Here is a 115,343-nt window from a genome sequence, read left to right as displayed (position 1 = left end):
CGCAGCAGCGTGGTGGCCGCGTCGAGCGTCGGCGCGACGTATTCGTCGATCCGGCGCAGATACGGGCAGGTGAGCACCGCGATCGCCTGGCCCGACGGCGCGAGTATCGGGAACGTCACATCGGTGACGCCGAAGCTCTGCTGGCTGTCCTTCTGCCAGAAGCCCACCGCGCGGATGCGCTCGCAGGCCTCCTCCAGCGCGTCGCGATCGATCGTCACTTCGCCCTTCACCTTCGTGTGCTCGGCGAGCATCTGCTGACGCTGCTCGATGCTCTGGAACGCGAGCATCACACGCCCGGAACCAGTGTCGATCAGGCCGACCCGCGAGCCGAGCCGCACCGACATGCCCCACGTGCCCGGACCGTCGACCTGCGCGATCACGAGCAGGTTGCCGCGGTCGTAGACGACGAGGTGGCACGACTGCTCGGCCGCGTCGGCGAAGCGCTGCATCAGCGGCAGCGCTTCGGCGATCAGCCGGTTCATCGGCGGATGACGGTGCGCGAGCGCGAACAGCTTCAGGCTCAGCGAGTAGCGGTCGCCGCCCGCCGAGCGCACCACGTATTGCCGCGCGACGAGTCGTTCGAGCATCCGGTACATCTCGCTGGCGTTGCGGCCCAACCGCCGCGTGATTTCGGCGCGCGTGAGCCCTTCCTTCTGCTCGGACAGCAGTTCGAGAATGTCGAGGCCTTTGTCGAGAGCCGGGGCGCGGTAGCGGTCGTCGTCTTTGTCTTCGGCGTCCATCGTGAGCGTCGGGGAATTTCGTCCGGAGTTCTTATTATCTGGTGAGCGCGGGCGAGTGCGTAGCATTTCGCGAACTGAATGGCCTATGTCCAGGGAAAACACCGGCATCCGTGCCGCGCAGTTTTCTTGACTTGGAAAAATTCGAATATGAATAATACGTTTATTGGTGAATTAGTGCACGCCTGAATGGCGCGCGCCATATTGACGGCGCATTTCGCCCGTCGCATGGTAAGAACACCAGAAACAGGAGACACGCTCATGTCGGCATCGATCGGATCGAAGGTCGGGCAGCGGCGCCGGATCGGCCGCAGCTCGCTGCAGGTGAGCGGATTGGGTCTCGGCACGGCGCCACTCGGCGGCCTGTACCGTGACCTGTCCGACGAGGAGGCCCATGCAACCGTCGCCGCCGCATGGGACGCGGGCGTGCGCTGCTTCGACACCGCGCCGCTCTACGGCAACACGAAGGCCGAGCATCGGCTCGGCGCCGCGCTGCGCCACTATCCGCGCGGCGAGTACGTGCTGTCGACCAAGGTCGGACGCCGTTTCGTGCCGCGCACGTCGCCATTCGACAACCGCGAGGGCTGGCAGAGTCCGCTGCCCTTCGAAGCGATCTACGACTACACGCACGACGGCATTCTGCGTTCGTACGAGGATAGCCAGCAGCGCCTCGGCATGGTCGATATCGACATCCTGCTCATACACGACATCGGCCGCCTGACGCACGGCGACCAGCATCCGCACTACTGGCGGCAACTGACCGAAGGCGGCGGCTTTCGCGCGCTGGAGCGGCTGCGCTCGACCGGCGCGATCAAGGCGGTCGGCCTCGGCGTCAACGAAGGCGCGGTGATCCTGGACGCGATGGCCGAGTTCGATATCGATTGCGCCTTGCTCGCGGGCCGTTATACGCTGCTCGAGCAGACCACCCTCGACGACCTGCTGCCCGCCTGCGAAGCGCGCGGCGTCAGCATCCTGTTGGGCGGCGCGTTCAATTCGGGCATTCTGGCGCGCGGCGTCGAAGGCGATCTGAAGTTCAACTACGGCGCCGCGCCGCCCGAGGTGATCGAGCGCGTCGCGCGTCTGGAGGCGGTGTGCCGAGCGCACGGTGTGCCGCTCGCCGCCGCCGCGTTGCAGTTTCCGTATGCGCATCCGGCGGTCGCCAGCGTGCTGACCGGCGCGCGCAGTGCCGACGAATTGCGCGAGAACGTCGCGTCGTTCGAGCAGCCAATCCCCGCGGCGCTGTGGTCCGCGCTGCGCGACGCCGACCTGCTCGACCCCCGCGCGCCCGCGCCCGAGGACTGAACCGACCATGCCGATCGACGCTCACCAGCACTACTGGGACCCCGCGCGGGGCGACTACGAGTGGATGACGCCGGAGCTGAAAATCCTCTACCGGCCGTTCGGCCCTGACGATCTGAAGCCGTTGCGCGAACAGGCCGGCATCGAGCGGACCGTCGTCGTGCAGGCCGCACAGACGCTCGACGAAACCCGCTACCTGCTCGACATCGCGCGGCACGAGCCGTCGGTCGCCGGCGTGGTCGGCTGGGTGCCGCTGCTGCTGCCGAACGCGCCCGATCTGATCGGGGCGTTCGCGCGCGAGCCGAAGTTCAAGGGCGTGCGGCCGATGCTGCAAGATCTCCCCGACGACGGCTGGATCGCGAATCCCGGCCTGGCGCCGGCGATCGAAGCGCTGATCGCGCACGATCTCGCGTTCGATGCGCTGATCTACTCACGCCATGTGCAATACGTCGAAATCTTCGCGGAGCGTTTTCCGGCGCTGCGCATCGTCGTCGATCATGGCGCGAAGCCGCCGATCCGCTACGGCCAGTCGGGCTATGAGGTGTGGCGCGATGCGATCACGCGGCTCGCCGCGTTCCCGCACGTGCATTGCAAGCTGTCGGGCCTCGCGACTGAGGCGTCGCCCGGCTGGACCGAGATGACGCTGCGGCCCTACGTCGAGCATCTGCTGAACACCTTCGGACCCGCGCGGCTCATGTGGGGCAGCGACTGGCCGGTGCTCGAACTGAACGGCGACTATCTGCTCTGGCATTCGGTGGCGACCACACTGCTCGCGTCGTTGAGCGACGCCGAGCGCGACGCCGTGTTCGGCGACAACGCCGCCGCGTTTTACCGGCTTTGATTTCGTTAGCAGCCCATTCAACTGGAGTCGTAGATGACACAAAGACTGGCCGGCAAAACGGCCCTGATCACCGCGGCGGGACAAGGCATCGGTCTCGCGACCGCCGAACTGTTCGCGCGCGAAGGCGCGCGCGTGATCGCCACCGATATCCGCATCGACGGACTCGGCGGCAAGCCGCTCGAGCCGCGCAAGCTCGATGTGCTCGACGGCGCGGCGATCAAGGCGCTCGCCGCTGAAGTCGGCACGATCGACGTGCTGTTCAACTGCGCGGGCTTCGTGCATGCGGGCAATATCCTCGATTGCAGTGAGGAGGACTGGGATTTGGCTTTCGACCTCAACGCGAAAGCGATGTACCGTATGATTCGTGCGTTTTTGCCGGCCATGCTGGAGAAGGGCGGCGGCTCGATCATCAACATGTCGTCGGCGGCGTCGAGCGTGAAGGGAGTGCCGAACCGCTTCGCGTATGGCGCGTCGAAGGCCGCGGTGGTCGGGTTGACCAAGTCTGTCGCTGCCGACTTCGTCACGCGTGGTGTACGCTGTAACGCGATTTGCCCGGGCACGGTGTCCTCGCCGTCACTCGAACAGCGGATCGCCGCGCAGGCTCAGGCGCAAGGCGCGTCGCTCGACGCGGTGCAGGCCGCGTTCGTCGCGCGTCAGCCGATGGGACGCATCGGCAAGCCGGAGGAGATTGCCGCACTCGCGCTGTATCTCGCGTCCGACGAGTCGTCGTTCACGACGGGCCAGATCCATGTGATCGACGGCGGATGGTCGAACTGATTCTGATTGATTGACGAACCGAACACTACTGAACGTAAAGGGAAGTGCAACGATGAAATTGCTTCGTTATGGGCCGAAAGGCCAGGAAAAGCCGGGCCTGCTCGACGCGCAAGGCAAGATTCGCGATCTGTCGAAGGTGGTGGGCGATATCGACGGCGCGACGCTCGGCGACGAAAGCCTCGCGAAACTGCGCGCGCTCGATCCGGCGAAGCTGCCGGTCGTCGAAGGCAATCCACGCGTGGGACCGTGCGTCGGCAAGATCGGCAAGTTCATCTGCATCGGCCTGAACTACGCGGATCATGCGGCGGAATCGAATATGCCAGTGCCGGCCGAGCCGGTCATCTTCAACAAGTGGACGAGCGCGATTTGCGGCCCGAACGACGACATCGAAATTCCGCGCGGCTCGAAGAAGACCGACTGGGAAGTCGAACTCGGCGTCGTGATCGGCAAAGCGGCGAAGTATGTCGACGAAGCGAACGCGCTCGAGCACGTGGCCGGCTATTGCGTCATCAACGACGTGTCGGAGCGCGAATGGCAGCTCGAACGTGGCGGCACGTGGGACAAGGGCAAGGGCTTCGACACGTTCGGCCCGATCGGACCGTGGGTCGTCACGCGCGATGAAGTTGCCGATCCGCAGAACCTGAGCCTGTGGCTCGAAGTGGACGGCCATCGCTACCAGAACGGCAGCACCAAGACGATGATCTTCAGCGTCGCGAAGCTGGTCTCGTATGTGTCGCAGTGCATGAGCCTGCAGCCGGGCGATGTGATCTCGACCGGTACGCCGCCGGGCGTCGGCATGGGCTTGAAGCCGAACCCGGTGTTCCTGAAGCCGGGGCAGACGGTGCGTTTGGGTATCGAAGGGCTGGGCGAGCAGACGCAGAAGACTTACGCGGCGGAGTGAGGCGCGGGCGGTCCGCTAGTTAAGCCGTAGTTTTGGAAAAGCCGTTTCCGTTTCAGGCGGGAACGGCTTTTTTTCGTCTGTCGCTGCCGGGTAGTTTGATGGGGCAGGTCGTTACCCGCGTTTTCAAATCGATTCGCGTGCCTGCATTGGTTTGGTCACTTGTTTGGCCAACCCGCAACGTTAGTGCAAATTCCTACCCCCCCGCCTCCTGCTCCCCGTTCTCTGCAATCCGGTTCACGGTCCCCTGCGCAACGGCGACCAGCTTCTCGCGATTCCCTTCCACCACGAACACACTGCACTGGCAGGTCGCCTGATGTCTGCCCGCATAGACGACGCTCGCACGCGCGATCAGCGTGCCTTTCACTGCCGGGCGCAGATAGTTGATCTTGAATTCACCGGTCACGACCCTCGGACCCAGCGACACAGCACCCGCGAACGTCAAGGCATTGTCGGCGAGATAGCTGATGACGCCGCCATGCACGAAGCCATGCTGCTGCCGCAGTTCATCGCGAATCGGCAGACACAGGGTGAGCTCGTCGCTGCCGGCGTGCATCAACTCCGCGCCTAGCAGCATGCTGAACGGCTGGGCATGCAGTGCGCCGCGCGCCCGGTCGAGTAGGTCGGTCATCGTGGTTCCTTCGTACGGGGTCCGTGTGGTGCATCAGTGCATCCGCGCAGCACGCGCCGTGCGGTCCCTACCCACTCTAGGAAGCGACGCTTCGCTGCGCAAGGTGATTCCACGCGATGAGCGGCGAATTGTTGCGCAAAACAACCGCAATCGCGACGATCGCCGATGAAACCCGCACGTAGACCGCTTTTTGCGGGAATTGGCCTCAAGCGGTCAGTCGACCTGCCGTTAACCCTGGTGTGTCCCGTCATTCTTTGTTTTCAGGTGTCTACGATGTTCAGCAAGATCAAGGTTGCATCCGGCCTGCTAGGTGTTCTGGCCGCGGTCTGCGTCTTCCAGCTTGTCACAGTAGGGTTGGGCTTCTGGTCGCTGACGCGCACGCACGACGACGTCGGCGATCTGTCGAACATTGCGCTGAAGCAGGTCGACTCGGTCAACCAGACGACGCAGCGCCTGATGGACGCGCGCATCAACCTGTCGCGCGCCGGTACACGCATGGTGCGCGGCGGCACCGAGCCCACGGAGATCGTGCAGCACGCGCGCGAACAGCTCGGCGCCGCCGATCAGTCGTTCGCCGCTTTCATGAGCGCGGAGAAGACCAGCGACCAAAACAGCGCGCGCGCCGCCGCGCTCGCGGAGCGCTACAAGACGCTGCACGCTGCGCTCTCCGAGCTCGCGCAGTATCTCGACTCGAACAATATCCAGGCCTTCCTCGATCAACCGACGCAGTCGTTGCAGGACGCCTATCTGACGGAAGTGCACAACTTCGAACAGTTCGGCGACGCCGCAAGCCGCGCGTCGCTCGACTCGATCGACGCGCGCGTGGCCGCGTTTCGTATCGTCAGCGTCGTGATTCTGCTCGTGCTCGTCGCTGGCACGCTCACCGTGCATACAGCGCTGCGCCGCGGTGTCGTCGCGCCGCTCGAGGAAGCGGGCCGCCACTTCGAGCGCATCGCGCAAGGCCGACTCGATCAGCCGATCGCCGCGCGCGGCAGCAACGAAATCGGCCGCCTTTTCTCGGGCCTCGCGACGATGCAGGCGAGCGTCGCGCGCACCGTCAGGAGCGTGCGCGAATCGGCCGACTCGATCCATCTTGGCGCCAACGAAATCGCAACCGGCAACGCCGATCTGTCGGCGCGCACCGAAAACCAGGCCGCATCGCTCGAGGAAACGGCGTCGAGCATGGAGCAGCTCACGGCGACCGTGCGTCAGAACGCCGACCACGCGCGCGCAGCCAGCGCGCTCGCCGAGACGGCGCTCGACGCGACCTCCCGCGGCAGCGAAGTCGTCAACCAGGTGGTCGATAAGATGCACGGCATCGCGCAAAGCTCGGACAAGATCGCCGAGATTATCTCGGTGATCGACGGCATCGCGTTCCAGACTAACATCCTCGCGCTGAATGCGGCCGTCGAGGCGGCGCGCGCGGGCGAGCAGGGCCGCGGCTTCGCGGTCGTGGCCGGCGAAGTGCGCGGGCTCGCGCAACGCAGCGCGCAGTCGGCGAAGGAAATCAAGACGCTGATCAGCGAATCGGTCGCGGAAATTCAGGGCGGCTCGACGCTCGTCGAGCGTGCCGGCGAAGCGATGAGCCATGTGTCGGCGTCGATCGCGCGCGTCACGCAGATGATGGCCGAAATCAGCGCTTCGTCCCTCGAGCAGAGCACCGGCATCGAGCAGGTGAACCAGGCGGTCGTGCAGATGGATGAGATGACGCAGCAGAATGCGGCCCTCGTCGAGCAGGCCGCGGCCGCGGCCGCTTCGTTGCACCAGCAGACCGAGCAATTGAAGCAGGCGGTTTCCGTGTTCGAAATTTCGGAAAGTGTGTTGCGCACGCAACAGCCCGGCGCCCTGTCCGCCGCAAATGCGGAATTGGTATTAACCGGAATGCATGCGCTTTAAAGCGGCGACGCTTAAAAACGAGGCAGAAAATAGAAAATGGCCCGCGTAAAGCGAGCCATTTTGCATTAGACGTAGGAGCCTGTGGAGGCCCCTATCGTGACGTCCAAGCCTGTCTCAAAGTACCTGAAAGTACTTAGACCGGCTGGATGTTTGCAGCCTGCTTGCCCTTCGGGCCTTGCTTGACTTCAAACGTCACTTTCTGGTTTTCCTGCAGGGACTTGAAGCCCGACGTCTGGATTTCCGAGAAGTGTGCAAAGAGGTCTTCGCCGCCGTCGTCCGGCGTGATGAAGCCAAAGCCCTTTGCATCGTTAAACCACTTAACAGTACCTGTTGCCATTTTTAATCCAAATAAATGTTGTGTATTGCATCGCGACCGTCATTGCTCGACGTGAGTGCGGCCGCGAGGGGAGAGTTGTATCACGTCTTCATGACAGACGCCAATCAACCTGCATCCGGGTATTCCCGGTTTTGATGCTTTTTTCGCGTTTTGAGGGGGGCTGGTGAGAACTTTTTTTCGCCAGGGTTTACCAGCGGCATTAAATTCTCCCGGCAAGGGGCGACGCATTTTTCTTCATGTGCACGACTGTTTGTTGAGTCGATCCGCCCTTCAACTTCCTCTATTGCCGTCGAAGTTCAGCTAAGTCCGCACTTCGGATTCGGCGGCCACAGGCAGCGCCGCATACGCGGTAGCGAGGTGGTACGGCGTGGTTGACGGCATGTCGGCGCGCGCGACTTCGCCGGTCGGCATTTTGCACTCGAACCAGCCGTGCTCATGCAGGAAGCATCGCTTAAAACGTTCGATCTGTTGCGGCAGCGCCGCGCGCACGGCCGGGTCGTCGTGACAGGCGAGCGCGCGGAGGTATTCCGTCTGTGCCCAGATCCGCTGGGTCGCGTCGTTGACCTGACCGGACTCGTCGAGCGATGCGCACACGCCGCCACTGTCCGGGTCCACGCCATGCTGCTGCGCGAAGGTGAATGCGCGCGCCAGCGATTCGGCGAGTCCCGTGCCATCGAACAGCGCGCCCGCCTGCCTGACCAGCCAGTACCACTCGAACTGATGTCCCGGCTCCAGACGGTTGCCGCTCGTGCCGATCGGCAATTCGGCGATGCAGCCGCTAGGCGCGTGCACGAAGTGTCGCGCGACCGCGCTGGCGAGGCGGCGCAAAGCGGCGCCGAACACGTTGTCGCGCGTCGCTTCGCAGGCGGCGAGCCACGCTTCGGTCAAGTGCATCAGCGGATTCTGCAGCGGCGTGCCGGTCACCTTCGAAAAGTCCACGTTGAGCGCCGCGTTGAAGAGGTCGTCGTCGGCGGCGAAGTTCGACTGGATCAGTGCGGTCGTGTTGTGCACCAGTTTCAGCGCTTCCCGGCTGTCGGAGCGCCGCGCATATTCTGCGCACGCGAACACGACGAACGCGTGCGTATAGAGGTCCTTGGTCGTGTCGAGCGGCTTGCCGAGCGCGTCGACGCTGTAAAACCATCCGCCGTGATCGGTGTCCTGAAACGAATGCGTCAGCGAATCGAACAGCACGCGTGCGTGTTCCATGTCGCCCGCCTGCGAAAACGTGAACAACTGACGTGCGCACGCCATCGCCCGATAGCGTTGCGCGGGCACCGGCTGATGCCCGGTCGCATCGAGTGCTTCATAGGGCAGTTGCAGCGCGTGGTTGAAGCCGGGCCCACGCCACATCGGCAGCACCACGTTCGCGAAGTGCTCGCGCAGCGCGGTCGCGGCGGTGGTCGTCGAAGCAGGGGGAGGGGTCGTGCTTGGCATGGTCGAGTGGTTCAGGCGCAGCGTGCGCAATGTGTCGAGGCGACGTTCCGGGCGGCGGTTCAATATTCTCGCTCGCCGAGGCCGCGTTGGTCTGCGGCTTAGCATAAAGCAAACGCCTCGCGCTGACACCCCGGCGCAATCATCTGAAACGCGCGCGAGGGCGCGAATCGGCGCAAATCGTCGGGGAATGGCTTCGGCGCGCGCGGAGCGCCATGCGACAATGCGGGCTCTAAATATTCCAATGGCAATGACGAGCGGCATTCGGCGCCCCGTTCCCGGCGACGACCGCTCTTTTCTCTATGGCAGATTCCGCAGCATCCCCGCAATCCAGGCCCCAGCGCGCCGCATCGAAGAAGCAGCGCCAGGGCGCCGTCTCCACCGAAACCGAAAACAAGCTGGCGCGCGCAGCGCGCTCGGCGCAACGCCTCGCGCAACTGAGTGGCGTCGCGCGCGATGACAGCACGCTCGACCTGTTCCCCGACGATCCGACTCGCGCGACGCTCGAGGCGATGAACATCGACGTCCGCCAGGGCACGCTGCACGGCTTCGAATTGCCGGATGTGGTGCTGCAGGCGGTCGGCGCATTCGATGAACATGCGTTGCTCGACAAGACGGCGCGCCGCGCACCGCGTGCGGCGAAGCTTGACGCGCCGGTGCCGGTGAACGAGCAGTTGAGCGGGTTCGATGTCGAGTCGGTGACGGCGGCTGCTGATGCGCGCGCAGGCGAGGCCACGAATGGCGCCTGCGCCGATGCAACGCCGAACACCGAATCAAGTACGGACGACAAACCCACGGCAATGTCGCGTGAGCCATCCGCGCCGCTCAGTTCGGCGATGGCCGCCGCGACCGTCGCGCGCAGCGTGACCGCGTTGCGCCAGGCGGCCGAAGCGGAGTCGGCCGCGACGGCGGGCGCCGGCAAACCGCCACAGCGTTTCGCCGCGACCTTCGCGAAAGCTGCGACAGCATCGCGCGACGCGGCTTCGGTTGCCACGTCCGCTGCGATCGGCAGCAGTAACGTGAGCCAGTCCAATGACGCGGCCGCGACGAGTACGCAGTCCGCCTCGTCAGACTGTTCGAGCGCGAAGCAGGACGACGAGCCCTCGACCGTGACGCCCCTGGCGACACCGCGGTCCGCGTCCGCAGACAACTCCACCCGATTCGCCACCGCCTGGCGTGACGCACGCCACACCGACGCGGCCGCCGCCGCGCTGCGCTCGGAGCCGGAACTCGACCGCGCGCGTGCCACCGCGTTCGCCGACACCGTCGATGCGCTGTACGGCGTGATCGCCGATCAACGCCACGCCGCGACCGATCATTCGCGGCGCATGAAATGGATGCTCTCGATCGTGGTTGGTGCGCTGCTGGCGACGGTGGCGATCGGCGTCGCGCAGACGCTGCTGCTAATGCGCCTCACGCGCGAGACGACGGCCCAGCAGTACCGCATCGAGCAGATGATGCAGAACCAGCAGGCCGCGATGGTGAGCCTGCTCGACGCGCACACGGCGATGGCCGCGACGGCAACAGCGAATGCCGCGTCGGCGCCCGCCGCGACGACCCTCACCGCGCCCGCACAGCCCGGCGCGACGCCGAAGCAAGCGAGACACGCTCGCGCCCTGCACGGCCACAAAGCAAAAGCTTCGAGTCTGAACTGACCGGTATTGCCGCCCCGGCGCCACGCGGTGCGGCGCGGCCGTCCGTCCGGTCATTAAATCGGGGATGTTGTCGGGATACAACATTTCGAGCCCGGCGAGAACGCGACAACGCGCCACACGGAAATTTTGCTGCACTGCACTAGCTTTTCCCTAGGGGAAACCCCTATAATCATTCCTAAGGGAAAACCCTAGCAATGCAGTCACTAACCGGGAGTCGCCATGAGCTACATCTTCGCAATGTTCCAAAAGGTCAGCGACCTCTTTGCGTCGCCCCATCTGCCGCTGGATTCGGACTACTCGTACGAAGCGCGTGCCCGTGAAGCGGAGCGTGTGCGCCGCGCGCAGTCCACGCTGTTCGGCATCAAGCTGACGGACTAACACCGGCAGTACCATCCTCGGCGCGAGACAACGCGCTGGGGCGCGCACCTCGGGTGCGCTTTTCATTGAGCCACTATTCGCGAAATGCGGATCGTGGCTTTTTGTTTTTTGGGCCGCAATTGCCGCGACGCACCCCCTCCCAAATGTTTCGTCCCCGAAATGAATGTAACCAGCTTTCACGCTGATTCAGTGAGGCGAGTGGCCACGTGGTCCCGTAAGCCAATGCTGAATGGGGCTCGAAAGCGAAATCGGGCCTCCGACATCCGCCCCCATCTTTGAAATGCGCGCTTACAAGCGCTCACGTCTTCATTCGATTCGGGCCGCTAAAGTGGGTCTCAAGTGTACGGCGTCTGGTTCGGGTCGCCAGCGAAGCGAACGAAGCGAATCGCGTGACCCGGGCAAACATGGACGCTGGCCTGGAACAGAACTTTGACGGGAGGTCATGATGAAAACTTTTGGCAAGGCATCGCGCTCGCTGATCGCAACGCTGCTCGCGGGCGGCACACTCGTCGCGGCTGGTAGCGCATTCGCGCAAGAGCGCGTGATCATCGAAAACGGTCCGCCGCCGGTCGTGCACGGTCAACCGCACATGATGCCGGCGGACGTGTCGATCAACACGGGCTGGCACGGCGATCGTTACTGGGACGGCCACCGCTACTGGGAGCATGACGAGTGGATGCGCCATCATCCGCACGACTTCGATCCGCGCCACCACGACGATCGCGACGATCACCGCCCGCCGCCGCCGCGCTACTAATGCGCGCCTGACGGCGCCGCAGCTGGCGGCGCGAGTCGACGAAGCCGGTCTTCCCGTCACGGGCAGGCCGGCTTCGTTGCATTTGAGCGTGCGGGTCCGACCGTGTCATTGCGCACGCAGGTCGCGCGGGGCCTGTCAGCGTGCGCGGCGAGTGCGGTATAAATAGCCTTCCAATCGTTGGTTCTTCACCGCTTTTCGCGCCGACTGTCACACGCCAACCCTAAACCACGTCATGTCCCATTACTTCTACGACCCCGCCACCGGTCACGGCCTGCCGCATGATCCTTTCAAGGCGATCGTCGCGCCACGGCTGATCGGCTGGATTTCGTCGCGCGACACCGAAGGCACGCTCAATCTTGCGCCGTACAGCTTCTTCGGCGCGTTCGCGACCTTTCCGCCGATCATCGGTTTTTGCAGCGAAGGCCGCAAGGACAGTCTCGCCAACATCGAGGCGACCGGCGAATTCGTGTGGAACCTCGCCACGCGGCCGCTCGCCGAGCAGATGAACCGCTCGTCGGCGTCGGTCGCGCCGCACGTCGACGAGTTCGCGCTGGCCGGACTCACGCCCGCGCCGGGCCGCAACGTCGCGGTCCCGCACGTCGCCGAATCACCGGCCGCGCTCGAATGCAAGCTGCTGCAGGTCGTGCGTCTGCATGACGTCGACGGCAAGCCGATGGACAACTATCTGTCGCTCGGCCAGGTGGTCGGCGTGCATATCGACGACGCTTATCTGAAGGACGGCCTGTTCGACACGCACGCGGCGCAGCCGATCATGCGCGCGGGTTATCGCGCCGACTATGCGCAGATCGGCGAGATGTTCCAGATGATCCGGCCGAGGGTCTGAACTGCCCTCCCGTTAGCTCCACTGGCCTGCTTGATGCTTGCAACCGGCGCTCCACCGCGCCGGTTGCGATGCCGGCACACCTTCCTGGAGCGCGATCATGTCCACCACATTCGCCACGCAATTCAGCCATATCCGGCCGCAGGACACGTCGTACGTGGATCACGGCCTGCGCGACTTCTTCCTTTACCGCGATTTGGGGATCGCCGAGGCGACCGGCGGCAAGGTGCTCGCGCAACTCGTCAAGGCGAATCACGCACCAGAGCAAGGCACCGGCTGGCACCGTCATGAGGCCGATTTCCACATCGTGATCATGCTGAAGGGCTGGGCGCGCTTCATGTACGGCGACAAGGAGACGCTCGTCGCGGCCGGCGATTGCGTGCATCAGGCACCGGGCATCGTCCACTATCTGTTCGACTATTCGGAAGATATGGAGTACCTGGAGATCGTCTCGCCGGCCGACTTCAGATCGATCGACGTCGAGGGGCCATGCGCGGTGCCGGCTCCAACGCCTTGGCGTGACGCGACGGTTTGATGGAACGGCGGCCCGCGCCTCGAAGCGACACGCGGCCGCGCGTATCGCTCAGGACGTCGTGGGCGGTCGTCTGCGTGCGGATCGCGTGGGCTCTGTTGCAGCGGAATCGCTGTTGCCGCTGGCGCTGCCGCCAGCTTCTACTTCCACTCCGACGACGGAGGCCGCAACCGGCGCGGCTGCCGTGACTTCCGCCGCGGTCGCCGCGGGCACCGGCTGGATCGGACGCGCGCGCGAACTGACGAGCACCGCGCGCGGTTCGTTGTCGTAAATCACGGCCCGCACGCGCGGATAAATGTGTTGCTCCCAGCGACGTCCGCTGAACACGCCATAGTGGCCGACACCGGTTTGCACATGATGCGTCTTCAGATACGGCCGCAGGCGTTCGCACATGTCCTGCGCGGCGAGCGTCTGACCGACCGCGCAGATATCGTCCTTTTCGCCCTCCACGGTCAGCAACGCGGTGCGGCGAATTTTCGACGGCTCCACCAGACGTCCCTCCACTTCGAGCGTGCGCAACGGCAGCGCATGCTGCTGGAACACCGTGTCCACGGTTTCCAGATAGAAGTCGGCCGTCAGATCCATCGTCGCGAAGTATTCTTCGTAGAAAGTACGGATCGTGTCGGCTTTCTGCGGATCGCCCTTGCCGCGCTCGTAGTACATCGTTTCGAACGAGTCGGCGTGGCGGCCCGGATTCATCGCCATGAACGCCGCCAATTGCACGAAGCCCGGATACACGCGACGCTGCGCGCCGGCAAAACCGAACGGCACCGCGCTGATCAGGTTGCGCTCGAACCACTCGATCGGCCGGCTCTTGGCCAATTCGTTGACGCGCGTCGGATTGATACGCGTGTCGATCGGGCCGGCCATCAGCGTCATGCTGGCGGGCTGCGCGGGATGATCGTCGGCGGCCATCAGCGCGACGGCGGCGAGCGCCGCGACGGTCGGCTGGCAGACTGCGAGCAGGTGGGTGCCGGACCCGATCCGCGTGGTGAAGTCGATCACATGGCGCACGAATTCGTCGAAGCCGAAGCGGCCTTCGCCGAGCGGCACGTCACGCGGGTTGTGCCAGTCGGTGATGTAGACGTCGTGCTCGGCCAGCATCGTGCGCACGGTTGCGCGCAGCAGGGTCGCGAAGTGGCCCGACATCGGCGCGATCATCAGCACGCGCGGCTGCGGCGTCGAAAGAACGGCGTCCTTACGAAAATGCAGCAGCGAGCAGAACGGCGTGCGCGCGACGACTTCCTCCACCACGGCGACCGGCTCGCCTTCCGTGACGACGCGGTCGATGCCGAACGGCGGCCGCTTCGGCGTGAGTCCGCCGAGGATCAGCAGTTCGCAGATCGCGCGCAGCGAGCGTCCGTGCGACGTATCCGCGATTGCGGGCCACGCATCGAGCGAATGGTTCGCCAGCGCCGCGCCGTGCCGCATCGGTAGCAGCATGTCGGCGCAGGCCTGATAGGCGGGATAGGCGAACAGATTCATACTGTCACACGAGTGCGTCAGAAAGACAGGAACCCGAATTAAAGCAAGTGATACGCCAGGCGCCTGCGCGCGGTACCCCGCATGTCGCCTCGGGTCGCCACATGCGCTGGCGCATCGGCATGTCCCTTGCATGCGTCAGCTAAATGGGCCGGCCTTGCCGCGCTTTGGTGCGCGCGTGCACGGCGGCGTGCACGGGTGCAAGTAAGCGCGGCGCGATGCCCGATCAGGAGGACACACGTATGGGGAATACTACGCTCACGATCAGCAGCAGGAATTACTCGTCGTGGTCGCTGCGCGGCTGGCTGCTGACGAAATTCAGCGGCTTGTCATTCGAAGAGATCGTGGTGCCGATCGACGATCCCGCGACGCGCGCCGAACTGCTGTTGCTGTCGCCGTCGATCCTCGTGCCGTGCCTCGAGCACGAGGGCGTCAAGGTCTGGGACACGCTGGCGATCGCCGAATATCTGAACGAGCTGAAGCCGGAAGCGGCGCTGCTGCCGCGGGACATCCACGCCCGCGCGCATTGCCGCTCGATCTGCGGCGAGATGCATTCGGGGTTTGCGTCGTTGCGCTCGGCATTGCCGATGAACCTGAAGGCGCATTTCCCGGGCTTCAAGGTCTGGGCGCGCGCGCAATCCGATATCGAGCGGATCGTGACGATCTGGCGCGAATGTCTGAAGGAGTACGGCGGCCCGTTCCTGTTCGGCGAGCGGACCATGGCGGACGCGATGTACGCGCCCGTTGTCACGCGGTTCGTGACCTATGACGTGCAACTCGATCCGGATATCGTCGAATACGGGCAGCTGATCATGGCGCTGCCCGAGATGCGCGAGTGGATCGCGCTCGCGCGGCAGGAGGTGGAGGAGATCGACGAGCTGGACGTCGAGTTTTAAGCGCGGCGGGCGCCGTTCGCTTGACGCAGATCCGTCACCCGCGCCCGTCTTCGAGCTTGAACACGCTGACCAGTTGCGCGAGCCTTGCAGCCTGCTCGCGCAACTCGGCAGCCGCTGCCTCCGCGTCGCCGACGATCGTCGCGTTCTGCTGGGTCGCCTCGCCGATCTGGGTGACCGCCAGATTGACCTGCTCGATGCCGCCCGACTGCTCGCGCGACGCGACGTTGATCTCGCTCATGATCGCGCGAACCTGGCCGACCTGAGTGACGATCCCCTGCATCGTCGCGCTCGCTTCTTCGGCGATGCGAAAACCGCTTTTGACGTTCGCGCTCGACGTTGCGATCACCGCCTCGATCTCCTTCACCGCCGCCGCGCTGCGCTGCGCGAGGCCGCGCACTTCCGCCGCGACGACCGCGAAGCCCTTGCCGTGTTCGCCCGCGCGCGCCGCTTCGACGGCCGCGTTCAACGCGAGGATGTTGGTCTGAAAGGCGATGCCCTCGATCACCGTCGTGATCTCGGCGATCTTCTGCGACGACCGGCCGATCTCGCCCATCGTCGACACCACGCGCTCGACCGCGCGCCCGCCTTCGAGCGCGGCGTCGGCCGCATGGGTGACGAGCGTGTTCGCCTCGGTCGCGTGATCGGCGTTCTGCTGCACGGTCGACGTGATCTGCTCCATGCTCGCCGCCGTTTCCTCCAGGCTGCTCGCCTGCGTCGCGATGCGCATTGCGATGTTGCCGCTGCCGGTGGCGATCTTCTCTGTGCCCGCCGACATGTCGGCCGACGCGCTGCGCACCTGCGCGACGATGCGCGCGAGGCCTTCGCCGATGCCGTCGATCGCCTGCATCAGGCGGCCGATCTCGTCGGCGCGCGCGCGGCCGTGCTGCGCGACGCGCACGCTCAGATCGCCCGCGGCGAGACGCTCGGAGGCGCGCGCGGCTTCGTCGAGCGGACGACTGACGAGCCGTCGGACCGCGACGAGGAACGCGATCGCGAACAGGCCGACCAGCGCGAGGCCGAGCAGCAGGAATTCGTTGCGGGTGCGCACGATGTCGGCCATCACTTCGTCACGCGGCGCGACGCCGCCGACGAGCCAGTGCCACTCCGGCACCGTGACGAACGACACGAACTTGTCGCGCGTGTCGGACTCGCCAAGCGTCGCGTCGGCCGAGCGGTAGTCGAGCTCGCCCTGCTTCATGTCGAGCATGCGCTGATACGGCGCGTTCGCGTCGTCGGCTTTCTGGCCCGCGACGGCCGGATGCACGAGCAGCTTGCCGCGCTCCGCGCCGCTCGATGCGTCGAGCACGAAGTAGTAGCCGCTCGCGCCGATCTTCAGCGCGTGAATGCCGTCCTCGACCGACTGGATCTCCTTGTCCACGTCGACGCCGACGAACAGCGCGCCGATCACGCGGCCGCTCGCGTCGGCGATCGGCCGGTACTGCGTGATCATGCGCTTGCCGAACAGCGTGGCAAGGCCGGTGTACGTGCGGTTCGCGAGCAGCGGCGCATACGCCGGCCCCTTGCGGTCGAGCAGCGTGCCGATCGCGCGCGTGCCGTCCTGCTTCTTCAGCGACGTGGTCACGCGCACGAAGTCGTCGCCGCTGCGCGCAAACACGGTCGCGACCCCGCCGCTGCGTTCGAGGAACTGGTCGGGAATCGTGAAGTCGAGGTTCAACACTTTGCCGCCGGCCTTGAAAGTCGGCGTCGCGACGCCGCCGATGTCGACTTTCTGTGTGTCGTCGAGCGAGAAGTCGGTGGGCAGGAAGCTCGCGAACAGCGCTGTCGACCGATCGACCTCGGCCGACAGCGCCTGGTCGAACAGCGCGATCATCGCGGCGATCGAGCGGTCCTTCTCGGCAATGCGTTCGAGCACCTGATCGCGCACCTGGTCGCCGGCGGCGCGCGCGAGCGCCCACGCGAAGGTGGCGAAAATCAGCGCGACAAGGACGCACGAGAGCACCGCAAGCCGGACGCCGACGCTGGCGCGGCGCGAGAAGAGAGAGTTCATGGGCAGGCGCGAAAAGGGAACAGGCGATGCGCGTGATACTTGGCCGGAAAACGGCATCGAATCACTGGTTTACGGCTTGGGAGACGACGGCCTTTAGCGGGGGGAGGGGGAAAACCTTCCCGTAATGAGGAGAAAACGGGCCACGAGGAGACGTGGCCGCATGCGGGGAGGTCTTCCAGCGATGCTTAATGCTTAACGCACTTGATCGGCGGAGTGGCCCGGCGCTGCGCGCCACGTCCGCAGCAGCAGCGCGTTCGTGACGACGCTGACGCTCGAAAACGCCATCGCCGCGCCCGCCAGCATCGGGTTCAGCAGGCCGAACGCGGCCAGCGGAATGCCGATCAGGTTGTACACGAATGCCCAGAACAGGTTCTGCTGGATCTTGCGCCAGGTTCTGCGCGAGATGTCGATCGCGTCGGCGACGAGCGCCGGGTCGCCGCGCATCAGCGTGATGCCGGCGGCGTGCATGGCGACGTCGGTGCCGGTCGCCATCGCGATGCCGATGTCGGCGGCGGCGAGGGCGGGCGCGTCGTTGATGCCGTCGCCCGCCATCGCGACGATGCCGGCGTGGCGAATCTTCAGGTCGCGGATCACGCGGGCCTTGTCGTCGGGCAGCACCTCGGCGTGGAATTCGTCGATGCCGAGCGCCTGCGCGACGCTCGCCGCACTGCCGCGGTTGTCTCCGGTCACGAGCACGCTGCGGATGCCCATGCGGGTGAGCCGCGCGACGGCCGCGCGCGCGGTCGGCTTCACCGTGTCGCCGAACGCGATCAGCGCGAGCGCTTCGGGGCCGCGAGGCGCGCGCGCCATCAGCCACGACACCGTGTTGCCGGCGGCTTCGAGTTCCTGCGCGCGGTCGGCGAGCGCCGGCGGCAGTGCAATGCCGAGCTCGCGCAGCCAGCGCGTGCTGCCGAGCGCGAGCGTGCGGCCGTCGACGTCGGCTTCGACGCCCCGGCCGGCGACGGCGCGAGCGGCGGTGGCGCTGGTCGCGCCGTGGCCTTCGCCGGCCGGTTGCCCGAACTGAGCCTCGTACGCGCGCACCACTGCCCGCGCCAGAGGATGATCGCTATGCCGCTGCACCGCCGCAGCCAGCGTGAGCGCTTCGTCGCGGGCCATGTCGCCGACCGGCTCGAACGCCGTCACCGAGGGCTGGCCGAGCGTCAGCGTGCCGGTTTTGTCGAACGCGACGATCGAAACGCGATGCGCGATTTCCAACGCTTCCGCGTCCTTGATCAGCACGCCGTGGCGCGCCGCGACGCCGGTGCCGGCCATGATGGCGGCGGGCGTCGCGAGTCCGAGCGCGCATGGACAGGCGATCACCAGCACCGCGACCGCGTTCAGGATCGCGGTTTCGCCGCCCGCGCCGGCGAGCAGCCAGCCAACGAGCGTGAGCGCGGCAATCGCCAGAATCGCCGGCACGAAGATTTCGCTGACGCGGTCGACGAGCCGCTGAATCGGCGCCTTCTCGGCCTGCGCGCTTTCGACGAGCCGGATGATGCGCGCGAGTGTCGTCTCCGCCCCGATCGCGGTGGTCGTCACCACGAGCGCGCCTTCGCCGTTGATCGAGCCGGCCGTGACGGCGTCGCCGGTCTGCTTCGGCACCGGCAGGCTTTCGCCGGTGATCAGCGCTTCGTCGATATGCGTGCGGCCTTCGAGCACCGCGCCGTCGACCGGCACCCGCTCGCCCGGCCGCACGATCACGACCGTGCCGACCCGCACCTGCGCGAGCGGCACGTCGCGTTCGCCGGCGCCGTCGCGGATGCGCGCACGGTCGGGGCGCAGCGCGTTGAGCGCGCGGATCGCATCGGTGGTCTGGCGCTTCGCGCGCGCCTCGAGCCATTTGCCGAAGCGCACCAGCGTGATCACGACCGCCGATGCCTCGAAGTACAGATGCATCATGTCGCCCGGATGCGTCGCGAGTTCGTAGACGCTGATGCCGTACGCCGCCGATGTGCCTAGCGCGACCAGCAGGTCCATGTTGCCCGCGCCGGCGCGCACTGCACGATAGGCGGCGCGATAGAAGCGCGCGCCGAACACGAACTGCACGATCGAGGCGAGCACGAACTGCGGCCACGGCGGCAGCATCGCGTGCAGGCCGAACCATTCGCCGAACATGGGTGCGACGAGCGGCAGCGTCAGCAGCGCGGACACGACCACGCTCGCGAGGTCGCGGCGGGTTTGAATCTGCTTGCGGTCGATGGCGGGGGCGGGCGTCGTGGCGAGGATGTCGCCGGCGTCGCCGGTCGCCGCCGCATCGACTGGCGCGGCGGTGGCGGGCGGCGCGCTCAGCGTCGCTTCGTAGCCGGCTTTTGTGACGGCGGCGATTAGCGCGCTAGCGTCGACGGTTGCGGTGCTTTGCGGTTGAACTGTGGCGGTTTCGGTCGCCAGATTGACCGACGCGTGCGCGACACCCGGCACCTTCGCGAGCGCCTTTTCGACACGCATCGCGCACGACGCGCAAGTCATTCCGCCGATCTCGAGTTCGACGGCGTGCGTGGCGGAGGGCGTGGCGGCAGCGTCGGCGGGGCGCTGCGGGTTGGCAAGTTCGGTCATGGCAGGCAAGGCTCGTGGCGGCATTGGGCCGCATGCAGGGTCCAGTATTGACCTTCCCATGATGGGAAGGTCAAGGCCGGATTATGCGACCGCCGTCAAAACGCCGGCGGCGCATCCAGCATCGCCTGTCCCACCGCCTTCTGCTGATCGCTGTCGCGCGCGAGCAGCGTTTGCGCCGCGCCGCGCCGGTCTTCCGCCACCTTGTTCTGCCCGAGCTTCCATTTGCCGACGAGCCGTGTCACCTCGATCTCGATACCGACGATCGCGCCGAGCATCTGCGCGATGTAGTCGGCCGGCGCGTCGCCCATCTTCCACGGCACCGGCTCGCCGGCTTCCATCTTGCGCGTGAGCCGCGCGACGAGGCCACGCACGAACGATTCATCGTCACGCACCACAATCCTGCCATGTGCATGCACGACCATATAGTTGTAGGTCGGCACCTGCTTGTGCGTTTCGTGTTTGCTTGGATACCAGGTCGGCGAAATATAGGCGGCCGGTCCCTGGAAGATCACGAGCGCTTCGGGATGGGTCGCGACTTCCTGCCAGACCGGATTCGCCCGCGCGACGTGCGCGCGCAGCACCAGACGTGACGAATCCGCCGCGTCGGCCTGCGCTTCGAACGGCAAATGATTCGCGTCGAGCCCATTGGGGCCGTTCGTAATCAGCGCGCCGAACGGTTGCTCGGCGATCAGGCGGTGAAGAACCTCTGGACGGTTCTCTTCGAAATGGGCGGGCATGTACATTGAAGCGCTCCGGATGCGGGACGACGATAGAGTTGGGAGAGCCGACATATTGGCGGATCAACGGATCCGCGACTCGAAATGCATGATGTGCTCGCGCTAGCAGTTGGCGTTGGAACGTGACACGGCAACGATATCGATTGTCACATTAGTGAACTCCATGCGCGCTGCCAGCTGCGATTCCTTGCATTGTGCTTGCCTGGTTAGCAAGGATACGATACAACGCGATGTTGTCGAAATCGCAACCCGCGGACTCGCTGCGCAATCTTTTGGGAGAACTGCGCATGCACCTGGCGCTGCGCACCGACGTCTCCCTGGTACTGCGCGTTCCGCACTCTGAACGAATGATAAAAAATCGCCGAGAACTGTTTTTGCTTCAACGAGCCTGCGCGTCGATCGCGGGTCTCGCATTGCTGGCCAGCTGCACCTCGATCCCTACCGCCACGCAACAAAGCACCGGCTGGATCAAGGACGAAGTCGCCGACTCCTACGTATTCGGCTATCCGCTCGTGCTGATGAGCGCCACGCGCGATGCGGCGATCGGCACCGATCCGGGCCAGGCGCCTTTCAACACGCTGCGTCACGCGCAGGCGCTGCCGCCGATCGGCGCGACCAGCCCGCCGCAGCCGAGCCTCGATACGCTCGACTCGAACGGCTGGCTCGACTTGGGCGATGGGCCGGTGATCCTGTCGCTACCCGATTCTCACGGCCGCTACGTCGATGCGCGCGTGCTCGACATGTGGACCAACGTCGTGTGGTCGACCGGGCCGCAGTTCGGCGCGGGCACGGCCGCCGCCAAGGGTCTGCGCGCGCAAACGTTCGCGTTCGTCGCACCGGGCTGGAAGGGCGATCTGCCGAAGGGCGCGAAACGCGTCGAAGTGCCGACCCGCAACGCCTGGATCAGCGTGCGCATCCAGTCGAACGGCGCACACGATCTGAACGCGGTGCGCAAGCTGCAACGCGCGATCCGTCTGGAGCCGCTGAGCGTCTTCGTCGGCGACGCGGAGCCGGCGGCGGTGCCGCCGCGCGGTAATGCAAGCGGCGTCGCGGGGACCAGCGGCACGCCGGCGCAGCAGGTCGCCGCGCTCGACGCGAGCGGCTTCTTCGGCCGTCTTGCCGAGGCGTTGCCCGACAATCCGCCGACACCAGCCGATCCGCACGCACTCAAATTCCTCGCCGATCTCGGCGTCACGCCAGGCGAACCGGTGAAGCTGCCGAAGGCGTCCGATGCACTTTCAGCCGGTCTCGCGGACGGTCGTGATCGCGTCGCGACACCGCCGTCGAATCTGCTGAGCGGACACGGCTGGAGCTGGTTCGGCGACGCAGTCGGCAACTACGGTCCTGACTATGGGCTGCGCGCGTATGCGGCGAGCACGCAGTTGGGCATCGGTACGAAGGACGACGAAGTACGCGCGGTCGTCACACAGGACAGCGACGGCAACACGCTGAACGGCGCGAACCGCTACGTGATCCATTTCGCGGCGGACCAGTTGCCGCCGGTGCGCGGTTTCTGGACGATTACCGCATATACGAAAGATGGTGCGCTGAGCGAGAACGCACCGGCGCGGCTCGCGGTCGGCGATCGCAATGGCGCGCGCCGCAATCGCGATGGTTCGCTCGACGTGGTCGTGTCGTCGGTGCGCAGCCGGACCGGCAACTGGCTGCCGGCGCCGCGCTCGGACATGCAACTGGTGCTGCGCATGTACGCGCCGAAGCCGCAAGCCACCGATGGCAGCTGGCAGCCGCCGGCGGTCGTGCGGCAATGATGTGAACGGCGCGCGGGCAAGCCGCGCGCCGTCCGGCTTCGTTATCTAACGCTTCCGAAAATCTCCAACGCCGGAAAGCAAATCCGTCAGCAGCACGAATCGTCAGGCCGGTCTTGACATTTCTGTCTAACCATTGATTCACGACTTATACTGCCGCTTGCAGGATCTCTGTTTTGCGCGGCGGGCTTGCCGCCGCATTCACCCAGATCGAGCATGGCAAGCCTCAATAAAGCATCGTTAGCCTCCTCCATGCGGACCGTGCGCGAAGTCGCGCAGTCGCACCGTACGCGACGGATTCTCGTCGGTCTGCTGATCTTCCTCGTCGTGTTCGGCCTGCTCGGCTTTTTCGCGGCGCCGCCACTGATTCGCCACATTGCGAGCCAGCAGCTGAGCAAGCAGCTCGACCGGCCGGCGTCGATCGGGCGCATCGCGCTCAATCCGTACACACTGCGCTTCGAGGCCGACAACGTGCATATCGGCGAGCGCGGCGGCGCGGGCGACTTCGTCGATATTTCGCGGCTCATCGTGCAGCCGTCGTGGAGTTCACTATTTCGCGGCGCGCCGATCGTCGACGAAGTGCACGTCGATTCGCCGCGCTTTCATATCGTTCGCTACGATGCGCAGCACTTCAATTTCACCGACCTGGTCGAGAAATTCGCGAATCAGCCGGCAAAACCGAACAGCAAGCCGACGCAGTTCTCCGTGTCGAACATTCGCGTCGAGAACGGCCAGATCACCTTCGACGACCGGCTGCTCGGCACCAGCCACGTGATCGATCAATGGAAGCTCGGCATCCCGTTCATCGCGACGCTGCCGTCGAAGACCGATATCTTCGTCGAGCCGCTGCTGCGCGCGCGCATCGACGGCGACAGTCAGCTCGCGATCGACGGCAGGACCAAGCCGTTCGCGGCATCGCGCGAATCGGAAGTGTCGTTGCGCTTCGATGAACTCGACGTGCCGAAGCTGGTGTCCTATGCGCCGACGAAGCTGCCGGTGATCGTGCAGTCGGGCAAGCTGTCCACCGACCTGAAGCTGAACTTCGTGATGTCGAACGACACGCCGTCGCTACGCGTCGCCGGCACCGTGGACCTGAACGACGTCGACGTGCAGGATCAGGGCAAGGCGCCGTTCTTCGCGGCGCGCGCGGTGCATGTGACGGCGGCATCGCTCGAGCCGTTGAAGAGCGTCTATCACTTCGACGATATCCGCATCAACGCGCCGAGCGCGAGTCTCGCGCGCGACAAGGACGGAGTACTGAGCGTCGAGCATATGTTCGCGAGCGCGCCGGAAAAAGCGGCGCCGAAGGAAACCGCGGACGCGAATGCCAGTGCCAAAACCGCCGCCGCCGAAAAAGCGGCCCCGCCGTTCGACATCGCGATCAAACGCTTCTCACTCGACGACGGCACGGTGAACTTGCGCGACGAAGCCGCGTCGCATCCGGTCGAAACCGGTCTGCAAAACCTCTCGGTCACGCTGACCGATTTCTCGACGCTCGCGTCAACCCTCGCGCACTACACGCTGAACACGAACCTGAAGGACGGCGCCGGTTCGGTTGCCGCCGACGGCACGGTCGGCCTCGCCGCGAAGACGGCGAGCGCGAAGCTCGATCTGAAGTCGCTGAAGCTGCCGCCGTGGCAGCCGTATCTCGATACCGCGACGTCCGCGGAAGCGCTCGACGGCGCGCTGTCCGCGACGATGAATATCGACGCGAACTGGTCGAAGTCGCCGATGGCGCTGACGGTCGCGGACACGCAACTGGACATGCAGGCGCTGAAGCTCGCGGCACGCGGCGACAAGACGCCGGTGATCTCGCTCGCGCAGGGCAACGTGGTCGTCAAGCAGGTGGACGTCGCGGCGCGCACGGCCGACGTGACGAGCGTCGATGTAACTGGCCTCGCGGTCGACGCGCAGCGTCTGAAGGACGGCAGCATCAATCTGAACGCGCTTGCGGGTGCGCATCAGGAGGCGACGCAGCGCACCGCGATTCACGCGGCGAAAAAAGCGCAGGCCGAGGGCCCCGCGTGGCGCTATACGATCGGTGAATTGACGCTCAAAGACGCGAGCGCCGATTTCACCGACAACACGACACCGCGGCCGGTCAAACTGAGCTTTACGCCGGTGCAGTTGAAGGTGCAGAAGATCAGCGACGACCTGAGCCGTCCGCTGCCCATCGACCTGCAAGCGACGTTGAACAAAAAGGGCACGCTTGCGGTGAAGGGCGACGTGACCGCCACGCCGCTGAAGCTGGCGGTCAAGATCAACGCCAACCAGCTCGACGCGGCCGCGTTCGAGCCGTACTTCGGCAGCAACCTGAACGCGACGCTCGCGAGCGCGCTGCTGAACGCGAACGGCGATCTCGCAGTCACCCAGGCGAAGTCGCTGAAAGCGAACTTTCGCGGCGACATGGCGCTCGTCGCCGTGCGCATGATCGACAAGGCGACGTCGGCCCCGTTCGCGGGCTGGGGCTCGTTCGCGCTGACGAACCTGAAAGCCGACTACGACGAGCACGGCACGGTGGTCGACGCGGGCCGCGTGACATTCTCGAAGTTCTATGGACGCGTGCTGCTCGACGCGCAAGGCAAGCTGAACCTGAAGGACGTGGTCGCGCACGAGAGCGGCGAGGCGCAGTCGCTGACACGCAGCAAGAGCGGCTCACATCCGATTCCGCTGACACCGGAGGCGGTGTCGGAAGCGGTCGCGGCCTCGGCGCCGCTCGCGGCATCCGCTTCAACGCCGGGTACAGCGGCCAAACCGGTCGCCACCGTAACGGCCGCGACGCCGCCCAAGAGCCCGGTGAAGCTGCACTTCGGACAACTGGTGTTGCAGCAGGGCCGCGTGACCTACACCGACAACTTCATCAAGCCGAACTACACGGCGAACCTTGTCGACATTCAGGGCACGATCGGCGCGTTCGGCACGGAATCGACCACGCCCGCGCCGGTCGACGTCGCCGCGAGGCTCGCGGCCAACGGTCCGCTGACGATCCGTGGCACCGTCAACCCGCTGATCGCGAAACCGGCGCTCGATCTGACCGCGACCGCGCACGACATCGAGCTGACCAACCTGACACCGTATTCGGCGAAATACGCCGGCTACCCGATCACGAAGGGCAAACTCAACGTCGATCTGCACTACAAGCTCGACAACGACCAGTTGGACGCGAACAACCACCTGTTCATCGATCAGCTGACCTTCGGCGATCACGTCGACAACGACACCGCGACCAAGCTGCCGGTGCGTTTCGCGATCTCGCTGCTGAAGAACTCGCGTGGCGAGATCGACGTGAACCTGCCGGTGTCGGGCTCGCTGTCGAACCCCGAATTCAGCATCGGCGGGCTGATCTGGCATGCGGTGCTCAATCTGCTCGAAAAGGCGGTGACCGCGCCGTTCACGCTGATCGCGCACGCGTTCGGCGGCAGTGGCGAGGAACTTGGCTACGTCGAATTCGAGGCAGGCTCGGCCACGCTCACCGACGCCGACAAGCAGAAGCTCGACACGATCGTGAAGGCGCTGGCCGACAAGCCGTCGATCCGCATGGACCTGATCGGCCGCGTCGATCCGAAGGTCGACGAACCGGCGCTGCGCTCGCGGTACGTCGATCAGATGGTCAAGCGGCAGAAGATCAAGGACGTGGTGGGCAACGGCGAGAGCGTCGATCTCTCGACGGTCACGGTCGATCAGCAGGATTACGACAAATATCTGACCAAGGCCTACAAGTCGTCCGACTTCAAGAAGCCGCGCAACTTCATCGGCATGACGAAGACGCTGCCCGACGACGACATGAAGGGCGCGCTCGCGGCCAACGCGCCGATCGACGAGGCGAGCCTGCGGCAACTCGCACAGCAGCGCGCACAGAGCGTGCAACAGTACCTGGAAGGCAAGATCGACAGCAGCCGCGTGTTTATCGTCGCGCCGAAGATGAATGCTGACGACATCAAGGACAAGGGCGCGACGACGCGGGTCGATTTCGGGTTGAAGTGATGGCGGCGCGCGAGCCGTGACCGTGGGCTCATAAAAAAGGTCCTTCGCGGATTTCTGGGGAAAGGCGCTTGCCCGAAGCGGTAGTGAGCGATGAGCCGATCAATCGACGTCTTTCGTGTGAGAAGCGGACACATTCGTGAGAGCCGACCACGAGCGGACGCTCGCTACGCACGATTTCAACGTCTTTTCGGCCCCGAAGTCGTTACTGGATTCAGTGCGTCGTTACCCGCCGAACTGATGCACGCCAAAGCCGCGCCGCTGCCTGCCAGCGCACCGCAAATTGCCAGCCTGTTCCAGGGCTGGCGTCACTCACCCCACGAATCAGGGTCGGCGTTTTCCGCGGCCATCAGCCGGTTTGCCTGCCGGCTTACGTGAACCCGCAGCGGGCTTGCTGGCGGGTTTTTTGAGTGGTTTTTGCACGCTGAATGGGTTACCGCTGGACAAGCTTGTGCCTTTGCCCGCGGCCACAGCGCGCTGCGCCGCAGGCTTGCGTTTGTTTTCGCCACTTTGCGGGCGCGGTTTTTTGCTGAGCACCTGCATGGCGCCCGGCGCAGCTTGCGGCACTTTGGGCTTCTTAGGCTTTTTGGGTTTCTTGATGATCTGGCCCGTCGCGCTGGTTTGCGGCACGCGGTGTTCGGCTTCAAAACCCGGCTCTTCTTCACGGGGCAGCGTTTGCCGGATCAGCGCTTCAATCGCGGCCAGTTGTGGCGCTTCATCGGCACACACAAGGGACACCGCCACGCCGCTGGCGCCCGCGCGGCCGGTACGGCCAATACGGTGCACATAGTCTTGCGCCACGATCGGCAGATCAACGTTGATCACCAGCGGCAGGTCGTCGATATCCAGCCCGCGCGCAGCCACATCGGTGGCTACCAGCATACTTACTTCGCGCGTCTTGAAGCGCTCCAGCGCACGCAGGCGCGCGGGTTGCGGTTTGTCGCCGTGAATGGTGTCGACCGCGTAGCCCGCTTCGTCCAGCATGGCCGCCAGGTAATCCACGCCATTGCGGGTTTTGACGAACACCAGCGCGTGCTCCCAGTTGTTCTCAGCCACAAGGTGCATGAAGAGCTCAGGTTTGTTCCTTTTATCCACCGGCACCACCCACTGCCTGATCTTGCTGGCCGTGGCATTGGGCGGGCTGACGCTGATGTTGACCGGGCCGTGCAGAATGCTCGCCGCCATGGCGCGGATATCGTCGGTAAACGTGGCAGAGAACAGCAGGGTCTGGCGCTGAGCGGGCAAGGCAGCAAAGACGGCGTTGAGTTCGCGCGCAAAGCCCAAATCAAGCATGCGGTCGGCTTCATCCAGCACCAACGTTTGTACCTGATCAAACTGCACCGCGTTCTGACGATTGAGATCCAGCAAACGGCCCGGCGTAGCAACGAGCACGTCCACGCCTTTGCGCAACTTCATCATCTGCGGATTGATACTCACACCGCCGTAGGCGGCCAGGAATCGTAAGTCGAGGCCTTTTCCGTAAGCGATAAAGCTTTGCAGCACTTGTTCAGCCAGTTCACGCGTGGGCACCAGCACCAGAACACGCGCGCGGTTGCTCGACACCGCCGGGCCGTGTTGCACCAGCCGTTGCAACAGCGGCAGCGCAAAACCCGCCGTTTTGCCAGTGCCGGTCTGTGCCGCAGCCATGACGTCCTTGCCACTGAGCACAGCAGGAATCGCCTTGGCCTGCACCGGCGTAGGTGTCTGGTAATTGAGGTCCTGCACATTACGCAGCAAGAGATCGATCAAGCCAAGCGAGGCAAAAGACATGGGCGTATTCCTAGCTGAAACCGCAATTCTAGCGGTTGGAGCTGGGCGGCAAAGGAGGAGTTAGACGGCCGGGCGTTTCATAGCCACCGCCGGTCGATGGATGGTGGTCGGAATCCAGCAAGCGACGAATAAGTCCTATTGATCCGATGGGGTTGACCGTGAACGACCCGAGCCGGACACCTGCCTACCGAAACTGACAATCCAGGAGCGGTCAGTGACCAAGACTGCCCTTAACCGCACCAGACTGAGCACGGCGGTTGGTCCCGTTCGCCGCGCTCACACTCTGGCGTCACGCCGCTGGTACGACCGCACCCACCTGCTGGTACACCGCCGTCTCGAAGCCAATGAGCGTCTCGACGAAAGGCATGTCGAAGAAAGGCAGCAGCTGCGTCATCAGCACACCGCCGATGCCCTTGGTGCGGTCGATCCAATAGTAGGTATTGAAGACGCCGGCCCAGTCACCGGTCCCGCTGCTGCGCATGCCCGGTACATCGGCGAGCGTGAGGTGGAAGCCGAGACCCCAGCCCTGCGGCGCCGGAGGTGCGGGCACATCGTTCGACAATTCAGGCACCGTGGATTTCAGCAGATCGGGGAGCCTGATATCACCGAGGTGGTTTTGCAGCGCCATCTGCACAGTCGCCGACTCAAGGATGCCGGCGCCGTCGTTGAGCCATGCCTGGAGAAAGCGGCCGTAATCTTGCACCGTGCCGTACGATCCGTGGCCGGCAGCGTCCCATTCGGAGGTCGGCGGCAGATCGAGCGTTGAAGGCGCAAGCGTGCCGTCAGGTTGGCGCTGCATCACGCGCAGCAGCCGCGCACGTTGTTCGACGCTGGGCGCAAATGTCGAGTCGTTCATTCCCAACGGCCCGTACACATGCTGCTTGAGGTAGCTGCCCAAACTCTGTCCAGATAGCTTCTCGACAATGAGCCCTAGCCAGTCCGTGTTGGTGCCGTACTCCCAGGCCGTGCCGGGGTCGTTGACGAGTGGCGCAGAGAGACTGCGCTTCAGTCCCGTGAGAGGGTTGGGCTCCCCCGTGAGCTCGTGGTAGCGCATCAATTTTTCGCTGAGGAAGAAATAGCCCAGGCCTGCCGAGTGGGTCATCAGTTGGCGCACCGTGGCTGCGCGGGCGGGAGGCCGCAAGCGCGGCTTCTCGCCGTCGAAGCCCTCCAGCACCTGCAGCTGACCGAACTCCGGCAGAATCGACTCGACGGTGGCATCAAGGCTTAGCTGCCCCTTCTCGACGAATTGCAGCGCCGCGGTAGTGGCCACTGCCTTCGTCATCGACGCGTTGCGGAACACGGTTTGTGGGCCCGCCTCGCCCGCGGCGTAATGGAAGAGCGGGCCGTTGCGGCTAACTACGATTGCCGCAACGCCGTGAACAATACCTGTCGAGACTGCATCGTCCAGCAGTGCCTTGATGGCAGAACCGTCAAACGTCATGGTCGTCTCCTGCGTTCATGGTTGGGAACCCGTACGCGGAATCGGTTCCGGTACGGGTCCTGCAATTTTGCGCCAGGAGGCTGGAGGTATGGGGCCCTCGAGTGCGGAGTAGCGCACGCTCCGCTACTGTTCAATGCCCCCGGTCGACGGCCGGAAAGCAGCCCTTCGTGAGTGACTGCCTTTGGCCGCACTGAGCCGACAATCTGACATCGTCTGTCCGGTCAAGTCTAACTTTCGACACATCAACCAATCGCTGCCGAAGCTGCTCACTGTACTTCGTCATAAAAAACACCCCAAAGGTTGGATCGGTGTCCAACGTTTGGGGTGCAGTTCAGGGATACCTGGCTATTTTCAATGCCGCATACATTCAATGCGTGGCGGCATAAGTTGTTGTCATTGACCAGGGCGCTGATTCCGCAGGGACGGTCGCCGCAGCCATCGGTGTCAGCGAGCCATCCACTCCGATCGTGTACTGCGAGACGTTGCTGCCGTTGCTGTTGGCCACATAGACGTACTTGCCGGTCGGATCGATCGACATCGAAATGGGCGAGGATCCCGAAGCGACGGTCGCCGTAGCCATTGCCGTGAGCGAACCGTCCGCTCCGATGGTGTACTGCGAAACGGTGCTGCTGCCGTTGTTCGCCACATAGGCATACTTGCCCGTCGGATCGATCGACACCGACTCTGGGTTAGCGCCCGTGATAACGGTCGCCGTAGCCATCGGTGTGAGCGAACCGTCCGCTCCGATCGTGTACTGCGAAACGGTGCTGCTGCCGTTGTTCGCCACATAGGCATACTTGCCGGTCGGATCGACCATCACCGACTCTGGGTTAGCGCCCGTGGTAACGGTCGGCGTAGCCATCGGTGTGAGCGAACCGTCCGCTCCGATCGTGTACTGCGAAACACTGCTGCCACCGTTGTTCGTCACGTAGGCATACTTGCCCGTCGGATCGATCGTCAGCGAGAAGGGAGAGGATCCCACACCGACAGTCGTCGTAGTCATCGGCGTGAGCGAGCCGTTTGCCCCGATTGTGTACTGCGAAACGTCATTGCCGCTGCTATTCACCACATAGACATACCGGCCGGTCGGATCCACCGCCCCCGCCGCAGGCCAAAATCCCGCAGCGACAGTCGGAGTAGCCATCGGCGTGAGCGAACCATCCGCTCCGATCGTGTACTGCGAAACGCTATCGCTCTCGCTGTTCGCCACATAGGCATACCGGCCTGTCGGATCAACCATGACCGCCTGCGACCCGAGGGATCCCGTACTGACGCTCGCGGTGGCCATCGGCGCGAGCGAGCCATTCGCTCCGATCGTGTACTGTGAAACGTCGTTGCTGTTTCGGTTCACCACATAGGCATAAGCGATGCGTGTGCACGCAACGCTGACTGTCGTAACATCGCCTGCCGACATCGTGCCGGCGCTATTGGTAATCGTGCAGTTCTGTCCCATCGGTTGTGCCCCGACAGTCACGCTGTAGGCGCTGCCAGACACGAGCTTCGCAGGAAATGCAAAACTGCCGTCGGCCGTGACGGTCAACGCGTTTCCGCCATTGTTCAACTGGAGTTGGGTGCCGCTGACCAGGCCGGAAACCGTACCGCCAACCTGATACGTGGTGGTGCCACTGGAAGAGACGCTTGAGCCGACACCACTACAGGCAGTGATGGCCACGGCGATGGAAACTGCCGCCATCATGTGCGATGCAACGCTGAACCGATTTTTACCGTCAATCATTCTCTTGTCCCGTTAAGTACGTTTTGTAAATTTTTTTGAATTTGGACCGCCGTGAAATTTTCATCACGACTGGGCAACCCCGCGCTCACGCCACCTCAAATTTTCAAATCAATTGTCGAAGTTAGTGGTATCCATCTTGGCCACTTCGGTCTTGACTGCAGGAGTGCCTGCGCAGGCTTGCAGCAAAACCGTCAAAACGCTGGACAATTCAATGAGGTACTTTTTTCGTTCTTAATCCGCGATTGAAAAGATGTGATTTCAGTGGGTTTCCTGTTAACGGCATGAAAATCGATTTTCTTGAACGGGTTGAAGCGGCCCGGAGGCCAGTCGCAGTTCAGCGCGGTGCCGTCAGCGTAAAAGGCTGATGACTGGCTCTGCGAATCACTTGCATCGCCCTAAAGAAAGCACCGGCAGGCAATCCCTTTAGGATGCTGCGATGCGAATAGCTGGTGTCGGAGCCGATGGCGCCGCTCGAGCGTTGTGTTACTTTGATTGGCGAACGTCGCCTCGTGGCCGACTGCAGCCTACCCGCAAGCAGTCTCCCCGGAAATCCGCAGAGAACCAAAAAAAAGCCCGACCAGAGGTCGGGCTTCAAAGTCGGCTGCGCCCTCCACAGGACGCAGCCCCTGCAAACAGCGAGGCCGTTTGCGTTGCCGCCAGGCTTAGGCAGCCAGCAGCGAGCGCAGCACGAACGGCAGAATCCCGCCGTGCTTGTAGTAGTCGACTTCAATCGGCGTGTCGATACGCAGCAGCACCGGAACGCGCTTGTCGCCGTCCTTGCCGTGGATCACGAGCGTGACTTCCTGTTGCGGCTTGAAGTCGTCGCCGAGGCCTTCGATGTCGTACGTTTCTTCGCCGGTGATGCCGAGCGACTGCACGCTATCCGAGCCCTTGAACTGCAGCGGCAGGACGCCCATGCCGACGAGGTTCGAACGGTGGATCCGCTCGAAGCTGCGTGCGACCACGGCCTTCACGCCCAGCAGTTGCGTACCCTTGGCCGCCCAGTCGCGCGACGAGCCCGTGCCGTACTCTTCACCCGCGAATACGACGGTCGGCGTATCGGCGTCGATGTACTTCATCGCCGCATCGTAGATCGACAGTTGTTCGCCGCTCGGCTGGTGAATCGTCAGACCGCCTTCGACGCGCGTGCCATCCGCCTTCGCCGGGATCATCAGGTTCTTGATACGGACGTTCGCGAATGTGCCGCGCATCATCACGTCGTGGTTGCCGCGGCGCGAGCCGTAGCTGTTGAAGTCGGCCTTCTGCACGCCGTTTTCCTTCAGCCAGCGGCCTGCCGGCGAGTCTTCCTTGATCGACCCTGCCGGGCTGATGTGGTCGGTCGTGACCGAGTCACCGAAGATGCCCAGTGCGCGCGCGCCCTTGACCGGCGCGATGCTGGAAGCCGGCGTCATCGAGAAGTCCTTGCCGAAGAACGGCGGCTCGGCGATGTAGGTCGACTTCGGCCAGTCGTAGACCTGACCTTCTTCGCCCTCGATCTTGCTCCACAGGTCGCCCTTCTTTGTGAGCTGCGAGTAGTTCTTGCGGAACGCGTCGGAATCGAGCGCGTACTTGAGCAGCGCGTTGACTTCTTCGCTGGTCGGCCAGATATCGCCGAGATAGATGTCCTTGCCGCCCTTGCCCTTGCCGACCGGCTCGGTCATCAGGTCGCGCGTGATGTTGCCGGCGATCGCGTACGCGACGACGAGCGGCGGCGACGCGAGGAAGTTCGCTCGGATGTTCGGGTGGATACGCGCTTCGAAGTTACGGTTGCCCGACAGCACGGCTGCTGCAACGATGTCGTTCTTCGTGATCGCTTCGTTCAGTTCCGGCGTCAGGTCGCCTGCGTTACCGATACAGGTCGTGCAGCCGTAAGCAGCGAGCGTGAAGCCGAGCTTGTCGAGGTACTTCAGCAGGTCGGTCTTCGTCAGGTACTCGGTGACGATACGCGATCCCGGTGCCAGCGACGTCTTGATGTGCGGAGCGACCGTCAGGCCAGCTTCGACAGCCTTCTTCGCGAGCAGACCGGCGGCCAGCAGCACGCTCGGGTTCGACGTATTCGTGCACGACGTGATCGCGGCGATCAGCACGTCGCCGTTCTTCACGTCGACGCCGTTGCTCGTCGTGTATTGCGCGTCAAGATCGGCGCCTTTCTTCGCGAAGCCGTTTTCAGCGACCGGCTTCGAGAACAGGTCGGTGAAGGTCGACTTCACGTGGCCGATTTCGATGCGGTCCTGCGGACGCTTCGGGCCTGCCAGCGACGGCGCGACCGTGCCGAGATCCAGCGTGACGACCTTCGTGAAGTCGATGTCGCCTTCGCTCGAAATGCCGAACAGATTCTGCGCCTTGAAGTAGTTTTCGAACGCGGAAATTTCTGCGTCCGTGCGGCCCGTGCCCTTGAAGTAGTCGATGGTCTTTTCGTCGACCGGGAAGAAGCCCATCGTCGCGCCGTATTCCGGCGCCATATTGCCGATCGTCGCGCGGTCCGGCAGCGACAGCGAGCGCGTGCCTTCGCCGAAGAACTCGACGAACTTGCCGACGACCTTCTCTTTACGCAGCAGTTCGGTGATCGTCAGCACGAGGTCGGTTGCGGTCACGCCTTCGCGCAGCTTGCCCTTCAGGTTCACGCCGACGACGTCCGGCGTCAGGAAGTACACCGGCTGGCCGAGCATGCCCGCTTCAGCTTCGATACCGCCCACGCCCCAGCCGACCACGCCGATGCCGTTGATCATCGTCGTGTGGCTGTCCGTGCCGACCAGCGAATCCGGGTAGTACACGGTGTCCGCGCCGTCGGCCTTCTTGTGCACGCCGCGTGCGAGGTACTCGAGGTTCACCTGGTGAACGATGCCGACGCCCGGCGGCACAACCTTGAACGTGTCGAACGCCTGCATGCCCCACTTCATGAACTGGTAGCGCTCGTTGTTGCGCTGGAATTCCAGCTTCATGTTCAGGTCGAGCGCGTTCTTCTCGCGGAAGTGGTCGATCTGCACCGAGTGGTCGACGACGAGATCGACCGGCACGAGCGGCTCGATCGACTTCGGGTTCTTGCCGACGGCCTTCGCGACGCCGCGCATTGCAGCGATGTCGGCGAGCAGCGGCACGCCGGTGAAGTCCTGCAGCACGACGCGCGACACGACGAACGGGATTTCGTCGACGCGCGCTGCGCTCGGCTTCCAGTTCGCGAGTTGCGTGATGTGTTCTTCGGCGATCTTCTTGCCGTCGTAGTTACGCAGCACCGATTCCAGCACGATACGGATCGAAACCGGCAGGCGGTCGATCTTGAGGTTCAGAGCCTTGCCGAGTTGCGGCAGGGAGTAGAACTTGCCTTTGCCGGAACCGCTGTCGAATTCCTTGAGCGTTTTGTGGAGGTTGTGGGCCATGGTGTTTTCCTTGGTTTGGATCGCGGAACTACAGTACTTAGCCTAGATGACGTACAGATCGACGTATTCATTGACCGGCGTCGCTTCGAGCTTGGCCTGATCGAGCGATACGCCGAGAATCGCCAGTTGCTGCTTGACCGGAAAGCGCCGCGCGAGGTTGGTCCTGAACTTCTCGACCAGCAACGGGATGCCGTCTTCGCGACGGCGCTTATGACCGATCGGGTATTCGACTACGACTTCATCAAACTTCGACCCGTCGATGAATTCGATCGTCAGTGCATTGGCGATCGAACGCTTCTCCGGGTCGTGATAATCCTTCGTGAACTGCGCGTCTTCGACGCATTCCATCTTCGCGCGCAACGCATCGATACGTGCATCCTGGGCCACGGAGTCTTCGTAATCCGCGGCCGTGAGACGACCGAAAATCAGCGGCACCGCGATCATGTACTGGATGCAATGATCGCGGTCGGCCGGATTGTTCAGGGGGCCTTTTTTATCGATGATGCGAATCGCCGCTTCGTGCGTGCGAATCGTGATGCGGCGAACGTCTTCGACGCGCCGGCCCTGCGCGGCAAGCTGCGCATGCAGCGCGAGGGCGGCTTCCACGGCGGTTTGCGCGTGGAACTCGGCCGGAAACGAAATCTTGAACAGCACGTTTTCCATCACGTACGAGCCGTACGGACGTTGGAACCGGAACGCGTTGCCGTTGAACAGCACGTCGTAGAAGCCCCACGTTTTCGCGCTGAGCACCGACGGATAGCCCATCTCGCCGGTCTTCGAGATCAGCGCGAGGCGCACCGCGCGCGAGGTCGCGTCGCCGGCGGCCCACGATTTGCGCGAACCCGTGTTCGGCGCATGGCGGTAGGTGCGCAGCGCCTGCCCATCGACGAGCGCCTGCGATACCGCGTTGATCAGCTCGTCGCGCGTGAGGCCAATAAGCTGGCCGACCACCGCGGTCGACGCGAGCTTGACCAGCAGCACATGATCGAGCCCAACCTTGTTGAACGAGTTTTCGAGCGCGATGCAGCCTTGAATTTCGTGCGCCTTGATCATGGCGATCAGGACGTCTTTCATCGTCAGCGGCGCTTTGCCCGCTGCGATCGCAGTGCGCGAGAGCCAGTCGGCCGTCGCGAGAATGCCGCCGAGGTTGTCCGACGGATGGCCCCATTCGGCGGCGAGCCAGGTGTCGTTGAAATCGAGCCAGCGGATCATCGCGCCGATATTGAAGGCGGCCTGAACCGGGTCCAGCTGGAACGACGTGCCCGGCACCTTCGCGCCGTTGGGGACGATCGTGCCCGGCACGATTGGTCCCATCAGCTTGGTGCAGGCCGGGTAGGTAAGTGCCTCGAGTCCGCAACCGAGCGTGTCGATCAGGCAATGACGCGCGGTTTCCAGCGCGAGCGCGCTGTCGATCTGGTAGTCCAGCACGTAGTCGACGATATCGACCAGGACAGCGTCCGGGTCGGGTCGTACGTTGGAGATCGGGGCGGACATCGGAAGGCCTTCCCTGGCGGCAAGAATCAGTTGCCGGTCTTGTTGATCGCGTTCGATTGCGTTGCAGCCGGCGCGCCCTGTTCCATCGCGACCGTCTTGCACTCGTCCGCGAGACGCGAGCTGTCCTTGTCCTGGAACAGCATGGCCTTCGTCGGGATCACGACCAGGTCCATACCGGATGCTGCGTCGTGGAAGCGGTCGGCGCCCGTCGTCGTCGCTTCGCGCGGCAGGTTGTAGTTCTTGTTCGCCCAGTGAACAACGACGATCTGGTCGCGCTTCATGTCGCCTTTCATTTCGAAAGTAAGGCCGTCCTTGCACGACCACTTTTCAGCGCCTTCCGGGATCGGATCGACCTTCGCTTCCTTCGCCGGATTTGCCTTGCGCTTGATCAGGCGCTTCGGCTCCGGGCGCTTTGCAACGGCCTTCTTCGTGGTGGTGGTGGCCGTGTCCGCAGCAGCGGCGTCAGTCGCGACGGTCAGCATCGTCGTGGACAGGGCGCCAATCATGGCGGCGATCATCAGCTTTTTCATGGAGAAAACCTTTCTATCTAAAATCAGTTAAACAGTGCGCGGACGACGGGTCCGGCGGCCGCGCGGGCTGAACTGCACGCGCTGTGGAGCGCACAGCGACCGCTATTTTCTCCTATTTAGCGGCACGTACTTTAAATTCTCGGGTCCGGTGTAGTTCGCGCTCGGCCGAATGATCTTGTTGTCGACGCGCTGCTCGATGATGTGCGCGCTCCAGCCGGCCGTACGCGAGATCACGAACAGCGGCGTGAACATGGCGGTCGGCACGCCCATCATGTGGTACGACACCGCGCTGAACCAGTCGAGGTTCGGGAACATCTTCTTGGCGTCCCACATCACCGATTCGAGCCGCTCGGCGATCGAGAACAGCTTCGTGTTGCCCGCTTCCTTCGACAGCTTCTTCGCGACTTCCTTGATCACCTTGTTGCGCGGGTCCGAGATCGTGTACACCGGATGACCGAAGCCGATCACGACTTCCTTGTTCTCGACGCGGCGGCGGATATCGGCTTCCGCTTCGTCGGGTGTCTGGTAGCGCGACTGGATTTCGAATGCGGCTTCATTGGCGCCACCGTGCTTCGGGCCGCGCAGCGCGCCGATCGCGCCGGTGATCGCCGAGTAGATGTCCGAGCCCGTGCCCGCGATCACGCGGCCGGTGAACGTCGAGGCGTTGAACTCGTGCTCCGCGTACAGGTTCAGCGACACGTGCATCGCGTCGACCCACGCCTTCGACGGCTCGACGCCGTGCAGCAGATGCAGGAAATGGCCGCCGATCGAATCGTCGTCGGTTTCGACCTCGATGCGCTTGCCGTTGTGCGAGTAGTGATACCAGTACAGCAGCATCGAGCCGAGCGAGGCCATCAGCTTGTCGGCAATGTCGCGCGCGCCGGGCAGGTTGTGGTCGTCCTTCTCGGGCAGCACCGTGCCGAGCACCGACACGCCGGTGCGCATCACGTCCATCGGATGCGCGGCGGCGGGAATCCATTCGAGCGCGGCCTTCACGTTCGCGGGCAGGCCGCGCATCGACTTCAGCTTCGTCTTGTACGCGGTGAGTTCGGCCTGGGTCGGCAGCTTGCCGTGGACCAGCAGATGCGCGATTTCCTCGAATTCACACGCGCCGGCGATGTCGAGAATGTCGTAGCCGCGATAGTGCAGATCGTTGCCGGTCTTGCCGACCGTGCACAGCGCGGTGTTGCCCGCGGTCACGCCGGACAGCGCGACGGATTTTTTCGGCTTGAAGCCGCTTTGCGTTTCGTTGCCGCCTGTTGCGCCAGCGGCTTGCGTTGTCTCGCTCATCTTCGGCCTTCTCCAGTGTGCCGGCAGATTGCTGCCGTTCAAGCCACGTCGCTCATGCCGCCGACTGTCCGTTAGCGTCCACTTTCGCAAAAAGCGGCGCCGCCTCTTGCGCAACAGCGCGGCCGGTGGTCTGCGCGCGGCGCAGCACCGACCAGTAATAGCGGTAGCTCGCACGGTCGTGCAGCGTATCGCCGTGACGCGTCGGGCCCCAATACGCGGACTGGGCGGCCAGCAGGATTTCGGTGGCTGTCGCGATTTCTTCGTCGCGCGGCGCGAACGCGGCGATGATCGCCTCGATCTGAGCCGGATGGATGCTCCACATGCGCGTGTAGCCGAACTCGTTGCGGGCGCGCTGCGCATCGTTCGCGACCACGCTCATGTCGCGTACTTCGGTGCTGACATTGTGCGATGGCACCTTGCCATACGCGTGGCAGGCCGCCGAAATTTCGAGCTTCGCGCGCCGCACGAGCGGATGATCGAACTGGCCCGGCGAGCGCATCGCGGTATCGGGGATCGCGCCGTCGTGCGCGGAGACGAAGTCCATCAGGCCGAAGCTCAGCGCCTCGACGCCCGGCAGCGCGGCCAACTCGAACACGCTGGTGAGCGCGCCGTGTGTTTCGACCAGCAGTTGCACCGGCACCGGTTGCGCAATATTGAGCTCGCGCCGCGTCGCCTCGATGAACGCGATCATCTCGGCGGCATCGTGGACGTTGCGGATTTTCGGCAGCGTGATGTAAGCAGGTACCCGCTTCGCGGCGCGCAGAATCAGGCGCACGTCGTCGCGCCAGTGCGCGTGTGCAAAGTCGTGGATGCGCACGCCGACGCGGCCGAAGCGGTCATGCTCGCTGCCCAGCAGCGATGCAACCAGCTCCGCGTGCTCGGCCTCGCGGCCGACCTGGGCGCCGTCTTCGCAATCGAGCGTGATATCGAACACCGGGCCGAGTCGCTGCTGCAACGCGAGCGATTTCAGCATCAGCTTTTCGCTGCCCGCGTAGTGATCGCAGGCAGGGAGCACAGCGGGCGGCGCTTCGCCCTCAAACAGCACTTCGGCGGGTGTGAGAACGCGCATCTTCGGCGTGTGAGGCGTGGTGAGAATTAGGGGGAATCGGATTCGGGCGTGCTCTGCGCGAGTGCCGCCGGGCAATGGCAAAGCACGTTCGAATCAGAGGCGAATGGCGATGATTGCATGGCCATTCGCACGAAAAAAACCGGAACCCGCTGCGCAAACGCTTCGGAGTTCCGGCTCATCCGCATCAGGTGCTTAGCCGAGCAGATGCTGAACGCCGTCGCGCTCTTCCAGCAGTTCCTGCAGCGTGCCGTCCATCTTTTCGCGCGAGAACGCGTCGATTGCAAGACCTTCGACGCGCTTGTATTCGCCGTTTTCGCAGGTCACCGGCACGCCGTAGATGATGTCTTCAGGGATGCCGTACGAGCCGTCCGACGGAATGCCCATGGTGACCCACTTGCCGTTCGTGCCGAGCACCCAGTCGCGCACGTGGTCGATCGCAGCGTTAGCTGCCGATGCCGCCGACGACAGGCCGCGCGCTTCGATGATCGCCGCGCCGCGCTTACCGACCGTCGGGATGAAGGTGTTGCGGTTCCACTCTTCGTCGTTGATCAGCTTGGTCAGGTCCTGACCTTCTGCCGTCGCGACGCGGAAGTCCGGGTACATGGTCGGCGAGTGGTTGCCCCACACGGCGAGCTTTTCGATCGACGCGACCGGCTTGCCCGACTTGGCAGCCAGTTGCGACAGCGCGCGGTTGTGGTCCAGACGCAGCATCGCGGTGAAGTTCTTCTTCGGCAGATCCGGTGCCGACTTCATGGCGATGTACGCGTTCGTGTTGGCCGGGTTGCCGACCACCAGCACCTTCACGTCGCGGCTGGCGACGTCGTTCAGCGCCTTGCCTTGAACCGTGAAGATCTCGGCGTTGGCCGACAGCAGATCCTTGCGCTCCATGCCCTTCGAACGCGGACGCGCGCCGACGAGCAGGGCAATGTCGGCATCCTTGAATGCGACCTTCGGGTCGTCCGTGATCACGACGCCCGACAGCAGCGGGAATGCGCAATCATCCAGTTCCATCACGACGCCTTTGACGGCGGCTTGCGCTTGCGGCAGATCGAGCAGCTGCAGGATCACCGGCTGGTCCTTGCCGAGCAGGTCGCCATTGGCGATGCGGAACAGCAGGGAGTAAGCGATTTGACCTGCGGCGCCGGTGACGGCAACGCGCTTTGCGGGCTTAGCCATTGAGAAATCTCCAGGACGATGCGTTAGACGCTAGGGAAAACGCCATTCTATATGCGCGTTCAGCGAAGCGTTATGAAACACGGCGGAAATCACTGTTCGCGTGCGGGCTCGGAATGTGCCGAGACCGGGCGGCGCGCTGCGGCAAGACCGCCGTGCCGGAAACCTGTACTGCCGAGCGGGATCGGATGGCCCTGGGCTCACGCCGGGCCGGGGCCGCAACTGCACGCTGCGGGCTCCTGCGAACAGCGCGGTTCGGCAAGCGTCTGGCCAGCGAGTGCAACACGGATACAACGCGCGAATGCAATGGATGGCGGCGAATCGAAACCTGAACTGCGTAGAGGACGGCATGGCGCAGAGTGGCGGCCGGAGCGTCGCGGCGCAGCATCAAACAGCCGCCGCAAAACCCCGCAAACCCTTGCTCGACAAGGAGTGTAGGAGTCGAAACCGACAAAGTCAACAGTATCTTATGTCTTATATAAGACATATCTATCGCGGGAAAAAGCCTAGACGTGCCCCAGCCCTTTATGATGAAATGCGCGCATGAATTCGAACCCGGCGAATCCTGTGAACCCGAATGGCCAGGGGGCCGCGGGCGAAGGTGTATCCGCTGTCGGTGCTGCTGCGTCACCTACTTTCAGCCCTTTGTATCAGCAGATCAAGGGCTTGATTACGCAGAGCCTTGAAAGCGGCGAATGGAAGCCGGGCGAGATCATTCCTAGTGAAGTCGAACTGGCCGCGCGTTTCAAGGTGAGCCAGGGCACCGTGCGCAAGGCGATCGACGAATTGGCCGCCGACAACCTGCTGGTGCGACGCCAGGGCAAGGGCACCTTCGTTGCAACGCACAACGAAGAGCGCGCGCAGTTCCGCTTCCTGAGACTGCTGGCCGACGACGGCGCCGAGCATCCGCACGTGAGCCGCCTGCTCGAATGCCGGCGGCTGCGCGCGTCGGCGGAAATCGCCCGGCAGCTCGATCTGAAGCCCGCCGATCCGGTCGTGCTGATCAAGCGTTTGCTGCAGTTCGACGGCGAAGTCACGGTGCTCGACGAGATCTGGCTGCCCGGCGCCGTGTTCCGCGGGCTCACGCTCGAGCGGCTGTCGGAGTACAAGGGTCCTCTCTACGCGATGTTCGAGACGGAATTCGGCACCCGCATGATTCGCGCGACGGAGAAGATCCGCGCGGTCGCGGCGGACCCTGCCGTGGCGGACCTGCTGCATGTGCCGGCAGGTTTTCCGTTGCTCTCGGTCGAGCGCGTGTCCTATACCTATGGGGACCGGCCGGTCGAAGTCCGGCGAGGTTGGTATGTCACAACCGGGTATTACTATCAGAACGATCTGAGCTAACTCAGGTTGGAACGAGGCGCGGCGTCCCGCACGCGTGCCGATCGGAGGGCGCTTTCACTGCGCGCACGGCAAAGGAACCATGGTGGTTTTCGCTGCAGCGCGATATAAAAAGGCGCTAAAATTGCGGATTAGTGTGACTACATAGTAGGGGTCTAGCATGGCAGAAGCCGTAAAAAAACCGAGGCCGGAATTCCGGAACATCGGTATTGGGCAAATATTGACGGCATACCGTCTCCCGCTGGCGGGACGCGTGTCGATTCTGCACCGCGTGAGCGGTGCCTTGTTGTTTCTATTTCTTCCGTTCCTGCTGTTCCTCTTCGATCAGAGCCTGACTTCCGAACTGAGCTTCGAAGTCTTCAAGGCCTTCCTCTCCAACATCATTGTCAAGCTGATCACGCTCGTTCTCGCGTGGGCTTTCCTGTTCCACTTCTGCGCCGGCGTCCGTCACCTCGTGATGGATACGAATCACGATGCCGTGTCGAAGGAGAAGGGCAAGTCGACCTCCGTCGTGGTGATCGTCGTGTCGTCGCTGCTTACCATTGCATTCGCGGCAAAACTGTTCGGAGCATTCTAAAAAATGTCAGCCAATAACCGAATCGGTTCGAAGCGTCTCGTCGTCGGCGCGCATTACGGTCTGCGCGACTGGCTCGCGCAACGCGTCACCGCCTGCGTGATGGCGGTCTACACGGTGATTCTGCTCGCGTGGTTCTTCGGCGCGCGCGACTTCTCGTACGACGGCTGGGCGTCGATCTTCGCGACGCAGTGGATGAAACTCGCCACGTTCGTCACGCTTCTCTCGCTGTTCTACCACGCGTGGGTGGGTGTGCGCGACATCTGGATGGATTACGTGAAGCCCGTTGGCACGCGTCTCGTCCTGCAGGCGTTGACGATCCTCTGGCTGCTCGCAAGTGCGGGCTACGCTGCGCAGATTCTCTGGAGAGTGTAAAAGAATGGCTGCAATCAAGAATTCTCTGCCGCGTCGCAAGTTTGACGTGGTTATCGTCGGCGCAGGTGGCTCGGGGATGCGCGCTTCGCTGCAACTCGCGCGCGCCGGTCTGTCGGTCTGCGTGCTGTCCAAGGTGTTCCCGACGCGTTCGCACACGGTCGCGGCGCAAGGCGGCATCGGCGCTTCGCTCGGCAACATGAGCGAAGACAACTGGCATTACCACTTCTACGACACGATCAAGGGCTCCGACTGGCTCGGCGACCAGGACGCGATCGAGTTCATGTGCCGTGAAGCACCGAACGCCGTCTACGAACTCGAACACATGGGCATGCCGTTCGACCGTAACGCGGACGGCACGATCTATCAGCGCCCGTTCGGCGGCCACACCGCGAACTATGGCGAAAAGCCGGTGCAACGCGCCTGCGCGGCGGCTGACCGTACCGGTCACGCGCTGCTGCACACGCTGTACCAGCAGAACGTTGCTGCCAAGACGCAATTCTTCGTCGAATGGATGGCGCTGGACCTGATCCGCGACGCCGACGGCGACGTACTCGGCGTGACCGCGCTGGAAATGGAAACGGGCGACGTCTACATCCTCGAAGGCAAGACCACGCTGTTTGCCACGGGCGGCGCGGGCCGGATCTTCGCAGCATCGACCAACGCGTTCATCAACACCGGCGACGGCCTCGGCATGGCGGCCCGTTCGGGCATCGCGTTGCAGGACATGGAGTTCTGGCAATTCCACCCGACCGGCGTGGCCGGCGCGGGCGTGCTGATCACCGAAGGCGTGCGCGGCGAGGGCGGTATTCTGCGCAACTCGAACGGCGAGCGTTTCATGGAACGCTACGCGCCGACGCTGAAGGATCTGGCGCCGCGTGACTTCGTTTCGCGTTCGATGGACCAGGAAATCAAGGAAGGCCGCGGTGTGGGTCCGAACAAGGACCACGTGCTGCTCGACCTGTCGCACATCGGCGCCGAGACGATCATGAAGCGTCTGCCGTCGATCCGCGAAATCGCGCTGAAGTTCGCGAACGTCGACTGCATCAAGGAGCCGATCCCGGTCGTGCCGACCATCCACTACCAGATGGGCGGTATTCCGACGAACATCAACGGCCAGGTCGTCGGTACGCCGCGCGGCCACGAAGAAGTCGTCAATGGTTTCTACGCAGTGGGCGAATGCTCGTGCGTGTCGGTGCACGGTGCGAACCGTCTCGGCACGAACTCGCTGCTCGACCTCGTGGTGTTCGGCCGCGCTGCCGGCAACCACATCGTCAAGCACGTGAAGGAACTGAAGGAACACAAGCCGCTGCCGGCAGATGCAGCCGACTTTGCGCTGTCGCGTCTGGCGAAGCTCGATAGCTCGTCGTCGGGCGAGTACGCCCAGTCGGTCGCGAACGACATCCGCGGCACGATGCAGAAGCACGCTGGCGTGTTCCGTACCTCGGCTCTGCTGGCCGAAGGCGTCGAAGCTATCCGCGAAGTGGCGGCACGCGTCGACAACATCCATCTGAAGGACAAGTCGAAGGTCTTCAACACGGCCCGTGTCGAAGCGCTGGAAGTGGCGAACCTGATCGAAGTGGCACGCGCCACCATGGTCTCCGCCGAAGCGCGCAAGGAAAGCCGTGGCGCGCACGCGCAAAACGACTTCGAACATCGCGACGACGAAAACTGGCTGCGCCATACGTTGTGGTTCAGCGAAGGCGATCGCCTCGACTACAAGCCGGTTCACATGAAGCCGCTGACCGTCGAATCGGTTCCGCCGAAAGCGCGTACCTTCTAAGGCACAAGTCAAAGGAATTCAGAGAAATGGCCAAGCGTACATTTGAAATTTACCGCTACGATCCGGACAAGGACGCCGCACCACGCATGCAAACGTACGAGATCGAAATCGACTCGCACGAACGCATGCTGCTCGACGCGCTCGTCAAGCTGAAGGCGCTCGACGAAACGCTGTCGTTCCGTCGCTCGTGCCGCGAAGGTGTGTGCGGTTCGGACGCAATGAACATCAACGGCAAGAACGGCCTCGCGTGCCTGACGAACCTGAACGACCTGCCGCAGAAGATCGTGCTGCGTCCGCTGCCGGGCCTGCCCGTCGTGCGTGACCTGATCTGCGACTTCACGCAGTTCTTCAACCAGTATCACTCGATCAAGCCGTACCTGATCAACGATACGCCGCCGCCGGAAAAGGAACGTCTGCAGTCGCCGGAAGAACGCGACGAACTCGACGGCCTGTACGAATGTATTCTGTGCGCGAGCTGCTCGACGTCGTGCCCGAGCTTCTGGTGGAACCCGGACAAGTTCGTCGGCCCGGCTGGTCTGCTGCAAGCCTACCGCTTCATCGCGGATAGCCGCGACGAGGCAACTGGCGAGCGCCTCGACAACCTGGAAGATCCGTATCGTCTGTTCCGTTGCCACACCATCATGAATTGCGTCGACGTTTGCCCGAAGGGCCTGAACCCGACCAAGGCAATTGGCAAGATCAAGGAATTGATGGTTCGCCGCGCTGTCTAGTATGAATGAGCCCCGCGCGCCCTTGCGTGCGCTGCCCCGAAGGGGGCGGTCAGTACGCCTCAGGGCGGCCCGGGGCGTACCGACATGACCGATACATCGCATCAGTCCGACCCTCTCCGCCGTGCGCGCCTACGCTGGCGCGCACGGCGGGGCCTGCTGGAAAACGATCTGATTTTCGAGCGTTTTTTCAGCCGATATGAGCATGACCTCAGCGATGCCGACGTGGGCGCACTTACGCGCCTGCTCGAGCTGAGCGATAACGACCTGATGGACTTGCTCCTCGCGCGCAAGGAACCAGAAGGCGATCTGGCCGACCCGGACGTGGTCCGGGTGCTGGCGCTGCTGCGCAACGCTTGAGCGCCGCCAGTCCGTTGTTCCAGGCGTGCAATTATCGAAACCCTGTTTCCATACTTCGATTGAGGATGTGCTATGACCCCGTCAGATGTTAAAGCCACGCTATCGTTCAGCGACAATTCGCCGAGCGTCGAAATGCCGATTTACAAGGGCACGATTGGCCCGGACGTCATCGACATTCGTAAACTGTACGGCCAGACCGGCAAATTCACGTACGATCCGGGCTTCATGTCGACGGCGTCGTGCAATTCGGCGATCACCTACATCGACGGCGACAAGGGCGAACTGCTCTACCGCGGCTACCCGATCGACAACCTCGCGCAGAACGCCGACTTCCTCGAAACCTGCTATCTGCTGCTGAACGGCGAGCTGCCGAACGAGAAGCAAAAGGCCGAGTTCGTCGGTACCGTCACGAAGCACACGATGGTGCACGAGCAGATGCAGTTCTTCTTCCGCGGCTTCCGTCGCGATGCGCACCCGATGGCGATTCTGGTCGCCGCGGTCGGCGCGCTGTCCGCGTTCTATCACGACTCGCTCGACATCAATAACCCGCGTCACCGCGAAGTGTCGGCGATCCGCATGATCGCGAAGCTGCCCACGCTGGTCGCAATGGCGTACAAGTACAGCATCGGCCAGCCGTTCGTGTATCCGAAGAACGACCTGTCGTACAGCGCGAACTTCATGCGCATGATGTTCTCGAACCCGTGCGAAGAGTACAAGGTCAACGACGTGCTGGTGCGCGCGCTCGACCGTATCCTGATTCTGCACGCGGACCACGAGCAGAACGCGTCGACGTCGACCGTGCGTCTCGCCGGTTCGTCGGGTGCGAATCCGTTCGCCTGTATCGCAGCGGGTATCGCGTGTCTGTGGGGCCCGGCGCACGGCGGTGCAAACGAAGCCGCACTGAACATGCTGGAAGAAATCGGCTCGGTCGACAACATTCCTGAGTTCATCAAGCAGGTGAAGGACAAGAACTCGGGCGTGAAGCTGATGGGCTTCGGTCACCGCGTGTACAAGAACTACGACCCGCGCGCGAAGCTGATGCGCGAAACCTGCCACGAAGTGCTCGAAGAGCTGGGCCTGCACGACGACCCGCTGTTCAAGCTCGCGATGGCACTGGAAAAGATCGCGCTCGAAGACGAATACTTCGTGTCGCGCAAGCTGTACCCGAACGTCGATTTCTACTCGGGTATCGTGCAGCGCGCGCTGGGCATTCCGACCTCGATGTTCACGTGTATCTTCGCGATGGCACGTACGGTCGGCTGGATTGCACAGTGGAACGAAATGATCGCCGATCCCGAGCAGAAGATTGGCCGTCCGCGTCAATTGTTCATCGGCGAGACGCTGCGTGAAGCGAAGCCGATCGCACAGCGCTAATCGCTGATCGACCTCGATACGCGCGCTTCGTCGCGGAATTCGTGCCGCGCGCCGGCGCGAAATCGGAGTGAATACAACGCCTCAACGGGTCTACCGTTGGGGCGTTTCTGTTTGTGCGTCCGCCGCGGGTCGCGCATGCGGCGCATTGGCGTCGCAGGGGCCAACACTTGCCGGGTAACGTCGATACAGGTATTGCCACTACCAGCCAACTCCATGTTTTTTATCGGTTTTTTCGTCGGCTGAGCAGCCCATCGCGATGCGCAGCGTGGCATAATCAATCGACACAGTCAGCCCGCAGTCATTACTACCCCGCATACCATGGCACAGACTCTCTACGACAAATTGTGGAACACGCACGTGGTCCACACGGAAGACGACGGCACCACGATTCTCTACATCGACCGTCATCTGCTGCATGAAGTGACCAGCCCGCAGGCGTTCGAAGGCCTGAAGATGGCCGAGCGCCCGGTGTGGCGCATCAGCGCGAACCTGGCCGTGTCCGACCACAACGTGCCGACCACGGACCGCAGCCACGGCATCGCCGATCCGGTCTCGAAGCTGCAGGTCGACACGCTCGACTCGAACTGCGACGCCTACGGCATCACGCAGTTCAAGATGAACGACGTGCGTCAGGGCATCGTCCACATCATCGGGCCGGAACAGGGCGCCACGCTGCCGGGTATGACGATCGTCTGCGGTGACTCGCACACGTCCACACACGGCGCGTTCGGTGCGCTCGCGCACGGCATCGGCACGTCGGAAGTCGAGCACGTGCTGGCCACGCAAACGCTCCTGCAGAAGAAGAGCAAGAACATGCTCGTGAAGGTCGAGGGCCAACTGCCGCGCGGCTGCACCGCGAAGGACATCGTGCTCGCGATCATCGGCAAGATCGGCACCGCGGGCGGCACCGGCTACGCAATCGAATTCGGCGGCTCGACGATCCGCGCGCTGTCGATGGAAGGCCGCATGACCGTCTGCAACATGGCGATCGAAGCGGGCGCGCGCGCCGGCATGGTCGCGGTCGACGAGACCACGGTCGAATACCTGAAGGGCCGTCCGTTCTCGCCGCAGGGCGTCGAGTGGGATCACGCGGTCGAGTACTGGAAGCAGTTCAAGACGGACGACGGCGCGCATTTCGATCGCGTGGTCGAGTTGAACGCCGCCGAAATCGTGCCGCAGGTCACGTGGGGCACGTCGCCGGAAATGGTCACGCCCGTCGACGGCCGCGTGCCGGATCCGGAGCGCGAGAAGGACCCGGTCAAGCGCGACGCGATGGAGCGCGCGCTCAAGTACATGGCGCTCGAGCCGAACGCACCGATCGAGTCGATCAAGCCGGATAAAATCTTCATCGGGTCGTGCACCAATGCGCGCATCGAAGACATTCGCGCTGCGGCTTACGTCGTGAAGAAGCTCGGCCGCCGCGTTGCGCCTAACATCCGTCTGGCGATGGTCGTGCCGGGTTCGGGTCTGGTGAAGGCGCAGGCGGAGCGTGAAGGCCTCGACAAGGTCTTCACGGACGCCGGTTTCGAATGGCGCGAGCCGGGCTGCTCGATGTGTCTCGCAATGAACGCCGACCGGCTCGAGCCGGGCGAGCGTTGCGCATCCACGTCGAACCGGAACTTCGAAGGTCGTCAGGGTGCCGGTGGTCGCACGCACCTGGTGAGTCCCGCAATGGCCGCGGCTGCGGCCATCGAAGGGCATTTCGTCGATATTCGCAAGCTTGGATAAATCGCATGATGAAGAACTTGAATCGCATCACTCTACTGCGCCGCTTCGCACTCGGTGCGCTCGCCGGGCTCCTGCTCGGTCTCGCCGGCTGCAACACGGTGCACGGATTCGGCGAGGACATGTCGCACCTTGGCAATTCGATCAGCAATCACGCTGAGAAATAAGCGGGTTTTGATTTTTGCCGGCGATGCGGTGCGGCGCTTTCCGGCCGCCACCCGCATCACCCGGTCCTGAACAGGCGCTAGCGTCATGGATAAATTCATCGTACACACCGGCGTTGTGGCGCCGCTCGATCGCGAGAACGTCGACACGGACGCGATCATCCCGAAGCAGTTCCTGAAGTCGATCAAGCGCACGGGCTTTGGTCCGAACGCGTTCGACGAATGGCGCTACCTCGACCACGGCGAACCGGGGCAGGACAACTCGAGGCGTCCGCTGAATCCGGACTTCGTGCTGAATCAGCCGCGCTACGCGGGCGCTTCGGTGCTGCTCGCGCGCAAGAATTTCGGCTGCGGCAGCTCGCGTGAACACGCGCCTTGGGCGTTGCAGCAGTATGGCTTCCGCGCGCTGATCGCGCCGAGTTTTGCGGACATCTTCTACAACAACTGCTTCAAGAATGGCTTGCTGCCGATCGTACTGAGCGAACAACAGGTCGATCATCTGTTCAACGAAACCTATGCGTTCAACGGCTTCAAGCTGACGGTCGACCTCGAAGCGCAGGTCGTGCGCACGGCCGACGGCGGCACCGAATATCCGTTCGAAGTCGCGGGGTTCCGCAAGTACTGCCTGCTGAACGGTTTCGACGACATCGGTCTCACGCTGCGTCACGCGGACAAGATTCGCCAGTTCGAAGCGGAGCGTCTCGCAAAGCAACCGTGGCTGAACAATCGCCTCGTCGGTTAAACGAACGCGCGAGGGCATGAGGGCCCGAGGTCCATGCACCCGCGTCAGTTCGCGCCAGAAAGTCTCGAAAAATCATCAAGGAATTCGCATGAAGATCGCAGTGTTGCCGGGCGACGGCATCGGTCCCGAAATCGTCAAGGAGGCCGTCAAGGTCCTGAACGTGCTCGGCGAGAAGTTCGAACTCGAAGAAGCGCCGGTCGGCGGCGCGGGCTTTGAAGCGAAGGGCCATCCGCTGCCCGACTCGACGCTCGCGCTCGCGAAAGAAGCCGACGCGATTCTGTTCGGCGCGGTCGGCGACTGGAAATACGACAAGCTCGAACGCGCTCTGCGCCCGGAGCAGGCGATTCTCGGTCTGCGCAAGCACCTGGAACTCTTTGCGAACTTCCGCCCGGCGATCTGCTACCCGCAACTCACGGGTGCGTCGTCGCTGAAGGAAGAGATCGTTTCGGGTCTCGACATCCTGATCGTGCGCGAACTGAACGGCGACATCTACTTCGGCGCGCCGCGCGGCGTGCGTACGTCACCGGACGGCCTGTTCGCCGGCGCGAAGGAGGGCTTCGACACGATGCGCTATTCGGAGCCCGAAGTGCGCCGCATCGCGCATGTCGCGTTTCAGGCAGCGCAAAAGCGTGGCAAGAAGCTGACCTCGGTCGATAAAGCCAACGTGCTCGAAACGTCGCAGTTCTGGAAGGACGTGATGATCGAGGTGTCGAAGGAATACGCGGACGTCGAGCTGTCGCACATGTACGTCGACAACGCCGCGATGCAACTCGTGAAGGCGCCGAAGTCGTTCGACGTGATCGTGACCGGCAACATGTTCGGCGACATCCTGTCCGATGAGGCGGCCATGCTGACCGGCTCGATCGGCATGCTGCCTTCGGCGTCGCTCGACAAGAACAACAAGGGCTTGTACGAGCCCTCGCACGGTTCCGCGCCGGATATCGCCGGCAAGGGTGTTGCGAATCCGCTCGCGACGATCCTGTCCGCCGCGATGATGCTGCGCTATTCGCTGAACAAGGCGGAGCAGGCTGATCGCATCGAAAACGCTGTGAAGAAGGTGCTCGAACAGGGCTACCGCACCGGCGACATTTTCACGCCGGGTTGCAAGCAGGTCGGCACCGCCGCGATGGGCGATGCCGTGGTGGCCGCGCTGTAAAACGCGTTGAAAACGCGAATCGGCCCTGAAACAGGCCGTTTCGCGCTCAATACGGCGAAGAGCGCCGCCGGTTTTCCGTTTTCGTGTATATTGTTTCGATGGCTGAGATCTCCCGAATCTCCTCGATTTCCAAATTGCACGGCACAACAGCCCGTGCAATCGAGTTCGCCATTACCATCAAAACCATTACCCCGAAAACGATCACGAAGCGCTGATCGTCCGTTGTGCCCGCCCATCTTCCCCGCGCGGTCACTGCGGGCAAAGATGCGGGGAAGTTTCCATTCGAAGGGTATGAAGTCATGAACGTAGGTCTCGTAGGTTGGCGCGGCATGGTCGGCAGCGTCCTGATGCAACGTATGCAGCAGGAAGGCGATTTCGACTTGATCGAACCGGTGTTTTTCAGCACCAGCAACGCGGGCGGCAACGCGCCGTCGTTCGCCAAAAACGAGACCAAGCTCAAAGATGCGACAAGCATCGAAGACCTGAAGAAGTGCGACGCGATCATCTCCTGCCAGGGCGGTGACTACACGAACGAAGTGTTCCCGAAGTTGCGCGCGGCGGGCTGGAACGGCTACTGGATCGACGCGGCTTCGTCGCTGCGCATGAAGGACGACGCGGTCATCATTCTCGATCCGGTCAACCTCGACGTGATCAAGAACGCGCTCGTCAAAGGCCAGAAGAATTTCATCGGCGGTAACTGCACGGTCAGCCTGATGCTGATGGCGCTGGGCGGCCTGTTCCGCGAAAACCTCGTCGACTGGATGACGGCCATGACGTATCAGGCCGCGTCGGGCGCGGGCGCGCAGAACATGCGCGAACTGCTGTCGCAGATGGGCACGCTGCACGGTGCGGTGAAGGACGAACTCGCGAATCCGTCTTCGGCGATTCTCGACATCGACCGTCGCGTGCTGAACGCGATGAACAGCGACAGCATGCCGACCGACCACTTCGGCGTGCCGCTCGCAGGCTCGCTGATTCCGTGGATCGATAAGGATCTCGGCAACGGCATGTCGAAGGAAGAGTGGAAGGGCGGCGCGGAAACCAACAAGATTCTCGGCAAGCCGGCCATGGGCACGCCGGGTTCGATTCCGGTCGACGGTCTGTGCGTGCGGATCGGCGCGATGCGCTGCCACTCCCAGGCTCTCACGATCAAGCTGAACAAGGATGTGCCGCTCGACGAAGTGAATAGCATCCTCGCGTCGGGCAACGACTGGGTCAAGGTCGTGCCGAACGAGCGTGAAGCGTCCATGCGCGATCTGTCCCCGGCGGTCGTCACGGGTACGCTGACGGTGCCGGTCGGCCGCGTGCGCAAGCTCGCGATGGGCGGCGAATATCTGTCGGCCTTCACGGTCGGCGATCAGCTGCTGTGGGGCGCGGCTGAACCTCTGCGTCGCATGCTTCGCATTGTGCTCGACAAGTAAAGTAAACTACGCGCTCACGACGCGTAGACAACTCAAGAAGCGTCGCGCTTGCGCGGCGCTTTTTTCATTGTGTGCTCCGATCATCTTGTCTCTTTCCATTCGCAAAAAAGGCTGCGCGCTGACGCGCCAGGAGTCCCGATGAACTTTCGACGCTCCGCTCTTCGGGCTATGTCCATTCGTCACGATAAGGGGCGATTCCGGAGCCGTCCGGCGGCGATGGCCGCAGGTGCCGCTTTCGCCCTCGCGCTGCTCGGCGGTGGCGCAGGCAATTCGCTCGCCGCGCCGGTCAGTATCGCGAGCGCGCCGGATGCCGCTTCCGCTGCCGTGGCTGTCGTCGCAGGCAGTCGGTACACGGTACACGCTGGACAGTCACTGAACGATGTCGCGATCGCTATCACGCTGTCGCACGACCGGGCGGTACTCGTGCGCGCAACGCGCGCATTGTTCGACACGAATCCGGCGGCGTTCATGAATCACGATCCGAGCCGGCTGCGGGTGGGCGCGGTATTGATCGTGCCGGCGCTCGATGCGTCGGGGGCGTTGGCGGCTTCGTCGGCTGGGGCGGCGGCGGGGGCGTCGGAGTCTACGGTGGTTACGCCCGCTTCCACATCGACGGCGGTGCCAGCCGCGGCGGCGGCTAGCACGGCGAGCGCTGTCGCGCAGGTGAACGCGGCCGTTGCGACCGCGGCCAGTGCCGCGGCTCAAACGACAACACCGGCCGCACCTGCGGTCTCCGGCACGGCCAGTGCGCCGGTCGCAGCGAGCGCGGCTGTATCGATTGGCGCGGCGGCGGGCGGCGTGGTTTCGTCCGCGCCGGTGGCGGGCTCCGCGCCAGTGGCGACGAGCGGCGCGCAGGAATGGGCCGGATCGATTCAACCGTCGGCGAGTGCGCCTGCCGGACAAGCACCGTCGACCGCCACAACGGCCGCGCCGGTGGCTTCGCAGCCGCATCCGCAGGTGTCTAGTCTGCAGCAATTGCTGGCGCTGAAGAACCGCGTCCTGATGGAGTTGCAGAAGCACGGTATCGGCGGGGCGCCGGTCGCCTCGGGCCCCGCGCCGACAAGCGCTGCGCAACCGGCCGCGGGTGGTTCTGCGCCGACGATGGCCGCAGCGCCGGCGCGCGCGAACGTGGCGACGTCGCCGTCGAATGAAGGTGGCTTGTCTCAGCGTGATCTGAGCATCGCGGCGGCGGCGGGCGCGGCACTGGTCGTTCTGCTCGCGGCTCTGCGCATGGGTCGCCGCAAGCGCGAAAAGGAGGCCACGGCGCGCGCTGCCGAGGCATCTGATGCCGATATGGCCAGATCGGCGTCCGGGCCGGCGGCGGTCACGGAAGGATCGGACGCGCGAAATCACGAGGCTGCACAGCAGGCGGCTGCGGCAGCAGAGCGTACGGCGGCAGAGCAAGCCGCAGCGGAACGCGCGGCAGCCGAACAGGCAGCAGCGGAGCAGGCCGAATCAGAACGAGCAGCGGCCGAGGAGAAGGCGGCAGCGGAACGCGCAGCAGCCGAGCAGGAAGCGGCACGTGTCGCGGCGGAACGTGCGGAAGCGGAACGCGCAGAGGCGGAGCGCATCGCAGCCGAGCGCGCGGCTGCGGAACAGGAGGCACTGCAAGCAGGCCACCCAGCACAACCGGACACTCCTGAACCCATTGCACCGACGGCCCCACTCGCCGACATCCCGCTGTCCAGCGCAAGCGAACCGTCCACTGAATCACCGGCAGTCACCCCGACTCACGATGAAACCCTGCGCGCCGCTGCTACAGCCGCCAATCTTGCCGCCGCGGCAGAACTCGGCGCCGAAGCGTTGCCGCTGGGACCGCTCGAGCCGGTCACCGGCGAAACGCAGGACGAGCACGCGCATCGTCTGCAATGGGACGACGAATCCACAGAAGGCCCGACGGCAGATGAAGCGGCAGACACCACTACAACCGCGACCCCAAGCTCAACAGAAACACCCTCGACCGAACCGCACACCGCGACGGCCGAACCGCAGACTCTCCTAAACGTTCCACCTCCAGTGATCGATTTCACGCAACACCAGATCGAACCGCACGCCACCGCGTCGTTCGGTCAGCCGTTCAGCGACATCCCGGCACCGCCGCAAGCCGAGCCGTCCGCACCGACCGAATTCCCGCGCGACGCCGTCGACGCGTTCAGCAGCCTGAACATGCCGCTGCCGCCGCGCATCGAAGTGCCCGCCATCAGCGACGCGGAGCGTTCCACATCGCTGTCGACGCAGCCGGGCGCATCGCCGGACACGACCGCGCAGCAGGCCTTCGGCGCCCACGACGTGGACGACGACGCTCCGCACATCGCTGACCAGATCGCCGCCGGCACGGCAGGCCACGGCGCCGTAGCGGGTCTTGGCGCGGCGGGCTTCGGCGCGCTGAAGCTCGACTTCGACCTCGAACTGCCGCCGAGTCCGGCCCAGCCGTTGCCGGCCTTCACGCCGGCCGATCTAGCCCGCATCGCGCGCAACAAGCTGGAGTTGGCCTCCGAGTACATCGAACTCGGCGATCTCGCGGGCGCCCGCGCGCTCATCAACGAAGTGATCGAAGCGAACGATCCAGCTACGCGCACCGAAGCCCGCGCGTTGCTTTCGACTCTCGCACCGCTGTCGTGAAGCGCATTGCATTAGGCGTGCAGTACGACGGCGCGGCGTTCGCCGGCTGGCAGTCGCAACCGCATGGCAACACGGTGCAGGACGAGCTCGAACGGGCGCTGCGCGAATTCGCGCGCACGCCCGTGCAGACGGTCGTTGCTGGCCGCACCGACCGCGGTGTGCACGGCCTCGGACAGGTCGTGCATTTCGACACTGAACTCGATCGCGTCGATATCTCCTGGGTGCGCGGCCCGAACGCGTTCCTGCCGAAGACGATCGGCGTGCAGTGGGCCAAGCCGATGCCCGACGACTTCCACGCGCGTTTCTCGGCGTTCGAACGGACCTACTACTACGTGCTGTACATAAATCCGGTGCGCTCGCCGATGCTCACGACGCGCGCCGGCTGGGTGCACACGCCGCTCGACGTCGACGCAATGCGCTCGGCCGCCGAGCACCTGATCGGCGAGCACGACTTTTCGGCGTTCCGGTCGTCGCAATGCCAGTCGAAAACGCCGTTCAAGCATCTGTATCAGATCGACGTCAAACGGCAAGGCAACTTCGTGCATTTCCGCTTTCGCGCGAACGCGTTCCTGCACCATATGGTGCGCAACGTGATGGGCTGTCTGATCGAAATTGGCAGCGGCCGCCGCCCGGCCGCGTGGATGGCCGACGTACTCGCGAGCCGCAGCCGCGATTGCGCGGCGCCGACCTTCATGCCCGACGGCTTGTATCTCGCGCAAGTGGGCTATCCTGAGCAATTCGGCGTGCCCGACCCTGCGACGGGCAGCGTGCCGTGGAGCAGCGTATGGACCGAGCAACCGGAAATATGAAAGCAGCAGAAAACCCCGCCAACCAGGCCGACGCCACCGCCCGGCAAAGCGTGCCGCATCGCACGCGCATCAAGCTGTGCGGACTGTCGAAACCCGCCGACATCGCCCACGCAATCAACCTCGGCGCCGACGCGATCGGCCTCGTGTTCTATCCGCCGAGCCCGCGCTCCGTGAGCGTCGCGCAAGCGGTCGAGCTCGTGCACGACGTGCCGCCATTCGTGTCGGTCGTCGGTCTGTTCGTCAATGCGACGCCCGATTGGGTCCATGAAGTCGCGAGCAACGTGAACCTGACGTTGTTGCAGTTTCACGGCGATGAGACGCCGGAGCAGTGCGAGACGCTCGCCGGCGTTGCGGGTTTGCCTTGGTTGCGGGCGTTGCGGGTTGCGGCGGATACTCGACCGGCCGATTTGGTAAAATCAGCTTTCAACTATTCAGCAGCCAGTGGTCTTCTGTTCGACACCCATGTCGAAGGCTACGGCGGCGGTGGAAAGGTCTTCGATTGGTCACTTATTCCAGCAGAGCTCGCGCATCGGGCCGTTTTGAGTGGTGGGTTGAACGCGCAAAACGTCAGTGATGCGATCCATCGCGTGCGCCCGTACGCGGTCGATGTCTCGAGCGGCATCGAAGTACCGGGCGCCCGGGGCGTGAAGGATCACGCCCGGATGGCTGCGTTCGTACGCGCGGTGCGCGCCGCGGACGCCGAATGATTCAGGCTCGCGGGTGCTTTCCGATGAAAGCCGCGAGCCGTCCTGAGAAGAGTGATCACCATGTACAACTTGCCTGACGAAAGAGGCCACTTTGGCCAGTTTGGCGGCGTGTTCGTCGCTGAAACGCTGTTTTCCGCGCTCGACGAGCTGCGCGAAGCGTACGAGAAATATCAGAAAGACCCGGAATTCGTCGCCGAATACGAGCGCGAACTGAAGCATTTCGTGGGTCGGCCCTCCCCGATTTATCACGCACACCGCTGGAGCGAATTGCTCGGCGGCGCACAGATTTATCTGAAGCGTGAAGACCTGAATCACACCGGCGCACACAAGATCAACAATGTGATCGGCCAGGCGCTGCTCGCAAAGCGCATGGGCAAGCCGCGCGTGATCGCGGAAACCGGTGCCGGACAGCACGGCGTGGCCACCGCGACGATCGCGGCGCGCTTCGGCATGGAATGCGTGGTCTATATGGGCGCGGAAGACGTGCGCCGCCAGGCTGCAAACCTTTATCGCATGAAGCTGCTCGGGGCAACCGTCGTGCCGGTCGAATCGGGCTCGCGCACGCTGAAGGACGCACTGAACGAAGCGATGCGCGACTGGGTCACCAACGTCGAAAACACCTTCTATATCATCGGCACGGTCGCGGGTCCGCATCCGTATCCGATGATGGTGCGCGACTTCCAGCGCGTGATCGGCGACGAATGCCGCGTGCAGATGCCCGAACTCGCCGGTCGCCAGCCGGATGCCGTGATCGCGTGTGTGGGTGGCGGTTCGAATGCGATGGGTATTTTTTATCCGTACATCGAAGACAGTTCGGTGCAGTTGATCGGCGTCGAAGCGGCCGGCGACGGCATCGAAACGGGTCGTCACGCGGCCTCGCTGATCGCCGGTAGCCCGGGTGTACTGCACGGCAACCGTACGTATCTGCTGCAGGACGAAGACGGCCAGATCATCGAGACGCATTCGGTGTCGGCGGGCCTCGACTACCCGGGTGTCGGTCCCGAGCACGCATGGCTAAAAGAAAGCAATCGCGCGCAATATGTCGGCATCACCGACGAAGAAGCGCTGAAAGCATTCCACGATTGCTGTCGCATCGAGGGCATCATTCCCGCGTTGGAGTCGAGCCACGCGCTCGCCTATGCGACGAAGCTCGCGCCGACCTTGTCGAAAGACAAGATTCTGCTGGTCAACCTGTCGGGCCGCGGCGACAAGGACATGCACACGGTCGCCGAGCGATCGGGTATCCAGTTCTGAGCCCGACGATGCGCGACGAGTTCGACGAGCCGCAGCCTGCGATTGAAACCGTGAATCCGGACGCCGAGGTATCGGCGGCCGTGGCATCTGCACCGTTGGTGGCGCAGGTGCCGGCCGGCATTCAGCTGTTGAACCGCGATTTTCTGACCGATGTAGCGAACATTCCCGACGGGTCGATCGACCTGATCGTCTGTGATCCGCCCTATGGGCTGGGGAAGGACTACGGCAACGACTCGGACATGCGCACGGGCGAGGAATTTCTCGTCTGGACGCGTGGCTGGCTCGAGCTCGCTGTCCCGAAGCTCAAGCCGACGGGTTCGCTCTACATTTTCTGCACCTGGCAGTACGCGCCGGAAATCTTCAGTTTCCTGAAGACCAAACTCGTGATGGTCAACGAGATCATCTGGGACCGGCGCGTACCGAGTATGGGCGGCACCACGCGCCGCTTCACGTCGGTGCACGACAACATCGGTTTCTTCGCGGTGTCGAAGGACTATTTCTTCGATCTCGATCCCGTCCGCATTCCGTACGATGCAGTCACGAAGAAGGCGCGTTCGCGTAAGTTGTTCGAGGGAAGCAAGTGGTTGGAGCTTGGCTATAATCCGAAGGATGTCTGGTCGGTCTCGCGTCTGCATCGGCAGCATGCCGAGCGCGTCGCGCACCCGACCCAGAAACCGCTGGAAATCGTCGAGCGAATGGTGCTGTCCAGCTGCCCGAAGGGCGGTCGGGTGCTCGACCCGTTCATGGGCAGCGGCACTACCGCGGTCGCTTGCGTTCGTCATCAGCGCGAATTCGTCGGCTATGAGATCAACGAGAGCTATTGCGCGATAGCGCGCGAGCGCGTCAGCGTCGCCGCTACGCCTGCTGCGCCGCGCCGGACCCGAGCTAAGCCGAAAGTGCAACAGTCGACCGAAGTGCAGTGAAAAGCGTGAAACGCGCCGCTAAGTGCGCTGAAAAGCATGCTTCGATCAGCGCGCAGTAGCCCTAACTCGAGAATACTTCCATGTCCCGTATCAAGAACACGTTTGCCGCGCTGTCCGCCCAAGGTAAGAAAGGCTTGATTCCGTTCATGACCGCTGGCGACCCGGACCCGGCTCGCACGGTCGAATTCATGCACGCGCTCGCCGCCGGCGGCGCGGATGTGATCGAACTGGGCGTACCGTTTTCCGACCCGATGGCCGACGGCCCGGTGATCCAGCAGTCGTCCGAACGCGCGCTCGCGCGGGGAGTGTCGCTGCGCCACGTGCTGGCAGACGTCAAACGCTTCCGGGAAACCGACGACAAAACCCCGGTCGTGCTGATGGGCTATGCCAATCCGATCGAACGGATGGGCGCCGAGGCCTTCGCGAAAGCCGCGAAGGAAGCGGGTGTCGATGGCGTGCTGGTGGTCGATTATCCGCCTGAAGAGTGCGCTAACTTCGCGCAACAGATGCAAGCTGCCGGCATCGATCCGATATTTCTGCTCGCGCCGACTTCTACCGACGAACGTATCGCCGAAGTCGGCCGGATCGCCAGCGGCTACGTCTACTATGTGTCGCTTAAAGGGGTCACCGGCGCGGCAAATCTGGACGTTTCCAGCATCGCGAGTAAAATCCCGGCCATCAAGTCGCGCGTCCCCCTGCCGGTGGGCGTCGGTTTCGGCATTCGCGACGCGCAAACGGCGCGCGCAGTGGGCGAGGTGGCCGACGCCGTCGTGATCGGCAGCCGTATCGTCCAATTGCTCGAACAGGCAGCGCCCGACGCCGCTGCCGAGACGCTCACGCGTTTCGTCGCCGAAGTGCGCGAGGCGCTCGATAGCGTCGCGACTGCCCGATAACAGTTATTTTTGTCGCGGTAACGTGAGCGGCGGGCTTGTCCCGCCGTTCGCGCGACTGCTGACCCAGAAGGATTCCCTATGAGCTGGCTTGATAAGCTGCTGCCGCCAAAAATCAAACAAACCGACCCGAAGAACCGCAAGGGAATTCCGGAAGGCCTGTGGATCAAGTGCCCATCGTGCGAAGCCGTGCTGTATCGCAACGACGTCGAGGCCAATCTGCATGTTTGCCCGAAGTGCGACCATCACATGCGCATCGGCGCGCGTGAGCGGCTCGACAGCCTGCTCGATCCGGAAGGCCGCTACGAAATCGGCCAGGAAATCGTTCCGGTCGACGCGCTGAAGTTCAAAGATAGCCGCAAGTACCCCGAGCGCCTGAAAGAGGCGATGGACGAAACCGACGAGACCGATGCAATGGTCGTGATGGGCGGCGCGATTCACACGCTGCCGGTCGTCGTGGCGAACTTCGAGTTCTCGTTCATGGGCGGCTCGATGGGTTCGGTGGTCGGCGAGCGTTTCGCGCGCGGCGCGCAGAACGCGCTCGAACAGAAAGTGCCGTTCATCTGCTTTACCGCTTCGGGCGGCGCACGGATGCAGGAGAGCCTGCTATCGCTGATGCAGATGGCGAAGACCACCGCGATGCTCACGAAGCTGGCCGAAGCCAAGCTGCCGTTCATCTCGGTGCTGACCGACCCGACCATGGGCGGCGTGTCCGCGAGTTTCGCGTTCCTCGGCGACGTCGTGATCGCCGAGCCGAAGGCGCTGATCGGCTTTGCCGGGCCGCGCGTGATCGAACAGACCGTGCGCGAGAAACTGCCGGAAGGCTTCCAGCGCGCCGAGTTCCTGCTGCAGAAGGGCGCGGTCGACATGATCGTCGACCGTCGCAAGCTGCGCGAGGAAATCGCGCAATTGCTGGCGCTGCTGAGCCATCAACCGGCGGACGCGGTCGCGTAAAAGCCGGGCAGACAAGCAATCAAAAATAGCGCGCCGCGTGAGCAATCAAGCGGCGCGCTGTCATTTCCGGGATAATTACGGTCGCCTGCGATGCGGCAGCGGTTGAAACCGAAGCTGATGCGGCTGAAGGTGCGGGTTTGTGCGCATAAACCGCGCGGCGTCTTCCGCTCCTGACCAGCACCGCCCGCAGCACAGCAGAACCGAACCTCCGCGACTCACTCAAGATTCACCCGATGACGACATTCCCCACCCTCGACGCGTGGCTCACGCACCTTGAATCCGCGCATCCGGTCGGCATCGACATGGGTTTGGACCGCATCTCCCAGGTACGCGACGCGATGCAGCTGTCGTTCGCCTGTCCGATCATCACGGTCGGCGGCACGAACGGCAAAGGCTCGACCTGCGCGATTCTCGAAGCGATCCTGCTGCGCGCGGGCTATACGGTCGGCTGCCACACATCGCCGCATCTGCTGTCGTTCAACGAGCGCGCGCGCATCAACGGCGCGATGGCAAGTGACGCCGATCTGCTGCCGCACTTCGAAGCCGTCGAAGCCGCGCGCCTGAGCCTCGCCAAACCGGTTACGCTGACCTATTTCGAATTCACGACGCTCGCGATCATGAGCCTGTTCGCGTCGCGCGGCCTCGACGCGGTGATTTTCGAAGTCGGCCTCGGCGGCCGTCTCGACGCGGTTAATGTCGTCGATACCGATTGCGCGATCATCACGAGCATCGATCTCGATCACACCGACTACCTCGGCGACACGCGCGAAAAAATCGCGTTCGAAAAGGCCGGTATTTTCCGCCCCGGCAAGCCGGCGATCTGCGCGGACCCGATGCCGCCGCAATCGCTGATCGATCACGCGGAAAAGATCGGCGCGCAATTGTGGCTGTTCGGCCGCGATTTCCGTTACGAAGGTCAGGCCGGCAGCGAGCGCCAGCAGTGGAGTTACGTCGGCCCGACGCTGCGGCGCTCGGCGCTCGCGTATCCGTCGCTGCGCGGCGCGAATCAGCTGATCAACACGTCGGCGGCGCTGGCCGGGCTCGAAGCGTTGCGAGACCGTCTGCCGGTGTCGGCGCAGGATATTCGGCTCGGCATCGCCAACGTGGATCTGCCGGGCCGTTTCCAGGTGTTGCCGGGCAAACCGTCCATCGTGCTCGACGTCGGCCACAATCCGCATGCGGCCGCGGTGCTCGGACAGAATCTCGGCAACATGGGCTTTTTCCCGTACACGTACGCCGTGTTCGGCGCGATGCGCGACAAGGACATCGCCGGCATCCTCAATCATCTGAAGGGCGAAATCGATCATTGGTGCGTGACCGATCTGCCGACTCCGCGCGCCGCGTCCGCACAGCAGCTGGAAACCGCGTTGCGCGAGCTGGGTGTGGAAGACAGCGCCGACAGCAGCGTCACGCGTTATGCGACGCCGGCACAGGCTTTCCAGGACGCGCTAAAACGCGCGTCAGAGAATGATAGAATCGTGGTTTTCGGCAGTTTCTATACGGTAGCGGGTGTGATGGCCTACCGGAAATCGCAGCAACACTGAGCGGGCGCCAGGCTCGAACCAAGCGATTCATGGGAATTTTCTCGTTCGGCAAGAAAGACGACGCGCCCAGCCGGCGCGGCGCAAACACCAGTTCCAATCGGGCCGCCCGGGGTGAGCGCGTCGAGCGGCGCACCCGCCGCACTGAGCGCACCGTCGATGCAGATGCCATGCTGCTTGACCCCACGCTGCCGGAAAAGCAGCGCGCGCGTCGCCGGCTCGTCGGCGCAATCGCACTGGTCGTCGCGGCGGTCGTCATCCTGCCGATGGTGCTGGATTCGCATCCCAAGCCCGTCACCGACGACATCTCGATCGACATTCCGAGCCGGCCCGCGCCGAAGCTCGCCAAATCCACCGCCAACGAAGACGTGCAAGCCGGCGTCGCGCCGGACAATCCGCCGGCAGCCGACACGGGCGTCGCCGCGTCCAGCCTCGCGCCGGCAACGACCGCGGCGGCCGCTGCAGCGACGACGGCAGCGGCCTCGGCCACCACCGCGAAGCCCGCCCAATCGACTCAACCGACCGCAGCGAAACAGGGCACGACCCCGTCCGCCGCAACCGGCACCGCGACCGCCGCTGCTCCCAAATCCGCCGCGAAGCCGCAAGCCGAGTCTCTCGCAGCGAACACCGCACCTGCTGCCGCCGCCAAACAGACGAAGGCACCCGCAGCCACACCGTCACAGTCAACTGACGACGACACGAACACGGCTGCCGCCAGCGCGGACGCGAACTCCGGCACTCCGGCCTCGCCGCCGGGCAACCGTTTCGCGGTGCAGCTTGGCGCATTCGCGAACGAAGCGAGCGCGCGCAATTGGGCCGCGAAGTTGAAAGCGGCCGGCGTGCCCGCATATACGGAACACAAGAAGCAGGCCGACGGCTCGACGCTGACATTGCTGCGCGCCGGCCCGTTCGCCGATCGCGCCGCGGCGACCGCTGCGATCGCGAAGGTTCGCGAGGCGGGCCTCGTGCCTGGCTCGAACGGCACACAGTAAGCGAGCGATGTTCACCGCCTTCGACTACGCTGTAATGGCGGTGATCGGCTTGTCAGCGCTGCGAGGCGCTTGGCGCGGTTTGCTGTCGGAGCTGTTTGGTTTGATCGGCTGGGTCGCGGCGTTTTTCCTGGCGTGCGAGTTCGTGGGCTATGTGGTCCCGTATATCCCGTCCAATTGGCCGGGCGGCGCGTTGACCCAGTGGCTGCTGGCTTTCTCGCTCGTGGTGATCGGCGTTGTGCTGGTCGCGAGCGTGGTGAGCGCGATGCTCAGCCGCCTCGTGCAGGTCACGGGCCTGGGCGGTGCGGACCGCTCGCTCGGTTTGATGTTCGGCCTCGTGCGCGGGGTCGTTCTGGTGCTGATTCTGGTCGCTCTCGCAGGCTTGACCGAACTGCCCAAAGAGGAATTCTGGCGCAACGCGTTGCTTCGTCCGTATGCGGTCGAGGGTGTACGCGCAATGAAACCGCTGCTCCCCGAGGCGCTCGCCGCATACGTCCATGTGGACGATCCGGGCGCCCCGAACAATGCGCAACAGGACTCCGGCGCACACCGGTTGCCTTGACGTCGTACTGCGTCTCGTCGTATCACAGCGCGGACGCGGTCGCAGGCATCGGTCGCCATCTAGAATTTTGTACCTTTGAAGGACATGCCATGTGCGGCATCGTAGGCGTAGTTTCCCACTCTCCGGTCAACCAGCTGATCTATGACAGCCTGCTGCTGCTGCAGCACCGCGGTCAGGACGCCGCCGGCATCGCAACCGCGAACGGCAGCAATTTCCACATGCACAAGGCCAACGGCATGGTGCGCGACGTGTTCCGCACGCGCAACATGCGCAGCCTGCCGGGCACGACAGGCATCGGCCAGGTCCGTTACCCGACCGCCGGTTCGGCATCGAGCGAGGAAGAAGCGCAGCCGTTCTACGTGAACGCGCCGTTCGGCATCATCCTCGCGCACAACGGCAACCTGACCAACTGGCAGCAGCTGAAAGATGAGATGTTCCGCATCGATCGCCGCCACGTGAACACCAATTCCGATACCGAAGTGCTGCTCAACGTGCTCGCGCACGAACTGCAACTGTCGAGTTCGGGTCTGCAGCTCGATCCGGCCGCGCTGTTCAAGGCGGTGTCGGGCGTGCATCGGCGGGTGCGCGGCTCGTACGCAATCGTCGCGCTGATTGCCGGCTACGGCATGCTCGCGGTGCGCGACCCGTTCGGCATCCGTCCGCTGTGCCTCGGCAAGCAGGAAACGGCTGACGGCGTCGAGTGGATGGTGGCGTCGGAGTCGGTGGCGATCGAAGGTATCGGTTTCGAATTCGTGCGCGACGTGCGGCCGGGCGAGGCGATTTTCATCGACGCCGAAGGCCAGTTGCATTCGCAGCAGTGCGCGACGACCCCGAGCCTGAACCCCTGCATCTTCGAACTCGTGTATCTGGCGCGTCCGGATTCGGTGCTGGACGGCGTGCCGGTCTACAACGTGCGTCTGCGCATGGGCGACTACCTCGCCGAGAAGATCAAGCGCGAACTGCCCGACGTCGCGATCGACGTGGTGATGCCGATTCCCGATTCGTCGCGCCCCGCCGCGATGCAGGTCGCGAAGAAGCTCGGCGTCGAGTATCGCGAGGGCTTCTTCAAGAACCGCTACGTGGGCCGTACCTTCATCATGCCCGGTCAGGCGGTACGCAAGAAGTCGGTGCGCCAGAAGCTGAACGCGATGACCATCGAGTTCAAGGGCAAGAACGTGCTGATCGTCGACGACTCGATCGTGCGCGGCACGACGTCGCATGAAATCGTGCAGATGGCGCGCGATGCGGGCGCGAACAAGGTGATTTTCGCGTCGGCAGCGCCGCCGGTGAAATTCCCGAACGTCTACGGCATCGATATGCCGACGCGCGGCGAACTGGTCGCGCACGGCCGCACGGACGAGGAAGTCGCGCGCATGATCGGCGCGGATCACCTCGTGTATCAGGACGTCGATGCGCTGAAGCAGGCGGTGCGCGACATCAATCCGGCGTTGAAGGAGTTTGAAGCTTCCTGCTTCGACGGCAACTATGTGACCGGCGACATCACGACCGAATATCTCGACCGCATCGAAAGCGCGCGGCTCGCGCCGTCGTCGCAATCGGACCGTGACGCTGCAAGCGACGCGATCGACGGTGGCGGTCCGGCGCGTTCGCAGCTCCATCTGCAACTGTCGGTCGGCTGAGCGCGCGTCCGCCCTGGCTCCAGCCTCCCCGTACATGAAGCCCGCTTATGCCGATGCAAAAGCGGGCTTTTTTGTTACTGCTTCACTGTTGTTACCGGTGAGTTGCTGCAATACGTAGCCACCGAGGTAGCCACGGACCCCCTGGATCAATGCCGCAACGAGCGCCACTGCCCGGGCGCAAGTCCAAAACGTCGCGTAAATGCGTGCGTGTAAGCGCTCTGATCGCCGAAGCCGATCTCGAGCGCGATATCGGTCAGTGAAAGACGCGGGTCTGCTAGGAGCGTGATCGACGTGTCGAGCCGCAGTCGCTGCAAATAGCGATGCGGTGTCTCGCCGAACGCGTCGATAAACAGTTGATGGAAACGCCGTATGCCGAAGCCGCAGTGCGCGGCGAGGTCCGCGATCCGCAGCGGCTCTGACAGATGCGCACGCAGCCAGCGGTCGATGCGCGCGAAATCGAGCCCCACGCTGTTCGCCTGCGCGCCGGCGAGCGTGCCGGCGTCGGCGACAAGCGCGGCGCCAAGACGCGCCGCTGCATCCCAATGGAAGCGGCGGTGATCGAAGGCATCAGCTTGCGCTTCGTCCACTCCATGCGCCGCATGCGCGGCGATCCTGTGCACGAGCTGCGCGAGCGACGCATCGACCGTGACGGCCCGCGCGCGGTCGAACAGCCGCTCGGGGACCGCCAGCGACGCCGCTGGCAAATCGAGCACGAGCTGCCGGTTCGCGCCGACGCCCGCGTAATCGTGTCGCGCGCCGGCCGGGATCAGCCATGCGGAGCCGGCGTCGATCTGTTGCGCGACGCCGTCTACCGCCATCACCATCGCGCCGTCGAGCCCGAGCACGACCTGGTGAAAGTCGTGCACGTCCGACGCTTCGATCGCGCCATAGCAGCGCAGCGAAACGTTAGGGGCGGTGACGGCGGCGTGGCTCATTACAACGCTTAGGTATGACTCAGACGGCCAGCAGTTCGACGTCGAACACGAGCGTCGCGTTCGGCGGAATCACGCCGCCCGCGCCGCGCACGCCGTAGCCGAGTTGCGGCGGAATGGTCAGCTTGCGCTTGCCGCCGACCTTCATGCCTTGCACGCCTTCGTCCCAGCCCTTGATGACCATGCCGCCACCCAGCACAAACGCGAACGGGTCATTGCGGTCCTTGCTCGAATCGAACTTCTGGCCGTCGGTCAGCCAGCCCGTGTAGTGCACGGTCACGGTCTTGCCCGCCACGGCTTCGGCGCCGGTGCCTTCCACGAGGTCTTCGTATTTCAGGCCGGATTCGGTCGTCACAGTCGACATGCGTCACTCCTCAAATAAAAACGTGAAACCGACATTGTAGGCGCCCTGCGGCGGATCGCCGAATCTGGCCCGCTCTCACCGGGTTCCGGATATGGCATGCGGATTGCGTCCCGACCCGCTGGATGGCCAGACTGGCCGGCCCAGACGGGATGCCTATAATGAGGCTTCCTTCCATCAACCAGCATTGCCTGAGAGGACTCGATCGTGACACCGTCACCCACAGGGACTGCTGGCTCCCAGCCGGCGTCCGCCGACTTTGTCATCTCCGAGCGCAGCGCGCTTCTGCGCGCGGAAACCGCGTTGTTCATGCGCGACCATGTGCTGTCGCTGGTGTCGCACGACCTGCGCGGTCCGTTGAATGCGATTCACAGCTGGGCGTATGTGCTCGAGCGCAAGCTCGACGCGAACGACCCCAACTCGCAGCGCGCGATCACCGGCATTCGCAGTGGTGTCGATCAGCAGGTGAAGCTGCTCGAAACGATCGTCGATGCGACCCGTGCCGAAACGAAAACGTTTGCGCTCAGGTACGAACCTTTTCCGTTGCATCCGCTGCTCGACGAAACCGTCGAGGAAGTCCGCACCGGCCTCGCCCGCGCACGCGGAGTCGAAGTGCGGCTCGATTCGCAACTCGCCACCGAGCAACTGAACGGCGATCGAGAGCGCCTGGCCGCCGCGCTGTGGCTGATGCTGACGTTCGCCGCCGAGGCGAGCGCGCGGGGCACCGGGGTCGCGCTGGCCTCGCGCGCGGACAATGGAACATGGCACGCGAGCGTCACGTACGAGCCGAACGATGCGGCGTTGAACGACGCCGCGCTGCCGCACGTGCTCGAAGCGTTCGCGCGCAAGCAGGCCGGCGAGCCGCGCGAGGCGAAGCGCATCGCGTGGGTGTTCGCGCTGTGCAAGCGCGTCGCGGAGGCGCACGGCGGCAGCTTCGAGCAAAGCGATGCGACGCAGGCGGGCAGCGTCACGTCGACCCCCGCCACGCTCGTGCTGCGCGTGCCGTTCAGCGCGGCGGCGCTGAAATGAGTGCCCCGCGGATGCGTTAGCGCGCGATTAAAATTTCAGTGAGCTTTCAGCCTCTATACTGACAACTTTTGTTGCCGGAGCACGTCGCTTTGATCCAGGTTGTCGCCCTTATCGGTGCATTGTTTCTGGTTGCCCTCAACGGCTTTTTCGTTGCCGCCGAATTCGGTCTGGTCAAATTGCGGCAGACCCGCGTGCAAAGCCTCGCCACCCAGCATGGCATGCGCGGACGTCTGCTGGCTAAGGTGCACGGACAGCTCGACGCCTATCTGTCGGCGTGTCAGCTTGGCATCACGCTCGCGTCGCTCGGGCTCGGCTGGATCGGCGAACCCGCGTTTGCGCAGTTGTTGATGCCGCTTTTCACGGTGATTGGCGTCGAGTCGGAGCGGCTGATCCACGGCATTTCGCTGTTCTTCGCGTTCTCTTGCATTTCGTTCCTGCATATCGTGGTCGGCGAACTCGCGCCGAAGTCGCTCGCGATCCGCGAGGCGGAGAAGATTTCGCTGTGGGCCGCGGTACCGCTGTACGCTTTCTACTGGGCGATGTACCCGGCCATCTGGGTGCTCAATACCAGCGCGAACGCGGTGCTGAAGGCCGCGGGGCTCGATAGTGAGCACGGTCACGACTCGCATTACTCCACCGATGAACTGAAGCTGATCCTGCGCGGCCGCCACGCGAACGTCGCGAGCGAACTGAGTTCGCCGGCGGGCGCGTACAGCCAGGACGAATGGAACACGATCGCGCATTCGCTCGATTTCTCGCGCATGACCGTATCGGACCTGATGCGGCCGTCGCATGAAATGGTCGGCCTGCGGCGCGACCTGCCGTTGCGCGAGAACATGCAGGTGGTCGCGCGGCATCGCTTCAGCCGCTATCCGCTGTTCGAGGATGCATCGGGCGAGCGCGTGGCCGGCATGATCCATCTGAAGGATCTGCTGCTCGCGCGTCAGGCGGGCAGCACGCTCGACGACCTGTCGCGCTACGTGCGGCCCGTCCAGTACGTGAAGCCGGACATGCCGGCGCTGGAGCTATTCCGGCGCTTTCGCAAGGGCGCGCCGCACTTCGCGCTGGTCGGCCACAAGAACGCGAAGCCGATCGGCTTCCTGACGCTCGACAATCTGCTCGGCGCGCTGGTCGGGCAGATCCACGACGAATTCCGTCAGGGCGACGCCGACTGGACGCGCATGGACGACGGCACGCTGATGGGCAAGGGCAGCTTGCCGGTGGTGTCGCTCGAACGAGCGCTGGGCATCGACATCGAAGAGGGCAAAGCCGAATCGGTCGGCGGCCTCGTGATCCAGGCGCTGAACGATCTGCCGAGCGAAGGGCAGCGCATCGAGTTCGAAGACTTCGACGTCGTGGTCAAGAAGATGAAGGGGCCGCGCATCGTGCTCGTGCGCGTGTACCCGAAGGTGTTCGACGACGAGGGCGGCTAAGACGCGAGTCAACCTCCGCGTTGAGCATTTTTAGCCACCTTGGCTTCGAGGCACCCCGTCCTCCACCAGCACTGCGACCGGCATCGCGGCGAGCGCGTCGCGCAGCAACAGCAGCCCCTGGTGGTCGACCTTCGGCGCGGCGGGGCTCAACCAGTCAAACAGCGCGCGCGCCGACAGATCGGACGGCAGCTCGACGGCCGTATCCGCCCATTGCGCCGGCTCGACGAACGGCAGATCGGCATGATCGCCAAGCAGCCCTGCCGCCAGCCGGCTGGCAATCACCACCGCCCACGCATTGCCATGCCGCCGCGCAAACGCGATCACACTCGACGCATGCGCGCCGCGCACGGCGAGCGGCAGATACGTGCCCTGACTCAGCAGCTCAGGCAGCTGCGCGCGCAATGCCAGCAAACGCTGGATCACCGCGAGCTTCACGCGTCCGTCGCGCCAGTCCGCGAGAAATTCCGACGGCGGCGTTTGCGCTTGCGGCAGCCACGCCTCGCGTTTCGCGAAATCGACGGGCCGTCGATTGTCCGGATCGACGAGGCTGAAGTCCCACAGCTCGGTGCCCTGATAAAGATCAGGAATCCCTGGCGAGGCGAGACGCAGCACCGTCTGCTGCAGACTGTTGAGCGCGCCCGCGCGACCAATGCGCGCGACGAACGCCGATAGATCCTTCAGGAAGCCGTCGCGCCGCTGCGGCGCGAGGATGTCGAACAGGAACTCGCGGCAGCCGCCTTCGTAGGCTTCGTCGGGCGCGAGCCAGCTGGTTTGCAGCTTGGCTTCGCGCAGCGCCTTCAACTGCCATTGCGCGACGCGCCTGGCCAATTCCTTGACGCCGGCTTCATCGTCGGCGCGCAGCTCCGGGGGCCAGCAGCCCACCAGCGTCTGATACAGCATCGCCTCGGCGGCGGGGCCGGGTGCCCACGCGTCGCTCCTGTCCCGGCTCACGCTGCTGATCGCCGTGCCGTCGAGCGCGCGACGCTGCGGCGCATTCAACGTCGACCATGCACGCAACGTCGTGGCCCACTCGTCGGCGATCTCGCTGAGCACCGCGAGCCGCGCGCGCACGTCTTCGCCGCGCTTGTGATCGTGGGTGGCGGTCGCGAGCATGGCATGCGGAAAACGTTGCGCACGCTCCAGATTCCCCGCGTGAAACTGCTCGACCGACAGCGCAAACTCGCTCGGGTCCGAGCCGACTTCGTTGCGCGACAGCAGACGGCCGTAGCGATAGCACGCGGTGTCCTCGATCGCCTTTGCGGCGAGCGGCGCGGTCAATTGCGAAAACAGCGTTTGCGCGCTGCGCCGCGACGAACCCGCATGCGGGGGCGGCCCGCCGCTTTGCCCCTGCTGCTGCGACTGCGGGCCGGGACGCGCGGGCGGCGTGTCTTCGGCGCTGCCGCCAAGCCACGCGTTCACGCGCTCGAGCGCCACATGATCTGAGCGCGACAACGAAGCGCGCGCGCCGGCGAGCGCCTGCTCGAAATAGACGTTGTCGACGGCGCAGCGCAGGCCGTTCTGCGGATACATGCGGTACACGGGGAAATGCACGACCAGTTCGACCAGCACGCGGCGCAGTGTCGTGTACGTGAAGTCGCGCGTGTTCAGCGAATCGCGTGCGATCCGATGCAGCGCGCGCGCCGCGCGATCGAGCTCCGCGGAGAGGTTTTCCGCGAGAATCTTGCGGCGCGTAGCCAGCGCTTCGTCGGCGAAACGCTCGCTGCGGCCGGTCAGTTCGGCCCACGTGTGGGCGAGCGGTTCGGCGCCGGCCGGATCGTGCAGCAGCGCGCCGACATCGTTCATGAAGTCGTAGCCGGTCGTGCCGTCGACGGGCCAGTCGTCGCGCAACGACTCGCCGCGGCCGAGAATCTTTTCGACCACCACGTATGGCGGGGTGTCGCGCAACTCGCTGAGCCGTTGGCGCACGCGTTGGCAGTATTCGCGCGGTTCGGCGAGCCCGTCGACGTGATCGATCCGCAAGCCGTCGACGAGCCCTTCGCCATAGAGGCGAAAGATCAGCGCATGCACCGCTTCGAACACCTCGGGCCGCTCGACGCGCACGCCGGCGAGCGCCGAGATGTCGAAGAAGCGTCGCCAGTTCACTTCGTCGGAGGCAGTGCGCCACCACGCGAGCCGGAAATGCTGCCGCTCGATCAGCCGGTGCAGCCGGTCGCGTGTGACCGGATCTTCGGGCGCGTAAGTCTTCAGCACGACCTCGATCGCCGCATTGCCTTCGCGCGCGACGAACTCGCGCAGTGCGTCGCGCGCCTCGGCGGCGCGCGGCTGATCGGCGGGCTGCGTCGTGAGTCCCTGATAGTGATTGGCGAGCGCGCTCAGATCGGCGCGGTCGGCGCCTTGCAGGATCGCCGCGTAATCGACCGGGCAGACCGGAAATACGTGCGGACCGTAGCCGATATAGAAGCGCCCGCTATCGGCCGCGAAATGCAGCCCGATGCGGCCTGCCGCCAGTTCTTCGCCGTAAGGCGCGCCGAGCGCCGGCAGCAGCACCTTGCCGCGCAGCGCGGGATCGGGCGAATGCCAGTCGACGTCGAAATGACGCGCATACGCGCTGTGCCGGCCCCATTCGAGAATGTCGAGCCACCACGCGTTGCTCGAACTGCCGACGCCCATGTGATTCGCCACCATGTCGACGATGAGACCCATGTCGTGCGCGCGCAGCGTGTCGACGAGGCGCTTCAGACCCGCCTCGCCGCCGTATTCTGCGCTGACCTGGGTGTAGTCGACGGTGTCGTAGCCGTGCATCGAGCCGGGCTCGGCCGTCGTAATCGGCGACGCGTACACATGGCTGATGCCGAGCGCGGCGAAATATTCGACGGACCGCGCGGCGTCGTCGAACGTGAAGCCTCGATGGAACTGGAGGCGCAGCGTGGAGCGTGGGACGGTCATGGCGTGTCAGGCTCCGCAGAAGTGTCGGATGACGGCGCGGCCGCCGCGGCAGCGCGGCGCGCGCGGTCGACGGCCAGCAGGCGGTCGGTGAACGTGGGGTCGTCGAACAGCGCGTCGACGGGCAGCGTCATGCGGCGGCGCCAGTTCGGATGTTCGTCGATCGAGCCCGGCAGGTTCGGCTGCTCGGCGAGCGCGAGCAGGTCTTCGAGCGGGAACGTGACGAGCAGGCCAGGCGTCGCGGCGACGAACGCGAGCGCTTCGTCGACCGGCGCGTCGTCGTCGGCCGGCGGCGCGACGTGGGCTGCGGCCACGCCCGCTTGCTGGAATGCGCGCCACAAGTCGGCGCGCTCGCGCGCGCGCTCTTCGAGCGCGGCTTGCTCGGGATCGCGGCCGTCGGCGCGCGCCATCGTCTGGCCGATGCGGTTGCGCCACCTGATGTCGCTGCCGAGCCACCAGCCAGCGACGGTCGGCAGATCGTGCGTGGTCGTCGTGCCGACCGCGTAGCGATCCCAATTGGCTGGCGCCTTGAAGCCGTGGCCGTCGGGTGCGCCTTCGAACCACAGCACGCGAATCCCTTCGATGCCGTGCTCGTCGAGCCGCTCGCGAAAACCGGGCGGCACGGTGCCGAGATCCTCGCCGATCACGATCGCGCGATGCCGCCACGATTCGAGCGCGATCAGCCGCAGCAGATCTTCGAGCGGATAGCGCAGATACGCACCGTCGCGCGCGCTTTCACCCTCGGGCACGAGCCACAGACGACGCAAGCCGAGAATGTGATCGATGCGGATGCCGCCGGCATGCGCGAACGCCGCGCGCAGCATGTCGATGAACGCGGCGAAGCCTTGCGTGCGCATCGCGCGCGGCGAGAACGTGGTGAGTCCCCACGATTGGCCGGCCTGGTTGAACAGGTCGGGCGGCGCACCGACCGACACGCCCTGCAACATGTCGTCGGGATAGGACCATGCGTGACTGCCGGCGCTATCGCAACCGACCGCGAGATCGGCGATCAGGCCGATCGCCATGCCGGCTTCGCGCGCGGTGTGCTGCGCGTGCAACAAGCCGCGCGAGGCCAGCCATTGCAGAAATAGATGAAAGTCCACTTCAGTACGATGCGCGGCGGCGAACGCCTCGACTTCGGGGCTACGAGGGTCGCGCAACGCGTCGGGCCAGTTGCGCCAATGACCGTCGCCGCCTTGCGCGAGTTGCGCGGCCTGCAGTGCTTCGAAGCGCGCGTGATCTTCGAGCGCGCGCCCGACGCGTTCGCAAAAGCCGTGGAATTCGAGCGCGCGTGGCGAGTGTTGTGGGCGCTCGTTCGTGTTGAACTGCTCGTACAAGTTGCGCAACACCGCAAGCTTCAGCGGCGTCGCGTTGGGCCAATCGATCAGCGGCAGGTCTTCGTATTTCGACCATGCGGCGCCGGCCTGCGCCGCTGCGGACGCAAACGCTTCCGCGCCGAACACCGCAGCCGGATCGATATGCGTGACGTTGAGCCACAAGCGCGACGACGGCGCGTAGGGGCTAAAGCGCTCCGGCTGCGCGCTGAACATCGCGTGCGTCGGACTGACGGCGAGCGCGTGCGCGCCGCGCTGCGCGCTGTGCCGGGCAAGCTGCGCGAGCGCCGTGTAGTCGCCGATGCCGCCGTCGCCGGTGCGGCGCAAGCCATACAGCTGCGCGGCAATGCCCCACAGCGGCGGCACGCGCGACGAGGCTTCACGATCGTCTTCGCCTTCGCCGTCGTGCAGCGCGCGCCACGCGTCGGCGACGGTGTAGCACCGCGGCGGTGCGACCGCGAGCGTCATGCGGTGGTCGTTGATCACGAGCGTGTGATAGCCCGCTTCGTCGATCGGCGCGAGCAACGCTTCCTCGCCCTTGGGCGCGGTGAAGCGGCCGTCGATGATCGCGCCGCTCTCAAGCTCGATCCGGTAATGGCTGCCCGACTTGACCGCGGCCGCGGGCAGCGCGATGCCACGCCCAATCACCGCGGTCATCAGCGGCACTAGCCTGCGGCCCGATAGTTCGGCCTCCAAAGCAGTGGCGCTGTGGCGGATCTGCGTGGCGTTGCCGCACGGTAGACCCATGCGTTCGAGCAGCGTGGCGAGCGTGTTCTCGGGCACGTGCTGCGTGTTGTGGTGCGCGTCCTGCCACTGAACCTCGAAGCCTGCGCGGGTGGCGAGCGCGTCGAGCCTGTCGTTGGGGTGTCGGGTCGTCACGCGCGCTGCTCCTCGTGCGATGCGACGCGCGCATCGTGGCGGCTCGCGAATTCGTTGACGTCGCCGCTCAGCCACGCGATGCACGCATGCGCCGGCAGCACCCGCGCGTCGGCCTGCTCACGCGCGCGCGGCGGTGTTTCGAAAATGACCTTGCCGTCGGGGATGTCGTCGAACGCGACGTTCTGCTGCGACAGATTCAGCGCGATTGATAGCATCTCGCCATCGCCGAGTTTCCAGCGCGCGATCAGCGCGTTCGCGTCGCCGCCGCCGGTATCGCGCAGCACGGTCGAGCCGCGCGCCTTCGCATGTTTCAGGCGCGGCGTGATGAGCTTCGCGCGCACCGCGAGCGCGGACTTGTAGAAATGCATCCAGTCGAGCCGATCCGGCGTCGGACTGGCATCGGGCCCGGGTGGCGACGAGGCGGCAAAGGTCATGGCGTCGTTGGGATCGGGAATCCGCGCGCGGCTCTGTTCGTCGCTGAACCCGGCGAAGCGCGCGAATTCACGGCGCCGTCCTTCGCGCACGGCGTTGGCGAGATCGCCGGTGTAATCGGTGAAAAACAGGAACGGCTGCGTCGAGCCGTGTTCCTCGTCCATGAACAGTAGCGGAATTTGCGGCGACAGCAACAGCAACGCGGTCGCCGCGCGCAGCGCGTCGTCCGTTGTCAGCTTGCGCAGACGTTCGCCGAAAGCGCGGTTGCCGATCTGATCGTGGTTCTGCAAAAACATCACGAACGACGTGGGCGGCAGATGCGCGCTCGCTTCGCCACGCGGTGCGCCATCGTGCAGCGGTGATGGCTCGCCCTGATACGCGAAGCCTTCGGACAGCACGCGCGCGAGCCGGCGAATCGGTTCGTTTGCATACGCGTGGTAATAGCCTTCGGTCTCGCCGGTCAGCAGCACGTGCAGCGTGTTGTGCGCGTCGTCGTTCCATTGCGCGTCGAAATGCGCCTCCAGCAGCTTCGCACTGTTGTGCTCGTTTTCGAGCACCAGATGCACATGGCGGCCATGCTGCACGCGCGCGCGGATATGGTCCGACAACTCGCGCAGCCACTCCGGATTGTCGATCGCATGCACCGCATCGAAGCGCAGACCGTCGAAACGGTATTCGTTGATCCAGTAGACCGAATTGTCGATGAAGAAGTCGCTGACTTCGCTGCGCTCGAAGTCGATCGCGGGGCCCCACGGCGTGCTCACGCCTGCGCGGAAAAACGGCTCCGCATAAGTGTGCAGATAGTTGCCGTCCGGTCCGAAGTGGTTGTAGACGACGTCGAGAAACACCATCAGGCCGAGACCGTGCGCGGTGTCGATCAGCGCTTTCAGTTCTTCGGGGCGGCCGTATGCGGAGTCGGGTGCGTACGGCAGCACGCCGTCGTAGCCCCAGTTGTGACGACCGGGAAAGTCGTTCAACGGCATCAGCTCGATCGCGGTGACGCCGAGCGCGGCGAGTTCGGGCAAGCGCTTGCGCACGCCCGCATAGCCGCCCATTGCACCAACATGCAATTCGTACAGCACCGTTTCTTCCCAGGGCCGGCCGTGCCAGTCGGTGCTTTCCCAACGGTAGGCGCGCGGATCGATGACCTCGCTCGGACCGTGCACGTCCTGTGGCTGGAAACGCGAAGCGGGATCAGGCACCGTCAGTCCGTTGTCTAGCTGGAACCGATACAGCGTGCCCGCGCCACTTTCCACGGTGGTCTCGAACCACCCGTTGCCGGTCGGCTCCATGATGTGCGCACCTTGCGAGGGCCCATTTTCGATGGCCACCTGCACGCTTTTGCACGACGGTGCCCAAAAACGGAACCGCGTTTGCGCTCGCGTGCCGCTCGCGCCGATCAGCTGCGCGCTGAACGGCAGGCAATGCGCGTGATGATGCGCGTGAGGATCAATGGGACGTTCTGACATGTCTTCACCATTCGAATCTGCTACCCAGCCTGGATTGCAATTCGACGCGACGCAGCAGGCATTGCGTCGCAACATTCTTGCCACCCCGGCTGCATTGCGATCTGACCTCGCTCCAGCGGTCTCGCCGCGGCGCATCGTTCATTGCGAACCATCACCATTTGGCGTCTGCGCGCCCGGATCGGGCGGCAGCGCGGTCAAGAGCCGCGGCCCGTGCTGTGCGCCAGCCTTCCAGCCCGCTTGCCAATCCGCTTCGCCGGTCGGCTGCGCGGCGAGTATCACGAGGCCGTGCGCGGCGACCTCGAGCTCGGCCGTCGCGAGCCGCTGCGGCGCGCGTTCCGGGTCGGCCGTGTCCAACAGCACATGCCATTCCAGGTGCGGCGCGGGAGGCGCGAACTGCAGCGGGTCCTCGTGAGCGTTGAGCATCAATAACAATACTTCGGTTTCGCCATTCAGGCCCGGCCCCGCGCGACGCAAAGTGAACGCGCGTCCCTCCGGGTCCTGCCACGCTTCGATCGTGAGCGGATCGCCGTGCTCGTCGAACCAGCCGACGTCGAACAGGCCAGGCAGTACTTCGCGGTCGCCGAACAGAAAACGCGTTTCGCGTAGCAGCGGATGGCGCTTGCGCAACGCGATCACGCGCCCGACGAACCCGGTCATGCACCGGCCTTCCTGCGAATCCGCGAGATCCCAGTCGAGCCACGATAGGTCGTTATCCTGACAATACGCATTGTTGTTGCCGCGCTGCGTGCGCAGCGCTTCGTCGCCGGCGAGCAGCATCGGCGTGCCGAGCGCGATCATCAGCGTCGCGATCAGCGAGCGCGACACGCGGCGGCGCGTTGCGAGGATCGCGGGGTCGTCAGTGACGCCTTCGACGCCCCAGTTGCGGCTGCAATTCTCATTGTGGCCGTCGTTGTTGTCTTCCAGGTTGGCTTCGTTGTGCTTCTGCTCGTAAGCGGTGACATCGGCTAATGTGAAGCCATCGTGTGACGTGACGAAGTTGACCGATGCCCACGGCTTGCGATGCCGCCGGTTGAACACATCGGCCGAGCCGGTCAGGCGCGCGGCGAGATCGGGTCGCAGGCCCGCGTCGCCGCGCCAGAAGCGCCGCACGGTGTCGCGGAAACGATCGTTCCATTCGCTGAAGCCCGGCGGATGATTGCCGAGCTGATAGCCGCCGGGACCGATGTCCCACGGCTCGGAAATCAGCTTGCGCTGCGAGAGCACCGGGTCCTGGCGCAACGCGTCGAAAAAACCCGAGCCCGGATCGAAGCCGTGGCTTTCGCGCCCGAGCGTCACGCCGAGATCGAAACGGAAGCCGTCGATGTTGAACGCGCTCGACCAGTAGCGCAGCGAATCCATCACCATCTGCAGCACGCGCGGATGCGGCAGATTGACCGTGTTGCCGCAACCGGTGTCGTTGATGAAGTGACGCTCGTCGCCGGGAATCAGCCGGTAGTAGCTGGCGTTGTCGAGGCCGCGCCACGAAATGGTCGGGCCCATCTCGTTGCTTTCGCACGTGTGGTTGTAGACCACGTCGAGAAAGACCTCGATGCCCGCCGCGTGCAACTGCCGCACGGCGATGCGCATTTCGTCGAGCCGGTGCGTGCTCAGATAGGTCGGCTCCGGCGCGAAGAACGCAGCGGTGTTGTAGCCCCAGTAATTGCGCAGGCCGCGCGCCACCAGGAAGCGGTCGTTCAGAAACGCGTGCACGGGCAGCAGTTCGACCGCGGTCACGCCGAGCTTCAGCAGATGCTCGATGAACTCCGGTGCCGCGAGCGCCGCGAACGTGCCGCGTTCGTGCTGACGCAGATCGGCGCGCAGCATCGACGCGCCGCGCAAGTGCGTTTCGTAGATCACGGTCTCGCCCCACGGCACGTCGGGGCGCTTGTCGTGCGACGAATCGAAAGCCTCGTCGATCACGACGCACTTGGGCATCGCGGGCGCGGAATCGCGCCGGTCGATGGAAAGGTCCGCACGATTCGAATGCACGCGATAGCCGAACAGCGCATCGGACCAGCGAAACTGCCCGACGAGCTTGCGCGCATACGGATCGAGCAGCAGCTTGTGCGGATTGAAGCGGTGCCCGAAATGCGGCTGATACGGCCCATGCGCGCGAAAGCCGTACGCAGTGCCCGGATGCGCGTTCGGCAGATAGCCGTGCCAGACCTCGTCGGTACATTCAGGCAGGGCGAAGCGGCGGATTTCCTTGCGGCCGGTGGAATCGAACAGGCATAGCTCGATTTTCTGTGCATTCGCCGAGAACACCGCGAAGTTGACGCCCAGCCCGTCCCAGCTCGCACCGAGCGGATACGGCGAGCCGGGCAGCAACCGGTCGGGCAACGCATGCGACATGATTTCCCTTGTCCCGTTCTGATTGTCGAGCTAGAGCCGGGGTCTTCATGCAACGGGCGCGCGGCGCCCGTGTTGCGGCACGTTAGTCCGCGCGCAATACGATCGTCGCGAGCGGGGGCAAGGTCAGCGCAGCGGAATGCGGTCTGCCGTGGCTTGACACATGGTCGGTATGAATCAGCCCGCCATTACCCATGTTCGAGCCGCCATACACCCCCGCGTCGGTATTCAGCACTTCCGCCCAGCGTCCGCCGCGCGGCAGACCGAGCCGATAACCGAGCCGCGGCACCGGCGTCATGTTGCTGACCACGACGAACTCCTGGCCCGCGCCGTCGGTGCGCCGATAGGCGAACACGCTGTTGCCGCTGTCGTCGCCGATCAACCATTCGAAGCCGGCGAGTTCGCTGTCGAGCAGATGCAGCGCGGGCTCATTGCGATACAGATGGTTCAGGTCGCGCACCAGTAACTGCACGCCGTGGTGGTCCGGATCATCGAGCAGATGCCAATGTGGTGAGCCGTCATGGTCGAATTCCGCCATCTGGCCGAATTCGCCGCCCATGAACAGCAGCTTCTTGCCCGGGTGCGTCCACATGAAACCGAAGTACGCACGCAGATTCGCGAAACGCTGCCAGCGGTCGCCGGGCATCTTGCCGAGCAGCGAGCCCTTGCCGTGCACCACCTCGTCGTGCGACAGCGGCAGCACGAAGCGCTCGGAATACGCGTACACCATGCCGAACGTCATGTTGTGGTGATGGTACTGGCGATACACCGGGTCCTCGTGCATGTAGTGCAGCGTGTCGTGCATCCAGCCCATGTTCCATTTGAAGTCGAAGCCGAGGCCGCCGTCCGCGAGGCGCGCGGTTACGCCCGGCCATGCGGTCGATTCCTCGGCGACCGTGATCACGCCGGGTGCGCCCGGCACGTAGCGGACCTCGTGATTCAACCGCTTCAGGAACGCGATCGCTTCGAGATTCTCGCGGCCGCCGTAGATGTTCGGCACCCACTCGCCGGCCGCACGCGAGTAGTCGCGATACAGCATCGAGGCGACCGCATCGACGCGCAAGCCGTCGACGTGATAGCGCTTCAACCACGCGAGCCCCGACGCGATCAGGAACGCGCTGACCTCGTGGCGGCCGAGGTTGTAGATCATCGTGTTCCAGTCCTGGTGATAGCCTTCGCGCGGATCGGCGTGCTCATAGAGCGGCGTGCCGTCGAAATCGACCAGGCCGTGCGCGTCGTTCGGAAAATGCGCGGGCACCCAGTCGAGAATCACGCCGAGCTCCGCTTCGTGCGCGCGATCCACGAAACGCGCGAACTGCTCGGGCTTGCCGAAGCGCGCGGACGGCGCGAACTGCCCAAGCGGCTGATAGCCCCATGAGCCGCCGAACGGATGCTCGGCGATCGGCAGAAATTCGATGTGCGTGAAGCCCATGCTCTTCGCGTAGGGAATCAGCCGCTCGGCGAGCTCTTCCCAGTCGAGACCACGCTGACCTTCTTCGGCGATGCGCAGCCACGACTCCGCGTGCACTTCGTAGATCGTGATCGGCGTGCGCGCAGTCTGCTTGTCGGCGCGCGACAGGATCCACTCGTGATCGCTCCACGGAAACTGCTCGATCTCGTCGACGTGCGCGACGATCGACGCGGTGCCCGGCGGCTTTTCCGTCTGCATCGCGCACGGATCGGCCTTCAGCGGCAGCGGATGGCCGTCGCGCGACAGCAACTCGTACTTGTAGCGCGCGCCCGCGCCGATGCGCGGCACGAACAGCTCCCAGACGCCCGCCTGATGACGCAGCCGCATCGGATGACGGCGGCCGTCCCACGCGTTGAAGTCGCCGACCACCGACACGCGCCGCGCATTCGGCGCCCACACGGCAAAGCGCACGCCAGGCACGCCGTCGACGTCGACCGGCCGCGCACCGAGACATTCGAGTACCGCGTACGGATCGCCGCGCGCGAGACGTTCGAGCGGTTCGTCGCCGAGCACGGGACCAAATGAATAGGGATCCTCCACTTCCTGCACGACGCCATGCCAATCGACGCGCAAGCGGTACGGCATCGCCGACGTGACGCGACCCGCGAACAGGCCGGGACGCAACTGCTCGAGTTCGCCGAGCGTCGCGCCATCGGCGCGCGAAATCACGGTGACGTGCGCGGCGTTCGGCAGCAGCGCGCGCACGATCGGCCCGGCACTGGTCTGATGCAGGCCGAGCTGCGAAAACGGATCGGGGTGGCGTGCTTCGACGAGCGCGTCGATATCGACGGGCTGAAGGCCTGCAGCCGGATCATGCTCACTCATAGTCGCCCTCGGCCGGGTTAGGCGGCGTGGCGGCGCCAGGCGCCTGGGTTGACGGACCGCTGTGCGGCGGCGGCGCGCCGGTGTCGCCGAGCAGACGGCTCGTGAGCGCCGCGAGGCCGCGCACCGGCAAGCCGAGCCACGTCGGCCGGTTGGCTGCCTCGTAGCGGATCTCGTAAGCGGCCTTCTCGATCAGGAACAGATCGAGCAGCGCCTGTTCGGATTCGGCCGCGACGAGCGGCGTCGGCGACTGCGCGGCGGCCGCGCGGTATTCGGCCAGGAACGCGCTGGTCGCGTGCGCGCGGAAGCGCTCGAACAGCGCCCGCTTGCGATCGGCGGTCTGTTGCGGCGCGCTTTCGGTGGTCGACTGCGCGGCCGCGCTTGCATACGACAGCGAACGCATCAGACCCGCGACGTCGCGCAATGGGCTCGATTTCTGGCGACGCTCTTCGAGCGAACGCGCGGGCTCGCCTTCGAAATCGATCAGATAGGCGTCGCCGTGAGCGACCAGCACCTGGCCGAGATGGAAGTCGCCGTGGATGCGGATGCGCAACGCTCCTGCGTCGTCCGGCACCAGTTTGTCGACTGCTTCGACGAGCGCGGTGCGGCGATCGATCAGACTTTGCGCGAGGCCCTTGGTGTCCGGGTCGCTCATGTCCGCGATGCGCGGCGCGAGCAGATCGAGCGCGCTGGCGAGCATCGTCTGCGTCGCGTCGACCCACGCCTTCACATGCTCCGCGGTGGCCGGTTCCGGCGCGAACGCGGGATCGTCGCTCGGCGTGGCGAGCGCAACATGCAATTCGCCGAGCCGTCTGCCGATGATGCCCGCGAGTTCGCCGTAGCCGTCCAGCAGGATCGATTCGTTCGTGCGGTCGGGGACCGTCTGCGTCTCCGTATCGATCGCGATCGCGAGTTCGTCGACCGAGCGGCGCAGATGGTCGAGCGACCAGTTCCACGCATCGCCCTGATTGTCGATAAAGCCCTGCAGGATCGCGAGCGTATGCGGCACGCCTTCGGGATCGACGCGCACCACTTCGCCATACAGCGGCGCGGTGTTCGCATAGCCGAGCTGCGTCAGATAGCGGCTGATTTCCGCTTCCGGATGGATGCCGCTGACGAGCCGCCGCACGAGCTTCAACACCGCGGCATCGGCGACGATCAGCGAGCTGTTGCTCTGCTCGGCCGCGAGCCAGCGGATCTCGGGCCGCTCGCCAAGAATGTCGAGTTCGGCGAAGCGCTCGGTCGGCAGGAACTTGATCTCGCTTTTCTGCACGGTCGGCACGATCGCGCGCTCACGCATCTTGCGCAGCACGTTGTGCGCGAAGATCGGCAGCGCGAAGGCATCCGTCAGATGGCCGACGTTGCGGCCACGCCGCACGCGCGCGAGCGCCAGTTGCATGAACAGCGGCGTGGTGGTTTCTCCGCCCCACGTGATCGCGATAGGCACCACGTAGCGCTCGGTGTGGTCGCCCACATCCGCTTCGATTTCAGTGAACGCGAAGCCGCCGTTCGGAATCGTGGTCAGCGCGGCGAGCCGCACCGCATGCATCTTCTGATCCTTCGACGCGAACCAGCGGCGCCGGCTCAGCCACGACGGCAGTACCTCGGATTCGAGCAGCCGCACGTTTTCGGGTGTCGGCCCGGTCTGCCCTTCGCGGATCACGATCGTGACGAACTCGGGCAGCGGCACCGAATGCGCCTGCGCCCACGTCGGTCGTTGGCCGCTTTCGCAGAGCATGAACCACAGGAAGCCGTATGGCGGAAACGTCAGCAGATAAGTCAGCTGGCCGATCGCAGGGAACACTGAGTCGGCGGTCATCTCGATCGGCACGAAGCCGTTGAATTCGGACAGGTCGAGCTCGACCGCCTGCGGCGCGCGCGACAGATTCGCGACACACAGGATCGGCGATTCCCCGGGGGCCTCGCGTAGATACGCGAGAATCTTGCGGTTTTCAGGCTTCAGAAAGCGGATCGTGCCGCGTCCGAAGGTCTTCTTCGAGCGCCGCGTTGCCAGCATGCGGCGTGTCCAGTTCAGCAGCGAATGCGGATCGCGGCTCTGCGCCTCGACGTTGATCGCGTCGAAGCCGTACAGCGAACCCATTACCGGCGGCAGCACCAGTTGCTCGGGGTCGGCGCGCGAGAAACCGCCGTTGCGATCCGACGACCACTGCATCGGCGTGCGCACACCGTCGCGGTCGCCGAGGTGGATGTTGTCGCCCATGCCGAGTTCGTCGCCGTAGTAGATGACCGGCGTACCGGGCATCGACAGCAGCAGCGATTTGATCAGCTCGATGCGGCGGCGGTCGCGCTCCATCAGCGGCGCGAGGCGGCGGCGAATGCCAAGGTTCAAACGTGCGCGTCGATCGCTCGCATAGGTGTTCCACAGATAGTCGCGCTCGGAATCGGTGACCATTTCGAGCGTCAGCTCGTCGTGATTGCGCAGGAAGATCGCCCACTGGTTCGATTCGGCGAGATCCGGCGTCTGCTTCATGATGTCGGTGATCGGAAAGCGGTCCTCGCTCGCAATCGACATGTAGATGCGTGGCATCAGCGGGAAGTGAAACGCCATATGGCATTCGTCTTCGTTGCCGAAGTACTCCTTCACGTCCTCGGGCCACTGGTTTGCCTCGGCGAGCAGCATCCGGTTCGGGTACTCGGCGTCGATGGTCGCGCGAATCTTCTTCAGGATCTCGTGCGTCTCCGGCAGGTTCTCGTTGTTGGTGCCTTCACGTTCGACGAGGTACGGCACCGCATCGAGCCGCAGCCCGTCGATGCCCATGTCGAGCCAGAAGCGCATGACCTGCAATACCTCTTTCATGACCGCCGGATTGTCGAAGTTCAGATCCGGCTGGTGCGAGTAGAAGCGGTGCCAGTAGTACGCGCCCGCGACCGGATCGTGCGTCCAGTTCGACGGCTCCGAGTCGATGAAGATGATGCGCGTGTCCAGGTACTTCTGATCGGTATCGGACCACACGTAGTAGTTGCGGTAGTTCGAGCCGGGCTTCGCGCGCCGGGCGCGCTGGAACCACGGGTGCTGATCCGACGTGTGGTTGATCACGAGCTCGGTAATCACGCGGATGCCGCGCGCGTGCGCTTCCTGGATGAAGCGCCGTACGTCCGCGAGCTGACCGTAGTCGGGATGCACGTTGCGATAGTCGGCGATGTCGTAGCCGTCGTCGCGGCGTGGCGACGGATAGAACGGCAGCAGCCAGATCGCGTTGACGCCGAGCTCGGCGATGTAGTCGAGCTTCGCCATCAGGCCGGGGAAATCGCCGACGCCGTCGTTGTTCCCATCGAAGAACGACTTGATATGCACCTGGTAGATGATCGCGTCCTTGTACCACAGCGGATCGTCGCTGAGGGCCGCGGGCTTGCCGCGCCGGCGCGTGCGTACCTTGGCCGCGGTGCCGGCGGCTACGGCCGTTTGGGCCTCGTGCACGGTTTGGGCTGGGTCGTCGCGCTTCATGTTCCACCTTCCATCCAGGTTGGGTTGGCAGCGTCCGCGTGATCAGCGCTGTCGGGTTCGTGATCGGCCTCCTCCGGGCGTTCGGCGGGCAGGCCGCCTAGCGGCGCGATGCGCCAGATCGAGAACGGTTGGCCCGAGCCGAGTTGCACGTGCTGCCAGCGTCCGTGCCATTCGAAGCGCGCGCCGGTCATCTGGTCGATTACTTCTAGCGCGGCGTGATCGTGCAGATGCCAGCGCTGGAACGTGTCCCACGACAACTCGATGTCCGCGCCCTGTTCGTTGAATGGATCGAGATTGATCGCGACGACGATCACATTGTCGCGCGTTTCGGTCGCCTTCTCGAAAAACAGGATGTGATCGTTGTGCGCGGTGAGGAACGTAAGGCCGAGATGCGTTTGCAGCGCGGGATTCGCGCGGCGAATGCGGTTCAACGCGGTAATCTCGCCGACGATATTGCCGGGCCGGTGCCAGTCCCACGCACGCAGCTGATATTTTTCGGAATCCAGATATTCTTCGCTGTTCGGCAGCGCGGCGGCCTCGCACAGTTCGAAGCCGCTATACGCGCCCCACAGGCCCGCCAGTGTCGCCGCGAGCGCCGCGCGAATCAGAAAGCCCGTGCGTCCCTGCGATTGCAGATGGCGCGGGTTGATGTCCGGTGTATTGACGAAGAAGTTCGGCCGGTAGAAATCGCGCGCGCCGGTCTGCGTGAGCTCGCTGAGGTACTCGATGAAATCGCGCTTCGACTCGCGCCACGTGAAGTACGTGTACGACTGCGAGAAGCCGATCTTGCCGAGCCGGTTCATCATGCGCGGCCGCGTGAAGGCTTCCGCGAGGAAGATGGCGTCGGGATGGCGCGCGCGCACGTCGGTGATCATCCATTCCCAGAACGGTAGCGGCTTCGTGTGAGGATTGTCGACACGGAAGATGCGCACGCCCGCGTCGATCCAGAACAGGATCACGTCGCGCAACGCGAGCCACAGGTCGGGCTTCGCGTCGTGCGCGTAGAAGTCGGGATTGACGATGTCCTGATACTTCTTCGGCGGATTCTCCGCATAGCGCAGCGTGCCGTCGGGGCGCCACGCGAACCACGTCGGATGCTCCTTCAGCCACGGGTGATCGGGCGAGCACTGGATCGCGAAGTCGAGCGCGATTTCCAGGCCGTGCGCATGCGCGGCAGCGAGCATCGCCTTGAAGTCGTCGAGCGTGCCGAGCTGCGGATGCACGGCCGTGTGGCCGCCCTCGGCCGCGCCGATCGCATACGGACTGCCGACGTCGCCGGGCTGCGCGGTCAACGTGTTGTTGCGGCCCTTGCGGTTCGCGAGGCCGATCGGGTGAATCGGCGGGAAGTACAGCACGTCGAAGCCCATGTCGCGAATGCGCGGCAGCTTCGCGGTGACGTCAGCGAACGTGCCGTGGCGCGATTCGTCGTCGCTCATCGAGCGCGGGAAGATCTCGTACCAGCTCGCAAAAGAGGCGGCCGTGCGCTCTGAGTCGATCTTGTAGGTCACCGGATCGCGGCTCAGGAACGGGCGATGGCGTGCGGCCGTCATTGCTTGCGCGGTGGCGGGCGCGAGAATCAGCGCGAGCTTCTGTTCAGCGTCGGCCTTCTGGAAGTTGCGCACGATCTGTTCGAGTGGTTCCTTGTCGGCGCCCTCGGCCGTCTCGACTTCTGCGAGCACGAGCGCGAACAGATGCGCGGCTTCGTCGAGTTCGATCTCGACCGTTTGCCCCGCCTTCAACTTCTTTTCCATGTGCTCGACGAGCGATGCGAAGTCGTCGCGCCACGCGATCACGGTGAACTCGTAGCGGCCGATCCTCTCGAGCGGAATGCGCGTGCTCCACAAATCGAGCCCGGCCGGCGGCGCGGGTGACATCAACACTTCGTGCCACGCGGTTTCGTCGGCGGCGCGCCACAGCACAGCGGCGGCGATCTTGTCGTGACCTTCGGCGAAGATTGCCGCGCGGATTTCCGCGCGTTCGCCGACGCTGCGCTTGGCCGCGAAGCGGCCGTTCTCCACCGACGGCGACACGCTCTCGATCGCGACGCGCGGCGCTTCGATCGCGTCGAGCACAGTCTTGTGGCCGCTGCGCTTGCTGCTCGCCTTGTCGATCGGTGGCGCGAGGCAGATCGGCTTTTCGGCGAACGCGCGCAGCAGCCGCACGGCGCCGGGCGCGAGCGCGAATGGCGCGAGCGCCGCGGGTTCGGTCTGGCCGCGCGCGTCGAGCGGCACGAAGCGCGTAAAGCTGCCCGGCACGCCCGCCAGGAAGCGCGCGGGATCGACGCGCACCGGCGCGCCGAGTTCGGGGTTCACGACGATCAGGACTGCTTCGGTTGCGTCGCGCAGATCGGCCGCGTCGGCGCGCAGCAGAACCGCGGCTGGTGCGCCGGGCCCGCTCAATGGGCGCAATTCACCGTTTGCGTGCAGCGTCGGCGTGTGTCGTGCGATGTCGTTGGCCTGGGTGACGGCGGCGCTCAGATCGAAGCGGCGTGACTGCGCGGCGCGCGTGAACTGCGCGGCGTCGCCGCGCGTTTGCGACATCGGTTCGGTGATGCCGTATTCGAAGCCCATCGGCATCATCCAGCCGCTGCCCAGTGCAACCGACGTGAACAGCGCGCGTCGATACGCACGCTCGACGATCGCCGCATCATGCACGTCACTCAGCTCGGCGGCGAGGCGCGTGTCATACGGCGCTTCGGGAAACGCGATCGGGCCGCCGATGCGCGCCAGCGCCGCATGTTCCTCGGCCATCCAGCTCGAACGGAAATCCCACCAGCGGACCGACGAAAACGCGCTGTCGAAGCCGGCTGTTTCGAGACCTTGCAGATCGCCGCGCGAAAGGCCTGGCGTTGCCGCGAGAAAGCGCACGTGAGGATGTTTCGCGCGCACTTCGTCGCCGAGGTGCCGCCATACGGCGGCCGGCACGCGATGCGGCGAATCGAAACGGAAGCCGCCGACGCCTGCCTCGGCGAGCGCGAGCAGTTGCTGGGTCCACCAGACGGTCAGCGCGGCGCTTGTCGTGGGGTCGTCGAAATTCGCGTAGGCGACGTTGTCTTCGCGATGAACGTGGCGCGGATCGAGCCGCGCGAGCTCGGACTCGCGCGCATGGAACCAGTCCGAATGCTCGGCGTACAGCACGCCGTCGGCGGCCATGCGGTCGATCACGATATCGACTAGCAGCGTGAGGTGGTTGCGGCGCGCGGCATCGGCGAGCAGGCGCACGGCGTCGTGCGCCGATTGCTGTGCCTCGAACACGGGATGCAGCCGCGCGTGATTGCCGACCACCTGGCCGTGGCCGGCCTGACCTGGCTCGAACAGCCCGCCGATCAACGCATGATCGAAGCCGAGCCCGGCCGCGTGAGCGAACTGCGCGGGCCAGGCATCGAGGGGCCCGACGAGAAGTGAATGGAAAAAGTAAATCCGCGGCGCGTACCCGTTTGGAGGTTCCATCGGTCGTTTCCAGAGTTGTCCTGCTGCGGTGTGGATGCAGTTGGCATGCGATCACAGCGCTCATCGGGCTTCCCGAGCCGGATACCACGCGATGCGTCAGCGGGGGCGCGTACTGGTCAATGTAGTGCAAAGATCGTCACGCCGCTTGCCAGTCGCGGGTGCATTGACGCCAGACGGCGGTAGAACGGGGCTGGTGATCGCTCGTCGCGGAAACGAGCAAACCGTGTGCCAACGCGGTGAGCCGTCGGGCGGCGCGCCGGCGGAGAAAGGGCGAGGGTACAGCGAGACGGCGGACGCCGAAGGTGCGCGGGCGCACGGAGCGCGCGCGGGAAAGCGTGCACTGTTACGCCCGCTGCGGGTGGCCCGGCAGGTAAAACGGGCCGGTGTGGGGCCGGTTTTACACGGCCGGACCTACGATGCTGCGCGCGTGGCAACCGTATGGCACGCGCGTGGCATTCGCGTGACGTTCATCCGGAAGCAGCACAGGAGCAGGGTCAGGAACCCAGCAGCCCCGCCGCGATGTTCACGCACAAGCCGAGCACCGCGACGTTGAAGTAGAACGACAGGATCGATTGCGCGAGCGTCGCGCGACGAATCTCGCGCGAGCGCAGCACGACGTCGGAGGTCTGCGACGCGACCGCGATCGTGAACGAGTAGTACATGAAGTCCCAGTAGTTCGGCAGCAAATGGTGATCGGGGAACTTCAACGCGGGTTCGCGCGCGTCGGTGTCGTAGTACAGGCGCGCGTAGTGCAGCGTGAAGATCGTCGGAATCAGGAACCATGCACCGATCAGCGTCAGACCGGTCAGCAGGTAGTGCCAGGCGACCGACGCGCCGCCCGCGCCCTTCGCCGATGCGAGTTCGAGCACGATTGCCGCGATGCTCGCGACCGTCGCGACACAGATCACGAAGAGCACGACGCCCGCGTTTTCGTCGTCGCGCATCGCGTATTCACGCACGCGATGTTCGTCGGCGAGAGCCATGTGCACCCAGATCATCAGCAGGTAGCTCCAGATGGCCGCGTCCCAGCCGATCAGCGTGCGGGCCATCGGACTCGTATGACCGGGCACGAGGAGCGCGACGATGATGCCGATCACGAGGCCGATCACTGTGCGGGGCCGATTGCGAAGAACCTGCGGATAATATTTGATGGTCATGGGACTCGATGAATGACGTGGGTGTATGACGGCCGGTGTCGCGGATTCTACGCGGGCAACGCAGAGCGATTGTCGAATGGTGGGTCACAGGCTATAGTCTTTCGCAGCGGCCTTGCGCGCCGCTTTCAGTTGAAAGGCGATTGGCAGCAAGCGGCGCAATGCACGTCGTCATTCCGTTGTCATCGCAATCGCGCATGCAACATCACACTTGCTGCGCGCGTGAATCGCGCGCACGCGTACGAGACCGCTGAAGCGGCGTAAGACCAGGTTTGGGGAAGAGCGAACGAAGCGGCACACGAACGGCATCATGCCCTCGCCGCGCTGCTCGTCGAGAACGACTCATCATCTGGAGCCCCCATGACAGATGTTCCTGAGCATAACGATGCGCATGCCAACGTGACGCATCGGCAAGGAGCGAAGTCTTATCGCAGTGCCACGCGTTTCACCGGTTGGTCCCCGTCGTTTTCCGCTTCGCGCAGGGCGTGGGTGCTCGGCGCGTGCGCGGTGGCCGCAGCGCTCGCGTTCAACGGTGCGAGCCGTTCGCTCTCGTGGATGGCACCCGCCCTCGCCGATACGCCGCCCGCCGGCGGCGGACTCGATGCCTTCCTCGCGCTGTCGCAACACCTCACCGGTCGTAGCAGTTTCGATGCCGTGCTCGGCAAGCGTGTCTACGATGCGCTGTCGCACTCCGATAGCCAGTTCACGCAGAACGTCGCCGCGCTGAACACCTGGCTGCAAGGCCACGGCGGCGTGCCCTCGGATACGGTCACGCAGGCGCTGCAGACCGACCAGCCCGCGCTCGCGAAAACAGTCGGCGCGATCATGCGCGCGTGGTATCTGGGCCTCGTCGGCGATATGCCGCACGTCGAAGTGATTGCGTATGAAAAGGCGCTGATGTTCGATCCCGTGAAAGACGTGCTCACGATTCCCTCCTATTGCCGCGACGTGCCGTTCTTCTGGACGCAGAAGCCGACGCCCGCGTGAGCGCGCGAGCCCGCCAGCGGGCAACGCCAGCATCGCAACGAATACGCCGGCGTCGCGCGCACAAAGCCCGTCACACGAAGGGCACCGAAGAGAGAAACGATGGCAAACACACAATCCGCCGATATCGTCGTGGTCGGTTCGGGCGTCGCCGGCAGTCTGGTGGCGCATCAGCTGGCGCTGGCGGGCGCGTCGGTGATCCTGCTCGAAGCGGGGCCGCGCATTGCGCGCTGGCAGATCGTCGAGAACTTCCGCAACTCGCCGGCCAAGTCCGACTTCGCGACGCCGTATCCGTCGACTCCTTACGCGCCGCATCCAGAGTACGCGCCCGCGAACAACTACCTGATCCAGAAGGGCGATTATCCGTACAACTCACAATATGTGCGGCTCGTCGGCGGCACCACGTGGCACTGGGCGGCGGCCGCATGGCGGCTGCTGCCGTCGGATTTCCAGTTGCACAAGCTATATGGCGTCGGGCGCGACTGGCCGTATTCGTACGAAACGCTCGAACCGTGGTACGTGGCCGCCGAAATTCAGCTCGGCGTGTCCGGTCCGGATAGCTCGATCGATCTCGGCTCGCCGCGCTCGAAGCCCTATCCGATGCAGCAACTGCCGCTGTCGTATATGGATCAGCGTTTTAGCGACGTGCTCAACGCGCAGGGCTTCAAGGTCGTGCCCGAGCCGGTCGCGCGCAACAGCCGGCCGTACGATGCACGGCCGACCTGCTGCGGCAACAACAACTGCATGCCGATCTGTCCGATCGCCGCAATGTACAACGGCGTGATCCACGCGGAGAAAGCCGAGCAGGCCGGCGCGAAACTGATTCCCGAAGCGGTCGTGTATCGCGTCGAAGCGGACGACAAAGGGCTCATCACCGCGGTCCATTACAAGGACCCGAACGGCAATAGCACGCGCGTCACCGGCAAGCTGTTCGTGCTCGCGGCGAACGGCATCGAAACGCCGAAGCTGATGCTGATGTCGACTTCCGATAAATTCCCGCACGGCGTCGGCAACAGATCCGATCAGGTGGGCCGCAACCTGATGGATCATCCGGGCACCGGCGTCACGTTTCTCGCCAACGAACCGCTATGGCCCGGCCGCGGCCCGATGGAAATGACTTCGATCGTCAACTTCCGCGACGGCGCGTTCCGCTCCGATTACGCGTCGAAGAAGCTGCATCTGTCGAACGGCGTGCCGACGATGGGCGTCACGGCCGATCTGCTGAAAAAAGGCCTGACCGGCGCCGAGCTCGACCGGCAGATCCGCGACCGCGCGGCGCGGACGCTGAACATCAACAGCTTTCACGAGCATTTGCCGGAGCCGCAGAACCGCATCGTGCCGTCGGCCGATCACAAGGACGCGCTCGGCATTCCACAGCCCGAGATCTACTACTCGATCAACGACTACGTGAAGAAGAGCGCCGCCAATACGCACGAGCTGTACGCACAGATCGCGACGCTATTCGGCGGCACCGAGGTCTCCTTCGACGACAGCTTCGCGCCCAACAATCACATCATGGGCACGACGATCATGGGCAGCGATGCGGCCAGTTCGGTCGTCGATGCGGACTGTCGCACACACGATCATCCGAACCTGTTCATCGCGAGCAGCGGCGTGATGCCGAGCGCCGCGTCGGTGAACTGCACGCTGACGATCGCAGCCTTGTCGCTGAAGCTGGCCGACAAGCTGAAGCGCGAAATCTGAGCGCTGACCGGAGAGCCACAATGATGAAGAACACCTCTCGCGTGCCGCCGGACCCTGCGCTGATGCACGTCAACCCGCGCCGCCGCTTTGGCGGCGCGGCGCTCGCGGCGGCGTTTTCGCTGTTCGCGCTGTCGATTGCGTGGCACGAGGCGCACGGCCCGGAGGCACACTCGACCGACGAGCTGCCGATCACCCAGGCGCGCGCCGACAACGCGGCGCAAGCGTCGGACGCCGAGGCGACGCTCGCCGGGCCCGCCGTGAATGGCGAGCTCGTCAAGCGCGGCCAATACCTGACCCGTGTCGCCGATTGCGCAGCCTGCCATACGGCGGACAAGTCGCGCCCGTTCGCAGGCGGCCTGCCGATCAGCACGCCGTTCGGCACGATCGTGACGCCGAACATCACACCCGATCCCGACACTGGCATCGGCAAATGGAGCGACGCCGATTTCATGCGCGCGATGCACGAGGGGATCGGCAAAGCCGGCGAGCGGCTGTACCCGGCGTTCCCGTACACGGCCTACACGCGCGTGACCGATCAGGATGTCCTCGCGATTCGCGCGTATCTGAACACGCTCGCGCCGATTCACTACACGCCGCCCGCGAACAGCCTCAGCTTCCCGTTCAACCAGCGCTGGCTGATGGTGTTCTGGAACCTGTTCAACTTCACCGAAGGGCGCTTCGTGCCGGACCCGAAACAGAGCGCCGAACGCAACCGTGGCGCGTATCTGGTCGAAGGGCTCGCGCATTGTGAGGAATGCCATACACCGCGCAATTTCATGCAGGGGCTGAAGTCGAGCGCGCGTTTCTCCGGCGCGGTGCAGGCTGGCTGGCATGCGTTCAATATCACGCCGGACAAGCTGAGCGGCGTCGGCGACTGGCGCGACGACGAACTCGCCTCGTATCTGTCGACCGGTGCGGCGCCGGGCCGCGCGAGCGCGGCCGGGCCGATGGGCGAAGTGGTCGCGAACAGCACGCAGTATCTGACGCCGGTGGATCTGAGCTCGATCGTCGTGTTTCTGCGCTCGGTGCCGGCCGTGAGCGGCGGCGACGTGCGTCCCCGCCATCAATGGGGCAATCCCGCCGCCGACGTCACCGCGTTGCGCGGCACTACGATCACCGGCGTGAACGGCGCGCAGCTGTTCCTCGCCAATTGCGCGACCTGCCATAGCTGGACCGGGGAGGGGGTTGGCGCGAGCGCGCCGGGCGCGTATCCGTCGCTGATCCATAACTCGACGGTCGGCGCGAACGACGCGAACAATCTTGCCTTGGTCATTCTGCACGGCGTGAACCGTACGACCGCGCATGCGGACGTGCTGATGCCCGCGTTCGGCGGCCATCTCGATGACGAGCAGATCGCGGCGATCACGAACTATGTGACGAAACAGTTCGGCAATCCGCAGGCGACGATCACGACCGGCCAGGTGGCAAAGCTGCGCACGCTGCAGTAGCGGGCGACGCGCCCCGAGCGCACGGCAGGAGTGACTTGCGCAACGGTGCATTTTCGATGACGCATACCGCGAAGGTGACATTTCCGCGTCATTTTTGCGGCGTTTGAGGTCTTTTCCGCCCGATGAGGCGTGCGGATACGATAGGCACCCCGCATACGCGCTGGTGTCGGCGGCATTATCATGGGTGGATGAACTCCACCCCCGACAACTTCGTTCAGCATCACGCCGCCAACGAGGCGGGCCGCGATTTCGTGGTCGGCGATCTGCACGGCTGCGTCGATGCCTTGCGTTATCTGCTGCGTCAGATCGCGTTCGATCCGACGGTCGACCGGCTGTTTTCCGTCGGCGATCTGGTCGATCGCGGCGAGCACTCGGAGCAGGCGCTCGCGCTGCTCGCGAAGCCGTGGTTCTACGCGGTGCTCGGCAATCACGAGGACGCGCTGTGCCTGGTCGCCGACGGCCGCATGCGGCGGCAGTGGTGGTACGGCATCGGCGGCGGGTGGGCGGCCGGCGTGCCCGACGAGCGTCTGCGCTACTACGCCGAGCATCTACGCACGCTGCCGCTCGCGCGCGTGGTCGGCAGCGGCCAGATGCGCTTCAATATTCTGCATGCCGAATTTTTCGGCTCGGACGCCGAACTCGATGCGGGCAACTTTTCGGCCGAAACACGCCAGCGCATGCTGTGGGGGCGCGAGCTCGCGCTGGGCAACGGCGATCCGCTGAAGCAGCGCGGGCTGTCGCTGACCTATTGCGGCCATACGCCGGTGCGTGACATCACGCAGATCGGCTCGCAGGTGTTCATCGATACCGGCGCGTTCGGGCCCGACGGCATGTTGACGATCGTGCAGCCGCAGGCGCTGCGTCGCTGGTCGATCTCGGTCGAGGCCGCGCGCGCGGAAGGGGCGGGGGAGTTGGCGTTGCCTTGAGCGGCTGAAGTTCGCCACGCTGCTTCGCCGCTTTTGCCTCACCCGACCTGGTTCAACTCGAACACCATATCCACGCTTGTGCCGTTCCAGTTGTATTCGAGGTATGCCGCGTGATGACACTCGCGCAGCAGCGTCGTGCGGAACGCGGCGAGGCATTCGCCGGCGCTGTCGCGCACCGACGGATAGACGATGCCCGGGGCACCCGCCTCGCGTACCGCACGCCCGAGCGCCTGCCCGGCGAGGTAGTCGTCGGGCGACAGCACGGCGGGATCGAGCTCGGGGTCACGACGCAAATCGACCACGCTGCCCTGCGCGATTACCGTGTAAAGACGCATTTGCTGACGCATCGGCGGCTCGGCGGTCGCTTCGAGGAACTTGCCGGTGTGGTAGCGCGTTTCGGCGATCGCCGTCGCACGCGAACGCGCGCAATAGAACACGCCGTACGTGCCGTCGGAAAAGCGGCTGCCAAGCGGATTCAGATGCGTGAGCGCGGCCATTATCGGCCCGTAGCCGGGGCCGAAACGGCGCTCCTCGCGCGGCACCAGATCGAGTTCGCCGATTTCGGTGCGCAGACGGTCGTTGGTCATCGCTTCGAGCGCGTACAGCGCGTCGAAATCTTCGGGAGAAGCGACCCGGTCGAACAGATTGATGGCCGGAAAGCGCGTCGGAATCACGCGATACGCGGGCGACCAGTCGAACGCGGTGCTGGTCCAGCGGTCCTGCCATTGCGGTCGTATCACGCCCAGCCGCCTCGCATTGCGTCGAGATACTGGCGCACGGCCACGAGATCGCTGATGTTGCCCGCCAGCATGCGGTCCAGCGCGCGGCGCCCACCGAACGGCGGCGCGTTGTTGGTGCGTTTGACCCAAGTATCGGCGGCGCTCGGCTGCGGCAGCAGGATCTGCAGCGCCTTGTAGATGCCGAGCAGCAGCGACAGTCGCTCCAGCGTGTCGTGGCTGAGGCGCGCGGTCTCGGGCTCGTTCCTCCACTTGAAGAACGTCGAGCGGCCCGGCTTGCCGAGCAGCACGATCTGCTCGTCGGCGCTCAGGTCCCAGTCGCGGGCAATGTTGAAGAACGCGCGCAGACCCGCCGCGGACATCTGCGGCAACGTGGGTTCCGACAGCGATCGTCGCGGCGATGCTTCGGGCGAGGAAATTCGAGCGGCGTGAGCCATTGCGGGTAAGTCCCTATGTGTACTTGTTATCGATATTAGTCTAAAAGTGGATTTTTGCAAGAGAATATAATCCCGGCTCGTTTTGGCAGTCGTCGATCAGGAGAAGCAGGAGATGCGGGTTCGAGCAGTAGCAGCGGCGCTGGCCGTGTGGTGTGTGTCGGAAGCGGCGTTGGCCGCTGGTTATGCGGAAGTGTGGAATCCGCCGGCGGCTAGCGGGCATGTCGCAAGCGGACACGTGGCGCGGCAGACGCATGCGCGGAAAAAGCCAGCGGCGATGACGGTAAAGGCGGGCGCCAAGGGCGCAAACAAGGCTAAAGCCGACACGCATGCGAAGCAGACGGCGAGCGTCCGGCATGGGGCACACCATGTCGCGTCGGACGGCGCGGGCCACGGCGGCAAACTCGCGGCGCACGGCGGCGGCGTGAAGCACGTCGCGGCGAGCGGGAACGCGAAGGGCCGCGTGAGGGGCGGTACGCAAGTCGCGGCGTCAGGCCCGAACCGGACGCACGCCAGCGTCAGCGCGCAGGCCGCGAAGCACGCGCAGCCGCATGTGCAACTGGCGCACGCGAAGCCGGCTCAGGGCAAGGTGGTGCGCGCAAATTTCGCGGCGGGTCACACCGCGCGTCCGCATGTGGACAAGGTCGCGGCGAAGCCGGTGGTTTCCCGTGCGAGTCCGATCAAGCCGGCTGTGCAGACTTCGCCGAACACGTCCGCAAACGTTAGCAACATCGCGCCGATGGGCTCCGTGCCCAATCCGGCGACCGCCAGCAGCGGTTCGCTGCCGCCGATCATCCACTGAGGCTGCTTTGGGCGGTGCGGCAGCAGTTGTGATTTCACGCCGCGGCGAGGCCGTTTGCGAGTAGCCGCAGCGTTTCAGCCGAGCGCGGCTCGCGCACGCGCGAATGCAGCGTCACGCGCGATTCCGGCAGCGCCGGCAGGCCGAGCCGCGCACCAACGTCGATCAGACCGCGCGGCGCGACCCGGCGCGCGAGCGGCGACACGGCGAGCCCCGCCGCCACCGCCGCGCCCACGGCAGCGACGCCACCGCCGACAAACACCTCCTGCCATGCGATCCCCGCCGCCGTCAGCGTGCGCAGCGCGACGTCACGGACGTTGCACGGCGGACTCAATAGCGCGAGCGCCAGCGGCTCGCCGACTCGCGGCAGCCAAGTCGGCGTCGCAAGCCAACCGAGCGGCTCGCTGAACAGCGTCTGCGCGTCGTCGCGCGGCGGCTCGTCGGCACCGTAGCGGACGATCGCCGCATCGAGCCGGCGTTCGTCGAACTGCGCGAGCAGTGCCGCCGACGTTCCCATATGCAGCTCGACCACGAGACCCGGATCGTGCGCGTTGAGCCGGCCGAGCAGATGCGGCAGATCCGGTCCGGCGACGTGCTCGCTGAGCCCGAGCGCGAGCCGCCGCCGCTCCACCGATAGCGCGCCCAGGGCGCGCTCGTGCGCGTTCAGCAACTCACGCGCGGCGCCGAGAAACGCGTGACCGTCGGCGGACAGACGCACGACGCGCGGCGTGCGCTCCAGCAACTGCGTGCCCAGATGGGCCTCCAGCCGCTTCAACTTCAGGCTGACGGCCGATTGCGTGGTGTCGAGCGCGTCTGCGGCTCGCGTGAAGCTACGCAAATCGGCGACCAGCACGAAGGCCCGCACCGCATCGAGATCGAGGACTTTCATTTCAGATGGAAATGAATGAAATAGGCAAAGATGTCTGTTTATTATGACAGGGTGCGCCTAAGCTGTGTTTAACCCAACACAGCAACACGGAGCCCATCATGCCGCTCACCCGAATCTCACTGCGCGCCGGCAAGCCGGCCGACTACCGCCATGCGTTGACCGCCGGTATCCAGCGCTCGCTGGTGGACACGTTCAACGTGCCGAAGGACGACATGTTCATGCTGATCACCGAGCACACGCCCGACAACATGATCTACGACCGCCAGTACCAGAATATCGCGCGCGGCGACGACCTCGTCATGATCCAGCTGACCGTCAGCAACACGCGCTCGGTCGAGCAGAAGAAGGCGCTGTACCGGCGCATCGTCGATGAACTCGGGAAGTCGCCGGGCGTGCGGCCGGAAGATGTGTTCATCAATCTCGTCGAGGTCGAGAAGGAGAACTGGTCGTTTGGAAATGGGGTGGCGCAGTATGCGGTTTGAGCTTGAGGGGGCGTTGCATCATCGATGCTTCGCCCCTGCGATCAGCCTGTTGTGACCGGACATAATTCTCAGAACCGGCCATTCATCTATTCATACGGCGTCCCTAAGAGCGCCGCTCCCACGCTGCATTAGCCCATCACCAAGGCCTGCTTTCGATGCTCGACGCCGACTCGGCGCTGCACGCTCGACACGCGACAAAAACACAGCGGCAATTCCTTTCGGCGATGGCTTAAAAGATGCGCTGGCTGCGACCGGCAAATCGACGAAAAGAGGCCATAAAAAAGGCCTTTTCGTAACGCAAACGATTGCATTTGGTCGATAGAATTTTGTTACGCACTGTCACGCGTCCGATACCTGTCGGATCGCTTTCTCACATCGGATTTCCGGTTAATTCAGCATGACACGGCTCGCACGGCACTACGTCCCAGAACAACCGCAGCACGTTATCTTGCAGGGGCTCACTGGGCCCGCATTCCTGGACGAAGGAGACTACCTGTACTTCCTCGTCTGCCTGGCGGACGCAGCGCGCGTCGCCGATCTGGCAGTCCACGCGTGGGTACTCATGCCTGACGCGGTACAACTCCTCGTCACACCTGCATACGAGTCGAGCGTGGCCATGGCGATGCAGGCGGTCGGCCGTCGCTATGTCGAGGCCTTCAACCGCCGTCATGGACGCCGCGGTACGGTGTGGCGTGGCGAGTACCGAGCAACAGTGATTGAGCCCGACCGGTATTTCCTGCTCGCGAGCCAGGTCATCGATCATGCGCCAGTGCGCAACCGCCTTGTGGCCGAGCCGGGAAACTATCAGTGGTCGAGCTACACGCACCACATCGGGCTACGGGTCGATAGCTTCATCAAGGACCATCCACTTTACCGGGGGCTCGGCAATACACCGTTCGAGCGCCACCAGGCTTACCGCGATCTGGGCGCACTGCCTCTTGACGAATGCGAGGTCAATAACCTGCTTCAGTCAACGCTCAACGGCTGGGTGCTCGGCAGCGCCGCGTATTGCGAGTGGGCGGCGCAGACAGCCAACCGGCGTCTGATGCCCCTGCTGCTGCGCGACCGGCCGCCCAAGGACCGCACGACAAGCGTTTTTGCACACGTGGACGAATCTACTTCGGCCCTTTGACGACGACGTAAATAGACTGCGGAGCTAGTCCTTACCCCACCGCCAGCGTGCCGGCTCGCCCTTCAGCCAGCACACGACCACGAGGGCAACGGTGAGCAGCGCAACCAGCAAGGCGAACGTCAGCGGATGACCCGCGGGTTGAAACCTGAAAACGACCGCACCGAGCAACACACAATAAGCGAGCAGGGTCGCCCATCCTTGCCACCGCACGGGTAAGCCCCAACCCCAGCCATAGCGTTTCGCCGGGAACCAGTATTCGTGCGTGGGTGACATCGCGCAGCCTCCAGATGTGGATCCCTCCTCATTATCGATGATCCACAACGGTGCCTTCCGGCGGCACACATCGAGAACGAGTTGCCGCAGCCAACGGTGAACCTGGTCAGCACGATCGGCGCTCACGAAGGCCGTACCGGTTTGCACTACCTCGACTACCTCGGCAGAGTCGTGCCGTGGTGAGCGGCGGTGCGAGATAATGACTAGCCGTCGTTCCACCCACGCTCAACCGCTCCCCGCCATGACCATCGACCGCCCCGATCCTGCCCGCGACGCCCTCGAGCTCGGCGGCTCGGTCTGGTTTCAGGCCGGCACGCAGACGCTCGGCGGCGCGGCGCGCATTGCGCTGCTTGCGGCGATCGGCGAGACCGGTTCGATCACGAGCGCGGCGAAGGCGGTCGGCATCAGCTACAAAGGCGCGTGGGATGCCGTCGACACGATGAACAACCTCGCCGGCGAGCCGCTCGTCGTGCGTTTGACCGGCGGCAAGGGCGGCGGCGGCACGACGCTGACGCCACGCGCCGTGAAGCTGATCGAAACGTTTCGGGCGGTTGAGCGCGAGCATCGGCGTTTTCTCGAACGCGCCGGGGCGGCGATCGGCGAGGGCTTCGCGACGGACTGGGATCTGATCGGCCGCATCGGCGTGAAAACGAGCGCGCGCAATCAGTTCTACGGCACGGTGTCGGCGATCGCGCGCGGCACCGTCAACGACGAAGTGTCGCTCGCGCTGCCCGGCGGTCACACGATCGTCGCGGTGCTCACGCACGAGAGCACCGAAGCGCTCGGGCTCGCGGTCGGCGTGGCGGCGTTTGCGCTGATCAAGGCATCGTGGGTCGTGCTGCTCGTTGCCGGTGACGGCGATGGCGATTCACCGCTGAAGCTGTCGGCGCGCAATCAGTTGCGTGGCACGGTGCTGAGCGTGAAGCGCGGCGCGGTGAACGCGGAAGTGTCGCTCGGGCTCGAAGGCGGCGCGGTGATCACCGCGGTCGTCACCAATGGCAGCGTCGACATGCTTGGTTTGCAGGAAGGCGCGAGCGCGGTCGCGGCGTTCAAGGCGTCGAGCGTGATACTCGGCGTGAAGGATTGAGGGCTGCCAGGCCGCCGCAACGAGGGTGCGAAGCCACCGGGTCAACGAGGCGACGCCTCGGTTCGAGCATACCCCGCGAACGGATGATCCTCGTGCACGCGGCCATCGCTGACCTGCACGACCTGGTCGCCGAATGCGGCGACGTCGTCCGGATCGTGCGTGATCAGCACCATCGGAATATCGAGTCGCGTTTGCAGGTCCGATAGCTCGCGCCGCATGCGCTGGCGCAGCGCGCTATCGAGCGCGGAAAACGGTTCGTCGAGCAGCAGCAGGCGCGGCTGCGAAACGAGCGCGCGCGCCAGCGCGACGCGCTGCTTCTGCCCGCCCGACAGCTGCGCCGGATGATGGCCCGCCACACCCCTCAACTCGAGCGCGTCGAGCCAGTAATCGACTTGCGGATGCGTGCCGCGCGTACGCGGATTGAGCCAGCCCTGACGCAGCCCGAAGCCGATGTTCTGCCGCACGTTCAGATGCGGAAACAGCGCGTAGTCCTGAAACAGATACGCGATCTTGCGCGCTTGCGGCTTCTGGTCGATGCCGACCGCGCTATCGAACAGCGTGGTGCCGTGCAGCGTGATCGACCCTTCGTCCGGACGCAGCAGGCCGGCGATAGCCTGCAAGGTCAGGCTCTTGCCCGCGCCCGACGGCCCGAACAGCACGAGCCTTTGCGTGGTGGCGCGGAACGCGACGTCGAGCGTGAAGCGCCGCTCGGTGGTCTCGAAGGTCTTGCGGATGGCGACGTCGAGCGGCATGTCAGCGGGATCTCAGAAGCGTGTGCTGCGGCACGAGACGCCCCGCGAGCAGCAGGATCGTCACGCACGTGACCGAGGTCACGAGCACGAGGAAGTTGGCGGTGCTGTCGTCGCCGGCCTGCACGGCCGAATAGACCGCGACCGACAGCGTCTGCGTGCGGCCCGGCAGGTTGCCCGCGATCATCAACGTCGCGCCGAATTCGCCGAGCGCGCGTGCGAACGCGAGCAGGCCGCCGGCGAGGATGCCGCGCGCGGCGAGCGGCAGCGTCACGCGGAAAAACACTGCGGTTTCGCTGACGCCGAGCGTGCGCGCCGCGCTCTCCAACTGCGGGTCGACGCCTTCAAAGGCCGCGCGCGCCGACTTCAGCACGAGCGGAAACGCCACCACCGTCGACGCGATCACCGCGCCTTGCCACGTGAATACGAGCTGGATGTCAAAGCGGTCGAGCCACGCGCCGATCACGCCGCGTCGGCCGAGCAGCACGAGCAGGTAGTAGCCGAGCACCGTGGGCGGCAGCACGAGCGGCAGCATCAGAAGCGAATCGATCACGTCGCGCGCGCCTGAGCGCCAGCGCGACAGACCGAGCGCCACCGCGACGCCGAACACGAGATTGAGCGCGGTGGCCCAGCCCGCCACCTTCAGCGTTAGCAGTAGCGGCACCCAGACCTGTTCCATGAGCGTGTGCCTTGTCGGTGAATCAATGCGCGGGCTTGAAGCCGTACTTCGCGAGCACCGCCTGGCCGGCCGGCGACAGCACGAAGTCGATGAAGGCCTGCGCGTCGGCCGCGTGGTGGCTGCCGTCGACTTGCGCGATCGGGTAGGTGATCGGCGTTTGCGTCGGCAGGTTCATCGCCACCTTGACCTTGTCGGGCATGATCGCGGCGTCGGTGCCGAATACGAAGCCGGCGTCGACTTCGCCGCGCGCGACGTAATCGAGGCTCTGGCGCACGTTCGACGCGAGCACCGCTTTCGCGCTCACCGTGTCCCACACGCCGGCAGCCTTGAGCGCGCCTTGCGTGTAGCGGCCGACCGGCACCGAAGCCGGATCGCCGAACGCGACGCGCTTCACGTTCGCGGTCGTCAGATCGTTGAGGCTGGCGGGTGCGAAGTGGCTGTCGCGCGGCACGATCAGCACCAGCGAATTGGCCGCGAAGTCGCGTCGCGTGGACGGCACGACGACCTTTTGCGCCGCGGCCATGTCCATCGCCTTCTGATCCGCGGATGCGAATACGTCGGCGGGCGCGCCTTTGACGATCTGCTGCATCAGCACGTCCGACGCGCCGAAGTTCAGCAGGACCTTGGTGCCCGGATGCTGCTGCTCGAACGCGTCGCCGACCGCCTTGAACGCATTGGTCAGGCTGGCGGCGGCCGAGACCACCAGTTCATCAGCGTGGGCATTCACGCTGACCACAACAGAGACGGCGGCTGCGACGCACAGCGCGCATTGCTTCAGATGGCGAGAAAGTGTCATCAAGGACCTGGAGTCGAACGTGAGCGGAAAGTAGCGGCTTAAAAACACTATCGTAATATATACGCGGTTATAGCGGTGTCCACGATTCGGCGTAGCGCTCACACGTGGCGTGAAGCGCTACGAAACGGTCAAGGAAGCCTGAAAACGCGCCGGAAGGAGCGGCGCAAGCGTGCTCAGATGTCCGACGCGCCGGCCGGCTCGAGTGTGAGTATTTGCGACAGGGGCGCGGCCACCGGACGGGCGTCACGGGTGGCCTTCCATTTCGCGCGGATGAATGGCCGGTCGTGGCCGGACACTTTCAGTGCGATATGCGTGACCCAGCGTTGCGTCGGCACGTGCACGCCGTGCATCGCGATGGCCAGCACCATCATGCTGACGGCGACCGGCAGCGCCGACAGCTGGCCCGGCTGCGCATCCCACGCGACGCGCACGAACACGAGCGCGGCGAACGCGCCGACGACGCAGCCGGTCACCGCTTCGGACGGCGAATGCGCGCTCAGCACGACGCGCGACAAGCCCACCGCTATGCCGGCGGCAAGCCCCGCCAGCACGCCGAGCAGCCGGACGGAGCGCCGCGCGGGTAATAACATCAAAAATAGCGTGACCGGATAGACGGCCGTGGACAGCATGGAATGACCGCTGACGCCAGTGAAATCGAGTTCGCGCACGCCGACGCCCCAGCCGAGGAAGGCGATCTTGGTCAAGGTCACGACGCCGATCGCCGTGCCGAGCAGGGTGAGCCAGCAGGCCGCGAGCCGCCACGAGTAGCCGGCCGCCAACCACAGCGCGATAGCGAGCGCGAGCGGCAGCGTCATACCTGCGCCGCCGAGGTTGGTGATCGAATACCACAGGTGGATTGGTAATTCGGGCATGGCACGAGCGCGACGCGGGTCGCGTGAAATCGGGTTGGTGAAAATCGGCGCGCGGCCGGCATGAAACGCCGGTGCGGCCTGGATCGACCCGTAAGGGGATCAACCGTCAGTATAGTCGGGCGTCGCGCGACGGTCTTGTTACGCACTGCGCATTTTTGTGCGTCGAGTGTGGGCTGCCGAACGCGCATCGAGCCAGTTTGACGGCCGGGCTGCGGCAAGGTTCGCTGCGGTTGCAATCGGGACAAGGAGCGGGGTCGGTGTTTAGCAACGTATGAAAATTGATGTTATTGTGCATTGCACAACTTCATGTGATCCGCCGTCTTTGGAGTTCGCAATCTGTCCCTTTCTGCGAGGTTATCGCCGATGGCAAAAAGCCTGTCGAAAATCTGGCTGCGCGGTTTCAAGCGCCTGCTCGCGATCCAAACCGAACACGCGCAAAAAACCGCCAAGCGAGCGCAGGCGCGGCCAGTTCGCGCCGCCACCACCAAACCGTCGAGCAAGACTCATCCACTCAAGCCGGCCGCCGCGCTGCGCACGCCCACGAAACGCGAAGCGCCGCGCGATTCGCGCGTGCGTCCGCGCGCGGCCGCGTGGGCGAGCGGCGCATGGACGCGCTCGTTCCATTCCGCGCCGGCCGCACCCGGCCGGCTCGTCAATCACCTGCAGTACGGGCTCTATATCCCGTCCGGTCACGCACGTGAGGCGCTGCCGCTCGTCGTGATGCTGCACGGCTGCACGCAGTCGATCGACGATTTCGCCGAAGGCACGCGCATGAACCTGCTCGCCGACCGCTACGGCTTCGCGGTCGTGTATCCCGAGCAGTCGAAGCACGCGCACTCGCACCGCTGCTGGCACTGGTACGACGCAGCCGGTAACGCGGAGGCGCGGGCGGTTGTGTCGCTGGTGGATGCGCTGGTCGAGCAGCACGGGTTTGACCGCGAACGCGTCTACGCTGCCGGGATTTCGGCGGGCGCAGGGCTGACGGCGCTGTTGGCCGTCAAATATCCGGAACATTTTGCCGCAGTCGCGCTGCATTCCGGCCCCGCTTTCGGCGAGGCCCGCTCAGGCGTTACCGCGATGGACGTGATGCGGCGCGGCGCGCGTCGCGAGCCGGTCGAGCTCGTCGACGAAACCACCAACGTCGCGCAGTATCCGGGCATGCCGGCTCTGATCGTCCACGGCGACGCCGACCACGTCGTCACGCCCGTCAACGCGGACCAGTTGGCGACACAGTTCCTGCGCCTGAACCGCCTCATCGACGCAAACGGCGCGCGCAAGGCCGGCGAGACGCGCGAAGACCGCAAGAACGGCATCGTGACGCGCGACTATCTGCGCGGCGGGCGGCGCGTGGTACGCGTGTGTCGTGTACAGGGGCTCGGCCACGCATGGGCCGGCGGTGATGACGCGCTCCCCTTCCATTCATCCAAGGGTCCGGACGCGAGCGCCATGCTGTGGGAGTTTTTCCGGCATCAGCGCCGCACGGACGCCGGCCGCATCGCGGAAGGACTGGCGGCGTCGTCAGCCGGGCGGTGACGTCGCAACAACACCGCGGAAAATGAACAGTAGCGCGAATCTAGGGTTTTCCCTATAATACGGGTTATCCCTTAGTCGTAAACGCGTAGCTTTCATTGCCGAGGTCGACCATGTATCTGATTAGCCGCCTGTTCCTGTTTTTGACCAAGTCGCCGGACCAACTCGCGAAAGAGCGCGCTGACGCCTATCTCGCCGAAGCGACCGATCTCTACGACCTCGAATTCCGCATGCGCAAGCTCGATCGCGAGGCGGACGTGCGTCAGCCGTCCTGGATCAGCCAGCACCAAGGGTAAGCCGACTGCCTGAAACCGGCATCAGGCCGTCAGCAATCGGAACATCGGCGCGTGGTGAGGCGTCGGTGTTCGGGGTCAGCCAACCAGGGCTGTCGCCCGCGTCGCGTCATCCCCTTTACCAGTCAAGCGGCCGTCGCGCCCGCTCGCCCGGCTCCGCTCAAGCAGCCGGATTCATCTGCCACAGCGCGTAATTCAGCAGCGCCGCATACGTGACCCACACGACATACGGCACCAGCAGGATGCCCGCGAGGCGATCACGTCGCCAGAACACATACGTCAGCATCACGATCAGTACGAGCAGGATCACGATGTCGATCAGTCCCATCTCCGGCCGATGCAGGCCGAAAAACAACCACATCCATGCGGCGTTGAACAGCAGCTGCACGACCCACAGGACGATTGCCGAGGTAAGGCCGTCGCGCTTCCATACGCGCCACGCGGAAAACGCCATCAGCACGTAGAGCACGGTCCAGACGGGCGGGAAGACCCAGTTCGGCAGATTGAAGGCGGGCTTTTGCAGACCCGCGTACCACGCGTCCGGCAACGACAGACTCGCGGCCCAGCCGGCCGCCAGCGTCAGGATCAGAAACACGAGCAGCGACGGCAGACGGCGCATTTTCACCCCTCCAGACCTTGTTATTTCCTGATGTGAGCGGGCACTTACTTTCCGTATAGAGCCAATCTACGTTCGCAGGCCTGCTCGTGATCGACGATCGGTTCGCGATAATTCTCCCCCATTACCATGCCGAATTTCGCGAGCCGCCCTGTGCCCGCCCCTATTGGACAGGGTGCGGGCACGGGACGCGATGGCGCCCAGTGGTGGGCCGTGAGCGGATTGCCGTGGCCGTTGCGATCGGCGCAACGGCCGACCTTAACTCAAGCGACGTGCAGACGAACCGCAACGTTGTCACGCGTGGCGTTCGAGTACGGGCAGACCTGATGCGCTGCGTCGACCAGTTCCTTCGCGGCCTCCGGAGCCAGGCCCGGCAGCGAGACGCGCAGATCGATGTCGAGCGCGAAGCCGCCCTTGTCGTTCGGACCGATGCCGACATCGGCGGAAACCTGCGTGTCGGCCGGCAGAGCCTGCTTGCGCTGGCCGGCGACGAACTTCATGGCGCTCAGGAAACAGGCCGAATAGCCTGCCGCAAACAGCTGCTCGGGATTGGTGCCCGCTGCGCCATTGCCGCCTAGCTCGCGCGGCGCGGCCAGCTTGACGTCCAATGCATTGTCCGACGATACGGCGCGGCCGTCGCGGCCACCGGTGCTCGTTGCGCTTGCCTTGTAGAGGATGTTCATGGTGCTGCTCCTAGTCTGGGTTGTCAGGGTGTTTGCCGCCGTGTGCCGCTTCGCCGGTTTGGCAAAGCGCTAGCAAAGCGGCATGTCATTAAGATAGTACGCAAATAATTTGTGTGCAAATGAATTCGTGTGTCGTCGCGTGAACTGATCTGTTGCATTAAACGCACTACTGGTCCATGAAATCGTTGAGCGTCGCGCGCAGGCGCGTAAGGTCGTCGCGCAGATGCAGCAGGAAGTCCGGCGTTTGCTGCGTCGCGCAGAGGATTGCGCCGGGTACCTCGCGCGCCTGACGCTTGAGCGCCTTGCCCGCGCCCGTGAGGCGAATGAACACAAGGCGCTCATCGTCGGTGCCGCGCACGCGCTCGACGAGGCCCTGCGCTTCGAGCCGCTTGAGCAGCGGTGTGACCGTCGCCGGATCGAGATTCAGGCGCGTGGCCATGTCCTTCACGGTGACGTCGTCGGTTTCCCAAAGCACGAGCATCGCCAGATATTGCGGATACGTGAGACCGAGCTTTTCTAGCAGCGGCTTGTACGCCTTCGTCATCGCAAGCGACGTCGAGTAGAGCGCGAAGCAGAGTTGTTCGTCGAGCGTGAAGGGCAGGGCGGGGCGCTGGGTCATGATCGATCTCGGCTAAAAGAGTGTGCAAATGGATTGCACGCAAACTATTGTGCCGCAAATCGATTCAGGATGCCGAGCGTAGGGAAGAGTTGTTCCGACGGAGTCGTCGAGCGAACACGCGCGGACGCCAGGACGGCACCCGCGCGGGAACGACGGATCAGGCTGCCGGCGTGGTCGGCAGATCCGGCGTTTGCGGCGTTTGTACGCCGAAGCAGCCGCGATAGGTCGCGTAGAACGAGCAGTACAGCATCGTCGTGACGATCATCGTGGCGGGCATCAGGATCGCGAACGCGAAGTCGGCCGCGCCGAGTGCCTGCATCAGCGCGGACAGCCCGAGCGACACGACCGTCGCGACCGCGAACCACAGCGCTGCGAACACGATGAAAGCGCCGCGATTGCGCCAGCAACTGACGACGCTGAAGAACATCGCCTTGATGGGCGGCACGTCGTGCCAGGCGGCCAGGATCGGCGAAAACCAGAAGAGCATCGCGACCGGTACATAAAACGCTAGTGCGGTGATGACCGCAAGCGGGATATTGCTGTTGGCAATCGTGTTCTCATCCATCGACGCGCTGCCGAGCATCACCTTCAGCAGCATGCCGCCGTCGGCGAGCGCCGAGCCGGCCAGCACGAGCGCCATCGCGATGACATAGAGCACGCCGAGCACGAGCAGGCGCCGCGTGACCACCGGGCCATACGAATGAAAGCCGTCGACGAGGATGGTCGGAAACACCGGTTTGCCCGCGATCGTATTGCGACACGCTGCCATGAAGCCGACCGCGACGCCCGGAATGAACAGCAGCGGCAATACGCCGCCGACCACCGGAATCTGCGACACGAGCGTCATCACCAGCAAATAGGTGAAGAACAGCGTCAGGAAGGCGAGCGGATTCTTGCGGAACAGCCAGATGCCTTGGCGGAACCACACGTAGCCGGTTTTCGCGGGGACTTCGATCAGTTGCATGAGGTATGGATGCCTGGATTCGCGACGCCCTGCAGGCGCTCGCGCAGAATGCGTTCGAAATGGCCGGGGTCGTGCGGCTTCAGCAGTTCCGCCGCGCGCGGCAAATGAAAATCATACAGGCGCGAGACCCAGAAACGGTACGCGCCCGCACGCAGCATGTCGCCCCAGTGATGGTTTTCCTCGACGGTGAACGGCCGCACCGTCTGATACGAGCGCAACAGCGCCTCGGTGCGCGCGGCGTCGAGCTTGCCTGTTGCGAGGTCGACGCACCAGTCGTTGACCGTCACCGCGACGTCGAACAGCCACTTGTCGCAGCCGGCGAAATAGAAATCGAAGAAGCCACCGAGCCGCACTTCGTGGCCGGTGTCGGGCGCCGCGTGCGCGAACATCGCGTTGTCGCGGAACAGGTCGGCGTGGCACGGGCCCTCGGGCAGCGCGGCGTAATCGGCCGATGCGAAGAACGCTTCCTGATGCGCAAGCTCGGACGCCAGCAGATCGCGCTGCTCGCCTTCGAGATACGGCAGGATCGTCGGCACGGTTTCGCGCCACCACGGCAGGCTGCGCAGATTCGGCTGATAACGCGGATAGTCGCGGCCCGCCAGGTGCAAGCGCGCAAGCATCTGGCCGACCTCGGCGCAGTGCTCGACGCCCGGCGCGAGCTCGGGCGCGCCTTCGAGTTTCGTTACGATCGTCGCGGGTTTGCCGAGCAGCATGCCGAACAGCGCGCCGTCGAGGCGCGGCATCGGATCCGGCACCGGCACGCGGTGAGCGGCAAGATGCCGCATCAGATCCAGATAGAACGGCAGTTGTTCAGCGGTCAGCTTTTCGAAAATCGTCAGCACGTATTCGCCGCGCGTCGTCGTCAGAAAGAAGTTGCTGTTTTCAATGCCGGACGAAATGCCACGAAACTCGACGACATCGCCGAGATCGTAGTGACTCATCCATTCTGCGAGTTGGGATTCGTTGACAGCGGTGAAGACGGCCATGCGGAAACGTCGGATCAGGTTGTTCGGGCTGGCGCGGTGCGGCCAGTGCGAGGTGAGACAGATGAATGTGGCGGACCGGGCGGCGCGTGCGTTCATCGCGCCGCTGCCGCGATCGGTTGCAATCGGGGCACGGCTGCGCCGCGGCTGCCGTTGCCGGCGCGCCGCGGTCGCAACGATCAATAGTGGAGATTCACCGACGGCAGGCGCGTACTGGGCTTGCCGCTGTCGTGGACGGTAGGCGATGTGTCGGGCGATGCGCTCATCTGGTAGCGCGTGCCGAAATTCGAGTGCACGTTGATTTCGACCGGCTTGCCCTTGTCGCGGAATTCAGTGATTTCGGTGCCGGTCGGACTGACTTCGTGAAAGCTCGGCGTGCGCGGAACGTTGATGTCGACCTTCGAGCTGACCTCAGCGGCCGGACGATTGATCTTGTCCAGGTCGGGCAGACCGGCCCGTTCATTGGCGGACTGGGGCGCGTTGGCGGGCGGCGGTTCGTCGACAGGCTGGGCAGCCATCGCGGCGCTGCCGAGGGCAAGAGCCAGCGCAACGGCGATGGGAAGGAGCGGCTTCATGGTGATTCTCCGATTGGGTGCCCCGATTCTAGCAAATCCGGCCTCGCGTACGGGCGCGAAGCCTTATTTTGCGCCGCTTTCGCGCAACATGCGCGCGTTCTCGCGAGCGGTGTTGCAAGCGTCGCCGCCGACATTTGGCAAGTGCGGGTTCCGTGGTAATGTCGTCTCATCAAAAAGGGTGAACGATGATGATCAACAACGATATCAATCAGCGTACGGTGCAGACTCCCGCCAACAGCTTCCCGACCGAAGGCTTCGACGACGCGGCCGAGGCCGTCACCCGCCTCGCCGCGATCTACGAGGCGAACACGTCGTTCCTGCGCGATGCGTTCGCGCGCTATCGCCGCAACGAGCTGTTCAACCATCGCGTGCGCGCCTGCTATCCGTTCGTGCGCGTGCGCACCGAGGTCAACACGCATATCGATTCGCGCCGCTCGTACGGGTTCGTCGCGGGGCCGGGCGTGTTCGAGACGACCGTCACGCGGCCCGACCTGTTCGGCAACTACTATCGCGAGCAACTGCGGCTGCTGGCGAAGAACCATCACGTGCAGATCGAGGTCGGCGTGTCGGACCAGCCGATTCCGATTCATTTCGCGTTCGCCGAGGGTATCCACCTCGAAGGCGATCTGGACCGCGAGCGCCTGTTCCTGATGCGCGACATCTTCGACACCCCGGACCTAGCGCTGCTCGACGACCGCATCGTCAACGGCACGTACGAGCCGCTGCCGGGCGAGCCGCATCCGCTTGCATTGTTTACGGCCGCGCGCGTCGATTTTTCGCTGCATCGGCTGAAGCACTACACGGCGACCTCGCCGACGCATGTGCAGAACTACGTGCTGTACACGAACTATCAGTTCTACATCGACGAATTCGTGAAACTCGGCCGCGGCATGATGGCCCATACCGACGACGAGGAGTTGCGCGCCTATCGCAGCGAATACACGTCGTTCGTCGAGCCGGGCGACGTCATCACGTACAACGAGAATCTCGGCGAGCAGGCGCAGGAGGGCACGCCGCCGCCGCGTCTGCCGCAGATGCCGGCGTATCACCTGAAGCGCGCGGACGGCAGCGGCATCACGATGATCAACATCGGAGTCGGGCCGTCGAATGCGAAGACGATCACCGATCACATCGCGGTGCTGCGTCCGCATGCGTGGATCATGCTCGGCCACTGCGCGGGGCTGCGCAACACGCAGCGTCTCGGCGACTACGTGCTCGCGCACGGCTATGTGCGCGAAGATCATGTGCTCGATGCCGATCTGCCGCTGTGGGTGCCGATTCCGGCGCTCGCCGAAGTGCAGGTCGCGCTCGAGCGTGCGGTCGCGCAGGTCACGCAGCTCGATGGCGTCGAGCTGAAGCGCGTGATGCGCACCGGGACCGTGGCGAGCGTCGACAATCGCAACTGGGAGCTGCGCGATCACCGCGAGCCGGTGCAGCGGCTGTCGCAGAGCCGCGCGATCGCGCTCGACATGGAAAGCGCGACGATCGCCGCGAACGGCTTCCGCTTCCGCGTGCCTTACGGCACGTTGCTGTGCGTGTCGGACAAGCCGCTGCACGGCGAGTTGAAGCTGCCGGGCATGGCCGATCAGTTCTATCGCGCGCAGGTCGATCAGCACCTGCAGATCGGCGTCAAGGCGATGGAACTGCTGCGGATGAATGGGCTGCATCGGTTGCATAGCCGCAAGCTGCGGAGTTTCGCGGAAGTGGCGTTTCAGTAGCAGAGCCTTACTGGGCGGGCATTCTGGCGCTATTGCTGCGCCAGAACTGTCTAACCGGAACGGGGGCGTCTAACTTGCGCTCTTCATTGGCACGGGGGTGACCCGCTCGACCTCTCGCCAAGTCAGTGGCCGGGCGGCGGCACCATTACCGATCACGACATCGATCGCGTAATGTCTCGACGCGAGAAGATCGCCGCAGCGATCGTAAGGCCGGCGGCGTATCTCAACCGGCGATGGCTTTCACGGCTATCGCCGCACCCCTCTTCAGCACTGTTTCCGGTGCTTTCACTTCCTTCCTCGAAGTAAGAAAAGTATGATACGGCCGTTTGTATGAGGTCAACGGCGGGCCGAGAGACCAGGTACGCCGGACTAACAACAATAAACAAATAAAATGAATTTTAGAAAAGACATAAACGGGGTGCGCGCCATAGCGGTCACAGCAGTCGTTCTGTACCACTACGGCGTTTGGCCATTCACCGGGGGCTTTGTCGGCGTAGACATTTTCTTTGTCCTATCGGGCTTTCTGCTGACCTCAATTGCCTATGCCGATATACAGGCGGGCACGTTCAGCATTTGGCAGTTCTTGATGAGGCGAATCCGCCGCATCCTGCCAGCGCTCGTGATAATGGTCGCTTTCTGCGTGTTGTGGGCAGGCTATTTCTATCTGCCCGACGACTACATGCATTTTTCGCGAGTCGCGACAGCAGCGTTCCTGATGCGGTCCAACAACGCGTTCGCTGACGATGTCGGGTACTTCGCGCCAGACGCCGCACAAAATCTCTTGCTACATACGTGGTCTTTGTCGGTCGAGGTCCAGTTCTACCTTGTCTTCGCTGTCCTCTGCGGAGTGATCTGGCCACGCCCCAGGAGCAGGCGGCGTGTAGCAGGCGCAGTGTTGTTCGCTGCAATCGTTGTTGCATCGTTTGCCTGGTGCCAATGGCGCACAGTCACTTCGCTGAACTCGGCGTTTTACCTTCTCCCAAGCCGCGCCTGGGAGCTTCTTGCGGGTTCTGCGACCGCAGTCTATCTACGTAGCCCGCGTAGCGATGCCGCCAAAAATGTCCTGGCGATTGCGGGACTGACGCTGCTCGGTATCGCCATCTTCGGCTTTGACACTGCCTCGCCATACCCCGGTTGGAGGGCAATTTTCCCCGTGGCAGGAACGGTCCTGCTGATACTGTCGCAAGGCGGCTTCGTGGCGCCCCTGCTTCATGCGCGCAGTCTGCAATTCGTCGGGCGCATCTCATATTCCGTCTACCTGTGGCATTGGCCCGTTCTGCTTGCCTTTCGGGAGAGGGCAGATTGTGCGCCTTCATTAGAGGAAACGATCGCGCTCCTTGGCGGGAGCATTTTGCTAGGCTGGGTTTCGTATGAGCTTGTTGAGCGTCCGACACGCAAGCGCCTGGGCAATGGCCAGACATTTGCCGGCTGGGTGATGTCCATTTGCGTGGGGTTCGCTCTCACAGCACTGCTGGGGGCGACCCATGGCTTCCCGCAACGGCTTCCAGCCTATCTCCAGCCGGCGGTGCAGGCGAAGATCGTAGGAAATCCGGACGAATCTTTGTGCATGCGCGCAAGCGATGGAACAAAAAAAATAAAGATGGACGGGGATTTCTGCCGCATCGGTGTTAAATCCGGAGAACCCACAATGATGCTGTGGGGCGACTCCTTCGCCGGCAGGCTGCAATCGACGGTCGACGATACCGCGGCAACACTTGGTCTTTCAGGCATCGTGGCGACACACGGCGGCTGCCCGCCATTCAAGGGCAAGGCCTTCGACGGTTCAGGAGCCAACGTCTTTCCTGGATGCGAACGCTATGCCAACTTCGTGTACGACTACTTCGCACAACATCCGACGATCCGCCTGGTGGTCATCGCAGGAGAGTGGAAGCGTTACGATGCGAATTATGAAGGGATGGTGTTGCGGGACATTGCACGCATTCTTGCCAGGCGCGGGGGCCGCCTCGTCCTGATATCAGCCGTTCCTCATCCGCCAGAGGTCGTCCCGAAAGAATGGGCCCGACAACAGGTCAGTGTGGGCCATGCCATTCCCGAGTGGGCAGCCCCTCGCGACAGTCAGTCGATCATCTTCGCCGGCGGCATGAAGATCACCTCCGCTGCTGCCGAGGTCGGCAATGTCACGGTAGTGGACCCGTTCTCCAGGCTATGCTCTAGCGACTCGTGTTTCTTTGTAAAAAACGATCAGGCTCTTTTCTCGGACGGGGACCATCTTAGTGATGTCGGCGTGAAGTACATCGCGCCAGACATCATCAACGCGCTCAAGCGGGCCAATGACCAGCTCATCGCGAGCGAACGCCAGCCGGGCGTGCGTTCATCTTCGTTGTGACTGAAAGCGAGTTGACACAGCCCCTTTCGTAGCCGCGCGCGACCAATGGCCCTCAAGGGCTACCGCAACGGTAGCCCTGGCCGATCAATGACCCGATAAGCAAAAGGGCCAAAAATCTGCCTGATTCACTACCGCACGAGCAGGGCGCCCACGATCAGCAGGCCAGCAATCACCGCGCCATACGCGGCGTGAATGTAGCGGGCCTGTCGTTGGTAGCGGGCAGTGAACGACGGTGCGAAGTCCTTCATGCGCTTGCCGAAAAGGTTGATCGGGTTGGCTGCGAGCTCCACATACTTGTCACGATTGCGTTCGTAGATGAGCCGCTGCGATTCCTCGATCTTGCCAAGCGCGGCCAGTTCAGTGGAGCGCGAGATTTTCTTGATGCGGTAGAGGTAGAGCGGGGCGTCAACGTACTGAACCTTTGATTCGGGGCTCAGCATCCGCACGTAGAATTCCCAATCCTCATATCCATAGACCATCTCCGACGAATAACCGCCCGCGCTAATAAACGCCTCGCGCCGGTACATGGTCGTATTGACGATCATGTTTTGCCAAAGCAGCTTCTCGTAGCTGTATGTCGGCAATCGCCACACCTTGCGGTTTTCGCCAAAACGTTGTGTCCCAGGATGCACGAGAACGGTGTCGGGCTGTGCCTCAAAGCGCTCAACGGCGAGCCGGAGGAAATCCCGGTGAATCATGTCGTCGCCATCAAGCGGCACGAACAGTTCGCCGCGCGCGCGCGAAAAGCCGAAGTTGCGGGCCGCGGCAACGCCACCGTTTTGCTTCGTGAGGGCGAGGAACCGGGGATCTTTCTCGGTGTAGCGACGAATGATTGCGTCGGAGCCGTCGCTAGAGCCGTCATTCACGATGATGCATTCCCAATCGCTAAAGGACTGGCTCAGGACGGATTCGAGAGCGTCAGCAATGAATTCTTCCTGGTTGTAGCAGGGGACAACTATGGAAACTTTCGGCATGGTCCAGCGGCGGTCGGTGGTGAAATCGTTAAAAAGGACGATGACGCGCCATTGTAAGGGTTGCCGCCGTCACGATGACGGAATGAATCGCGATGCGTCGAGCGGCACGAGCCGAGGAACCTCAACGACGAATGGACGATCTTCCCAGACGACCGCAGCTGCGGAGTTTCGCGGAAGTGGCGTTTCCGTAGCTCAAGCCGACGTACTGATAAACATCCCGCTCATGGTGGCCGTCCCGTCTTGCAGGTTGCTGGCGAGCGAGGTCAGAAACTTCTGCAGATCGGCGGTGCCGGAGGTGCTCGAAGAACCGCCCGACGATCCGAGGGCCGCCAGCAGGTTCTGAAAATCCGTCGACAATGAGCTGTCGCTCGACGATGAGTCGGCCGTGCTTGTATCAGTGGACGCGCCTGACGATGTGGCTGAAGTGAGCGATTGTGCAAGACTCGCGATCGTCGATGCGAAATCGCCGCCGTAGCCCTGCGCCGACGACGGCGGAGCAGGCGGCGGCATCGCGCCTGGCACTACCGAGGAGGTGTCGTCGGTGCCGTCCTCTAAATCGACCGCAATGTCGAGGTCCAATTCAAGGACCGGCATGTCCGTCGTATCGGCAGTGTCCTCTGAAGCGTTCGCACTGTTGGCCGATGTCGCCGCCGCCGAGCCCGAGCCGCCTTGCGCAGCGGTTGCCTGATACAGCGCGCCGAGGAATTGCTGCAGCGCTGCGCTGACCGCGCTTGCCGATGTGGATGCGGTGGCCGACGTCGAATCGGTCGACGACGCGCTCCCCGACGACGTCACGCCGAGCTGCGCCAGTGCGGCCGTGATGGCCGCAAGCAGCTGATTCGTCGACGCCCCGCTGCTGGTCGACGTCGATGACGAGCCATCATCGACCTGCGATTGATTGGCCTGCGAATTGGTCGACCACCAGGCTTCGACGCCCGCGGAATTTCCCGCTAAAGCTGATATAGACATTGATGTGCTCCATAAGATTAGCGAGATCTTTCGCTCAGAGGGTCATCCGGTTCATTGAGCCGTCGCTCGCTATTACGGCTGAATCCCGTTGAATCTAAGGGGAGCATGTGCGCAGTTTGGCTTACCGAAACTTGCTATTTCAGCGGGAAAGATGTGGCAATAACTGGTAGGGAGTTCTCGCTGATTGGCGGGAGGGTAGTTATCCTCATCAATCGGCTTTGTCGATTGCAGGATCGGCGTGCCGGCTCAACCCTGCCCGAACCCGGTCAACCCGATCAGGCTTCCCGCCGCCAGCAGCCACAGCGGATGAATCCGCGTCCTGGTCGCCACCACGGCCGTGAATGCGGTAATCGCCCACGCCATCGCCGTCGGGTTCGACGTGCGCGCGATCAGCGCCGCGCTCGCCGCGACGAGGCCAGCCGTCACCGGCACGAGTCCGAGCTGCGCATAGCGGCGCCACGGGCGGTCCTTGAAGCGGTCCCACGCATGCAGCGCCAGGATCGTCACGAGCGACGACGGCCCGAACTTCGCAATCGACGCAACGAGCATGCCGGCCCAGCCGGCCACATGCCAGCCGATCAGCGTGACGATCATCAGGTTCGGGCCGGGGGCGGCCTGAGCGAGCGCGAACAGTGCGCTGAACTCGCTGGCCGG

General features: G+C 64.2%; 94 protein-coding genes (2 of these 94 only partly in view). 50 read left to right on the top strand and 44 right to left on the bottom strand.

Annotated features, from left to right (window positions below):
- On the bottom strand, positions 1-740 hold the 5' portion of the coding sequence (locus tag L0U81_RS26815; RefSeq protein ID WP_233807703.1) for an IclR family transcriptional regulator. 46 nt of this gene lie to the left of the window's left edge; 740 of the gene's 786 nt are visible here — the first part of the coding sequence; the start codon lies at positions 738-740; the stop codon falls past the left edge of the window.
- 258 nt (positions 741-998) lie between these two features.
- Between L0U81_RS26815 and L0U81_RS26810 the strand changes: the two genes are divergently transcribed.
- The 4 genes from L0U81_RS26810 to L0U81_RS26795 are packed head-to-tail and all read left to right on the top strand — an operon-like array spanning position 999 to position 4,555.
- Complete coding sequence (locus L0U81_RS26810) at positions 999-2,039, top strand: aldo/keto reductase (protein ID WP_233807698.1); 1,041 nt, start codon at positions 999-1,001, stop codon at positions 2,037-2,039.
- A 7-nt stretch (positions 2,040-2,046) separates the two neighbouring features.
- The gene (locus L0U81_RS26805) at positions 2,047-2,877 is read left to right on the top strand and encodes an amidohydrolase family protein (protein WP_233807690.1); all 831 of its coding nucleotides are present in this window, start codon (positions 2,047-2,049) and stop codon (positions 2,875-2,877) included.
- Positions 2,878-2,910: 33 nt separating this feature from the next.
- Complete coding sequence (locus L0U81_RS26800; protein WP_233807688.1) at positions 2,911-3,654, top strand: SDR family oxidoreductase; 744 nt, start codon at positions 2,911-2,913, stop codon at positions 3,652-3,654.
- Between the two features lie 52 nt (positions 3,655-3,706).
- Positions 3,707-4,555 carry an ureidoglycolate lyase gene (locus L0U81_RS26795; protein WP_233807687.1) on the top strand — a complete coding sequence of 283 codons (849 nt, stop codon included), beginning with the start codon at positions 3,707-3,709 and terminating at the stop codon, positions 4,553-4,555.
- Positions 4,556-4,748: 193 nt separating this feature from the next.
- Here the strand turns inward: L0U81_RS26795 and L0U81_RS26790 are convergent, their stop codons facing one another.
- Positions 4,749-5,183: a PaaI family thioesterase gene (locus tag L0U81_RS26790; protein WP_233807686.1), complete on the bottom strand. Its 435-nt coding sequence runs from the start codon at positions 5,181-5,183 to the stop codon at positions 4,749-4,751.
- Between the two features lie 273 nt (positions 5,184-5,456).
- Here L0U81_RS26790 and L0U81_RS26785 point away from each other — a divergent pair, with 273 nt between their 5' ends.
- On the top strand, positions 5,457-7,079 hold the full coding sequence (locus L0U81_RS26785; protein ID WP_233807685.1) for a methyl-accepting chemotaxis protein: 1,623 nt from the start codon (positions 5,457-5,459) through the stop codon (positions 7,077-7,079).
- Between the two features lie 133 nt (positions 7,080-7,212).
- Here L0U81_RS26785 and L0U81_RS26780 read toward each other — a convergent pair whose 3' ends face one another.
- Both L0U81_RS26780 and L0U81_RS26775 read right to left on the bottom strand, forming a co-directional pair.
- Positions 7,213-7,416, bottom strand: coding sequence for a cold-shock protein (locus L0U81_RS26780; protein ID WP_233807684.1), 204 nt, complete (start codon positions 7,414-7,416; stop codon positions 7,213-7,215).
- 300 nt (positions 7,417-7,716) lie between these two features.
- Positions 7,717-8,850, bottom strand: coding sequence for an AGE family epimerase/isomerase (locus L0U81_RS26775; RefSeq protein ID WP_233807967.1), 1,134 nt, complete (start codon positions 8,848-8,850; stop codon positions 7,717-7,719).
- Positions 8,851-9,149: 299 nt separating this feature from the next.
- On the opposite strand from L0U81_RS26775, the gene L0U81_RS26770 reads away from it, so the two are divergent.
- The 5 genes from L0U81_RS26770 to L0U81_RS26750 all read left to right on the top strand — a co-directional run bounded on the left by L0U81_RS26770 (position 9,150) and on the right by L0U81_RS26750 (position 13,013).
- A complete protein-coding gene (locus L0U81_RS26770) occupies positions 9,150-10,502 on the top strand; it encodes a hypothetical protein (RefSeq protein WP_233807683.1) in 1,353 nt (450 codons plus the stop codon).
- Between the two features lie 219 nt (positions 10,503-10,721).
- Positions 10,722-10,880 carry a hypothetical protein gene (locus L0U81_RS26765; RefSeq protein WP_233807681.1) on the top strand — a complete coding sequence of 53 codons (159 nt, stop codon included), beginning with the start codon at positions 10,722-10,724 and terminating at the stop codon, positions 10,878-10,880.
- Between the two features lie 445 nt (positions 10,881-11,325).
- Positions 11,326-11,637, top strand: a complete 312-nt coding sequence (locus tag L0U81_RS26760; protein ID WP_233807965.1) for a hypothetical protein — start codon at positions 11,326-11,328, stop codon at positions 11,635-11,637.
- 232 nt (positions 11,638-11,869) lie between these two features.
- Positions 11,870-12,481 (top strand): flavin reductase family protein, encoded by a 612-nt coding sequence (locus tag L0U81_RS26755; RefSeq protein ID WP_233807679.1) that lies wholly within the window; start codon positions 11,870-11,872, stop codon positions 12,479-12,481.
- Between the two features lie 97 nt (positions 12,482-12,578).
- The gene (locus L0U81_RS26750; RefSeq protein WP_233807677.1) at positions 12,579-13,013 is read left to right on the top strand and encodes a cupin domain-containing protein; all 435 of its coding nucleotides are present in this window, start codon (positions 12,579-12,581) and stop codon (positions 13,011-13,013) included.
- A gap of 48 nt (positions 13,014-13,061) precedes the next feature.
- On the opposite strand, the gene L0U81_RS26745 is transcribed toward L0U81_RS26750, so the two are convergent.
- On the bottom strand, positions 13,062-14,495 hold the full coding sequence (locus L0U81_RS26745; RefSeq protein WP_233807674.1) for a polyhydroxyalkanoate depolymerase: 1,434 nt from the start codon (positions 14,493-14,495) through the stop codon (positions 13,062-13,064).
- Between the two features lie 239 nt (positions 14,496-14,734).
- Here L0U81_RS26745 and L0U81_RS26740 point away from each other — a divergent pair, with 239 nt between their 5' ends.
- Positions 14,735-15,388, top strand: coding sequence for a glutathione S-transferase family protein (locus tag L0U81_RS26740; protein WP_233807673.1), 654 nt, complete (start codon positions 14,735-14,737; stop codon positions 15,386-15,388).
- A 34-nt stretch (positions 15,389-15,422) separates the two neighbouring features.
- Here L0U81_RS26740 and L0U81_RS26735 read toward each other — a convergent pair whose 3' ends face one another.
- From L0U81_RS26735 to L0U81_RS26725, 3 genes are all read right to left on the bottom strand, one after another.
- On the bottom strand, positions 15,423-17,396 hold the full coding sequence (locus L0U81_RS26735) for a methyl-accepting chemotaxis protein (protein ID WP_233807672.1): 1,974 nt from the start codon (positions 17,394-17,396) through the stop codon (positions 15,423-15,425).
- Between the two features lie 192 nt (positions 17,397-17,588).
- Positions 17,589-19,949, bottom strand: coding sequence for a heavy metal translocating P-type ATPase (locus L0U81_RS26730; protein WP_233807671.1), 2,361 nt, complete (start codon positions 19,947-19,949; stop codon positions 17,589-17,591).
- Between the two features lie 95 nt (positions 19,950-20,044).
- A complete protein-coding gene (locus tag L0U81_RS26725; protein ID WP_233807670.1) occupies positions 20,045-20,692 on the bottom strand; it encodes an FMN-binding negative transcriptional regulator in 648 nt (215 codons plus the stop codon).
- 341 nt (positions 20,693-21,033) lie between these two features.
- On the opposite strand from L0U81_RS26725, the gene L0U81_RS26720 reads away from it, so the two are divergent.
- Entirely contained in the window at positions 21,034-22,455 is a 1,422-nt protein-coding gene (locus tag L0U81_RS26720; RefSeq protein ID WP_233807669.1) for a DUF1254 domain-containing protein, read from the top strand.
- A gap of 213 nt (positions 22,456-22,668) precedes the next feature.
- Complete coding sequence (locus L0U81_RS26715) at positions 22,669-26,436, top strand: DUF748 domain-containing protein (RefSeq protein ID WP_233807667.1); 3,768 nt, start codon at positions 22,669-22,671, stop codon at positions 26,434-26,436.
- A gap of 321 nt (positions 26,437-26,757) precedes the next feature.
- Here the strand turns inward: L0U81_RS26715 and L0U81_RS26710 are convergent, their stop codons facing one another.
- The 9 genes from L0U81_RS26710 to L0U81_RS26670 all read right to left on the bottom strand — a co-directional run bounded on the left by L0U81_RS26710 (position 26,758) and on the right by L0U81_RS26670 (position 40,315).
- On the bottom strand, positions 26,758-28,203 hold the full coding sequence (locus tag L0U81_RS26710) for a DEAD/DEAH box helicase (protein ID WP_233807665.1): 1,446 nt from the start codon (positions 28,201-28,203) through the stop codon (positions 26,758-26,760).
- A gap of 289 nt (positions 28,204-28,492) precedes the next feature.
- Positions 28,493-29,644 carry a serine hydrolase domain-containing protein gene (locus L0U81_RS26705; protein ID WP_233807663.1) on the bottom strand — a complete coding sequence of 384 codons (1,152 nt, stop codon included), beginning with the start codon at positions 29,642-29,644 and terminating at the stop codon, positions 28,493-28,495.
- A gap of 367 nt (positions 29,645-30,011) precedes the next feature.
- Entirely contained in the window at positions 30,012-31,379 is a 1,368-nt protein-coding gene (locus L0U81_RS26700) for a lactonase family protein (protein WP_233807661.1), read from the bottom strand.
- Positions 31,380-32,041: 662 nt separating this feature from the next.
- Positions 32,042-34,756, bottom strand: a complete 2,715-nt coding sequence (gene acnA, locus L0U81_RS26695; RefSeq protein WP_233807659.1) for an aconitate hydratase AcnA — start codon at positions 34,754-34,756, stop codon at positions 32,042-32,044.
- 42 nt (positions 34,757-34,798) lie between these two features.
- The gene (locus tag L0U81_RS26690; protein ID WP_233807658.1) at positions 34,799-36,250 is read right to left on the bottom strand and encodes a bifunctional 2-methylcitrate dehydratase/aconitate hydratase; all 1,452 of its coding nucleotides are present in this window, start codon (positions 36,248-36,250) and stop codon (positions 34,799-34,801) included.
- A gap of 26 nt (positions 36,251-36,276) precedes the next feature.
- Positions 36,277-36,780: a hypothetical protein gene (locus tag L0U81_RS26685; protein WP_233807657.1), complete on the bottom strand. Its 504-nt coding sequence runs from the start codon at positions 36,778-36,780 to the stop codon at positions 36,277-36,279.
- A gap of 102 nt (positions 36,781-36,882) precedes the next feature.
- Positions 36,883-38,070 carry a bifunctional 2-methylcitrate synthase/citrate synthase gene (gene prpC, locus L0U81_RS26680; RefSeq protein WP_233807656.1) on the bottom strand — a complete coding sequence of 396 codons (1,188 nt, stop codon included), beginning with the start codon at positions 38,068-38,070 and terminating at the stop codon, positions 36,883-36,885.
- 52 nt (positions 38,071-38,122) lie between these two features.
- Positions 38,123-39,139 (bottom strand): HpcH/HpaI aldolase/citrate lyase family protein, encoded by a 1,017-nt coding sequence (locus L0U81_RS26675; protein ID WP_233807655.1) that lies wholly within the window; start codon positions 39,137-39,139, stop codon positions 38,123-38,125.
- A 192-nt stretch (positions 39,140-39,331) separates the two neighbouring features.
- Complete coding sequence (locus tag L0U81_RS26670; RefSeq protein WP_090808272.1) at positions 39,332-40,315, bottom strand: malate dehydrogenase; 984 nt, start codon at positions 40,313-40,315, stop codon at positions 39,332-39,334.
- 540 nt (positions 40,316-40,855) lie between these two features.
- On the opposite strand from L0U81_RS26670, the gene L0U81_RS26665 reads away from it, so the two are divergent.
- The 23 genes from L0U81_RS26665 (at position 40,856) to purF (ending at position 64,943) form a co-directional block, all read left to right on the top strand.
- Positions 40,856-41,656, top strand: a complete 801-nt coding sequence (locus L0U81_RS26665; protein WP_233807654.1) for a GntR family transcriptional regulator — start codon at positions 40,856-40,858, stop codon at positions 41,654-41,656.
- A 157-nt stretch (positions 41,657-41,813) separates the two neighbouring features.
- On the top strand, positions 41,814-42,230 hold the full coding sequence (sdhC, locus tag L0U81_RS26660; RefSeq protein ID WP_233807653.1) for a succinate dehydrogenase, cytochrome b556 subunit: 417 nt from the start codon (positions 41,814-41,816) through the stop codon (positions 42,228-42,230).
- A gap of 3 nt (positions 42,231-42,233) precedes the next feature.
- The gene (gene sdhD, locus L0U81_RS26655) at positions 42,234-42,602 is read left to right on the top strand and encodes a succinate dehydrogenase, hydrophobic membrane anchor protein (protein WP_233807652.1); all 369 of its coding nucleotides are present in this window, start codon (positions 42,234-42,236) and stop codon (positions 42,600-42,602) included.
- 4 nt (positions 42,603-42,606) lie between these two features.
- Entirely contained in the window at positions 42,607-44,382 is a 1,776-nt protein-coding gene (gene sdhA, locus L0U81_RS26650; RefSeq protein WP_233807651.1) for a succinate dehydrogenase flavoprotein subunit, read from the top strand.
- Positions 44,383-44,408: 26 nt separating this feature from the next.
- Complete coding sequence (locus L0U81_RS26645) at positions 44,409-45,113, top strand: succinate dehydrogenase iron-sulfur subunit (RefSeq protein ID WP_115104951.1); 705 nt, start codon at positions 44,409-44,411, stop codon at positions 45,111-45,113.
- Between the two features lie 84 nt (positions 45,114-45,197).
- Positions 45,198-45,470 (top strand): FAD assembly factor SdhE, encoded by a 273-nt coding sequence (locus L0U81_RS26640; RefSeq protein WP_233807650.1) that lies wholly within the window; start codon positions 45,198-45,200, stop codon positions 45,468-45,470.
- Between the two features lie 72 nt (positions 45,471-45,542).
- Positions 45,543-46,844 (top strand): citrate synthase, encoded by a 1,302-nt coding sequence (gltA, locus tag L0U81_RS26635; protein WP_233807649.1) that lies wholly within the window; start codon positions 45,543-45,545, stop codon positions 46,842-46,844.
- Between the two features lie 318 nt (positions 46,845-47,162).
- Positions 47,163-48,572, top strand: a complete 1,410-nt coding sequence (gene leuC, locus L0U81_RS26630; RefSeq protein ID WP_233807648.1) for a 3-isopropylmalate dehydratase large subunit — start codon at positions 47,163-47,165, stop codon at positions 48,570-48,572.
- A gap of 5 nt (positions 48,573-48,577) precedes the next feature.
- Positions 48,578-48,736, top strand: coding sequence for an entericidin A/B family lipoprotein (locus L0U81_RS26625; protein ID WP_233807647.1), 159 nt, complete (start codon positions 48,578-48,580; stop codon positions 48,734-48,736).
- Positions 48,737-48,821: 85 nt separating this feature from the next.
- Positions 48,822-49,475 (top strand): 3-isopropylmalate dehydratase small subunit, encoded by a 654-nt coding sequence (gene leuD, locus L0U81_RS26620; protein ID WP_233807646.1) that lies wholly within the window; start codon positions 48,822-48,824, stop codon positions 49,473-49,475.
- 88 nt (positions 49,476-49,563) lie between these two features.
- Positions 49,564-50,631, top strand: coding sequence for a 3-isopropylmalate dehydrogenase (gene leuB, locus L0U81_RS26615; protein WP_233807644.1), 1,068 nt, complete (start codon positions 49,564-49,566; stop codon positions 50,629-50,631).
- A 299-nt stretch (positions 50,632-50,930) separates the two neighbouring features.
- A complete protein-coding gene (asd, locus tag L0U81_RS26610) occupies positions 50,931-52,052 on the top strand; it encodes an aspartate-semialdehyde dehydrogenase (protein ID WP_233807642.1) in 1,122 nt (373 codons plus the stop codon).
- A gap of 138 nt (positions 52,053-52,190) precedes the next feature.
- Entirely contained in the window at positions 52,191-54,674 is a 2,484-nt protein-coding gene (locus L0U81_RS26605) for a FimV/HubP family polar landmark protein (protein ID WP_233807640.1), read from the top strand.
- A complete protein-coding gene (gene truA, locus L0U81_RS26600) occupies positions 54,671-55,483 on the top strand; it encodes a tRNA pseudouridine(38-40) synthase TruA (protein ID WP_233807638.1) in 813 nt (270 codons plus the stop codon). The genes L0U81_RS26605 and truA overlap by 4 nt, the downstream gene beginning before the upstream one ends.
- A complete protein-coding gene (locus tag L0U81_RS26595; protein WP_233807625.1) occupies positions 55,480-56,190 on the top strand; it encodes a phosphoribosylanthranilate isomerase in 711 nt (236 codons plus the stop codon). The genes truA and L0U81_RS26595 overlap by 4 nt, the downstream gene beginning before the upstream one ends.
- 60 nt (positions 56,191-56,250) lie before the next feature.
- Positions 56,251-57,444 carry a tryptophan synthase subunit beta gene (gene trpB / locus L0U81_RS26590; RefSeq protein WP_233807623.1) on the top strand — a complete coding sequence of 398 codons (1,194 nt, stop codon included), beginning with the start codon at positions 56,251-56,253 and terminating at the stop codon, positions 57,442-57,444.
- Positions 57,445-57,452: 8 nt separating this feature from the next.
- Positions 57,453-58,367: a DNA-methyltransferase gene (locus tag L0U81_RS26585; RefSeq protein WP_233807621.1), complete on the top strand. Its 915-nt coding sequence runs from the start codon at positions 57,453-57,455 to the stop codon at positions 58,365-58,367.
- Between the two features lie 80 nt (positions 58,368-58,447).
- Complete coding sequence (gene trpA, locus L0U81_RS26580) at positions 58,448-59,260, top strand: tryptophan synthase subunit alpha (protein ID WP_233807619.1); 813 nt, start codon at positions 58,448-58,450, stop codon at positions 59,258-59,260.
- Positions 59,261-59,338: 78 nt separating this feature from the next.
- Positions 59,339-60,211, top strand: coding sequence for an acetyl-CoA carboxylase, carboxyltransferase subunit beta (gene accD / locus L0U81_RS26575; RefSeq protein ID WP_008921025.1), 873 nt, complete (start codon positions 59,339-59,341; stop codon positions 60,209-60,211).
- Between the two features lie 233 nt (positions 60,212-60,444).
- Positions 60,445-61,755, top strand: a complete 1,311-nt coding sequence (folC, locus tag L0U81_RS26570) for a bifunctional tetrahydrofolate synthase/dihydrofolate synthase (RefSeq protein WP_233807617.1) — start codon at positions 60,445-60,447, stop codon at positions 61,753-61,755.
- A 29-nt stretch (positions 61,756-61,784) separates the two neighbouring features.
- Positions 61,785-62,744, top strand: a complete 960-nt coding sequence (locus tag L0U81_RS26565; RefSeq protein WP_233807615.1) for an SPOR domain-containing protein — start codon at positions 61,785-61,787, stop codon at positions 62,742-62,744.
- Positions 62,745-62,751: 7 nt separating this feature from the next.
- Complete coding sequence (locus L0U81_RS26560) at positions 62,752-63,303, top strand: CvpA family protein (RefSeq protein ID WP_233807602.1); 552 nt, start codon at positions 62,752-62,754, stop codon at positions 63,301-63,303.
- Between the two features lie 89 nt (positions 63,304-63,392).
- On the top strand, positions 63,393-64,943 hold the full coding sequence (purF, locus tag L0U81_RS26555) for an amidophosphoribosyltransferase (RefSeq protein WP_233807600.1): 1,551 nt from the start codon (positions 63,393-63,395) through the stop codon (positions 64,941-64,943).
- A gap of 146 nt (positions 64,944-65,089) precedes the next feature.
- Here purF and L0U81_RS26550 read toward each other — a convergent pair whose 3' ends face one another.
- Both L0U81_RS26550 and L0U81_RS26545 read right to left on the bottom strand, forming a co-directional pair.
- A complete protein-coding gene (locus L0U81_RS26550) occupies positions 65,090-65,878 on the bottom strand; it encodes an AraC family transcriptional regulator (RefSeq protein ID WP_233807598.1) in 789 nt (262 codons plus the stop codon).
- Positions 65,879-65,897: 19 nt separating this feature from the next.
- Entirely contained in the window at positions 65,898-66,239 is a 342-nt protein-coding gene (locus L0U81_RS26545) for an FKBP-type peptidyl-prolyl cis-trans isomerase (protein ID WP_129961749.1), read from the bottom strand.
- Positions 66,240-66,443: 204 nt separating this feature from the next.
- On the opposite strand from L0U81_RS26545, the gene L0U81_RS26540 reads away from it, so the two are divergent.
- Entirely contained in the window at positions 66,444-67,265 is an 822-nt protein-coding gene (locus L0U81_RS26540; RefSeq protein ID WP_233807596.1) for a sensor histidine kinase, read from the top strand.
- 89 nt (positions 67,266-67,354) lie between these two features.
- On the top strand, positions 67,355-68,698 hold the full coding sequence (locus L0U81_RS26535) for a hemolysin family protein (protein ID WP_233807594.1): 1,344 nt from the start codon (positions 67,355-67,357) through the stop codon (positions 68,696-68,698).
- Between the two features lie 30 nt (positions 68,699-68,728).
- Here L0U81_RS26535 and treY read toward each other — a convergent pair whose 3' ends face one another.
- The 8 genes from treY to L0U81_RS26495 form a co-directional block, all read right to left on the bottom strand.
- On the bottom strand, positions 68,729-71,605 hold the full coding sequence (gene treY / locus L0U81_RS26530; protein WP_233807592.1) for a malto-oligosyltrehalose synthase: 2,877 nt from the start codon (positions 71,603-71,605) through the stop codon (positions 68,729-68,731).
- Positions 71,602-73,815: a 4-alpha-glucanotransferase gene (malQ, locus tag L0U81_RS26525; RefSeq protein WP_233807590.1), complete on the bottom strand. Its 2,214-nt coding sequence runs from the start codon at positions 73,813-73,815 to the stop codon at positions 71,602-71,604. Before malQ ends, treY begins: the two co-directional genes overlap by 4 nt.
- The gene (gene treZ, locus L0U81_RS26520; RefSeq protein WP_233807588.1) at positions 73,812-75,716 is read right to left on the bottom strand and encodes a malto-oligosyltrehalose trehalohydrolase; all 1,905 of its coding nucleotides are present in this window, start codon (positions 75,714-75,716) and stop codon (positions 73,812-73,814) included. Before treZ ends, malQ begins: the two co-directional genes overlap by 4 nt.
- Positions 75,717-75,854: 138 nt before the next feature.
- Positions 75,855-78,068, bottom strand: a complete 2,214-nt coding sequence (gene glgX, locus L0U81_RS26515) for a glycogen debranching protein GlgX (protein ID WP_233807586.1) — start codon at positions 78,066-78,068, stop codon at positions 75,855-75,857.
- A gap of 82 nt (positions 78,069-78,150) precedes the next feature.
- Complete coding sequence (glgB, locus tag L0U81_RS26510) at positions 78,151-80,361, bottom strand: 1,4-alpha-glucan branching protein GlgB (RefSeq protein ID WP_233807577.1); 2,211 nt, start codon at positions 80,359-80,361, stop codon at positions 78,151-78,153.
- Positions 80,354-83,824, bottom strand: coding sequence for a maltose alpha-D-glucosyltransferase (gene treS, locus L0U81_RS26505; protein ID WP_233807575.1), 3,471 nt, complete (start codon positions 83,822-83,824; stop codon positions 80,354-80,356). The genes glgB and treS overlap by 8 nt, the downstream gene beginning before the upstream one ends.
- On the bottom strand, positions 83,821-87,273 hold the full coding sequence (locus L0U81_RS26500) for an alpha-1,4-glucan--maltose-1-phosphate maltosyltransferase (RefSeq protein ID WP_233807565.1): 3,453 nt from the start codon (positions 87,271-87,273) through the stop codon (positions 83,821-83,823). Before L0U81_RS26500 ends, treS begins: the two co-directional genes overlap by 4 nt.
- A 494-nt stretch (positions 87,274-87,767) precedes the next feature.
- On the bottom strand, positions 87,768-88,430 hold the full coding sequence (locus L0U81_RS26495; RefSeq protein WP_233807563.1) for a DUF1345 domain-containing protein: 663 nt from the start codon (positions 88,428-88,430) through the stop codon (positions 87,768-87,770).
- 357 nt (positions 88,431-88,787) lie between these two features.
- Between L0U81_RS26495 and L0U81_RS26490 the strand changes: the two genes are divergently transcribed.
- From L0U81_RS26490 to L0U81_RS26475, 4 genes are all read left to right on the top strand, one after another.
- Complete coding sequence (locus L0U81_RS26490; RefSeq protein WP_233807556.1) at positions 88,788-89,414, top strand: sorbitol dehydrogenase family protein; 627 nt, start codon at positions 88,788-88,790, stop codon at positions 89,412-89,414.
- 99 nt (positions 89,415-89,513) lie between these two features.
- Entirely contained in the window at positions 89,514-91,115 is a 1,602-nt protein-coding gene (locus tag L0U81_RS26485) for a GMC family oxidoreductase (RefSeq protein WP_233807554.1), read from the top strand.
- Between the two features lie 20 nt (positions 91,116-91,135).
- A complete protein-coding gene (locus tag L0U81_RS26480) occupies positions 91,136-92,563 on the top strand; it encodes a cytochrome c (protein ID WP_233807552.1) in 1,428 nt (475 codons plus the stop codon).
- Positions 92,564-92,751: 188 nt separating this feature from the next.
- Complete coding sequence (locus L0U81_RS26475) at positions 92,752-93,489, top strand: metallophosphoesterase (protein WP_233807550.1); 738 nt, start codon at positions 92,752-92,754, stop codon at positions 93,487-93,489.
- A gap of 38 nt (positions 93,490-93,527) precedes the next feature.
- Here the strand turns inward: L0U81_RS26475 and L0U81_RS26470 are convergent, their stop codons facing one another.
- On the bottom strand, positions 93,528-94,229 hold the full coding sequence (locus L0U81_RS26470) for an RES family NAD+ phosphorylase (protein ID WP_233807548.1): 702 nt from the start codon (positions 94,227-94,229) through the stop codon (positions 93,528-93,530).
- On the bottom strand, positions 94,226-94,663 hold the full coding sequence (locus tag L0U81_RS26465) for an MbcA/ParS/Xre antitoxin family protein (RefSeq protein ID WP_326489858.1): 438 nt from the start codon (positions 94,661-94,663) through the stop codon (positions 94,226-94,228). Before L0U81_RS26465 ends, L0U81_RS26470 begins: the two co-directional genes overlap by 4 nt.
- A 112-nt stretch (positions 94,664-94,775) precedes the next feature.
- Between L0U81_RS26465 and L0U81_RS26460 the strand changes: the two genes are divergently transcribed.
- Positions 94,776-95,462 (top strand): hypothetical protein, encoded by a 687-nt coding sequence (locus L0U81_RS26460; protein WP_233807547.1) that lies wholly within the window; start codon positions 94,776-94,778, stop codon positions 95,460-95,462.
- A gap of 34 nt (positions 95,463-95,496) precedes the next feature.
- Here the strand turns inward: L0U81_RS26460 and L0U81_RS26455 are convergent, their stop codons facing one another.
- Complete coding sequence (locus tag L0U81_RS26455; RefSeq protein ID WP_233807545.1) at positions 95,497-96,348, bottom strand: LysR family transcriptional regulator; 852 nt, start codon at positions 96,346-96,348, stop codon at positions 95,497-95,499.
- A 98-nt stretch (positions 96,349-96,446) separates the two neighbouring features.
- On the opposite strand from L0U81_RS26455, the gene L0U81_RS26450 reads away from it, so the two are divergent.
- Complete coding sequence (locus tag L0U81_RS26450; RefSeq protein WP_233807537.1) at positions 96,447-96,830, top strand: tautomerase family protein; 384 nt, start codon at positions 96,447-96,449, stop codon at positions 96,828-96,830.
- A gap of 397 nt (positions 96,831-97,227) precedes the next feature.
- On the top strand, positions 97,228-97,962 hold the full coding sequence (locus tag L0U81_RS26445; protein WP_233807535.1) for a transposase: 735 nt from the start codon (positions 97,228-97,230) through the stop codon (positions 97,960-97,962).
- Positions 97,963-97,986: 24 nt separating this feature from the next.
- Here the strand turns inward: L0U81_RS26445 and L0U81_RS26440 are convergent, their stop codons facing one another.
- Positions 97,987-98,235 carry a hypothetical protein gene (locus tag L0U81_RS26440; RefSeq protein WP_233807533.1) on the bottom strand — a complete coding sequence of 83 codons (249 nt, stop codon included), beginning with the start codon at positions 98,233-98,235 and terminating at the stop codon, positions 97,987-97,989.
- Positions 98,236-98,476: 241 nt separating this feature from the next.
- Between L0U81_RS26440 and L0U81_RS26435 the strand changes: the two genes are divergently transcribed.
- Positions 98,477-99,322: a TOBE domain-containing protein gene (locus L0U81_RS26435; RefSeq protein WP_233807531.1), complete on the top strand. Its 846-nt coding sequence runs from the start codon at positions 98,477-98,479 to the stop codon at positions 99,320-99,322.
- A 41-nt stretch (positions 99,323-99,363) separates the two neighbouring features.
- Here L0U81_RS26435 and L0U81_RS26430 read toward each other — a convergent pair whose 3' ends face one another.
- The 4 genes from L0U81_RS26430 to L0U81_RS26415 form a co-directional block, all read right to left on the bottom strand.
- The gene (locus tag L0U81_RS26430; RefSeq protein WP_233807529.1) at positions 99,364-100,074 is read right to left on the bottom strand and encodes a sulfate/molybdate ABC transporter ATP-binding protein; all 711 of its coding nucleotides are present in this window, start codon (positions 100,072-100,074) and stop codon (positions 99,364-99,366) included.
- A 1-nt stretch (position 100,075) separates the two neighbouring features.
- The gene (modB, locus tag L0U81_RS26425) at positions 100,076-100,750 is read right to left on the bottom strand and encodes a molybdate ABC transporter permease subunit (RefSeq protein ID WP_233807521.1); all 675 of its coding nucleotides are present in this window, start codon (positions 100,748-100,750) and stop codon (positions 100,076-100,078) included.
- A gap of 22 nt (positions 100,751-100,772) precedes the next feature.
- A complete protein-coding gene (gene modA, locus L0U81_RS26420; RefSeq protein WP_233807512.1) occupies positions 100,773-101,546 on the bottom strand; it encodes a molybdate ABC transporter substrate-binding protein in 774 nt (257 codons plus the stop codon).
- Between the two features lie 173 nt (positions 101,547-101,719).
- On the bottom strand, positions 101,720-102,418 hold the full coding sequence (locus tag L0U81_RS26415) for a phosphatase PAP2 family protein (protein WP_233807510.1): 699 nt from the start codon (positions 102,416-102,418) through the stop codon (positions 101,720-101,722).
- A gap of 363 nt (positions 102,419-102,781) precedes the next feature.
- Here L0U81_RS26415 and L0U81_RS26410 point away from each other — a divergent pair, with 363 nt between their 5' ends.
- Positions 102,782-103,951, top strand: a complete 1,170-nt coding sequence (locus L0U81_RS26410; RefSeq protein ID WP_233807508.1) for an extracellular catalytic domain type 1 short-chain-length polyhydroxyalkanoate depolymerase — start codon at positions 102,782-102,784, stop codon at positions 103,949-103,951.
- A 110-nt stretch (positions 103,952-104,061) separates the two neighbouring features.
- Complete coding sequence (locus tag L0U81_RS26405; RefSeq protein WP_233807505.1) at positions 104,062-104,244, top strand: DUF3563 family protein; 183 nt, start codon at positions 104,062-104,064, stop codon at positions 104,242-104,244.
- A 157-nt stretch (positions 104,245-104,401) separates the two neighbouring features.
- On the opposite strand, the gene L0U81_RS26400 is transcribed toward L0U81_RS26405, so the two are convergent.
- From L0U81_RS26400 to L0U81_RS26375, 6 genes are all read right to left on the bottom strand, one after another.
- Entirely contained in the window at positions 104,402-104,860 is a 459-nt protein-coding gene (locus L0U81_RS26400; protein ID WP_233807498.1) for a TspO/MBR family protein, read from the bottom strand.
- A gap of 260 nt (positions 104,861-105,120) precedes the next feature.
- Complete coding sequence (locus L0U81_RS26395) at positions 105,121-105,540, bottom strand: organic hydroperoxide resistance protein (protein WP_233807496.1); 420 nt, start codon at positions 105,538-105,540, stop codon at positions 105,121-105,123.
- Between the two features lie 166 nt (positions 105,541-105,706).
- Positions 105,707-106,159 (bottom strand): MarR family winged helix-turn-helix transcriptional regulator, encoded by a 453-nt coding sequence (locus tag L0U81_RS26390; RefSeq protein ID WP_233807494.1) that lies wholly within the window; start codon positions 106,157-106,159, stop codon positions 105,707-105,709.
- A gap of 157 nt (positions 106,160-106,316) precedes the next feature.
- A complete protein-coding gene (locus L0U81_RS26385) occupies positions 106,317-107,123 on the bottom strand; it encodes a BPSS1780 family membrane protein (RefSeq protein ID WP_233807492.1) in 807 nt (268 codons plus the stop codon).
- A complete protein-coding gene (locus tag L0U81_RS26380; protein WP_233807961.1) occupies positions 107,114-108,109 on the bottom strand; it encodes a homoserine kinase in 996 nt (331 codons plus the stop codon). The genes L0U81_RS26385 and L0U81_RS26380 overlap by 10 nt, the downstream gene beginning before the upstream one ends.
- A 176-nt stretch (positions 108,110-108,285) precedes the next feature.
- The gene (locus L0U81_RS26375) at positions 108,286-108,681 is read right to left on the bottom strand and encodes a hypothetical protein (protein ID WP_233807490.1); all 396 of its coding nucleotides are present in this window, start codon (positions 108,679-108,681) and stop codon (positions 108,286-108,288) included.
- A 191-nt stretch (positions 108,682-108,872) separates the two neighbouring features.
- Between L0U81_RS26375 and L0U81_RS26370 the strand changes: the two genes are divergently transcribed.
- Both L0U81_RS26370 and L0U81_RS26365 read left to right on the top strand, forming a co-directional pair.
- Positions 108,873-110,399 (top strand): AMP nucleosidase, encoded by a 1,527-nt coding sequence (locus L0U81_RS26370; protein WP_442793460.1) that lies wholly within the window; start codon positions 108,873-108,875, stop codon positions 110,397-110,399.
- A gap of 391 nt (positions 110,400-110,790) precedes the next feature.
- Positions 110,791-112,746 carry an acyltransferase family protein gene (locus tag L0U81_RS26365; RefSeq protein WP_233807488.1) on the top strand — a complete coding sequence of 652 codons (1,956 nt, stop codon included), beginning with the start codon at positions 110,791-110,793 and terminating at the stop codon, positions 112,744-112,746.
- Between the two features lie 128 nt (positions 112,747-112,874).
- Here the strand turns inward: L0U81_RS26365 and L0U81_RS26360 are convergent, their stop codons facing one another.
- The 3 genes from L0U81_RS26360 to L0U81_RS26350 all read right to left on the bottom strand — a co-directional run.
- Positions 112,875-113,720, bottom strand: coding sequence for a glycosyltransferase family 2 protein (locus tag L0U81_RS26360; protein WP_233807486.1), 846 nt, complete (start codon positions 113,718-113,720; stop codon positions 112,875-112,877).
- Positions 113,721-113,912: 192 nt separating this feature from the next.
- Complete coding sequence (locus L0U81_RS26355) at positions 113,913-114,689, bottom strand: hypothetical protein (protein WP_233807479.1); 777 nt, start codon at positions 114,687-114,689, stop codon at positions 113,913-113,915.
- A gap of 246 nt (positions 114,690-114,935) precedes the next feature.
- Positions 114,936-115,343: the 3' portion of a chromate transporter gene (locus tag L0U81_RS26350; RefSeq protein WP_233807477.1), read on the bottom strand. The gene runs 123 nt beyond the window's last position; the window shows 408 of its 531 coding nt (coding positions 124-531); its start codon lies off the right edge, out of view; the stop codon is at positions 114,936-114,938.

Source organism: Paraburkholderia sp. HP33-1, assembly GCF_021390595.1.
Classification (GTDB): domain Bacteria; phylum Pseudomonadota; class Gammaproteobacteria; order Burkholderiales; family Burkholderiaceae; genus Paraburkholderia.
The sequence above is the reverse complement of the archived record's forward strand: the minus strand, read 5'-3'. Positions and strand labels throughout refer to the sequence as shown.

Excerpts from the sequence above, each read along its gene's own strand:
- L0U81_RS26810 (WP_233807698.1), top strand. The coding sequence starts at position 999 with ATGTCGGCATCGATCGGATCGAAGGTCGGGCAGCGGCGCCGGATCGGC.
- L0U81_RS26805 (WP_233807690.1), top strand. The coding sequence starts at position 2,047 with ATGCCGATCGACGCTCACCAGCACTACTGGGACCCCGCGCGGGGCGAC.
- L0U81_RS26800 (WP_233807688.1), top strand. The coding sequence starts at position 2,911 with ATGACACAAAGACTGGCCGGCAAAACGGCCCTGATCACCGCGGCGGGA.
- L0U81_RS26795 (WP_233807687.1), top strand. The coding sequence starts at position 3,707 with ATGAAATTGCTTCGTTATGGGCCGAAAGGCCAGGAAAAGCCGGGCCTG.
- L0U81_RS26790 (WP_233807686.1), bottom strand. The coding sequence starts at position 5,183 with ATGACCGACCTACTCGACCGGGCGCGCGGCGCACTGCATGCCCAGCCG.
- L0U81_RS26785 (WP_233807685.1), top strand. The coding sequence starts at position 5,457 with ATGTTCAGCAAGATCAAGGTTGCATCCGGCCTGCTAGGTGTTCTGGCC.
- L0U81_RS26780 (WP_233807684.1), bottom strand. The coding sequence starts at position 7,416 with ATGGCAACAGGTACTGTTAAGTGGTTTAACGATGCAAAGGGCTTTGGC.
- L0U81_RS26775 (WP_233807967.1), bottom strand. The coding sequence starts at position 8,850 with ATGCCAAGCACGACCCCTCCCCCTGCTTCGACGACCACCGCCGCGACC.
- L0U81_RS26770 (WP_233807683.1), top strand. The coding sequence starts at position 9,150 with ATGGCAGATTCCGCAGCATCCCCGCAATCCAGGCCCCAGCGCGCCGCA.
- L0U81_RS26765 (WP_233807681.1), top strand. The coding sequence starts at position 10,722 with ATGAGCTACATCTTCGCAATGTTCCAAAAGGTCAGCGACCTCTTTGCG.
- L0U81_RS26760 (WP_233807965.1), top strand. The coding sequence starts at position 11,326 with ATGAAAACTTTTGGCAAGGCATCGCGCTCGCTGATCGCAACGCTGCTC.
- L0U81_RS26755 (WP_233807679.1), top strand. The coding sequence starts at position 11,870 with ATGTCCCATTACTTCTACGACCCCGCCACCGGTCACGGCCTGCCGCAT.
- L0U81_RS26750 (WP_233807677.1), top strand. The coding sequence starts at position 12,579 with ATGTCCACCACATTCGCCACGCAATTCAGCCATATCCGGCCGCAGGAC.
- L0U81_RS26745 (WP_233807674.1), bottom strand. The coding sequence starts at position 14,495 with ATGAATCTGTTCGCCTATCCCGCCTATCAGGCCTGCGCCGACATGCTG.
- L0U81_RS26740 (WP_233807673.1), top strand. The coding sequence starts at position 14,735 with ATGGGGAATACTACGCTCACGATCAGCAGCAGGAATTACTCGTCGTGG.
- L0U81_RS26735 (WP_233807672.1), bottom strand. The coding sequence starts at position 17,396 with ATGAACTCTCTCTTCTCGCGCCGCGCCAGCGTCGGCGTCCGGCTTGCG.
- L0U81_RS26730 (WP_233807671.1), bottom strand. The coding sequence starts at position 19,949 with ATGACCGAACTTGCCAACCCGCAGCGCCCCGCCGACGCTGCCGCCACG.
- L0U81_RS26725 (WP_233807670.1), bottom strand. The coding sequence starts at position 20,692 with ATGTACATGCCCGCCCATTTCGAAGAGAACCGTCCAGAGGTTCTTCAC.
- L0U81_RS26720 (WP_233807669.1), top strand. The coding sequence starts at position 21,034 with ATGATAAAAAATCGCCGAGAACTGTTTTTGCTTCAACGAGCCTGCGCG.
- L0U81_RS26715 (WP_233807667.1), top strand. The coding sequence starts at position 22,669 with ATGGCAAGCCTCAATAAAGCATCGTTAGCCTCCTCCATGCGGACCGTG.
- L0U81_RS26710 (WP_233807665.1), bottom strand. The coding sequence starts at position 28,203 with ATGTCTTTTGCCTCGCTTGGCTTGATCGATCTCTTGCTGCGTAATGTG.
- L0U81_RS26705 (WP_233807663.1), bottom strand. The coding sequence starts at position 29,644 with ATGACGTTTGACGGTTCTGCCATCAAGGCACTGCTGGACGATGCAGTC.
- L0U81_RS26700 (WP_233807661.1), bottom strand. The coding sequence starts at position 31,379 with ATGATTGACGGTAAAAATCGGTTCAGCGTTGCATCGCACATGATGGCG.
- acnA (WP_233807659.1), bottom strand. The coding sequence starts at position 34,756 with ATGGCCCACAACCTCCACAAAACGCTCAAGGAATTCGACAGCGGTTCC.
- L0U81_RS26690 (WP_233807658.1), bottom strand. The coding sequence starts at position 36,250 with ATGTCCGCCCCGATCTCCAACGTACGACCCGACCCGGACGCTGTCCTG.
- L0U81_RS26685 (WP_233807657.1), bottom strand. The coding sequence starts at position 36,780 with ATGAAAAAGCTGATGATCGCCGCCATGATTGGCGCCCTGTCCACGACG.
- prpC (WP_233807656.1), bottom strand. The coding sequence starts at position 38,070 with ATGAGCGAGACAACGCAAGCCGCTGGCGCAACAGGCGGCAACGAAACG.
- L0U81_RS26675 (WP_233807655.1), bottom strand. The coding sequence starts at position 39,139 with ATGCGCGTTCTCACACCCGCCGAAGTGCTGTTTGAGGGCGAAGCGCCG.
- L0U81_RS26670 (WP_090808272.1), bottom strand. The coding sequence starts at position 40,315 with ATGGCTAAGCCCGCAAAGCGCGTTGCCGTCACCGGCGCCGCAGGTCAA.
- L0U81_RS26665 (WP_233807654.1), top strand. The coding sequence starts at position 40,856 with ATGAATTCGAACCCGGCGAATCCTGTGAACCCGAATGGCCAGGGGGCC.
- sdhC (WP_233807653.1), top strand. The coding sequence starts at position 41,814 with ATGGCAGAAGCCGTAAAAAAACCGAGGCCGGAATTCCGGAACATCGGT.
- sdhD (WP_233807652.1), top strand. The coding sequence starts at position 42,234 with ATGTCAGCCAATAACCGAATCGGTTCGAAGCGTCTCGTCGTCGGCGCG.
- sdhA (WP_233807651.1), top strand. The coding sequence starts at position 42,607 with ATGGCTGCAATCAAGAATTCTCTGCCGCGTCGCAAGTTTGACGTGGTT.
- L0U81_RS26645 (WP_115104951.1), top strand. The coding sequence starts at position 44,409 with ATGGCCAAGCGTACATTTGAAATTTACCGCTACGATCCGGACAAGGAC.
- L0U81_RS26640 (WP_233807650.1), top strand. The coding sequence starts at position 45,198 with ATGACCGATACATCGCATCAGTCCGACCCTCTCCGCCGTGCGCGCCTA.
- gltA (WP_233807649.1), top strand. The coding sequence starts at position 45,543 with ATGACCCCGTCAGATGTTAAAGCCACGCTATCGTTCAGCGACAATTCG.
- leuC (WP_233807648.1), top strand. The coding sequence starts at position 47,163 with ATGGCACAGACTCTCTACGACAAATTGTGGAACACGCACGTGGTCCAC.
- L0U81_RS26625 (WP_233807647.1), top strand. The coding sequence starts at position 48,578 with ATGATGAAGAACTTGAATCGCATCACTCTACTGCGCCGCTTCGCACTC.
- leuD (WP_233807646.1), top strand. The coding sequence starts at position 48,822 with ATGGATAAATTCATCGTACACACCGGCGTTGTGGCGCCGCTCGATCGC.
- leuB (WP_233807644.1), top strand. The coding sequence starts at position 49,564 with ATGAAGATCGCAGTGTTGCCGGGCGACGGCATCGGTCCCGAAATCGTC.
- asd (WP_233807642.1), top strand. The coding sequence starts at position 50,931 with ATGAACGTAGGTCTCGTAGGTTGGCGCGGCATGGTCGGCAGCGTCCTG.
- L0U81_RS26605 (WP_233807640.1), top strand. The coding sequence starts at position 52,191 with ATGAACTTTCGACGCTCCGCTCTTCGGGCTATGTCCATTCGTCACGAT.
- L0U81_RS26595 (WP_233807625.1), top strand. The coding sequence starts at position 55,480 with ATGAAAGCAGCAGAAAACCCCGCCAACCAGGCCGACGCCACCGCCCGG.
- trpB (WP_233807623.1), top strand. The coding sequence starts at position 56,251 with ATGTACAACTTGCCTGACGAAAGAGGCCACTTTGGCCAGTTTGGCGGC.
- L0U81_RS26585 (WP_233807621.1), top strand. The coding sequence starts at position 57,453 with ATGCGCGACGAGTTCGACGAGCCGCAGCCTGCGATTGAAACCGTGAAT.
- trpA (WP_233807619.1), top strand. The coding sequence starts at position 58,448 with ATGTCCCGTATCAAGAACACGTTTGCCGCGCTGTCCGCCCAAGGTAAG.
- accD (WP_008921025.1), top strand. The coding sequence starts at position 59,339 with ATGAGCTGGCTTGATAAGCTGCTGCCGCCAAAAATCAAACAAACCGAC.
- folC (WP_233807617.1), top strand. The coding sequence starts at position 60,445 with ATGACGACATTCCCCACCCTCGACGCGTGGCTCACGCACCTTGAATCC.
- L0U81_RS26565 (WP_233807615.1), top strand. The coding sequence starts at position 61,785 with ATGGGAATTTTCTCGTTCGGCAAGAAAGACGACGCGCCCAGCCGGCGC.
- L0U81_RS26560 (WP_233807602.1), top strand. The coding sequence starts at position 62,752 with ATGTTCACCGCCTTCGACTACGCTGTAATGGCGGTGATCGGCTTGTCA.
- purF (WP_233807600.1), top strand. The coding sequence starts at position 63,393 with ATGTGCGGCATCGTAGGCGTAGTTTCCCACTCTCCGGTCAACCAGCTG.
- L0U81_RS26550 (WP_233807598.1), bottom strand. The coding sequence starts at position 65,878 with ATGAGCCACGCCGCCGTCACCGCCCCTAACGTTTCGCTGCGCTGCTAT.
- L0U81_RS26545 (WP_129961749.1), bottom strand. The coding sequence starts at position 66,239 with ATGTCGACTGTGACGACCGAATCCGGCCTGAAATACGAAGACCTCGTG.
- treY (WP_233807592.1), bottom strand. The coding sequence starts at position 71,605 with ATGACCGTCCCACGCTCCACGCTGCGCCTCCAGTTCCATCGAGGCTTC.
- treZ (WP_233807588.1), bottom strand. The coding sequence starts at position 75,716 with ATGTCAGAACGTCCCATTGATCCTCACGCGCATCATCACGCGCATTGC.
- glgX (WP_233807586.1), bottom strand. The coding sequence starts at position 78,068 with ATGTCGCATGCGTTGCCCGACCGGTTGCTGCCCGGCTCGCCGTATCCG.
- glgB (WP_233807577.1), bottom strand. The coding sequence starts at position 80,361 with ATGAGTGAGCATGATCCGGCTGCAGGCCTTCAGCCCGTCGATATCGAC.
- treS (WP_233807575.1), bottom strand. The coding sequence starts at position 83,824 with ATGAAGCGCGACGACCCAGCCCAAACCGTGCACGAGGCCCAAACGGCC.
- L0U81_RS26500 (WP_233807565.1), bottom strand. The coding sequence starts at position 87,273 with ATGGAACCTCCAAACGGGTACGCGCCGCGGATTTACTTTTTCCATTCA.
- L0U81_RS26495 (WP_233807563.1), bottom strand. The coding sequence starts at position 88,430 with ATGACCATCAAATATTATCCGCAGGTTCTTCGCAATCGGCCCCGCACA.
- L0U81_RS26490 (WP_233807556.1), top strand. The coding sequence starts at position 88,788 with ATGACAGATGTTCCTGAGCATAACGATGCGCATGCCAACGTGACGCAT.
- L0U81_RS26485 (WP_233807554.1), top strand. The coding sequence starts at position 89,514 with ATGGCAAACACACAATCCGCCGATATCGTCGTGGTCGGTTCGGGCGTC.
- L0U81_RS26480 (WP_233807552.1), top strand. The coding sequence starts at position 91,136 with ATGATGAAGAACACCTCTCGCGTGCCGCCGGACCCTGCGCTGATGCAC.
- L0U81_RS26475 (WP_233807550.1), top strand. The coding sequence starts at position 92,752 with ATGAACTCCACCCCCGACAACTTCGTTCAGCATCACGCCGCCAACGAG.
- L0U81_RS26465 (WP_326489858.1), bottom strand. The coding sequence starts at position 94,663 with ATGGCTCACGCCGCTCGAATTTCCTCGCCCGAAGCATCGCCGCGACGA.
- L0U81_RS26460 (WP_233807547.1), top strand. The coding sequence starts at position 94,776 with ATGCGGGTTCGAGCAGTAGCAGCGGCGCTGGCCGTGTGGTGTGTGTCG.
- L0U81_RS26455 (WP_233807545.1), bottom strand. The coding sequence starts at position 96,348 with ATGAAAGTCCTCGATCTCGATGCGGTGCGGGCCTTCGTGCTGGTCGCC.
- L0U81_RS26450 (WP_233807537.1), top strand. The coding sequence starts at position 96,447 with ATGCCGCTCACCCGAATCTCACTGCGCGCCGGCAAGCCGGCCGACTAC.
- L0U81_RS26445 (WP_233807535.1), top strand. The coding sequence starts at position 97,228 with ATGACACGGCTCGCACGGCACTACGTCCCAGAACAACCGCAGCACGTT.
- L0U81_RS26440 (WP_233807533.1), bottom strand. The coding sequence starts at position 98,235 with ATGTCACCCACGCACGAATACTGGTTCCCGGCGAAACGCTATGGCTGG.
- L0U81_RS26435 (WP_233807531.1), top strand. The coding sequence starts at position 98,477 with ATGACCATCGACCGCCCCGATCCTGCCCGCGACGCCCTCGAGCTCGGC.
- L0U81_RS26430 (WP_233807529.1), bottom strand. The coding sequence starts at position 100,074 with ATGCCGCTCGACGTCGCCATCCGCAAGACCTTCGAGACCACCGAGCGG.
- modB (WP_233807521.1), bottom strand. The coding sequence starts at position 100,750 with ATGGAACAGGTCTGGGTGCCGCTACTGCTAACGCTGAAGGTGGCGGGC.
- modA (WP_233807512.1), bottom strand. The coding sequence starts at position 101,546 with ATGACACTTTCTCGCCATCTGAAGCAATGCGCGCTGTGCGTCGCAGCC.
- L0U81_RS26415 (WP_233807510.1), bottom strand. The coding sequence starts at position 102,418 with ATGCCCGAATTACCAATCCACCTGTGGTATTCGATCACCAACCTCGGC.
- L0U81_RS26410 (WP_233807508.1), top strand. The coding sequence starts at position 102,782 with ATGGCAAAAAGCCTGTCGAAAATCTGGCTGCGCGGTTTCAAGCGCCTG.
- L0U81_RS26405 (WP_233807505.1), top strand. The coding sequence starts at position 104,062 with ATGTATCTGATTAGCCGCCTGTTCCTGTTTTTGACCAAGTCGCCGGAC.
- L0U81_RS26400 (WP_233807498.1), bottom strand. The coding sequence starts at position 104,860 with ATGCGCCGTCTGCCGTCGCTGCTCGTGTTTCTGATCCTGACGCTGGCG.
- L0U81_RS26395 (WP_233807496.1), bottom strand. The coding sequence starts at position 105,540 with ATGAACATCCTCTACAAGGCAAGCGCAACGAGCACCGGTGGCCGCGAC.
- L0U81_RS26390 (WP_233807494.1), bottom strand. The coding sequence starts at position 106,159 with ATGACCCAGCGCCCCGCCCTGCCCTTCACGCTCGACGAACAACTCTGC.
- L0U81_RS26385 (WP_233807492.1), bottom strand. The coding sequence starts at position 107,123 with ATGCAACTGATCGAAGTCCCCGCGAAAACCGGCTACGTGTGGTTCCGC.
- L0U81_RS26380 (WP_233807961.1), bottom strand. The coding sequence starts at position 108,109 with ATGGCCGTCTTCACCGCTGTCAACGAATCCCAACTCGCAGAATGGATG.
- L0U81_RS26375 (WP_233807490.1), bottom strand. The coding sequence starts at position 108,681 with ATGAAGCCGCTCCTTCCCATCGCCGTTGCGCTGGCTCTTGCCCTCGGC.
- L0U81_RS26365 (WP_233807488.1), top strand. The coding sequence starts at position 110,791 with ATGAATTTTAGAAAAGACATAAACGGGGTGCGCGCCATAGCGGTCACA.
- L0U81_RS26360 (WP_233807486.1), bottom strand. The coding sequence starts at position 113,720 with ATGCCGAAAGTTTCCATAGTTGTCCCCTGCTACAACCAGGAAGAATTC.
- L0U81_RS26355 (WP_233807479.1), bottom strand. The coding sequence starts at position 114,689 with ATGTCTATATCAGCTTTAGCGGGAAATTCCGCGGGCGTCGAAGCCTGG.